General features: G+C 73.9%; 106 protein-coding genes and 3 pseudogenes (2 of these 109 running past the window's edge). 56 read left to right on the top strand and 53 right to left on the bottom strand.

What is annotated here, in order from left to right:
• The 3 genes from Sdagh_RS08855 to Sdagh_RS08845 all read right to left on the bottom strand — a co-directional run.
• A protein-coding gene (locus Sdagh_RS08855) for a GNAT family N-acetyltransferase (protein WP_190078391.1) crosses the window boundary here: on the bottom strand, nt 1-110 show its 5' portion. It extends 502 nt beyond the left edge of the window; only the first 110 of its 612 coding nucleotides appear in the window; its start codon is at nt 108-110; its stop codon lies beyond the left edge, outside the window.
• Between the two features lie 51 nt (nt 111-161).
• Nucleotides 162-977, bottom strand: coding sequence for an SAM-dependent methyltransferase (locus Sdagh_RS08850; RefSeq protein ID WP_190078407.1), 816 nt, complete (start codon nt 975-977; stop codon nt 162-164).
• Between the two features lie 120 nt (nt 978-1097).
• On the bottom strand, nt 1098-1973 hold the full coding sequence (locus Sdagh_RS08845) for a Sco1979 family transcriptional regulator (RefSeq protein WP_189424143.1): 876 nt from the start codon (nt 1971-1973) through the stop codon (nt 1098-1100).
• A gap of 787 nt (nt 1974-2760) precedes the next feature.
• Here Sdagh_RS08845 and Sdagh_RS08840 point away from each other — a divergent pair.
• From Sdagh_RS08840 to Sdagh_RS08815, 6 genes are all read left to right on the top strand, one after another.
• Nucleotides 2761-3216 (top strand): hypothetical protein, encoded by a 456-nt coding sequence (locus tag Sdagh_RS08840; RefSeq protein ID WP_226534881.1) that lies wholly within the window; start codon nt 2761-2763, stop codon nt 3214-3216.
• Nucleotides 3217-3304: 88 nt separating this feature from the next.
• The gene (locus Sdagh_RS08835) at nt 3305-4135 is read left to right on the top strand and encodes a PP2C family protein-serine/threonine phosphatase (RefSeq protein ID WP_189424141.1); all 831 of its coding nucleotides are present in this window, start codon (nt 3305-3307) and stop codon (nt 4133-4135) included.
• 56 nt (nt 4136-4191) lie between these two features.
• Nucleotides 4192-5151: an MASE1 domain-containing protein gene (locus Sdagh_RS08830; RefSeq protein WP_189424139.1), complete on the top strand. Its 960-nt coding sequence runs from the start codon at nt 4192-4194 to the stop codon at nt 5149-5151.
• A 126-nt stretch (nt 5152-5277) separates the two neighbouring features.
• Nucleotides 5278-6273 carry a mechanosensitive ion channel family protein gene (locus Sdagh_RS08825; RefSeq protein ID WP_189424137.1) on the top strand — a complete coding sequence of 332 codons (996 nt, stop codon included), beginning with the start codon at nt 5278-5280 and terminating at the stop codon, nt 6271-6273.
• 98 nt (nt 6274-6371) lie between these two features.
• On the top strand, nt 6372-6608 hold the full coding sequence (locus tag Sdagh_RS08820; protein ID WP_189424135.1) for a hypothetical protein: 237 nt from the start codon (nt 6372-6374) through the stop codon (nt 6606-6608).
• 157 nt (nt 6609-6765) lie between these two features.
• Nucleotides 6766-7734 (top strand): threo-3-hydroxy-L-aspartate ammonia-lyase, encoded by a 969-nt coding sequence (locus Sdagh_RS08815; protein ID WP_190012126.1) that lies wholly within the window; start codon nt 6766-6768, stop codon nt 7732-7734.
• A 182-nt stretch (nt 7735-7916) separates the two neighbouring features.
• Here the strand turns inward: Sdagh_RS08815 and Sdagh_RS08810 are convergent, their stop codons facing one another.
• Entirely contained in the window at nt 7917-8414 is a 498-nt protein-coding gene (locus Sdagh_RS08810) for a MarR family transcriptional regulator (RefSeq protein WP_190078393.1), read from the bottom strand.
• Between the two features lie 138 nt (nt 8415-8552).
• Between Sdagh_RS08810 and Sdagh_RS08805 the strand changes: the two genes are divergently transcribed.
• Together Sdagh_RS08805 and Sdagh_RS08800 are read left to right on the top strand one after the other, a co-directional pair.
• Entirely contained in the window at nt 8553-9701 is a 1149-nt protein-coding gene (locus Sdagh_RS08805; RefSeq protein ID WP_190012127.1) for a PP2C family protein-serine/threonine phosphatase, read from the top strand.
• A 119-nt stretch (nt 9702-9820) separates the two neighbouring features.
• Nucleotides 9821-10309, top strand: a complete 489-nt coding sequence (locus Sdagh_RS08800) for an anti-sigma regulatory factor (protein ID WP_190012128.1) — start codon at nt 9821-9823, stop codon at nt 10307-10309.
• A gap of 7 nt (nt 10310-10316) precedes the next feature.
• Here the strand turns inward: Sdagh_RS08800 and Sdagh_RS08795 are convergent, their stop codons facing one another.
• The gene (locus tag Sdagh_RS08795) at nt 10317-10787 is read right to left on the bottom strand and encodes a MarR family winged helix-turn-helix transcriptional regulator (protein ID WP_189424129.1); all 471 of its coding nucleotides are present in this window, start codon (nt 10785-10787) and stop codon (nt 10317-10319) included.
• Between the two features lie 252 nt (nt 10788-11039).
• Between Sdagh_RS08795 and Sdagh_RS08790 the strand changes: the two genes are divergently transcribed.
• A complete protein-coding gene (locus Sdagh_RS08790; RefSeq protein WP_226534879.1) occupies nt 11040-12557 on the top strand; it encodes a carboxylesterase/lipase family protein in 1518 nt (505 codons plus the stop codon).
• Nucleotides 12558-12615: 58 nt separating this feature from the next.
• Here the strand turns inward: Sdagh_RS08790 and Sdagh_RS08785 are convergent, their stop codons facing one another.
• Complete coding sequence (locus tag Sdagh_RS08785; protein ID WP_189424124.1) at nt 12616-13554, bottom strand: TauD/TfdA dioxygenase family protein; 939 nt, start codon at nt 13552-13554, stop codon at nt 12616-12618.
• 576 nt (nt 13555-14130) lie between these two features.
• Between Sdagh_RS08785 and Sdagh_RS08780 the strand changes: the two genes are divergently transcribed.
• A complete protein-coding gene (locus Sdagh_RS08780) occupies nt 14131-15357 on the top strand; it encodes a styrene monooxygenase/indole monooxygenase family protein (protein ID WP_190078395.1) in 1227 nt (408 codons plus the stop codon).
• A 111-nt stretch (nt 15358-15468) separates the two neighbouring features.
• Here the strand turns inward: Sdagh_RS08780 and Sdagh_RS08775 are convergent, their stop codons facing one another.
• Both Sdagh_RS08775 and Sdagh_RS08770 read right to left on the bottom strand, forming a co-directional pair.
• On the bottom strand, nt 15469-15801 hold the full coding sequence (locus Sdagh_RS08775) for an antibiotic biosynthesis monooxygenase family protein (protein WP_189424114.1): 333 nt from the start codon (nt 15799-15801) through the stop codon (nt 15469-15471).
• A gap of 42 nt (nt 15802-15843) precedes the next feature.
• Entirely contained in the window at nt 15844-17172 is a 1329-nt protein-coding gene (locus tag Sdagh_RS08770; protein ID WP_189424112.1) for a lysine N(6)-hydroxylase/L-ornithine N(5)-oxygenase family protein, read from the bottom strand.
• 218 nt (nt 17173-17390) lie between these two features.
• On the opposite strand from Sdagh_RS08770, the pseudogene Sdagh_RS37165 reads away from it, so the two are divergent.
• The 5 genes and pseudogenes from Sdagh_RS37165 to Sdagh_RS36445 all read left to right on the top strand — a co-directional run.
• Nucleotides 17391-18257: pseudogene (locus tag Sdagh_RS37165) on the top strand (condensation domain-containing protein); the annotation flags it as partial.
• A gap of 60 nt (nt 18258-18317) precedes the next feature.
• Nucleotides 18318-18527 (top strand): MbtH family protein, encoded by a 210-nt coding sequence (locus Sdagh_RS08765; protein ID WP_189424157.1) that lies wholly within the window; start codon nt 18318-18320, stop codon nt 18525-18527.
• Nucleotides 18528-18698: 171 nt separating this feature from the next.
• Nucleotides 18699-18968 carry a hypothetical protein gene (locus Sdagh_RS08760; RefSeq protein WP_189424109.1) on the top strand — a complete coding sequence of 90 codons (270 nt, stop codon included), beginning with the start codon at nt 18699-18701 and terminating at the stop codon, nt 18966-18968.
• A 130-nt stretch (nt 18969-19098) separates the two neighbouring features.
• Nucleotides 19099-19308: pseudogene (locus tag Sdagh_RS36925) on the top strand (DUF3093 family protein); the annotation flags it as partial.
• Between the two features lie 28 nt (nt 19309-19336).
• Nucleotides 19337-19555 carry a DUF3093 family protein gene (locus Sdagh_RS36445; protein WP_372478422.1) on the top strand — a complete coding sequence of 73 codons (219 nt, stop codon included), beginning with the start codon at nt 19337-19339 and terminating at the stop codon, nt 19553-19555.
• 61 nt (nt 19556-19616) lie between these two features.
• Here Sdagh_RS36445 and Sdagh_RS08750 read toward each other — a convergent pair whose 3' ends face one another.
• Nucleotides 19617-19967: a hypothetical protein gene (locus tag Sdagh_RS08750; RefSeq protein WP_189424108.1), complete on the bottom strand. Its 351-nt coding sequence runs from the start codon at nt 19965-19967 to the stop codon at nt 19617-19619.
• A 272-nt stretch (nt 19968-20239) separates the two neighbouring features.
• Here Sdagh_RS08750 and Sdagh_RS08745 point away from each other — a divergent pair, with 272 nt between their 5' ends.
• Nucleotides 20240-21718, top strand: coding sequence for a glutamate-cysteine ligase family protein (locus tag Sdagh_RS08745; protein WP_190078396.1), 1479 nt, complete (start codon nt 20240-20242; stop codon nt 21716-21718).
• A 19-nt stretch (nt 21719-21737) separates the two neighbouring features.
• On the opposite strand, the gene Sdagh_RS08740 is transcribed toward Sdagh_RS08745, so the two are convergent.
• A complete protein-coding gene (locus Sdagh_RS08740; RefSeq protein WP_190078397.1) occupies nt 21738-22250 on the bottom strand; it encodes a carboxymuconolactone decarboxylase family protein in 513 nt (170 codons plus the stop codon).
• Nucleotides 22251-22282: 32 nt separating this feature from the next.
• On the opposite strand from Sdagh_RS08740, the gene Sdagh_RS08735 reads away from it, so the two are divergent.
• Complete coding sequence (locus tag Sdagh_RS08735) at nt 22283-23263, top strand: pirin family protein (RefSeq protein ID WP_190078398.1); 981 nt, start codon at nt 22283-22285, stop codon at nt 23261-23263.
• Between the two features lie 181 nt (nt 23264-23444).
• On the opposite strand, the gene Sdagh_RS08730 is transcribed toward Sdagh_RS08735, so the two are convergent.
• Entirely contained in the window at nt 23445-24521 is a 1077-nt protein-coding gene (locus Sdagh_RS08730) for a response regulator (RefSeq protein WP_189424101.1), read from the bottom strand.
• 938 nt (nt 24522-25459) lie between these two features.
• Here Sdagh_RS08730 and Sdagh_RS08720 point away from each other — a divergent pair.
• Nucleotides 25460-25621: a hypothetical protein gene (locus tag Sdagh_RS08720; RefSeq protein WP_189424098.1), complete on the top strand. Its 162-nt coding sequence runs from the start codon at nt 25460-25462 to the stop codon at nt 25619-25621.
• A gap of 47 nt (nt 25622-25668) precedes the next feature.
• Here Sdagh_RS08720 and Sdagh_RS08715 read toward each other — a convergent pair whose 3' ends face one another.
• The 11 genes from Sdagh_RS08715 to lxmK form a co-directional block, all read right to left on the bottom strand.
• Nucleotides 25669-25935 carry a hypothetical protein gene (locus Sdagh_RS08715; RefSeq protein ID WP_190078399.1) on the bottom strand — a complete coding sequence of 89 codons (267 nt, stop codon included), beginning with the start codon at nt 25933-25935 and terminating at the stop codon, nt 25669-25671.
• Between the two features lie 54 nt (nt 25936-25989).
• Nucleotides 25990-26175: a hypothetical protein gene (locus tag Sdagh_RS08710; RefSeq protein WP_189424093.1), complete on the bottom strand. Its 186-nt coding sequence runs from the start codon at nt 26173-26175 to the stop codon at nt 25990-25992.
• Between the two features lie 135 nt (nt 26176-26310).
• Complete coding sequence (locus Sdagh_RS08705; protein ID WP_226534877.1) at nt 26311-27798, bottom strand: FG-GAP-like repeat-containing protein; 1488 nt, start codon at nt 27796-27798, stop codon at nt 26311-26313.
• A gap of 547 nt (nt 27799-28345) precedes the next feature.
• Nucleotides 28346-28954 carry a flavin reductase family protein gene (locus tag Sdagh_RS08700; protein ID WP_190012137.1) on the bottom strand — a complete coding sequence of 203 codons (609 nt, stop codon included), beginning with the start codon at nt 28952-28954 and terminating at the stop codon, nt 28346-28348.
• A gap of 132 nt (nt 28955-29086) precedes the next feature.
• A complete protein-coding gene (locus tag Sdagh_RS08695) occupies nt 29087-29548 on the bottom strand; it encodes a hypothetical protein (protein WP_189424087.1) in 462 nt (153 codons plus the stop codon).
• 444 nt (nt 29549-29992) lie between these two features.
• Complete coding sequence (locus Sdagh_RS08690; protein WP_189424085.1) at nt 29993-30574, bottom strand: snapalysin family zinc-dependent metalloprotease; 582 nt, start codon at nt 30572-30574, stop codon at nt 29993-29995.
• A 246-nt stretch (nt 30575-30820) separates the two neighbouring features.
• Nucleotides 30821-31561, bottom strand: a complete 741-nt coding sequence (locus Sdagh_RS08685) for an SDR family NAD(P)-dependent oxidoreductase (RefSeq protein ID WP_189424083.1) — start codon at nt 31559-31561, stop codon at nt 30821-30823.
• On the bottom strand, nt 31562-32422 hold the full coding sequence (locus Sdagh_RS08680) for a hypothetical protein (RefSeq protein ID WP_189424081.1): 861 nt from the start codon (nt 32420-32422) through the stop codon (nt 31562-31564).
• A 158-nt stretch (nt 32423-32580) separates the two neighbouring features.
• Entirely contained in the window at nt 32581-32745 is a 165-nt protein-coding gene (locus tag Sdagh_RS08675; protein ID WP_189424079.1) for a hypothetical protein, read from the bottom strand.
• Between the two features lie 65 nt (nt 32746-32810).
• The gene (locus tag Sdagh_RS08670; protein ID WP_189424077.1) at nt 32811-33758 is read right to left on the bottom strand and encodes a T3SS effector HopA1 family protein; all 948 of its coding nucleotides are present in this window, start codon (nt 33756-33758) and stop codon (nt 32811-32813) included.
• Nucleotides 33755-34810, bottom strand: a complete 1056-nt coding sequence (gene lxmK / locus Sdagh_RS08665; protein WP_189424075.1) for a class V lanthionine synthetase subunit LxmK — start codon at nt 34808-34810, stop codon at nt 33755-33757. The genes Sdagh_RS08670 and lxmK overlap by 4 nt, the downstream gene beginning before the upstream one ends.
• 218 nt (nt 34811-35028) lie before the next feature.
• Here lxmK and Sdagh_RS08660 point away from each other — a divergent pair, with 218 nt between their 5' ends.
• A complete protein-coding gene (locus Sdagh_RS08660; protein WP_189424073.1) occupies nt 35029-36018 on the top strand; it encodes an ArsR/SmtB family transcription factor in 990 nt (329 codons plus the stop codon).
• Nucleotides 36019-36128: 110 nt separating this feature from the next.
• Here the strand turns inward: Sdagh_RS08660 and Sdagh_RS08655 are convergent, their stop codons facing one another.
• Together Sdagh_RS08655 and Sdagh_RS08650 are read right to left on the bottom strand one after the other, a co-directional pair.
• A complete protein-coding gene (locus tag Sdagh_RS08655) occupies nt 36129-36782 on the bottom strand; it encodes an HAD family hydrolase (protein ID WP_189424071.1) in 654 nt (217 codons plus the stop codon).
• Between the two features lie 112 nt (nt 36783-36894).
• The gene (locus tag Sdagh_RS08650; RefSeq protein ID WP_226534876.1) at nt 36895-37359 is read right to left on the bottom strand and encodes a MarR family winged helix-turn-helix transcriptional regulator; all 465 of its coding nucleotides are present in this window, start codon (nt 37357-37359) and stop codon (nt 36895-36897) included.
• Between the two features lie 633 nt (nt 37360-37992).
• Between Sdagh_RS08650 and Sdagh_RS08640 the strand changes: the two genes are divergently transcribed.
• Entirely contained in the window at nt 37993-38412 is a 420-nt protein-coding gene (locus Sdagh_RS08640; RefSeq protein WP_189424069.1) for a MerR family transcriptional regulator, read from the top strand.
• Nucleotides 38413-38473: 61 nt separating this feature from the next.
• Here Sdagh_RS08640 and Sdagh_RS08635 read toward each other — a convergent pair whose 3' ends face one another.
• Entirely contained in the window at nt 38474-38887 is a 414-nt protein-coding gene (locus Sdagh_RS08635) for a MarR family winged helix-turn-helix transcriptional regulator (protein WP_189424066.1), read from the bottom strand.
• Nucleotides 38888-38937: 50 nt separating this feature from the next.
• On the opposite strand from Sdagh_RS08635, the gene Sdagh_RS08630 reads away from it, so the two are divergent.
• Nucleotides 38938-39717 carry an alpha/beta fold hydrolase gene (locus tag Sdagh_RS08630; protein ID WP_189424064.1) on the top strand — a complete coding sequence of 260 codons (780 nt, stop codon included), beginning with the start codon at nt 38938-38940 and terminating at the stop codon, nt 39715-39717.
• Nucleotides 39718-39738: 21 nt separating this feature from the next.
• Here the strand turns inward: Sdagh_RS08630 and Sdagh_RS36920 are convergent, their stop codons facing one another.
• On the bottom strand, nt 39739-40194 hold the full coding sequence (locus Sdagh_RS36920; RefSeq protein WP_370594859.1) for a fascin domain-containing protein: 456 nt from the start codon (nt 40192-40194) through the stop codon (nt 39739-39741).
• A complete protein-coding gene (locus Sdagh_RS36915; protein ID WP_370594858.1) occupies nt 40170-40877 on the bottom strand; it encodes a glycoside hydrolase family 71/99 protein in 708 nt (235 codons plus the stop codon). Before Sdagh_RS36915 ends, Sdagh_RS36920 begins: the two co-directional genes overlap by 25 nt.
• Nucleotides 40878-41866: 989 nt before the next feature.
• On the opposite strand from Sdagh_RS36915, the gene Sdagh_RS08620 reads away from it, so the two are divergent.
• The 6 genes from Sdagh_RS08620 to Sdagh_RS08595 are packed head-to-tail and all read left to right on the top strand — an operon-like array spanning nt 41867 to nt 58593.
• Nucleotides 41867-45856: a non-ribosomal peptide synthetase gene (locus Sdagh_RS08620; protein WP_226534874.1), complete on the top strand. Its 3990-nt coding sequence runs from the start codon at nt 41867-41869 to the stop codon at nt 45854-45856.
• Complete coding sequence (locus tag Sdagh_RS08615) at nt 45856-55152, top strand: SDR family NAD(P)-dependent oxidoreductase (RefSeq protein WP_190078401.1); 9297 nt, start codon at nt 45856-45858, stop codon at nt 55150-55152. Before Sdagh_RS08620 ends, Sdagh_RS08615 begins: the two co-directional genes overlap by 1 nt.
• Before the next feature lie 10 nt (nt 55153-55162).
• Nucleotides 55163-56257 carry a GSCFA domain-containing protein gene (locus Sdagh_RS08610; protein WP_190078402.1) on the top strand — a complete coding sequence of 365 codons (1095 nt, stop codon included), beginning with the start codon at nt 55163-55165 and terminating at the stop codon, nt 56255-56257.
• A 16-nt stretch (nt 56258-56273) separates the two neighbouring features.
• Entirely contained in the window at nt 56274-56900 is a 627-nt protein-coding gene (locus tag Sdagh_RS08605; RefSeq protein WP_226534872.1) for a hypothetical protein, read from the top strand.
• A gap of 37 nt (nt 56901-56937) precedes the next feature.
• Complete coding sequence (locus tag Sdagh_RS08600) at nt 56938-57816, top strand: TauD/TfdA dioxygenase family protein (protein WP_189424054.1); 879 nt, start codon at nt 56938-56940, stop codon at nt 57814-57816.
• Nucleotides 57817-57843: 27 nt separating this feature from the next.
• Nucleotides 57844-58593 (top strand): hypothetical protein, encoded by a 750-nt coding sequence (locus tag Sdagh_RS08595; RefSeq protein WP_190012151.1) that lies wholly within the window; start codon nt 57844-57846, stop codon nt 58591-58593.
• Between the two features lie 78 nt (nt 58594-58671).
• Here Sdagh_RS08595 and Sdagh_RS08590 read toward each other — a convergent pair whose 3' ends face one another.
• Nucleotides 58672-59352 carry a TetR/AcrR family transcriptional regulator gene (locus tag Sdagh_RS08590; RefSeq protein WP_190078403.1) on the bottom strand — a complete coding sequence of 227 codons (681 nt, stop codon included), beginning with the start codon at nt 59350-59352 and terminating at the stop codon, nt 58672-58674.
• A 99-nt stretch (nt 59353-59451) separates the two neighbouring features.
• On the opposite strand from Sdagh_RS08590, the gene Sdagh_RS08585 reads away from it, so the two are divergent.
• Nucleotides 59452-60417, top strand: a complete 966-nt coding sequence (locus Sdagh_RS08585) for an NAD(P)-dependent alcohol dehydrogenase (RefSeq protein ID WP_190078404.1) — start codon at nt 59452-59454, stop codon at nt 60415-60417.
• Nucleotides 60418-60552: 135 nt separating this feature from the next.
• Here the strand turns inward: Sdagh_RS08585 and Sdagh_RS08580 are convergent, their stop codons facing one another.
• The 3 genes from Sdagh_RS08580 to Sdagh_RS08570 all read right to left on the bottom strand — a co-directional run bounded on the left by Sdagh_RS08580 (nt 60553) and on the right by Sdagh_RS08570 (nt 63742).
• A complete protein-coding gene (locus Sdagh_RS08580) occupies nt 60553-61248 on the bottom strand; it encodes a L,D-transpeptidase family protein (RefSeq protein ID WP_189424038.1) in 696 nt (231 codons plus the stop codon).
• A gap of 183 nt (nt 61249-61431) precedes the next feature.
• A complete protein-coding gene (locus Sdagh_RS08575) occupies nt 61432-63108 on the bottom strand; it encodes a PHP domain-containing protein (protein ID WP_190078405.1) in 1677 nt (558 codons plus the stop codon).
• 247 nt (nt 63109-63355) lie between these two features.
• Nucleotides 63356-63742, bottom strand: a complete 387-nt coding sequence (locus Sdagh_RS08570) for an SRPBCC family protein (protein ID WP_189424034.1) — start codon at nt 63740-63742, stop codon at nt 63356-63358.
• 108 nt (nt 63743-63850) lie between these two features.
• On the opposite strand from Sdagh_RS08570, the gene Sdagh_RS08565 reads away from it, so the two are divergent.
• The gene (locus Sdagh_RS08565) at nt 63851-64372 is read left to right on the top strand and encodes a 2'-5' RNA ligase family protein (protein ID WP_190078406.1); all 522 of its coding nucleotides are present in this window, start codon (nt 63851-63853) and stop codon (nt 64370-64372) included.
• Nucleotides 64373-64397: 25 nt separating this feature from the next.
• On the opposite strand, the gene Sdagh_RS08560 is transcribed toward Sdagh_RS08565, so the two are convergent.
• Entirely contained in the window at nt 64398-64871 is a 474-nt protein-coding gene (locus Sdagh_RS08560) for a MarR family winged helix-turn-helix transcriptional regulator (protein ID WP_194544329.1), read from the bottom strand.
• A 176-nt stretch (nt 64872-65047) separates the two neighbouring features.
• Between Sdagh_RS08560 and Sdagh_RS08555 the strand changes: the two genes are divergently transcribed.
• Entirely contained in the window at nt 65048-66016 is a 969-nt protein-coding gene (locus Sdagh_RS08555; RefSeq protein ID WP_226534870.1) for an alpha/beta hydrolase, read from the top strand.
• Between the two features lie 45 nt (nt 66017-66061).
• Here the strand turns inward: Sdagh_RS08555 and Sdagh_RS08550 are convergent, their stop codons facing one another.
• Together Sdagh_RS08550 and Sdagh_RS08545 are read right to left on the bottom strand one after the other, a co-directional pair.
• Complete coding sequence (locus tag Sdagh_RS08550; RefSeq protein ID WP_189419170.1) at nt 66062-67279, bottom strand: phospholipase D-like domain-containing protein; 1218 nt, start codon at nt 67277-67279, stop codon at nt 66062-66064.
• Between the two features lie 167 nt (nt 67280-67446).
• Nucleotides 67447-67944 (bottom strand): hypothetical protein, encoded by a 498-nt coding sequence (locus Sdagh_RS08545; RefSeq protein ID WP_190010225.1) that lies wholly within the window; start codon nt 67942-67944, stop codon nt 67447-67449.
• Nucleotides 67945-68162: 218 nt separating this feature from the next.
• Between Sdagh_RS08545 and Sdagh_RS08540 the strand changes: the two genes are divergently transcribed.
• Nucleotides 68163-69347, top strand: coding sequence for a PP2C family protein-serine/threonine phosphatase (locus Sdagh_RS08540; protein WP_190076863.1), 1185 nt, complete (start codon nt 68163-68165; stop codon nt 69345-69347).
• A gap of 25 nt (nt 69348-69372) precedes the next feature.
• On the opposite strand, the gene Sdagh_RS08535 is transcribed toward Sdagh_RS08540, so the two are convergent.
• The 3 genes from Sdagh_RS08535 to Sdagh_RS08525 all read right to left on the bottom strand — a co-directional run bounded on the left by Sdagh_RS08535 (nt 69373) and on the right by Sdagh_RS08525 (nt 72149).
• The gene (locus Sdagh_RS08535; protein ID WP_189419174.1) at nt 69373-70560 is read right to left on the bottom strand and encodes a 4-hydroxybenzoate 3-monooxygenase; all 1188 of its coding nucleotides are present in this window, start codon (nt 70558-70560) and stop codon (nt 69373-69375) included.
• Between the two features lie 105 nt (nt 70561-70665).
• Nucleotides 70666-71421, bottom strand: a complete 756-nt coding sequence (locus Sdagh_RS08530; protein WP_189419177.1) for an IclR family transcriptional regulator — start codon at nt 71419-71421, stop codon at nt 70666-70668.
• Nucleotides 71422-71486: 65 nt separating this feature from the next.
• Nucleotides 71487-72149, bottom strand: coding sequence for a TetR/AcrR family transcriptional regulator (locus Sdagh_RS08525; protein WP_190076774.1), 663 nt, complete (start codon nt 72147-72149; stop codon nt 71487-71489).
• Between the two features lie 326 nt (nt 72150-72475).
• On the opposite strand from Sdagh_RS08525, the gene Sdagh_RS08520 reads away from it, so the two are divergent.
• Both Sdagh_RS08520 and Sdagh_RS08515 read left to right on the top strand, forming a co-directional pair.
• On the top strand, nt 72476-73234 hold the full coding sequence (locus tag Sdagh_RS08520) for a hypothetical protein (protein WP_190076775.1): 759 nt from the start codon (nt 72476-72478) through the stop codon (nt 73232-73234).
• Between the two features lie 111 nt (nt 73235-73345).
• Entirely contained in the window at nt 73346-75268 is a 1923-nt protein-coding gene (locus tag Sdagh_RS08515) for an ABC transporter ATP-binding protein (RefSeq protein WP_226534859.1), read from the top strand.
• Between the two features lie 16 nt (nt 75269-75284).
• On the opposite strand, the gene Sdagh_RS08510 is transcribed toward Sdagh_RS08515, so the two are convergent.
• Nucleotides 75285-76268, bottom strand: a complete 984-nt coding sequence (locus tag Sdagh_RS08510; RefSeq protein ID WP_189419186.1) for a GlxA family transcriptional regulator — start codon at nt 76266-76268, stop codon at nt 75285-75287.
• A 171-nt stretch (nt 76269-76439) separates the two neighbouring features.
• Here Sdagh_RS08510 and Sdagh_RS08505 point away from each other — a divergent pair, with 171 nt between their 5' ends.
• Nucleotides 76440-77030: an isochorismatase family protein gene (locus tag Sdagh_RS08505; protein WP_189419188.1), complete on the top strand. Its 591-nt coding sequence runs from the start codon at nt 76440-76442 to the stop codon at nt 77028-77030.
• Nucleotides 77031-77108: 78 nt separating this feature from the next.
• Nucleotides 77109-78491 carry an APC family permease gene (locus Sdagh_RS08500; protein WP_189419190.1) on the top strand — a complete coding sequence of 461 codons (1383 nt, stop codon included), beginning with the start codon at nt 77109-77111 and terminating at the stop codon, nt 78489-78491.
• Nucleotides 78492-78517: 26 nt separating this feature from the next.
• Here the strand turns inward: Sdagh_RS08500 and Sdagh_RS08495 are convergent, their stop codons facing one another.
• Nucleotides 78518-78727, bottom strand: a complete 210-nt coding sequence (locus Sdagh_RS08495) for a winged helix DNA-binding protein (RefSeq protein WP_226534857.1) — start codon at nt 78725-78727, stop codon at nt 78518-78520.
• A 108-nt stretch (nt 78728-78835) separates the two neighbouring features.
• On the opposite strand from Sdagh_RS08495, the gene Sdagh_RS08490 reads away from it, so the two are divergent.
• A complete protein-coding gene (locus Sdagh_RS08490; protein WP_189419557.1) occupies nt 78836-79042 on the top strand; it encodes a hypothetical protein in 207 nt (68 codons plus the stop codon).
• Nucleotides 79043-79065: 23 nt separating this feature from the next.
• On the opposite strand, the gene Sdagh_RS08485 is transcribed toward Sdagh_RS08490, so the two are convergent.
• A complete protein-coding gene (locus tag Sdagh_RS08485) occupies nt 79066-79977 on the bottom strand; it encodes a helix-turn-helix transcriptional regulator (protein WP_189419192.1) in 912 nt (303 codons plus the stop codon).
• A 160-nt stretch (nt 79978-80137) separates the two neighbouring features.
• On the opposite strand from Sdagh_RS08485, the gene Sdagh_RS08480 reads away from it, so the two are divergent.
• The 10 genes from Sdagh_RS08480 to Sdagh_RS36910 all read left to right on the top strand — a co-directional run bounded on the left by Sdagh_RS08480 (nt 80138) and on the right by Sdagh_RS36910 (nt 87933).
• Nucleotides 80138-80551 carry a (R)-mandelonitrile lyase gene (locus Sdagh_RS08480; protein ID WP_189419194.1) on the top strand — a complete coding sequence of 138 codons (414 nt, stop codon included), beginning with the start codon at nt 80138-80140 and terminating at the stop codon, nt 80549-80551.
• A 77-nt stretch (nt 80552-80628) separates the two neighbouring features.
• The gene (locus tag Sdagh_RS08475; RefSeq protein ID WP_189419197.1) at nt 80629-81645 is read left to right on the top strand and encodes a zinc-dependent alcohol dehydrogenase family protein; all 1017 of its coding nucleotides are present in this window, start codon (nt 80629-80631) and stop codon (nt 81643-81645) included.
• Between the two features lie 482 nt (nt 81646-82127).
• Nucleotides 82128-82397 carry a hypothetical protein gene (locus tag Sdagh_RS08470; protein WP_226534855.1) on the top strand — a complete coding sequence of 90 codons (270 nt, stop codon included), beginning with the start codon at nt 82128-82130 and terminating at the stop codon, nt 82395-82397.
• Nucleotides 82370-82555 (top strand): hypothetical protein, encoded by a 186-nt coding sequence (locus Sdagh_RS08465; RefSeq protein ID WP_226534853.1) that lies wholly within the window; start codon nt 82370-82372, stop codon nt 82553-82555. The genes Sdagh_RS08470 and Sdagh_RS08465 overlap by 28 nt, the downstream gene beginning before the upstream one ends.
• Nucleotides 82556-82604: 49 nt before the next feature.
• Nucleotides 82605-83372 carry a glucose 1-dehydrogenase gene (locus Sdagh_RS08460; protein ID WP_190076776.1) on the top strand — a complete coding sequence of 256 codons (768 nt, stop codon included), beginning with the start codon at nt 82605-82607 and terminating at the stop codon, nt 83370-83372.
• A gap of 35 nt (nt 83373-83407) precedes the next feature.
• On the top strand, nt 83408-84175 hold the full coding sequence (locus Sdagh_RS08455) for an SDR family NAD(P)-dependent oxidoreductase (RefSeq protein WP_189419201.1): 768 nt from the start codon (nt 83408-83410) through the stop codon (nt 84173-84175).
• Between the two features lie 161 nt (nt 84176-84336).
• Entirely contained in the window at nt 84337-84984 is a 648-nt protein-coding gene (locus tag Sdagh_RS08450; RefSeq protein WP_190076777.1) for a (2Fe-2S)-binding protein, read from the top strand.
• Nucleotides 84985-84996: 12 nt separating this feature from the next.
• On the top strand, nt 84997-85977 hold the full coding sequence (locus tag Sdagh_RS08445) for an FAD binding domain-containing protein (RefSeq protein WP_190076778.1): 981 nt from the start codon (nt 84997-84999) through the stop codon (nt 85975-85977).
• Nucleotides 85974-86867: a molybdopterin cofactor-binding domain-containing protein gene (locus Sdagh_RS08440; protein WP_189419208.1), complete on the top strand. Its 894-nt coding sequence runs from the start codon at nt 85974-85976 to the stop codon at nt 86865-86867. Before Sdagh_RS08445 ends, Sdagh_RS08440 begins: the two co-directional genes overlap by 4 nt.
• Before the next feature lie 145 nt (nt 86868-87012).
• Nucleotides 87013-87933, top strand: coding sequence for an XdhC family protein (locus Sdagh_RS36910; protein WP_372478421.1), 921 nt, complete (start codon nt 87013-87015; stop codon nt 87931-87933).
• 100 nt (nt 87934-88033) lie between these two features.
• On the opposite strand, the pseudogene Sdagh_RS08425 reads toward Sdagh_RS36910, so the two are convergent.
• The 6 genes and pseudogenes from Sdagh_RS08425 to Sdagh_RS08400 all read right to left on the bottom strand — a co-directional run.
• Nucleotides 88034-88250 (bottom strand): annotated as a pseudogene (locus Sdagh_RS08425) (hypothetical protein); the annotation flags it as partial.
• Complete coding sequence (locus Sdagh_RS08420; protein WP_190076779.1) at nt 88247-90181, bottom strand: cellulase family glycosylhydrolase; 1935 nt, start codon at nt 90179-90181, stop codon at nt 88247-88249. The gene Sdagh_RS08420 and the pseudogene Sdagh_RS08425, both read right to left, overlap by 4 nt.
• A 41-nt stretch (nt 90182-90222) precedes the next feature.
• Entirely contained in the window at nt 90223-91266 is a 1044-nt protein-coding gene (locus tag Sdagh_RS08415) for a LacI family DNA-binding transcriptional regulator (protein ID WP_190076780.1), read from the bottom strand.
• A complete protein-coding gene (locus Sdagh_RS08410; RefSeq protein ID WP_189419214.1) occupies nt 91263-92090 on the bottom strand; it encodes a carbohydrate ABC transporter permease in 828 nt (275 codons plus the stop codon). Before Sdagh_RS08410 ends, Sdagh_RS08415 begins: the two co-directional genes overlap by 4 nt.
• A gap of 16 nt (nt 92091-92106) precedes the next feature.
• Complete coding sequence (locus Sdagh_RS08405; RefSeq protein WP_190076781.1) at nt 92107-93045, bottom strand: carbohydrate ABC transporter permease; 939 nt, start codon at nt 93043-93045, stop codon at nt 92107-92109.
• A 43-nt stretch (nt 93046-93088) separates the two neighbouring features.
• A complete protein-coding gene (locus Sdagh_RS08400; protein WP_189419218.1) occupies nt 93089-94381 on the bottom strand; it encodes an ABC transporter substrate-binding protein in 1293 nt (430 codons plus the stop codon).
• A gap of 264 nt (nt 94382-94645) precedes the next feature.
• Here Sdagh_RS08400 and Sdagh_RS08395 point away from each other — a divergent pair, with 264 nt between their 5' ends.
• The 7 genes from Sdagh_RS08395 (at nt 94646) to Sdagh_RS08365 (ending at nt 101178) form a co-directional block, all read left to right on the top strand.
• Nucleotides 94646-95293: a YceI family protein gene (locus Sdagh_RS08395; protein WP_190010261.1), complete on the top strand. Its 648-nt coding sequence runs from the start codon at nt 94646-94648 to the stop codon at nt 95291-95293.
• A 207-nt stretch (nt 95294-95500) separates the two neighbouring features.
• Nucleotides 95501-96229 (top strand): DUF1684 domain-containing protein, encoded by a 729-nt coding sequence (locus tag Sdagh_RS08390; protein ID WP_189419224.1) that lies wholly within the window; start codon nt 95501-95503, stop codon nt 96227-96229.
• A 45-nt stretch (nt 96230-96274) separates the two neighbouring features.
• Nucleotides 96275-97792 carry an ABC transporter substrate-binding protein gene (locus tag Sdagh_RS08385; protein ID WP_190076782.1) on the top strand — a complete coding sequence of 506 codons (1518 nt, stop codon included), beginning with the start codon at nt 96275-96277 and terminating at the stop codon, nt 97790-97792.
• Nucleotides 97792-98757 (top strand): ABC transporter permease, encoded by a 966-nt coding sequence (locus Sdagh_RS08380; RefSeq protein ID WP_190076783.1) that lies wholly within the window; start codon nt 97792-97794, stop codon nt 98755-98757. Before Sdagh_RS08385 ends, Sdagh_RS08380 begins: the two co-directional genes overlap by 1 nt.
• Nucleotides 98754-99623: an ABC transporter permease gene (locus tag Sdagh_RS08375; RefSeq protein WP_189419230.1), complete on the top strand. Its 870-nt coding sequence runs from the start codon at nt 98754-98756 to the stop codon at nt 99621-99623. The genes Sdagh_RS08380 and Sdagh_RS08375 overlap by 4 nt, the downstream gene beginning before the upstream one ends.
• The gene (locus tag Sdagh_RS08370; RefSeq protein ID WP_190076784.1) at nt 99620-100420 is read left to right on the top strand and encodes an ATP-binding cassette domain-containing protein; all 801 of its coding nucleotides are present in this window, start codon (nt 99620-99622) and stop codon (nt 100418-100420) included. Before Sdagh_RS08375 ends, Sdagh_RS08370 begins: the two co-directional genes overlap by 4 nt.
• Nucleotides 100417-101178: an ABC transporter ATP-binding protein gene (locus Sdagh_RS08365; protein WP_189419235.1), complete on the top strand. Its 762-nt coding sequence runs from the start codon at nt 100417-100419 to the stop codon at nt 101176-101178. Before Sdagh_RS08370 ends, Sdagh_RS08365 begins: the two co-directional genes overlap by 4 nt.
• A gap of 38 nt (nt 101179-101216) precedes the next feature.
• On the opposite strand, the gene Sdagh_RS08360 is transcribed toward Sdagh_RS08365, so the two are convergent.
• From Sdagh_RS08360 to Sdagh_RS08350, 3 genes are read right to left on the bottom strand one after another with little or no spacing between them, the layout of a single operon-like run.
• Nucleotides 101217-102302 carry an LLM class flavin-dependent oxidoreductase gene (locus tag Sdagh_RS08360; RefSeq protein ID WP_189419237.1) on the bottom strand — a complete coding sequence of 362 codons (1086 nt, stop codon included), beginning with the start codon at nt 102300-102302 and terminating at the stop codon, nt 101217-101219.
• Entirely contained in the window at nt 102299-103672 is a 1374-nt protein-coding gene (locus tag Sdagh_RS08355; RefSeq protein ID WP_190010267.1) for an NtaA/DmoA family FMN-dependent monooxygenase, read from the bottom strand. The genes Sdagh_RS08360 and Sdagh_RS08355 overlap by 4 nt, the downstream gene beginning before the upstream one ends.
• 21 nt (nt 103673-103693) lie before the next feature.
• A complete protein-coding gene (locus Sdagh_RS08350; protein WP_189419243.1) occupies nt 103694-104896 on the bottom strand; it encodes an LLM class flavin-dependent oxidoreductase in 1203 nt (400 codons plus the stop codon).
• A gap of 1291 nt (nt 104897-106187) precedes the next feature.
• Between Sdagh_RS08350 and Sdagh_RS36675 the strand changes: the two genes are divergently transcribed.
• Together Sdagh_RS36675 and Sdagh_RS08340 are read left to right on the top strand one after the other, a co-directional pair.
• Nucleotides 106188-106580 (top strand): hypothetical protein, encoded by a 393-nt coding sequence (locus Sdagh_RS36675; protein ID WP_190076785.1) that lies wholly within the window; start codon nt 106188-106190, stop codon nt 106578-106580.
• A gap of 115 nt (nt 106581-106695) precedes the next feature.
• A complete protein-coding gene (locus Sdagh_RS08340; RefSeq protein WP_190076786.1) occupies nt 106696-107271 on the top strand; it encodes a dihydrofolate reductase family protein in 576 nt (191 codons plus the stop codon).
• Here the strand turns inward: Sdagh_RS08340 and Sdagh_RS08335 are convergent.
• Together Sdagh_RS08335 and Sdagh_RS08330 are read right to left on the bottom strand one after the other, a co-directional pair.
• A complete protein-coding gene (locus tag Sdagh_RS08335) occupies nt 107250-107564 on the bottom strand; it encodes a hypothetical protein (protein WP_190076787.1) in 315 nt (104 codons plus the stop codon). The genes Sdagh_RS08340 and Sdagh_RS08335 overlap by 22 nt on opposite strands.
• 20 nt (nt 107565-107584) lie before the next feature.
• Nucleotides 107585-108472: a hypothetical protein gene (locus Sdagh_RS08330; RefSeq protein WP_190076788.1), complete on the bottom strand. Its 888-nt coding sequence runs from the start codon at nt 108470-108472 to the stop codon at nt 107585-107587.
• A gap of 370 nt (nt 108473-108842) precedes the next feature.
• On the opposite strand from Sdagh_RS08330, the gene Sdagh_RS08325 reads away from it, so the two are divergent.
• The gene (locus Sdagh_RS08325; protein WP_190076789.1) at nt 108843-110006 is read left to right on the top strand and encodes a TetR/AcrR family transcriptional regulator; all 1164 of its coding nucleotides are present in this window, start codon (nt 108843-108845) and stop codon (nt 110004-110006) included.
• A gap of 62 nt (nt 110007-110068) precedes the next feature.
• Here Sdagh_RS08325 and Sdagh_RS08320 read toward each other — a convergent pair whose 3' ends face one another.
• Both Sdagh_RS08320 and Sdagh_RS08315 read right to left on the bottom strand, forming a co-directional pair.
• Nucleotides 110069-111277: an oxygenase MpaB family protein gene (locus Sdagh_RS08320; RefSeq protein ID WP_189419256.1), complete on the bottom strand. Its 1209-nt coding sequence runs from the start codon at nt 111275-111277 to the stop codon at nt 110069-110071.
• A 220-nt stretch (nt 111278-111497) separates the two neighbouring features.
• Nucleotides 111498-111869, bottom strand: the end of a protein-coding gene (locus Sdagh_RS08315) for a GH92 family glycosyl hydrolase (RefSeq protein WP_190076790.1). 1983 nt of this gene lie beyond the right edge of the window; 372 of the gene's 2355 nt are visible here — the last part of the coding sequence; its start codon lies beyond the right edge, outside the window — the gene reads right to left on this strand; it ends in the stop codon at nt 111498-111500.

Raw genomic sequence — 111869 nt, 5'->3', positions numbered from 1 at the left:
GCCACCTCCGCCCAGCAGGCGAGGAGTTCCCGCCGGAGGCCGGCGGGGAGGTCCCCGGGCCGGGTGATCTGACCGAACGCGGGGGCGTGCACTGTCTCGGGCGCTGTCACCCCGTCAGCTTGCCAGAGACACGAGTGCCCCGCCGTGGCACCCCCGTGGGGTCAGGGCTTGCGGGCGACCGCCCCGTACATCGCGATGTCCTCGTCCCGGATGCCCCGCTCGCCGGTGCCGTCCGGGTGCCACTTGTGCACCTGCACGATGCCCGGCTCGACCAGTTCGAGCCCCTCGAAGAACTCCTCCGCCTCGGCCAGGGTGCGCAGCCGCATCGGCATGTCACGGGCCGCGTACTCCCGGGCCACCCGCGCCACCTCCTCGGGGGCGAACTCCGCGGTGCCGATCGACATCGCCAGGTAGCTGCCCGACGGCAGCGGCTCCAGCAGCCGGCGCACCACGCCGACCGCGTCGTCCTCGTCCAGCATGAAGTGCACGATGGCGATCACCGTCAGCGCCACCGGCCGCGTCAGGTCCAGGGTCTCGCGCAGTTCCGGGGCGTCGAGGATGGCCGCCGGATCACGGAAGTCGGCCTCCAGGTACGACGTCCGGCCCTCGGGCGTGCTGGCCAGCAGCCCCTGGGAGAGGGTGAGCACGATGGGATCGTTGTCGACGTAGACCACCCGGGCCCCGGGAGCCACCGCCTGCGCGATCTCGTGCAGGTTGGGGGAGGTGGGGATGCCGGTGCCGACGTCCAGGAACTGGCGCATGCCCGCAGTCTCGGCCAGCCAGCGCACGGCCCGGTTCATCCAGTCCCGGTTGGCGCGCATGTGGACCGGGAGCGCGGGCCACTCCCGGGCCATGGCGTCCCCCGCCTCCTGGTCCGCCGGGTAGTAGTCCTTGCCGCCCAGGATGTAGTCGTAGATCCGCGCGGAGTGCGCGTGCTCGGTGTCGATGCGGTCCGCGGGCCATCCGTTGTCGGGCACCGTCATGTCTCCCATACATGTAGTGAGGTCAGGGCCAACGCTCAACAGCGCACCCACGAAAGCACACTTCACCCACGCACCGGCACTGTTCCCGGCGGTTCGGGCCGGTCTTCGCGGAACTCACAGCTCCTTGCGGATCGCGTCGAGCACGGCCTCGGTCCGCGCGGGCGGCGCGGCCTGCGCGGCCAGCCGGTCCAGGGCCTCCCGGTACACCACCACGTCGTCGGCCTTGTCCAGGTAGACGGCGCCCACCAGCCCGTTGAGGTAGACCACGTCGGGCAGTTCCCGGGCCCGGAACCGGAAGAGGTGGTACGAGCCCCCCGGCATCGCGGGATGCGGACCGTTGGCGAACGGCATGAGCTGCACCGTCACATGCGGCAGCCGGTTCACCTCGATGAGATGGCCGATCTGCGCGCGCATCACCGCCGGACCGCCGACCGGCCAGCGCAGCACCGTCTCGTCCATCACCACCCACACCCGTGGCGGACCCGGCCGCCGGAGCAGCTCCTGGCGCCGCATCCGCAGCGCCACCCGCCGCTCGGTGGCCTCGGGCCGCGCGTGCGGATGGCCGGCGCCGAGCAGGGCCCGCGCGTACGCCTCGGTCTGGAGCAGCCCGTGCACGAACTGGCTCTCGTAGGCCCGGATCTGCAACGCCGCCTGTTCCAGGCTCAGGTATGCGGCGAACCAGTCCGGCATGACATCGCGGTACGTGTGCCACCAGCCGCGCTTGTTGGCCTCGCGGACCGACTTCAGGAAGGTGTCGATCTCCTGCTGGTCCGTCACCCCGTAGACCTGGAGCAGCTTCTCGGCGTCCGCCAGCCGCAGCCGGGCCACCTTGGCCGCCTCCATCCGGCGGATCGTGGAGTGGCTGACCCCGATGGCCTCGCCCGCCTCCTCGTAGGTCAGGCCCGCCCGGGTGCGGAGTTCCTCCAGCTGCCTGCCGAGGATCATGCGCAGGACGGAGGGGGCACCTCCCCAGTCGGTCTCCGCTCGCACGCCTTGCTCCTCGCTCGTCCGGAAGGTCCCGGGCCACCGTCTCACGTGTCACGTCCGCCCCACGCACACGGGGGGTCCACGACCCCGCGGCCACGCCACCGCGGGGAGCAGCATGCACAGGGGCACTTGCAATTTTCAACTTGCCGGTTGCGAGGCGTGGTCGGAAGGTGCCACAGTGGAGTCACCGTTCCGGTTGTTGCGTACGCCGGCATCCGCACCGGCTGCCGGCGGTCCGGGCGTCCCGGGTGCGAGCGTGGACAGAAGGCGATGGCGATGTGTGGCCCTTTCCTCCACCGGCCACCGGACGGACCCCCGCATGACCGGCCCGGCGTACCACCCCCGCCGCGCCCCCGCGACCGGCCCGCCCGAACCGGCGCCGCGGCGCGACAGCGCGGGACCCGCCGTCCGGTCGACCACCGGCACGGACCCGGTCCCCGCGCACACCCGGAGGCGAGCACACCGGCCGACTCCCCGGGCCCACGGCCCCGGCCGGCTCGCCTCCGGGCACCCCCGCCCCGCTCCCGCACGGCCCTGACCGGACCGTTCCCCGGGCGTCGGCGCACCCGGCCGGCCCACCTCCCCGGCCCGCACGACCCGCCGCCCACGGGGCTGACCACCCCGGCCCGGCCGGCCCCCGGCCCCCGGCCGCCGCCCGCGCCCGCTCACCGAACCGCACCGGTGACGGCGCGGCGGCACCCGCCCGGGCGGGACCAGGACGGCGACCGCACCACCGGCGGCCCCGCCGCCGCGCACGGCCCACCCCCCACTCGGCCGAAGGACCCCCCTCATGGACCGACCGTTCCACCCCGCCCCGCCCCCGTCCCACCGCCCCCGGCCGGCCCCGCCCGGCTCCGCCGGCCCGCGCCTGCGGATACCGGAGCGGCTGCCCGCGACCCTCGGATACGACGCCGTGGGCCTGCCCCGCGAACACGGCGAGCACATCATGGACCGGCTGCCCCGCGTCGGCTGCGTCTTCGCCGACGACCGGCGCTGGTGGTGGATCGTCCCCGCCGGCTCCCAGATCGGCGTCGTCTGGCCGCCCGGCACCACCTACGCCGTCGGCGCCCGGGTGGCCGACCCCTCCTGGACCCCCGCCCGGCGGCCCGGGGCCGGCCAGGCCCGCCCCGGCCTCATCCACGCCCCCCGCACCGGCTCCCCGTACACCCCGCCCATACCCCTCTACCTCCTCACCTGCCGGCTCTCCGGCAGCCCCCCGTGCTGGCGGCTGGACGCCACCGGCTGATCCGTCCGGCCGGGCCCGGGTACCCGGAGGGTGACAAACGGGGCGGCACGGAGTGGCGTCCTGAACGGGCTCACCCTCCGGAGGGTCTATGTTCCGCAAGCGCCCCGCACAGGACGGTGACGAGCTGCTGACCAGGCTCGGCTCGCTGACCGCCCAGGCGCGCCGCCACGCGGAGCTCCAGCGGACCCGGGTGGAACTGGCCGTCGCCCTCCAGCGCGGCATGCTCCCCGGCGACCTGCCCGTCATCCCCGGCTTCCACCTGGCCGTGCGGTACTCACCCGCGTACTCCGGACTCGACGTCGGCGGAGACTGGTACGACGCCTTCCCCCTGCCCGACGGCCGGATCGCCCTCTCCGTCGGTGACGTCCAGGGCCACACCATCGACGCAGCCGCCTTCATGGGGCAGGTCCGGGTCGGGCTGCGGGCCCTGGCCGCCGTCACCGGCGACCCCGGAGACGTGCTGGTCCGTACCAACGACCTGCTGCTCTCCCTGGGCGCCGACCGCTTCGCCACCTGCACCTTCATGCGGCTCGACCCCGCCACCGGGGTCCTGGAGAGCGCCCGCGCCGGGCACATCCCCTGTGTGTGGGCCACCGCCGACGGCAAGGCAGGCGTCGCCGAGGACGAGGGCGGCCCGCCGCTCGGCGTCCTCGGCGGCGTCCACTACCCGGTGACCCGGTACCGGCTCACCACCGGGGGCGTCTTCATCCTGCTCACCGACGGGGTCGTGGAAGGCCCGGCGCTCTGCGTCGACGACGGCCTCGACCAGGTGGTGCGGCTCGCCGGGATCGCCGCCGTCGCCAACATGGAGGCCGGCTCACTGGCCGCCGCCGTGATCAGGAACGCCGAGCGGGTGGGCCACGAGGACGACGCGGCCGTCCTGGTCGTCGGCCACGACAACCGGGAGGGCGGCGGCTGAGCCGCACCGGCGCATCCCGTATGGCCGATCCGGCTGCGCCGTTGTCTGATGGCCGGGTGGTGGGTATCCGAGGCTGGCCGCGCCCCGTCGTCCTCGTCCTGGAGACGCTGGGCGTCGCGGCCTGCTATTACGGGGCGGGACGCCTCGGCCTGCTGCGCCGGCTCGTCGTGGACGACGCCGTGGTCACCCCCATCTGGCCGCCCACCGGCGTCGCGCTCGCCTTCCTGCTGATCCTCGGGCTGCGCGCGGTCCCCGGCGTCGCCCTGGGCACCCTCTGCGTCGTCCTCACCCTCTCGTCACCGGCGCCCTCCACGGCCGGTATCGTCGCCGGCAACACGGCCGCCCCCGTCTGCGCCTACCTCATGCTGCGCCGGGCCGGGTTCCGCAGGGACCTGGGCCGGCTGCGGGACGGCCTCGCCCTGGTGTTCCTGGGCGCCCTGACCGGCATGGTGGTCAGCGCCAGCACCGGTGTCGCGCTGCTGGCCGCCACCGGCAAGGTGGACGCCGGCAGTCTGCTGCCGGTGTGGCTGGCCTGGTGGGTCGGCGACGCCATGGGCGTCCTCATCGTCACCCCGCTGCTGCTCCTGCTGCACCGGGCCCGCCGGGCGCCGCCCGGCGCCGTCCGCTGGAAGGAGGCCTGCGGCCTGGCCGCCGTCGCCTGCGCCCTGGTGCCCGTGGCCACCCAGACCTCCCTCAGCCTGCTCTTCCTGGTGTATCCCCTGCTGATCTGGGCGGCCCTGCGCTTCCAGCTCGCGGGCAGCACCCTGTGCGCGCTGGCCGCCTCCGTCCTGGCCACCCTCGCGGCGACCGACCGGCGAGGCCCGTTCACCGGACTGACCGAGTCCGAGGTGATGATGAAACTCCAGGCGTTCAACGGGTCCATGGCCCTGACCGCGCTGCTGCTCTCCGCGGTGATCACCGAGCAGCGCAACACCAGGAAGTCGGTGGAACGCGCCTGCCAGGAACTGGCCGCGGCGCTGGAACACCTCACCGCCGGCGACCGGCCCCGCCCGTAGCCGGCCCGCCGTACGCGGGCCGCTCACACCCGATCCATGGAATCCCGTACTCCTGGGTAGGCGCGCCCGGTGTCCCGGCCCCCGGGATCCCGGCGACCCCCACCGACGACAGGAGCAGCACGGTCCATGGCGTACGCATCCGACCGCCCGGTCCCCGACTCATCCCCGTCCCCCCAGCTCGCGCTGACGCTGCCGGACTGGGCGCGCGACCACGTGACGGCGCTCATCGGGGTACCCCTGCGCATCGTCCTCATCGTGATCGGCGTGGTCCTGGTGCGGAAACTGGCCGGACGCGCCATCACCCGCGTCGTCCAGCGCATCCTCGAACCGGGCGACGGACGGGAGGCGGGCCGCAGGCCGGGGCGGGGTCCGGCGGTGCTCCACCGTGACCACACCCGCGTGCGCGAGCGGCGCGAGCAGCGTGCCCGGACCATCGGCTCGGTCCTCAGCAGCATCGTCTCCGTCGTCCTGTTCGTGGTCGCCGTCGCCATGGTCCTCGACCAGGTGGGCATCGCCCTCGGCCCGCTGCTGGCCAGCGCCGGCGTGGTCGGCCTGGCCATCGGCTTCGGCGCTCAGAGCCTGGTGGCCGACTACCTCTCCGGCATGCTCATCATGATCGAGGACCAGTACGGCGTCGGGGACTCCGTCGACCTCGGCGAGGCCGTCGGCGACGTCGAGCACGTCGGGCTCCGCCTCACCCACGTCCGCGACCTCAACGGCGGGCTCTGGCACATCCGCAACGGCGAGATCCTGCGGGTGCGCAACGACAGCCAGGAATGGGCCCGCGCCGTCCTCGACGTGACCGTCGCCTACGACGCGAACCTCGACGAGGTGTACCGGGTGCTGGAGGAGGCCGGACGGTCCCTGCGCGAGGACCCCGACTTCACCGGCGCCCTGCTGGAGGACGTCGCCGTCTGGGGCGTGCAGTCCCTGGACGCCGACGGTGTCACCGTGCGGGTGGCGGTCCGCACCGCCCCCATGCGGCAGTGGGCCGTCACCCGCGAACTGCGCCGCCGCGCCAAGGAGGCCCTGGACGCGGCCGGCATCGACATCCCCTTCGCGCAGCGCGCCCGCTGGCTCCGGGGCGAGGGCGACGCCGACAGTGCCCAGGCGCTGCGCTGAGCATGTCTTTCGGGTGATCGTCGGCGGGTTCCGGGCCGTCCGCCGGATACCGGGGAAGGCATGGCGACGTCCAACCCGTACGAGATTGGGAGACACGCATGCGTATGCGTACGTTCGCCGCCGCTGGACTGCTGTCCGTGACGGTCGCGATGATGGGTGCCGGTGCCGCGAGCGCGACCGAGGGGCCGCAGGGCTTCGAGCTGGAGGGCAGCTACTTCGACCACCGCGCCAAGGGCCGGTTCCTGAACGTCGGCGGCGAGGGCGGCGTCACCTGGGCCGCCAAGGACGAGCGGCACCGCGGTGCCGAGCTGGAGATCGAGTCCGGCCGGGACTGACCCCCGGCCCCGTGGCCGCGGCGTGAGCCGAACGACGGGCCCCGGGGACGGCACCCGTCCGGCGGTACCATCGGGCCCGGTCCGCACCGTGCGAACGGTGCGGACCGGGCCCGGTCGTCCGCCGGCCCGGCACCCGCCCCACCGGAAGGGACCTGCCATGACCGCCTCCGACCCGGTGACCTTCGCCGACGTCCGGGCCGCCGCCGCGCTCCTGGAGGGCGTCGCCCACCGCACGCCCGTCCTGACCTCCCGCACCCTGAACGCCCTGTCGGGCGCCGAGGTCTTCGTCAAGTGCGAGAACTTCCAGCGGGTCGGCGCCTTCAAGTTCCGCGGCGCCTACCACGCCGCCGCCCGGCTCTCCCCGGAGCAGCGGGCCCGGGGCATCGCCGCGTACTCCTCCGGCAACCATGCCCAGGCCACCGCGCTGGCCGCTCGCGAACTGGGCACCCACGCCGTCATCCTGATGCCCGAGGACGCCCCGCGCGCCAAGCGGGAGGCCACCGCCGGCTACGGCGCGCGGATCGTCACCTACGACCGCTACACCGAGGACCGCACCGCGCTGGGCGAGGCCCTGGCCAGGGACAACGGCATGGCCCTGATCCCGCCCTACGACCACCCGCACGTCATCGCCGGGCAGGGCACCGCCGCCCTGGAACTGCTGGAGGAGACCGGGCCGCTCGACGCCCTCCTCGTGCCCGTCGGCGGGGGCGGGCTCATCGCCGGCAGCGCCGTCGCCGCCAAGGCCCTGCACCCGGCCGTCCGGGTCGTCGGCGTGGAACCCGAGGCGGGGGACGACACCAGGCGTTCCCTGGCCGCCGGGAAACGCGTCGCCGTGCCCGTGCCGCGCACCGTCGCCGACGGCCAGGCCGTACCCACCCCCGGCGAACTCACCTTCGCCGTGAACCGGCGGCTGGTCGACGAGATCGCGCTCGTCAGCGACGAGGAGATCGTGCGCGGCATGCGGTTCGCCTTCGAACGCCTGAAGATCGTCCTCGAACCCAGCGGCGCCAGCGCCCTCGCCGCGCTGCTGGCCGGCCGCGTCGAGGACCCGCCCCGGCGGATCGGCGTCATCGCTTCCGGCGGCAACGTCGACACCGCCCGCTTCGCCGCGCTCCTCGCCGGCTGACCCTCGCCGCCCCGGTCCGCCGGAGACGTCCACCACACACCACGCACATCGCGGGCAGGCCGGGGTATCCGGCACGCGAGAGGACATGACCGCCGGAAGGGGGCCGTGTCGCGGACGGAGGGGCAGGGGGCGGAGATGTTCCGCAGGGGCGAGGGCACCGGAGGCGGGGAGCGGACCGCGGTTCAGGCCGTACGGCCGCCGGCCGCCCGGTCCTCCGCGCCCGCCTCGACGCCGTACCTCCCGGTCGCCGCGGCGCAGAAGGCCTCCAGGCCGGTCAGCAGCGCGGCCCGCTCGGCGGCCGGCATCAGCGCCAGCACCGACCGCAGCTCCCGCTCCCGGCGGGACCGCAGGTCGGCGAGGAAGGCGCGGCCCCGGCCGCTGAGGCGCAGCCGTACCTCGCGCCGGTCGTCCGGGCCGGTGACCCGCTCGACGAACCCGGCCGCCTGCAACCGGTCGCAGAGCCGGCTGGCGGACGGCGGCGTGGAGGCGAGGGAGTCGGCGAGGGTGCCCAGGTTGATGCCCTCGTGGTGCTCCAGGATATGCAGCACCCGCAGCTGCGACGCGGAGGCGGGCGCCGTCGAGGCCCGGCCCCACAGGACTTCCAGCAGCTCCGCGGCGGTCGCGGTCGCGCGCGCGACGTCCTCGGGCTCCGGGCGGGGACGGAAGACGGTCACGGTCACACTCTCGCAGACGCTGGACTGCCCGCCAGCGTACTAGGTGCGGGACGACCGCAAACGCACGATACGGCCCCGCGGCCCGAGAAACGTACGTGGACCTTGCGACGAAGGACAGGTGTATTCGCTAACGTGAACAGATTCATGGCCGTCGTACGCGCGCTGCGCACGGCGGCGCCCCACGAACTGCCCGAGACCGTCCACCGGGAACTGGCGACGGGTTACGCGGCGGACGGCGCCGATCTCTTCCTGGCCGACTACGGCCTCACGGTGCTGCGGCCGGTCTCGACGCCGACGCACGCCGCCGCGCCCGTCTCCGTGCACCACGGCCCGGCGGGCCGCGCCTTCGGCGCCCAGGAGCCGTGCCTGGAACCGGCCGGCGGGGGACGGACGCGGGTACACCTGCCGGTCACCGTGCGCGGGGACCGGCTCGGCGTGCTGTCGGTGGTCCTGCCGGCCGGGGACGGGGTGCGCGAGGTCCTGCCCGAGCTGGCGGAGATCGCCGAGGTCCTCGGCCACGAGCTGATCGTGGCCGAACGCGACACCGACCGCTATCTGCTGGCCCGGCGTACCGACCGGCTCACCCTGGCGGCCGAGATGCAGTGGCAGCTCCTGCCCGGCCGTTCCTGCGCGCGGCCCGAGTACGAACTCGGCGCCCAGCTGGAGCCCGCGTACGCCATCTTCGGTGACAACTTCGACTGGTCCGCGACGGCCGACCACCTCATGCTGTACGTCACCAACGGCATGGGCGAGGGCACCGAGGCGTCGCTGCTGACCAACCTCGCCGTCAACGCCTGGCGCAACGCGCGGCGGGCCGGGCTGTCCATCGCAGACCAGGCGTGCCTGGCCGACCAGGCGGTCTTCGCGCACTACGGGGGCCGCAGCTATCTCTCCGTGCTGATGTTCGACTTCGACCTCGCCACCGGGCGCGTCCAGGTGGTCGACGCCGGCTCCCCGTTGCTGCTGCGACTGCGGGACGGCGTGGTGGAGAAGGTCGAGTTCGAGGCCCAGCTGCCGCTCGGCATGTTCGAGGAGACCGACTACGAGGCGCAGGAGTTCGAGGTCCGGCCCGGCGACCGTCTGATCTCCGTCAGCGACGGCGTCTACGAGGCCGTCTCGCCGCAGGGCGAGGTGTACGGCGAGAACGCGCTGTTCCGCGCTGTGCAGGCCACCCGGCTGCTGCCCGCCGCCGAGGTGCCGCGGGCCGTCCTGCGGGAACTGACCGGCCGTCACGACCGGTCCGCGCCGGACGACGACGCCCTGGTGCTCTGCCTGGACTGGCGCGGACGCTGACCGCCCGGAAGGGCGTGTTGTTCCCGGTCGCCGCCCGAGGCTAAAGTTTGTCATACGGCAATAAACAGTCGGGCGGCGTACGGCCGGTCCGCGGCACCGGAGCCGTGCAGAGGGAGACGATGCAGGTGACGGAGCGGGTCGGTGTCCCCTCGCGCGGCCGGCCTCCCGACGAGCCCGCCGCACTGCCCGCCTCGACCGTGCCGATCGGTACGGAGGAGGACCTGGCCTGGGTCAGGCAGCAGGTCCGGCGGTCCGCCGCCGGACTCGGCTTCGGGCTGGTGCGGCAGACCAAGCTGATCACCGCCGCCAGCGAGCTGGCCCGCAACACCCTGCTCCACGGCGGCGGCGGGCACCTGGAGATCGGCCCCCTGTGCCGGGAACGGGTCCGCGGGGTCCGGCTGGTCTTCGTCGACAAGGGGCCCGGCATCGTCGACGTCGAGCGGGCGATGGGCGACGGCTACAGCACCGGCGGCGGACTCGGGCTCGGGCTGAGCGGGGCCAGACGGCTGGTCGACGAGTTCGCGATCGACACGGAACCCGGTGGCGGGACCACGGTCACCGTCGTCGCCTGGGACGCCGTGCCGGCCTCCCCGCGGCCGGGGATCTGACGGCCGCTCACTCCGGGGCGGACCGGGGCGCCGCTTCCCCGGCGAGGAGGAAGGCCACCAGCCCGCGGCGCATCGCCGCCCGGTCGCCGGGCGCCATCGCGGCCATCGCGGACGCCAGTGCCCGGGTCCGCAGTTCGGCCACCTCCGCCAGGACGCGCCGGCCGTGGGCGCTCGGCCGCAGCCGCACCTCGCGGCGCCGGTGCGGATGCGCCTCCCGCTCCAGCAGGCCGGCCGCCTCCAGCCGGTCGCAGAGCCGGCTGGCCGTGGGCGGCCCGATGTCCATCCGCTGGGCCAGGGCCGTCAGATTCAGGCCGGGCGCCGCCTCCAGGATCCGCAACGCCCGCAGCTGGTGCGGGGACAGCCGCAGCGCGGCGCCCTGCGCCGCCAGGGACCACAGGGCCGTCAGGCTGTCCACCGCGCCGGCCAGGTCCCGGGCGATGGTGTGCGGATCGTCATCGGGACCGGTGGAACGGGTCACGAGCGCATCACTTTCCGTAAGCTCCGGGCCGTACGGGTGTCACCCCCGTCGCACAACGCTGTACCCGGAGACCCGCGGCGCAAGCAGGGCCAGGTGAAGGCGTGCCCGGCGCGCGGGCCCCGGCGCCGACGGCCGGTGATTCACGCGATGGCGGACGCCCCCGGGACGGCCAGACTCCGCAGGGCATCGTCCGAACCCCACGGAGGTCGTCTCATGACATGGATGACATGGACGCGACATATCGGCGCTTGGGTGGGCGCGTTCCTACTGCTCGCCACCGGGATGTGGTCCGTCCCCGCGGCAGCCGCCGAAGGCCCCACCGTCACCACCCGGTACGGCCAGGTCCGGGGCGCGGCCGGGCAGGCCGCCCACTCCTACCTCGGCATCCCCTACGCGGCGCCCCCGATCGGTACGCGCCGGTGGCGCCCGCCGGAAGCCCCCGCCCGCTGGAGCGGCGTCCGGGACGCCACCGCGCCGGGCGACCCCTGCGCGCAGACCGGCTCGGACAGCCCCTGGGGCGACCTGGCCGGACCCGGCACCCCCAGTGAGGACTGCCTCTACCTCAACGTCCACACCCCCGCCCGCCCGTCGCTGCTCAAACGGCCGGTGATGGTGTGGATCCACGGCGGCGGTTTCACCGTCGGCTCCGGCGCCTTCTACGACGGCAGTACCCTCGCGGCCCGCGGCGACGTGATCGTCGTCACCCTCAACTACCGCCTGGGCGTCTTCGGTTACCTGGCCCACCCGGACCTGGCGGCGGAGTACCCCGAGGGGATCTCGGGCAACTACGGACTGCTCGACCAGCAGGCCGCGCTGCGCTGGGTCCGCGACAACGTGGCCGCGTTCGGCGGTGACCCGGGCAACGTCACGGTCTTCGGCGAGTCGGCGGGCGGCGGCAGCGTCTGCCAGCACCTGGTCTCGCCGCGCGCCACCGGCCTGTTCGACCGGGCCATCGCCCAGTCCGGCTGCGGATTCACGCTGCCCACCCAGGAGTCGCAGCAGACCGGCGGCGCCGCCTGGGCCGGCACGCTGGGCTGCGCGGACGCCGCCTGCCTGCGGGCCCTGTCCGCGGACCGGCTGCTCGCCGCCGCGCAGAGTCCCACCGCCCGCTGGACCCCCAATGTCGACGGCGCCGTCCTGCCCCGGCAGGTGACGGACGCGCTGGAGAGCGGGCGGTTCCACCGCGTCCCCGTCCTCCAGGGCACCACCGCCGACGAGGGCCGGCTCTCCGTGGCGACCACCTACGACCTGGCCGGCCGCCGCCTCACCGCCGCCGGATACCCGCCAGCGGTCCGCGCCCTGTACGGCGACCGGGCCGACGCGGTCCTCGCGCGCTACCCCTTGTCCGACTACGGAAGCCCCGCCGAGGCGCTGGGCGCTGTCCTCACCGACTCCCCGTTCGCCTGCCCGCAGTCCCGGACCGCCGGACTGATGGCCCGGTACGTCCGGTCCTACCAGTACGAGTTCGCCGACCGGCACGCCATGGACCACCTGAACCTGCCGATCAGCTTCCCGGCCGGCGCCCCGCACGGCTCGGAGATCCGCTACGTCTTCGGCGCCGTCACCGGAACCCCCGCGCAGAACGCCCTCGCGGACACGATGCTCGGCTATTGGACGGCCTTCGCGCGCACCGGTGTCCCATACACCGCCGGTGCTCCGTACTGGCCGCTCCACCCGAAGGTCCAGGTCCTCGACCCCGAGGGGATCACCGCGCAGACGACCTTCCCCGAACGCCACAAGTGCGACCTCTGGAACCAGCCCGCGGGCTGATCCGGGGAACCCCGTCCGGGACGCCGGCGCCGTCCCGGACGGGTCCCGCGCGGCAGGGTCAGAAGGGGCGGTCGCCGACGACGGCGACGCGTTCGGCGACGCGGCGGTGGGAGCCGTAGTCGTTCACGGCGTAGTGCTGGGTGGCGCGGTTGTCCCAGAACGCGACGTCCCCCGGCTGCCAGCGGAACCGCACCTGGTACTCCGGGACGTGTGCCTGCTGGAACAGCAGGCGCAGCAGCCGGTCGCTCTCGTCGCGGTCCAGGCCGGTGATGCGCGTGGTGAAGGAGGCGTTGACGAACAGGGTCCGCCGTCCGGTCGCCGGGTGGACACGCACCACGGGGTGTTCCACCGGCGGAAAGACCTCCTGGAAAGGGGCGAGCCGCTCGGGGCCGTAGAAACGGGCGAAACCGGGGATGAAGTCGTGCACGGCGCGGGCGCCGTCGACGCGTTCCCTCACCTCCCGCGGCAGGTTGTCGTAGGCGGCGGCCATGTCCGCCCACAGGGTGTCGCCGCCGGACGGGGGCACCTCGCGGAGCTGGAGGACGGCGCCCAGCGCGGGACGCTCACGGAAGGTGACGTCGGTGTGCCAGACGTTCTCGAACGTCGGGGTGGCGTCCCCGCCCTTGGCGAAGCGGACGACGTCCGCGCCGGCCCCGGTGGCGAGCAGGGGGTTGGTCTCCAGCTCGCCCCAGTTGCGGGCGAAGGCGCGCTGCCGGCCGGAGGTGAGGTGCTGGGCGCGGAAGAAGAGCACCTTCCACTCCAGCAGGGCACGGTCCAGTTCCGCGCGCAGGGCGGGCGTCAGCGGGCGGGCGAGGTCCACCCCGCGGATCTCGGCACCGATCGTGCGGGCCTGCGGGACGACCTCGAACAGCTCGTAGGGCCGCTCCTCCCACCCGGCGGGCAGCCGGCGCAGGACGCGCGGCCCCTCGTAGATGCCGTCTCCGGGGATGCGCGCGGTGCGCAGTACGGCGGCCGGGGCGGTGGACGTGACGGTCATGGGGTTCCTCTCCTGCGGGCCGGTCCGGCCCGGACGGCGGACCCGCGGCGGCACCGCGGGCACGGGGGCGTCCGGGCGTGCCGCCGTCGGGCGCGGACCGGGAGGCGGCGGATGGGCGTCCGGGACGACGGACGCCGGTGCGTCGGGGAAAAGAGGGCGAGCGGGGGAGGGCTCGCGGGAGGGCCTCCGGCTGAGGTCCTGTCGTCACACCTTCGTCATCCGCCCGGAGGGCGGGCCGGCGCGGCGGACGTGCGTGGAGGGCGGCGCCCGGCAGACGGGAGGTCGGGGACAGGGCCTAACGGCCGGAGCGCGGACACCCGGTTCGCTCCGGGACGCGCGAAGCTCCCGTGGACGAGGCGAACCGGCAGATGTGCATGGCGACGATTGTGTGATCCCTCCTCCGCCCCTGTCAACGGGGCCTCACCGCCGCCCCCGCGCGAGCGCCTGGGCGGAGGAGGCGGCCGGCCCAGGCCGGTCCGCCCGGTGACCGGCATGGTGACCGCGGGACGGGGTAAGGCTCCCCGCGCGACTGCGTGCACCAGTCACCGGACCCACGGTCGCGTCGGGAGGGCCGCCATGCCGGACATCGGAATCATCGGGGCGGGGGTGGCCGGTCTCCACCTGGGCCTTCTGCTCCGCCGCCACGACATCCCGGTCACCCTCTACAGCGACCGCACCCCGGCCCAGATCGCCGCCGGCCCCCTGCCGGCCACCGTCGCCCACCACGCGCCGACCCTGCGCCGGGAGGCGGCACTCGGGGTGGGCTTCTGGCCCGCCGACACCTACGGCTACACCTGCCACCACCACTACGTCGGCGGCCCCCGGCCCCTGACGTTCCGCGGCGACTTCACCAGCCCCTCCTGCGGCGTCGACCACCGGCTGGTCCTGCCCGCCCTGACCGACGTCTTCCAGGACCGCGGGGGCGAACTGCGCACGGGCCGGGTGGCCGCCGACGACCTGGCGGGGCTCGCGGCCCGCCACGACCTCCTCGTCGTCGCCACCGGCCGGGGACCGCTCGCGGACCTCTTCCCCCGGCTGGACGGCCCCGGTTCGGCCACCGCGCCGCGCCGCCGGCTCTGCGCGGGCCTCTACCACGGCGTCGCACCCGCCGAACCCAAGGGCGTGACCCTCTCTCTGGCCCCCGGACGCGGCGAACTGATCGAGATCCCGCTCTACTCCGGCCACGGCCACGTCACCGCCCTGCTGTTCGAGTGCGTGCCCGGCGGCGGGGCGGACGCCCTGTGCGCCCTCGACCAGCGGGCCGGCCCGGCCGCGTTCGACCGCGCCGTCCGTGCCGAACTCGCCGCCCACCACCCCACCGTCTTCGCGCGCACGGACCCCGCCCGGTTCGGCCTGACCGGCCCCCTCGACCTGGTGCGGACGGCGATCACGCCGACCGTGCGGGCCGACTGGGCCGAACTGCCCGGCGGACGGTACGCACTCGCCCTCGGCGACGCCCACACGGTCGTCGACCCCATCGTCGGACAGGGCGCCAACACCGCCTCGTACAGCGCCGAGGTGGTCGCGGACGCCGTCCTGGACGACCCGGTCCTCGACGAACTGTTCTGCCGCCGGGTCGCGCGGCGCCGCGCCGAGGTCGTCCTGGGCGCGGCCCGCTGGTCCGAGCTCATGCTCCGGCCGCCCGAACACGTCCGGCGGCTCCTGGGCGCGATGAGCGAGTGCCGGAGCGCGGCCGACGAGTTCACCGACAACTTCGGCCGGCCCGACCGGCAGTGGCGCCTGCTCGCCACCCCCGAGCGCACCCGCGCCTTCCTCGCCCGGCACGGGGTGCTGCCCGGCTGACGCCGGTCCCGCGGGCGCGGACGCGGTGAGGCCCCGGTCCCGGTGGGGGGCCACCGGGACCGGGGCGGAGGGACGGGACGGGGACGGCGGGACGGGACGGGGACGGCGGGACTACGCGCCGGCGCCCGGCCCCGCCTGCTGCACCACCTCGAAGGACCACAGCGTGGAGCCGCTCGCCGCGGGCTTCGGACGCTCGCCCTCCGGGGCGCCGCCGCCCTGGTGGGCCGACTTCATGGGGCCCTCCATCCACGCCTGGAAGGACGCCTCGTCGCGCCACCGGGTGTAGACCAGGTACGTGTCGGTGCCCTCGACCGGGCGCAGCAGTTCGAACCACTCGAAGCCGTCGGAGTTCTCCACGGCGTGCGCCCGCGAGGCGAAGCGCTTCTCCAGGGTCTCCCGCTGCTCGGCGGGAACGGTCAGCACGTTGATCTTGACTACGCTCATGGCCTCATCCTGCCGTACCCGGCCCCGGCCGGCCGGTCCGGGTCACTCGTGCGGGACCCGGGCGGAGTGGCGCGCGAACAGGTCCGAGGAGATCTCCCCGGCGCGCACGGCGGTGGTGGACAGCAGCGTCGAGGCGAGCCCGTGGGTGTGTTCGGTGGCACCCTGGAGGTACAGGCCGGCGGTGACGTTCGACGCCGTCTCCACCCGGTGGTCGCGGCCCACCCGCAGCGCGTCCTCGTCGTCGCGCAGACAGAGCTTGGCGACCTCGCCCAGGTGGTCGCCGATGCTCTGGGGCCGGTATCCGGTGGCGTAGACGAGCACGTCGGCGGTGAGCTGCTCGCGCGCGCCCGTAGGCAGGAACTCGACCGTCACCCGGACGTCCCGGTCACCGGCCTCGACCTCGCGGATACGGGAGACGTTGAGCATCCGCAGCCGCTGCCGGCCCTGCACCCGCTCCTGGTACATGGTCCGGGACAGGGACTCGATCAGGTCCATGTCGACCACGGAGTAGTTGGTCGAGCGGTGGTAGTCGAACAGGGACTGCTTGACCTCGGCGGGCGCGCCGTAGAACAGGTCCACGGCCTCCGGGTCGAAGATCCGGTTGGCGAACGGACTGTCGTCGGCGGGGGTGTAGCCGTACTTGGCGAAGACGGAGCAGATCTCCGCGTCCGGCAGGGTGCGGTGCAGGTAGTCGACGGTCTCGGCGGCGCTCTGCCCGGCGCCCAGCACCACCGCGCGCCGCACCGGCCGCCCGGAGCGCGTCAACCGCTCCACCTTGGGCAGCAGTTCGCTGCTGTGCCAGACCAGGTCGGACAGGACGGCACCGGGTGGCAGCCGGGGTTCGAGGCCGGTGGCCAGGCAGAGGGCGCGGGCGCGGCGGACGGTCGGCCGGCCTGGCGCGGCCGGGTCCCGGCTGACCACGTCGAAGTAGCGGACCTCGCCGTCCTCGGTGACCGGGCGCACCGAGACGGCCTCGGCGGCGTACTCGACGAGATGCCCGACGCGGGCGGCGGCCCATTCGAGGTAGTCGTGGAACTCCACGCGCAGCGGGAAGAGGGTCTTCTGGTTGAGGAAGTCCACCAGCCGGCCGCGCTCGCGCAGGTAGCACAGGAAACTGAAGTCACTGGTGGGGTCGCGCATCGTCACCAGGTCCTTCAGGAAGGACACCTGCATGGTGGCGTCGTCGATCAGCATGCCCCGGTGCCAGCCGAACCGCGGCTGCCGTTCCAGGAATCCCGCGCGGAGCGCGGCTCCCCGGTCCGGCGCGGCACCCCGCTCGTGAAGGGCGATCGCGAGCGCGAGATTGGCCGGACCGAATCCGATGCCCAGTACGTCGTAGACGGAGTCCGGCCCACTCTGCAGCGTCGTCAACGCTTCTTCGCCTCTCGTCGGGGGAACACGGCGTTCCCTCGGAAAGAACACAGGTCGCTCCCAGCAGGCACATGTTAGATAAGGCTAGCCTTACCTGACAACGGGTGCGCGGAACAAGGATGTTGAGCGGGCGGCCTGTCAATTAGGTAACCCTTACCTTACGATGGCGCCGACATCCGGCCCGGTGCCGGAACCGACCTGCCGGGAGGCGCGCTGCCGTGTGCGGTGCCGAGGAAGCCCTGGACCACTGGCGGCGGACGCTCACCCCGCCGCCCCCTGAGTCCGCGCTGCCCACGGACCGCCCGTACCCGCCCGGGCCGTCGCCGGCGCGGCGCTCCCGGGCGGCCCGCACCGGCGTGCCGGACGCGCCGGACCCCGTACTGCTGGCCGCGTTCTTCGCCCTGCTGCACCGCTACGGCGGCACACCGGACCTGACCGTCGGTCATGACGGGCTCCCCGTGAGGGTCTCCCTCCGCTACCAGCCCTCGTTCCGGGAACTGGTACGGCGGGTGACCCAGGCGTTCGAGGAGGCGGAGGGCCGGCGGCTGCCCTTCGAGATGCTCGTCGACGAACTGCGTCCCCGGCCGACCCGCGGCGGCGGCCTGTTCTGCAACACGGCGTTCGCCACCACCGCCCGGCCCCCGGCGGGCTTCCCCGCCCCCTTCGACCTGCTGCTGTGCGTACGGGACGGCGCGGCGCACGTGACGTACCACCCGGATCTCTTCGACGCCGCCACCGCCGACCGCGTCCTCGGCCACTACCGCACCCTGCTCGCCGACGCCCTCGCCCGCCCGGACACCCCCGTCACCCGGCTCGCGCTGCTGGAGCCGGACGAGTACCGCCGGATCGTCACCGGCGGCGGGACGGCCGGGTGCGGCGCCCGCGGCCGGCGCTACGTCCTCGACCCGTATCTGCGGCCTGTCCCCGACGGCGTCACGGGGGAGCTGTACCTCGGCGCCGCCGGTGCTGCCCGGGTCCGTCCGGGGCGGCGGGGCCCGACCGCCGAGCGGTTCGTCGCCGATCCCTTCGGGCCGCCCGGCGGGCGGCTGCACCGCACCGGCACGCTGGTCCGCCGGCGCGGCGACGTCCTGTGGCACCACCGCACCACGGCATCCCCGTCCACCGAAGATGAGGAGTACAGTCCGATGAGCAACCCGTTCGAGGACCCCGACGGCGTCTACGTGGTCCTGGTCAACGACGAGGACCAGCACAGCCTCTGGCCCGACTTCGCCGACGTCCCGGCCGGCTGGCGCACGGTCCACGGCCCCGCCTCCCGGCAGTCCTGCCTGGACCACGTCGAGGCCCACTGGACCGACCTGCGGCCCCGCAGCCTGGCCGAGGTCATGGACGGCTGACCAAGCTCCTGTCAGGTCATGTTCCGCCCGGCCGGAGCCATGAGGACAGGTCCGGCGGCCGGACAGGACAACGCGAAGACAGCCCGGCAGGGCGTCAGCCAGTGCCCGGGTCACGACCGCCGGAACCCGCGTATCAGCATCGATGTCAGTGCCGGGTGCGAGGCTTTCGGCATGGATGAGGCGGAGTTCATGCGCGGACGGGTCTACGGGGCCGAGCACGGGGATCCCGGGCCCCGGCCCGGACGTGCCTACGCGCAACTGGTGGGCGGCCCGCTGGACGGCCTGCTCCTGGACATCACCGGCACCGCCGGCGGCGGCAGCGCGCCGGAGACCGTGGCCCTGCCGACCGAGATAGGCCGGTACGGACCCGGGGGCCGGGCCGTGTACGCGCCGCGCCCGGCGGACGGCCGGTGCTTCGACTGGCAGGGGGACGTGCCGTGAGCCGGAGGCGACGCGCCTTCTGCCCCTCCCGCGAAGGGCGCCGCCCCGTGCCTCCCGGCAGGAGAGGCCCGCCGCGTCCCGGGGGTGAGTGATGCGCGTCGCGCACGGCTGACGAGCTGGGGGAACGCGTCTGTACGAAGAACGCTTCGCCGTACCGGGCTGGTGGTTCTGGCTCACCGCCCTGCCGGGCGTGATGACCGCGACGGTCCTGCTGCCGTTCGGCCCCGCCGTCGCCCTCGGCGGCCCCGCGGGCACGATGCCGCCGGCCGTCCTCGGCCTGTACGTCTACGGCAGCGCCGGCATCGTGGTGACGGGCGGTCACCTCGTCGCGGGCACCCAGCGCTACCCCCTGGCCTCGGATCGACCTGGTGGAGATCCTGGACGCGGAGGAGGCGTTCCCGTGGCGCACCCGCCGGGCCGATGTCTCGGCGGCGATGCTCCCGCGCGGTTGTGTGCCGACCGCCGTGCGCGTCGAACTCACCGACCCGGACCGGCGCGCGCCGTACCTCTGCCCGCCCACCCGCCGGCCCGCCACGCTCCTCGCGGTCCTGCCTTCGCACGCCGCTGATCCCGCCACGCGCCGTTGATCCCGCCGACCGAGCGCGGCCGGCGGGATCAACGGCGGAAGGGATACGCGAGGCGGACGGGTCAGGCCGCCGCGGCGAAACTGCCGGCGATCGCCGCGTCCGCGCGGGCGTGCACCACCAGGCGCAGACCACGGGTGTCGGCGTTGTTCTCCAGCAGCCGGCGCAGAGGCGCGCTGTGGCTGACCACCGACATCAGGACACCGAGGCGGCCGCAGTGCTGGTGGGCCCGGAGCACGGCGCTGACCGCCGCGCCGCCCGTGGCAGGGTCGGCGAGGACGACGACGACCGGGCTCGGCCGGTGGGCGTCGACCAGATCCGTGATCCGGTTGGCCAGGTCCGCTCGTCCGCCGATCCCCGGGTCCCGCTCCACCGTGATGACCAGCACCTCGTGGTCCAGACGGTACGACAGCATGGCAGCCTCCGATCCCCACCGTTCCTGTCCGGTGTCCTCGGCAGTGAGAGTGCCCCGAGAAACGCCCTCGATGCCCAGCGGTCCCCGTCGCGTCCCGGTCGCCCGTCCGCGGCCGGGTCCGGGACCGCCGCCGGGGCTCCCGGCCGCCGCTCACCCGGACGGCGTACAGGGAAAACCCGTAGATCCCGGGGCCCCGGCCGTCCCGTCCGGTGGTCGTCTGGTGGGAGCCGTCCGCTGGTGCCACGCTGAGGGGAGAACCCGGGAGGAAGCCGATGGGACGGGACGTTCCGGCTCTGGTCTTCACCCGAGAGGACCGCCGCCGCTACCGCATCAAGATGCAGGAGTGCCTCGACGCGTTCGCCCAGATGCTGCGCGAGGCACGGTTCGAGTCGGAACGGCCCCAGGTGGGGCTGGAGATCGAGCTGAACCTGGTCGACGCCGAGGGCGAGCCGGCGATGCGCAACAGCGACGCGCTGGAGGCGATCGCGGACCCCGCGTGGGAAACCGAACTGGGCCGTTTCAACCTGGAGGTCAACATCCCGCCGCGCAGTCTGACGGCGGGCGGCCCCGACGCCTGGGAGTCCGAGATCCGGGCCGCGCTGAACCACGCCGACGAACGGGCCAGATCGGTCGGCACCCAGCTGATCATGACCGGTATCCTCCCCACCCTCCGCCAGGAGGACGCCGGCGCCGCCGCCCTCTCGGAGAACCCGCGCTACCGGCTCCTCAACGACCAGATCTTCGCGGCCCGCGGCGAGGACCTGCGCATCGAGGTGGACGGCGTCGACCGGCTGCGGACCTACGCCGACACCATCACCCCGGAAGCCGCCTGCACCAGCACCCAGTTCCACCTCCAGGTGTCGCCCGAGCAGTTCGCCGGGTACTGGAACGCTGCCCAGGCGATCGCCGGTGTCCAGGTCGCGCTGGCCGCCAACTCGCCCTTCCTCTTCGGCAAGGAACTCTGGCACGAGACCCGTGTCCCCCTCTTCGAGCAGGCCACCGACACCCGGCCCGAGGAGATCAAGGTGCAGGGCGTGCGGCCCCGTGTCTGGTTCGGGGAACGCTGGATCACCAGCGTCTTCGACCTCTTCGAGGAGAATCTGCGCTACTTCCCCGCCCTGCTCCCGCTCTGCGACGAACAGAGCCCCATCGAGACGCTCGACCGGGGCGACATCCCCGACCTCGGCGAACTCACCCTGCACAACGGCACCATCTACCGCTGGAACCGCCCGGTCTACGCCGTCGCCGGCGACCGCCCGCACGTACGAGTGGAGAACCGGGTCCTGCCGGCCGGGCCCACCGTCGCCGACACCCTCGCCAACGGCGCCTTCTACTACGGGCTCACCCGCGCCCTGGTGGAGGAGGAACGGCCGGTGTGGTCCCGGATGTCCTTCGCGGCGGCGGAGGAGAACCTGCACACCGCCGCCCGGCACGGCATCGAGGCGCGGCTGTACTGGCCCGGCACGGGCGAGGTGCCCGTCCCCGAACTGGTCCTGCGCCGGCTGCTGCCGCTCGCACACCGCGGCCTGGAACTCTCCGGCATGGACGCGGCCTGGCGGGAGCCGCTGCTCGGCATCATCGAGCAGCGGTGCGTCACCGCCCGCAACGGGGCGACCTGGCAGAAGGAGACCTTCCACCGCATCCGCGCCACCGCCCACTGCGACCGCCACGAGGCACTGCGCCGGATGACCCTGCTGTACGTCGACTACATGCACCTCAACGCGCCGGTGCACACCTGGCCGGTCGACTGAACCCGCGCGTCCTGCGAGGTCAGCGCTCCGCCGGCACCGGATGCCGGCTCATGACGGAGACCCGGTTGAACGCGTTGATGGTGACCGCCACCCACAGCACCGCCGAGATCTGGTCGTCGGTGAACACCGCGCGGGCCTCAGCGTGGGCGGCGTCCCGCGCGTCCAGGTCGGCCGGGGACGTGGCCGCCTCCGCCAGCGCGAGCGCGGCGCGCTCCGCACCGCTGAACAGGTCCGCGTCCCGCCAGGCGGGCAGGACGCCGAGCCGCTGGGCCGTCTCACCGGCGCGCAGCGCCGCGCGGGTGTGGACGTGCAGACAGAAGGCACAGCCGTTGATCTGCGACACCCGCAGATTGACCAGTTCCACCAGCCGGCGGTCCAGCCCCGCGTCGGCGGCGACCGACCGCACCGCCTCGGACGTGCGGACCAGCGCCTGGTACGCCTCGGGACTCTGCTTGTCGATGAAAACGGGCCGGTCCACCTCAGGGCTCCTCCGGACGCCGCCGCCGGGGCGAGCGGGCAGATCATTGAACATGAAAGTATCATGGGTGTCGGAGGTGGTCCTCGATGAGCAACGTCGAGACGGAGCCCGCACAGACCCGCTGCGGCCCCGAGGAGAACGACGGCGAACGGCCCGGCGGCACGGGAGTCGAGGTCCTCACCCCGCGCGACGTGCCCCTGGGCGGCCCCCGGGCCATGACCGTACGGCGTACGCTGCCGCAGCGGGCCCGGACCACGATCGGCGCCTGGTGCTTCGCCGACCACTACGGCCCCGACGACGTCACCCGCACCGGCGGCATGGACGTCGCCCCCCACCCCCACACCGGCCTGCAGACGGTGAGCTGGCTGTTCAGCGGCGAGATCGAACACCGCGACAGCCTCGGCACCCACGCCTACGTCCGCCCCGGCGAACTGAACCTCATGACCGGTGGCCACGGCATCAGCCACTCCGAGGTCTCCACCGCGCGGACCACCGTCCTGCACGGCGTACAGCTCTGGACCGCGCTCCCCGCCGAACACCGCGACACCGGCCGCGACTTCCAGCACTACGTCCCGGAGCCGGTCCGCCTGGGCGGCGCCGGCATCCGCGTGTTCCTCGGCTCCCTGGCCGGTTCCGTCTCACCGGTCCGCACCTTCACCCCCCTCCTCGGAGCCGAACTCACCCTCGCCCCCGACGCCGGCGTCACCCTCCCCGCCGACCCCGCCTTCGAACACGGCCTCCTGGTGGACCAGGGCGACATCACCCTCAACGGCACCCGCCTCACCCCGGCGGACCTGGGCTACGTCCCCCTCGGCACCCCCGGCCTGACCCTCCACAACGACTCCACCACCCCGTCCCGCGCGATCCTCCTCGGCGGCCCGCCGTTCGAGGAGGAGATCATCATGTGGTGGAACTTCATCGGACGGTCGACGGAAGAGATCGCACAGGCCCGCGAGGACTGGATGAAGGGCCGCCGGTTCGGAGAGGTGACGGGGTACGACGGAGACCCGCTGCCGGCGCCGGTACTGCCGAACGTACCGTTGAAGCCGCGCAGAAACAGGCGCTGAACCGGGAAAGCGGACGTGCGGTTGCTGAAAGGCCGGTCGAGGCGGCCGCGCCGGGCGGCCTTCCGGCCCCTCGGTCCGAAGGCCGCCCGGCGTCGGCCGCCTCGACCGGCCTGCCTCGGCCGGACCCCTGGCTCCGGACCTTGTGCGGGTACGGGACCGGGGTGCGGCTTGTGCCGAGGGTCTACTGGCTGCGACGTTCCAGGTAGATGGAGGTGAAGACGGCGACCTTGGCACGCAGGGCCCAGGGGTCGAAAGGCTTGCTGATGTAGTCGACGGCGCCGGCCGCGTAGCCGCGGGCCGAGTGCTCGGAGCCGATGCCCATCGCGGTCAGGAAGATGATGGGGACGTCCCGGGTCCTCGGGCGGCGTTTGATGTGGGCGCAGGTCTCGTAGCCGTCCATCTCCGGCATCTGTACGTCCATGATGATGACGGCGAAGTCGTCGTGGTCGAGGAGGGCTTTGAGGGCCTCCCTGCCGGAGGAGACCGTGACGAGTTCCTGCTCGAGCGTCGCCAGGACGGCGGTCATCGCCAGCAGGTTGTCCGGCTGGTCATCGACGATGAGGATCTTGGGCATGTCCAGCGGCCCTGGCGGCAGAGCAGCCGCTGCGGCCTGTTCAACGGCTTCGAGCTGGCGTTCGAGGAGATCGCAGCGGCCCTCTGCCGCGGCACGCTGAGCCTGTGCCTCGTGCAGGGCCGCTCCGAGCCGCTCGACTTCCAGCTGGAGGGCATTGCGCTCCTGGATGAGGCCGGAGATGTCCGGATGGGCACGCACAAGCTCGTCGGCCCGCTTCCTTTCCGCGATGCGGTCGGCCTCCAGCTGGTTGAGCCGTGTCTCCAGGTCGGCGATGCGCTGCGTCCGGTCCAGCAGCGCATCGCCGAGGACGTCGCCGCGGACGCTGGACCGCCGGGAGACATGATCGGCGTCGGCCAGTTGCTGCTCCAGGATCTCCACCGCGTGCTTGGGGGAGGAGGCGGCGTCCACGGCCGATCCGTACAGGCCTCGTACCAGTTCGATGGCTTCGGTGGTGACCGCGGTCCCACGGTGTTCGGCGACATCGGTGAAGAGGTCGCTGATGACCTGCCACGGCGGTAACCGGGTGCCGTTCAGGTAGCGCGAGACCGTGCCCGGATCGAGCCGGCGCCGTGCGGCGTACCGGCGGACGGACAGGTGAAGGCTCTCGAAGAGCTCGCGCAGTGCCTGGGCCAACGCTCGGGAGGCATCGTTGAGGTCGTCTCCCAGAGGGCGCAGCTCACCCATGGTTCTCCTCCTTGTCCGTTCCGCCGCCGTCCATGGAGCTCGACGGCTGGACGGCGCCGGCCTCGGCTGCGATGAGGCGGTCGAAGAAGGGGACCGCCAGTCCTGTAGCGGCCAGGCCCGCGAGCAGACTTCGCGCTGCGCCTTCCCCGGCGACCGCCGTCAGTCCGCACGCTGCCCCACCAGTGAGCAGGGCGAGCAGGAATATCAGGGCTGACCTCAAGGACAGCAGAGGGCGGTCCACTGTGTTCTCCATTCATCCAGCCCGTCGCGCAGCGACAGGGCTTTGCCGTCCGGCCGAATACGGACGGAGAACCAGAATGGGCGAACCCAGGGGTGTTGCAGACCACGTTCCGAATGTAGCGCAGCAAACTCCGCCTGTTGCGCGGATGTTGTTCGCCGTACCCGGCATGCTCTTGCCCGGTCAGCAGTTCGGTGGCTCGTCCGTTGCCGGAGTGTTGCTCCGCAACACTGGTGATGCGCGGATGCGCGGTAACGGTCGGCACGGCGGAGCTGCTGGTGTTCAGTGATCGCCACTGTGGCGCGGGCGGTGGTGGCGACGGTGCGGCCCGAGGAGTCGCAGCGATGTCCTTCCGGGCCTGGGCAGGGGGATCCGACCGCGCCGGCCCTGTCCGTTCGGCGCCGTCGATGCGTTGCTGGAGCAAGTCAAGGCACGGAGCGTCCCTCCACCGGAGGCGGTGGGGAACCGGGAGACCTGGAGGACCGAGCCGCGGTCACCCGCGCGCGCCGCGTACGCCCGGCTTCCGGAGGGCCTCGCCCCCGGCTTTCCCGCTCCGCCCGCCGCCGTGCCCGCCGTCGGCCCGGCACCTGAGGTCCCGGGGGACGTGCGCCGGCTCAACCCCGGTGCCGGTCTCGGCTCCGGGGCCGCCCCGCGGCAGGCGGCGGCGTGGCCGACCGCCCCGGACGCCGCCCATTCGCGCTTGGAGACAGGGCCGTTCGCGGTGGCCGCCTGTGAGGACGGGCAGGTGTCGGCGTACCGCGTCGGCGGCCCGGGCCTGGACGTGCCCGCCAAGGGCATCGGGCCGGAGCCGGCCGCGCGGCGGGCCGGCAGCGCACCGGCCAGGGCACCGGCAGGGCCGTGAGCGCGGCCGGCGGAAGGACGACGCCGAGGAACTGCGGCACGGGAGCTTCACGGGCGCGTCGGCGCCGGTGGCGTCGACCGGTGGCCGGGCGTAGGGGACGGTCGGCAACAGGCCCAGGGCGGCGTCGATCGCCCCGTCCAGGGGGCGGCCTCCAGCAGCAGGGCGCCGGTCAGGCGCCCGCGGAAGATGCCGTCCGCGCGCAGGGGTCCCGCCTCGCGGACGCGTTCGACGACCGACAGTGCGGTGGTGGAAGCGGCGTCGATGACGACGGTGAGCACGGTGAGCGGAATGAGGGTGAGGCCGCCACCGGCCATGACGTCGGGGTCGGAGAGGGGCTGCTGGGGCGCTCATCGGCGCGGACCGTGATGTCACGCGTCCTCCTGCGGGCCGACGGTGGAGCGCAGGGGTGTGGGGGCGTCCGCGTGACCCTGCTCGCCGGCGTTCGCGGCGTCGGCGAGCAGGCCGGTGGGCCCGGCGGGGACGCCGACGCGGTCCAGGCCGGCGGGGCCGGTGAGGATGCTCGCGTTGAGCGGCGCGGTTCCGACGAGGGCCACCACCTCCCCCTCGGTGGCGCGGTCACCGCGGGTGAGGGTCGTGCGACGGCACGGCCTCCTCGGCCCCCGCCCGATCCACGGCACCGGCCGCCTCACCCGCTGCCGCTGAACGGCCGTGTCGTGGCTGTGTGGGTGTCAGCTCTCCACGTGCGGGCTGTTGAGGGCGGCGCCGAAGTAACCCTTGATTCCGCGCACGGTGATGCCGGCGCTCTTGCCGCACAGGTTCACCGACCCCTTCAGGGCGGGGCCGGACGCCGAGCCGCGGGCGACCCACACGCAGCCGTCGGAGTTCTCTGTGGGAGCACCGACGACCGTTTCGGCCTTGCCGTCCTTGTCGAGGTCGACGAGGTGGACGGCCGAGCCGAATCCGTCACCGGCCTCCGCGGCGCCGGGGACGCCGGCGGTGTCCTGGGTGTAGCCGGCCGCCTTGGCCGTCGTCAGGCCGGAGGCCGAGCCGCGCAGGAGAGCGACCGAGCCGGCGGAGGCCAGGGACCCGACGGCCTCCTCGGGGACGCCGACCAGGACGTCGGCGTACTTGTCGCCGTTGACGTCACCGACGCTGAGGGACTGGCCGAACCAGTCACCCCATTCCGCACCGCCGGGGACGCCGGCTGTGTCCTGGTGGAAGACCTTCGGCTTCTGCGTGGCGGTGATGCCCTTGGCACTGCCGTAGAGGACCTGGATCTCGCCACCCCGGTGAGCGGCGGGGGTGGGCGCGTTGAAGTGGCGGTCGTCGCCCGCGATGCCGGTGACGAGGTCGCCGTACCCGTCGCCGTTGACGTCACCGATCTGTCCCGCGTGGCCGTCGGCGTAGGGCAGGTCGACGCCACGGTTGACGAACGGGTCCTCGGGGTCGGGGGCGCCCGCGTCGAGGATCACCGGCCCGCGGATGTCGCCGTCGGTGGGGCCGGCCAGGTAGAACCGTTCGGCCCTGCCGTCACGGTTCACGTCTCCCATGACCACGCCACGGGCGTTCTCCCGCCCTTCGAGATAGCGGGAGGCGGCGGCGCCGGTGCGGGTGAAGGGGCCCCGGTAGGAGACGGCGTTGCAGGCCGAGCCGATGCCGACCTCCGGGGCGCCGTCGCCGTTCATGTCCCCGGTGGCCAGGGACATACCGAAGCGGCAGTAGGTCCGGCCCTCGCCGTAACCGGGCGTCGGGGTAATGTTCGCGCCGCCCGACAGCCCCTTCGGCCCTCCCCACACCACGGTCACGGTGCCCCGCGAATCGGCCGGGCCGACGTCCTCGCCCGGGGCGCCGACGAGGAGGTCGGCGTAGCCGTCCCGGTCCAGGTCGGCGCTGGCGACCGTCCGTCCGAAGCGGTCGGATTCCTCGGGGCCGCCTGGGATCCCGGCCGTGGCCTGGGTGAGGACGGTGCGGCGGGCGGTGCCCACCGAGGACGCGGAGCCGTACAGCACGACCACCGCGCCGGCTTCCTCCACCGTGCCGGATGCGGCGCCGGGCGCGCCGACCGCCAGGTCCCGGTAGCCGTCACCGTTGAAGTCGTCCTGCACGGCCGCCGTGTTGGCACCCTTGAAAGGCGCGGCGGCGGACGAGGACACCGGGGTGAGGGTGACGGCCACGGAGGTGGTGAGCACGGCGGCCGCCGTGACTGCTCTGCGCAACGGAACTCCTTGTTCGTGCAACGGACATGGCGATGACACGCCAGCCTGGCGAAAGGTTGTACGCGCCGACACGCCAGTACCTGGCGATCCACGCGAGCGCCGAGCTGATCACCGGATGCGCCCGTACGGAGCGGGTCCTCGGCTGGTGGTCCCGCGTCGCCCGGGAGGACGGCACCGCCCGCCGCGCGCACGGGCTGCGTACCGCTGCCGGTGCCGTGCCCGGTCGGCTGCGTGCCGTCGCCGGACCGGCGGCGGGGTGGTTGGACCACGGGGGCGGCCGAGGCGGGGCACGCGGGCCAGAGACTGTCGCCCCTCAGCCGTCCAAGCCCTGTCATCAGCCCCGTCAGGATCGGGACCGGGCCACCACCCGGCATGCCGGTGTCGGGGCGTCACCGGACCGTGGGCGGAACCCCGGCCGGCCCGACCGCGGGTCCGAGCGCCGCCGGTTACGGTGATCGCACCGGCGGCGACGGGAAGCGACCCTCGCAGGGGTCCTGGGTCGGTCTGTGACGGGTGCCTCGGTCGGCGAGTGCGCAGCCGAACGTGCTCAGTTCGACGCGGACCAGTCGGCGTACCGAATGCGACGCAGGTCGCGGACCTCCCCGAGAGTGCCCCATTCGTCCTTGCCCAGACGCGTCAGGGGACGCAGCCGGGTCACCTCCGGGTGCCCCTGGTCGAGGACGGCGTCGTCGATGGCGATATGCACCACCCGTCCGAAGACGACGGTGCTGTCACCGAGGAGAAGGGTGCTGTGCAGCTCACATTCCAGTGCCACCGGGGAACCGGCCACGCGGGGAGCCGCCACCCGTGCGCTCGGCTCACGCCCGAGGCCCACGGCGTCGAACTCGCTCACCTGGTGCGGGAAGTCCGTAGCCGTCTTGTTGATCTCTTCGAACAGTGACTCGGGTGCGAAATTGACCACGAACTGCCCGGTCGCCTCGACGTTGCGCAGTGAGTCCTTACGTCCGACCGAGGTGAACTGCACGATGGGCGGCCTGACCGACGAGACGGTGAAGAACGAGTGCGGAGCGAGATTGTCGATGCCGTCGGCCGACACGGTCGACACCCAGGCGATGGGCCGTGGTACGACGGTCGAGGTGAGCAGACGGTAGACCGCAGTCGGGTCGAGGCCGGCCGGGTCGAGTTCGGTGCGCATGCCTCCAGTATGGAGATGCCGATCATACGACGAAGGCGTACCGGAGCTTTCCGCCGGCAGCCCGCCGCGCACGGCCACCGCGGATTCGTCCGGCCGAATCCGGTGCGGGCGGCGGTGGAGTCGTAGGGGCGGTCAGGTCCACACGGTGGAGATCCACTGGAGGGGGCCGCAGTCGGCGCGGTTCGTGGTGCCTTCGCAGACGGTGACGTAGACGTTGGTGGTGAAGGTCCAGCCGTAGCTCGGGAAGCTGTGGCGTACCGGTGCCGTGCCTGTCCCGCACTGGGTGCCGGCCTTGGTGTACACGGGCGGACTCATGTCGTAGATCACCGCGAACCAGGTGGAGTAGCACTCGCCACCGGTGTTGGTCAGCCGGCCGTCGAAGACGACGTCCCACCGGTCCGGCTCCGCGGTGGCCGCGTAGTCCCAGGTGCCCGCCGTCGTGGCGGTGCCGTACGCCGTCGACCAGGGCTGGGCCGCGGCGGGCGCCGCCGTCGCCGTGCCCTGGGTGAGGAAGAGCGCCGGGCAGGCGAGGAATCCGGCGACGAGCACGCCGCGGGAGGCGCGTGCGCGGCGGCGGTGTCGGAAGTGCGGCATGGTGAGGTCTCCTTCCGGTTCCGCCCCGGCGTACGAGGTCGCGTCCCCGTGCCACGCCGAGACACGGGAACTGTAGGGGCGTCCCCGGCCGGCCGGCACGTCCGGCGTGTTGGACAGTTGGACACCGCGGCACGGAGCCGGACGGCTGGGATCGTCGGCCTGCGCGGCGGTCGGGCGGCCGTGTGAAGAACCCGGCGCGAACAGCCGGGGGTGACCTTCTGGGACCTCCCATCGTGGCTGTGCGGTCTCGCCCGAAAGGCCGAAACCCCTGCGGAGCCGTCCGCCCGGAACACACGGCCGGTCCGCACCCCTTCTCCGCAAGGGCCCCACAGTTGCTGTGCGGGTGGAGCGCGCCGGGTGCCGCCGTCGGCCGGGGACTGGCCGCTGCGTCCCGGGGATCGTGGCGGGATCCCCGGGACGCCCGTGCGTTCGTCGGCCGTGCGGTCAGGGGGCGTCGACGAGGGTGCGGCCGTCAGTGGGCGCGAGGGCGGCGATCGCGCTCGCGTAGGCGGACTGTACGCGGGAGCGCTCGGTGGCGTTCGGTGTGGCGTTGGTGCAGGCCGTGCCGGCGCTCGACCCCGACATCAGCTGTGAGCAGGGGCCGGGCTTGGTGTCCGGCAGGCCGAGGCTGTGCCCCAGTTCGTGAGCGGCGATCCGGGTCTTGTTGTAACCCTGGTCGACGGCCTGGCTGCCGAGTTCGACACGGACCTGACGGCCCGGACGGACCGGGCCGAGCGTGGCCTGCGGCCAGCCCGTGGTGGCGACGATCACGATCTCGGCCGCGGCGCCGGGCGCCGCCTCCACCAGACGGACGTTGCTCACGTTCGCGTTCCATGAGGCGACTCCGGCCGCGATCGCGGCCTCCCAGCCGGCGGCGCGGCTGTCGTCGTAGCGAAGGGTCACCGCCGCCGCCCGCGCGGCGGACGAATCACCCGCGGGGGTGGTGGCGGCGGTCGCGGCGCCCGCCATGGCGAGGACGAGCGCTGTGGCGGAGGAGCCCGCCTTGAGCCAAGTGCCGAGGGGCATTGCTGCTCCTTCATCCGTGGGGGGTCCGGCCCCGGCGGGGCCGGGCGTGTGAAGGAGCGGCACGGGTTGTCCGGTAGGGGCCGGACACACCGTCGACCGCCCCTCCGGGGCGTTGCGATGGTATGCCCTCGACCCCCGTTACGCCATGTACCTGTCATGGTGATTTTCGGTCGGGATCCACTTCGCGGGGGACGTCGTTCGGCCGGCCACCGGACGCCGCCGACTGTGCCCGCGGGACCACCGGGTTCAGCGCAGTCCTCCGTTGACGGCGATGACCTGGCCCGTGATGAAGGCGGCGTCGTCCCCGGACAGGAAGGCGACGACGCCCGCGATGTCGGTGGCGCGGCCCAGGCGCCGCAGGGGTGTCACGGCGGCGAGGGTCTGCCGGGCGCGTTCGTCGTGCAGGCCGCGCAGCATGTCGGTGTCCACGGTGCCGGGGGCCACCGCGTTCACGGTGATGCCGCGCGGCCCGAGTTCGTGGGCGGCGGTGGTGGTGAAGCGTTCGAGGGCGGCCTTGCTGCCGGCGTAGACGGCGGCTCCCGGAGCGGACATCGAGGTGGCGATGCTGGAGATGTTGATGACGCGTCCGCCGTCGCGCAGGGCCGCCTGGGCGCCCTGCATGATGAAGAAGGGTGCTCTGGCGTTGACGGCCATGAGCCGGTCGTAGTGGTCGTCGGTGGCCTGGGCCATGCCGACCTGCTCCGACTCGGCGGCGTTGTTGACGACGATGTCGAGTCCGCCCAGCAGGTCGGTGGCCCGGGTGACGAAGGAGCGGACCTGGGCGAGGTCGCCCAGGTCGGCGCCGACCGCGTGGGCGGTCCCTCCCCGGCGCCGTATCTCCGCCACGCCTTCCAGCGCGTTCCGCTCGGCGTCGCGGTATCCCAGGACGACCGCGGCGCCGTCGGCCGCCAGCCGCTGGGCTATGGCTCTGCCGATGCCCCGGGATGCCCCGGTGACGACGGCGGTCCGGCCTTCGAGCGCTCGCATTCAGTGTCTCCGTGCGTTCGGGATGAGTAACTGTCCTGGCTGGTCGACCAGTTCGGGCAAGGCGTCGAGTTGCTCCTGGAGGAAGGCGTTGTCCCCGAGGTGGGCCTCGATGCCGCGCAGTCTGTGCACCCGCCGCAGGGCGACGGCGTGGCTGAGCGCGTCGGGCCCGGGGGAGGGTCCGTAACCGGCGAGGAACGCGTCCCACAACAGGCCGTAGGCGAGGTTCTCCGGCGCGCGGTGGGCGCCGCGGGAGGCCACGTCCAGGGAGGTCGAGAGGGCCTCCGCGAGCGTACCGAGGTCCAGTACGGCTGCTCCGTGTCCCGCCTCCGGGGTGACCAGGAGGTGCGCGGTCCGGTCGCGCCGGTCCACGACGATGGTGCCCGGTGTCACCGTGCCCAGGAGCGGCCCGCCGGGTGCCGCCAGGGCTTCGGCGGCCCAGCGCGTCAGGCGTGCGTGGCGCCGCGCGCCGAGGTGGTGGAGCAGGTGCCGTGCCATCGGGTCCGGCCGGGTCCGCAGCCAGCGGGCGAGCCCGCGGAGCCAGGGCACCGCACGCGCCGGATCTCCCCGGGAGGCGTGGTGGTGGAGGGCGTGCACCGCCTCGCCGACGTGTCCGAGCACGTCGGCGTAGTGCCGAGGTACGGCGGCGCCGGTGAGCAGGTGCCATCCGATGCTCACGGCGTCGGGGAGGACGTACGACTGGTCCCCGTCGGCGGCCGCCTCGGGCAGTGCGAAGCGGACGGCCGGCGTGCGCGTGGCGCGGAACGGGTCGAAGAGTGCGGACGGCAGGTCGTGGTAGGAGGCCTTGACGGTGCTTTCGCCCGGTGTCCGGTACCAGTGGAAGCGGTGGGGGCCCCGTGCCACCACGCGTGTGGACGAGGCCCGGGTGCCGTAGGAGACGACGACGGGCCCTTCGGCGGGAGAGGGCGGAGGACTTGCTGCGGCAGGCACCAGAGAGCCTTTCGTTCCCATGGGGTGCGGGGCCCCGGCCCGGCCGGGGCCCCGCGGATGTCGGCCGGCGACTAGCAGTCGAAGATCAGCGTCGTGGTGGTGATGACGGGCGTCGCGGTGGTGATGGACGCCGTCGTCTCCGGCCCCTCGGTGCCGGCCACCTGCGCGATCTGGTCGCCGTCGGTGTAGGTGCGGTAGCCGCTGATCAGCGCCGCGGCGGGGTTCTCGGCCTTCATGGTGTTCTCCTTGAACGGTGATGTTTCGGTTACTTCCCCCCGCCCGGGCGTGGCCGGGCGGGAAGTCACAGGGACAGGCTGGGGCTGTCGAGGTTGCGGTAGGGCAGCGCCGGGTCGGTTCCGGAGGCCCGGAAGGCCCGCGCGAGGGCGTCCGCCAGGGGAGTTCCGCGCAGTACGTGGTCGAGGAGCGCGTCGGCACAGGAACCTGCCCGGTGCTGCCCGAAACTCATGCGCCGGGCGGAGTGCCCGGAGGCGGCCGGCTCCCAGGCGACGGAGATGCCTGGCGCGATCCGCCGGGTGAAGGGGGACACGGGTTCGGCGAGGCTTCCGGGCGGTGCCGTCCGCGCGGCGGCGCTCACGGCGGCGACGACCGGCGCGAAGCGGTCGGTGACATAGACGACCATGGCGTCTCTGCGGGGGTAACGGCCCGGATGGGAGAGGATCTTGGCCCGGTAGGGCAGCCCGTCCGCTTCCATGCCGCGCAGTACCGCCCCCCACAGGGCGGGGGCCGCGTCTCCGGTCGACAGGTGCAGGTAGACGCGCAGCACGGGCCCGTTCCCCGCGCCCGGCGACCGTGAACCCACCACGGACAGGAAGCCGGGGGACAGCGCCGGACGGCAGGGCGGCAACGTCACGGTCACGTCGCTGCCCGTCGCCGTGGCGGGCAGCGGGGGGTGGAGCCGGTCCCGGGGGACCGCCACCCGTACTCCGCCCAGGGTGACGACAGCCTGGGAGCCGTCCTCGGACCAGTGCGCCAGGCGCGTCCGCGCCCGCACCGCCGTGTGGGGCACCGCGTGCTTCAGGCTCTCCTGGAGACCGGGGTCGACCAGGTCGCGAGGGTGCGGTGACCAGGAGCGCGCGCCCTGGTGGACCGTGCGGTACAACTCGTCCGCGATCCGGGCGCGCAGGGCCTTCGGGGTGCGGGCACGGAGGTCAGCGCCGGCCACGCGGGCGGACAGCTCCTCCGTGTCGACCTCGGCGTCGGCCAGCAGGCCGAGAAGGGTGTCGATCACAGGGCCTCCAGACCGAGGACACCGATGAAGTGGCCGGCCCGGGCCAGCGCGGTGCGGCCCACACCGACGGCGGCCCGGTGGACCGGTGACAGCTCCGCGCTGTACGCGGCGGCGGCCATCACCCGGTCGAGCAGATGCCAGCCCGCGAACCCGACCGCGCGTTCCGCCAGGGCCCGGTCCCTGCCGGACCGTACCGAGCGGTACCCCTGGGTGAACGCCTCCAACGCCGGCCAGGCCCGCTCCAGTCCGCGCACCCCCCGGGCGACGATCTCGTCATCGGTGCCGTTCCCCGCCGCGCCGTCGACGGCGATGTCGTCCGCGGCGACCTCGACCACGCAACGGTGCAGGAATTCACCGACCACCGTGCCGATGTCCCGGGCGGCGTCTCCGTACCGGAATTCCTCCCAGTCGGTCACCGTCAGACCCTCATCGGTGACGAGGATTTGATCGAGCCGCAGATCGGCATGGATGGGAACCGCGGCGGCCTCGTCCTCGGCGTGTTTGAGTTCCACCACCGCACGCTTGAGATCCGCGTCGTTCTGGAGAGTGCGCCAGAATTCGTTCAGGCCGCCACTGCTCTCCAGATACTGGGTCAGGGAAAGCGCGGAGAAGACGCGGACCGACGGCATGGGAAGCGGCCGGCGGCCCACACGCACCCTGTCGAACTCCGCCGAGTGCAGTTCACCGAGCGCCGCACCGAGTGTGTGGGCCGGCTGCCGGTGGAGGCCCTGCTCCGTCACGGCCTCGGCGACCGTCCGGGAGTCCTTCAGCCAGCGGGTGAGGTGGATGCCCCGGCCGGGATCGACCGCCAGGACCACCGGCCAGCGCAGGTACCGCCAGGGCCGGGTCCGGGCGAGGTCCTCCAGGGGGGCGCCCGCGCCGCCGTCACCGGCCCGGCGCGCGGCCGTGACGCGTTTGGCGAACACGTCATGACCACTGGTGGTGCTGCCCGCCATGTTCGTATTGCGGCCGGGATAAGTGACCACCGTATCAGCGAGGAATTCACCGAAACCCCGCTGCCTCACGAACTGTTCTATCTCCACATCCGGCATGCGACGACTGTCCCGTGCCGGAGAGCACACCAGCAAGCTTTTCGAAGATTGTGGAAGTGCGTTGACGCGGCGTCGAGGAGCGAAGTAACAGAGCTGTCGGCCCACTGATCGGCCGGTTCCGGACGCAACCGCGGCACCGGACCCGTGCGTCACACCCATGCGTCGCCCGGCCACGACACCGGGCCGCACCGAGCACGCGCACCACAACGGGGAGAAACATGACCGCCTACTCGTCGCTGCTTCTCGGCGACTTACCCGACCTGCACCTGCGCATCATCCCGCACCCGGGAGCGACCCTCCTCTCCTTGACGGGGGATCTCTTCGGCAACCGCCGCCACGCCGTGCCCCGGCCGGCCCGCAACGCGGTCCGCCGCCACGCCCCCTCGCACACCGAGGAAACGCTCCGTCCGCTCTTCGCACCCGAGCACGCCGCCATTCCCGACTGCCTGACCCCGACCGCCTCCATGTCGCACGAGGGCGCCGAACACCATCTGGAACAGCTGCTGAGCACCTCGCCCGACACGCTCCTCGCCTCCGTGGCGGAGGAGTTCGGCGGGACCGTGCCCGCACAGTGGCGCCCGGTCGTCGACAGGCCGAGGACGTGGCTGACCCGGTACGGCGATGTACTGCGCGGTCTGTGGCAAGCCACGGAACCGGTCTGGCGGGCGGCGGGCAGAGCACTGAGCCACGAGGCCGAACGGGCGGGCAGCGCCGTGGTCCACGGCCGGCCCGAGGCCATCCTGTCCGGACTCAGCCCTCGCTACCGCTACACCGATGCGGCCCTGCACCTGCCGGACACCCACCCCGAGCTGTTCGACCTGCGAGGACGCCGGCTCGTCCTCGTGCCCGTCGTCTCCGGCAGCACGGCATCCCTGTTCGCCTGCGACCATCCCGACTTCGTGTGGATCGGCTACCCGCTCCCCGAAGTCCCCGCGCTCTGGTCAGGGAACCTGCCGAGCCCGCCCCGGACGCGGGACACGGCCCGACTCGTTCTCGGCGACGCGCGGGCGGCCATCCTGCGAGCGGTGAACCGGCCGCTGCCCATGGGTGATCTCGCCGCTTCGCTGCACTACGCGCCGGCGACCCTGTCCCATCACTGCGCCCGGCTCGAGGAAGCCGGCCTCATCGAACGCCGACGCCAAGGACAGCGCGTCGTGGTCGAGAGCAGCCCCCGGGGCGCCGAGCTGCTGGACCTGCTGAGCCGCTGAGCCCTCCGGGGCGAGCCCGGCCGGACCGTACCGCAACTCGGCGGACCGCACCGGCGCTTGAGGGACCGCACCGGCCCTCGAGCGCCGGCCACCCCGGCCGACCCGCGCGCTCACGCCGCGGCGGACGCCACGACATGGCGGATCGCGGACGCGACGTCGGGGGCGGTGTGCGTGGGTCGGTACGCCTCCTCGGTCCAGGCCCGCCCGGCCGCCACCCAGACGCTGCTCAGCCCGAGGGCGCCGGCGCCCGCGATGTCGGCGTGCGCCGAGTCGCCCACCATCCACGCGCCCGCCAGGGACATCCCGCCCCGGAGAGCGGCCGCGTGGAAGATCTCGGGATCGGGCTTCCTGACGCCGATCCCCTCGGAGACGACCCACCCGTCGACCAGGCCGTCCAGGCCGGTGCGGCGGATCTTCCTCTCCTGCTGGACCACGCGGCCGTTGGTGACGATGACGCAGGACCAGCCGCTCTCCCGGGCGGCCGTCAGCGCCGCGCGCGCGGCGGCGGCCAGGACGACACGGCTGGAGGCGCCGTGGTCGAGGAAGGCGCGGATCTGCGCCGCCGAGAGCGCGTCCCCGTATCGCTCCGCCAGGGCGCCGGCCACGGCCGCGCGGCCGGCATAGCCGCTCGCGTCCTGGGCGAGCACCCAGGCCAGGTCTTCCGCGGGCAGGCCATGCTCGGCGAGGAAGTCGACGGCCGCGGACCGGAAGGCCGCGTCGCGGTCGACGAGGGTGTTGTCCAGATCCAGCAGAAGCAGTGCCATGAGCGGCAGTAGACCACGCGCGGACCCGCGCGGGCGGCCGGGTTCCGCGAGGACGCCGGGCCGGGCACGCCCCACCGGCCAGGTCCCGGCGCTCTGGCCGCGGTCGGCTGCCTCAGCCGGTCCCGTCGTCCGCCAGGCCGTTCGCGACGAGGGCGAGCAGCGCGTCGAGGCCGGTCAGCTCCTGAGGTGTCAGCGAGCCGAAGAACCGGCGCAGCACGCGCCTTCCCGCCTCTTCCGCCGCCGCCAGGGTCGCACGGCCCGCGTCCGTCAGCTCGACGGTCTTGCGGCGGCGGTCCTCCGGGTGGCCGGTCCGGGTGACCAGGCCCAGGCGCTCCAGGCCCTCCAGGATCTGGGTGACGGAGCGCGGGGCCTGTCCGAGGGCGGTGGCGAGTTCGGCCTGGTGCAGCGGGCCGTGGCCGGCCAGTACCTGGAGGACCTTGGTGCGGGACAGGGACAGTCCCGCGGTCGCCGTCATGTGCCGGTCGACCCGCTCGCGCAGGCTGTGGGCGAGGGTGAGGAAGGTCAGCCCCACCCCCTCCGGGGTGCCGGCCGTGGCCGTCGTCTCGTAGTGCTCCATGGTGCGGGTATCCTCCCACAACACGACCATGAGGTACCTCACGATGAGCGGGTGCGATGGACCGTCCCGTTGCCCTGATCACCGGAGCCACCGCCGGACCGGGCCGCCTCACCGCCTTCGAGCCGGCCCGGCGCGGCTACCGCATCGGCACCGTCGCCCGAGGCCCTCGCCGAGCCGAGGGCGGTCACCGAAGAGCCCGTCGACGTCTTCCGCGCCGACCTCGGACTCCTGCGCGACGCGCGCCGCGTCGGGGAGGAGATCGCCGCGCACTGGCCGCGTCTGGACGTCCTGGTCGACAACGCCGGCCCGCACGGCTTCGCGCAGCGCGTCACCACCGGGGGCCTCGCGGAGATGACGGCCGTCGACGGGGTGGCCGGCCCGCCGGCGGCGGCCCGGCCACGGCGCATCGGGGCCGTGACGGTCCGGTTGGGCAGCGTGAGCCCGCCGAGGCGGTGACCGCTGAACGGGGACGGCATGTGGCTTCTCCTCGCGTACCCCTGCGCTCCGGCAGCCGGAGCGCAGGGGTACGCTAAAACCTGACGCCCGTGTCAGAGGTGAACGGCAGAGCGCCGCGGATCTCCGGTGCGACGCGCCACGGGCCCCGCGGTGCCGGGCCCACCGTGGGAGGCAGCCATGCGGATCGGGGAACTCGCGGCACGCGCCGGAGTGAGTGTGCGGTCCCTGCGCTACTACGAGCAGCGGGGGCTGCTCACCAGCACCCGCACGCCCAGCGGGCAACGCCTGTACACGGAGGACGACGTGGACCGCGTCCACTTCATCCAGGGGCTGTACGCGGCCAACCTCTCCAGCAGCACCATCGTCGAACTCCTGCCGTGCCGCGACACCCCGAGCACCGACAACTCCGACGCCACGCTGGAGCGAATGGCCCGCGAGCGCGAGCGGATCACGGCGCAGATCGACGATCTCCTGCGGGCCCGGGACACCCTCGACAGGATGACGGCCGGGGCCCGGGCCTACCGCGAGTCCCTGGCGGACCCGGCCCCCGGTGCGGACGAGGACACGGCGGCCCGGAACTCATCGCCTCCGGCCTGACCGGGCCGGCGGCCGGCGGCCCGGGGCGGACGCGCCCCGCCGGTCACCGGCGACGGACGCGTCACGTGTCCTCGGTGAGGACCAGGAGCGCCTGGGACAGCGCCTGACGCTGTGTCTCGTCGAGTGGTGCGAACAGCTCCCGCAGTACGTCGCCCAGCAGGTGCCGGCCCGACTCCAGCGCGGCGCGGCCCGCCTCGGTGAGGGTGTGCTCCAGGCGGCGCCCGCGGCCCGCGGAGCGGGTGATGAGCCCACGCGCGACGAGCCGGTTCGCCAGGGTGCCGAACGCCTGGTCGCTCTGGAACGTCGCGACGGCGAGGTCGTGCCCGGAGGCGCCGGGCATCCGGTCGATGGCGCGCAGGGCGTCCCACTGCACAAGGGTGACCCCGATCTCGCGCAGGGCCGCGTCCGCGGCGCGGTGGTTGCGGTACTGCGCGCGCTTGATCGCCTGCCCCAGGGCTTCCAGGTCGGTCGTCATGGTGTTAGCTTATCAACACTCTTATATAAACATGTTGAGTCAGGAGCGTCATGAACACCGTCTCCCTCCCCGCCGACCTCCCCGTCGTCCGGGCCGGCGACCCCGCGTCGCGCACGGCGCTCGTGCTGCACGGCGGGGGAGGCCCGCAGACCGTCGCCCCTCTCGTGGGACACCTCGCGGCCTCCCTGCACGCCGTCGCCCCGACCCACCCCGGCTGGGACGGCACACCGCGTCCCGACTCCCTCACCTCCGTCGCCGACCTCGCGGCCGGCTATCTCGCACGGCTGCTCGACCACGGCGAGCGTGACGTCGTCCTGGTCGGGTCCTCGATCGGCGGCTGGATCGCCCTGGAGATGGCGGTGCGGGCCGCGCACGACGAGCGGTACGCCGGACTGATCGGGGCCGTGATCGACATCGACGGCGTCGGAGCGGTCGTCGAGGGGGAGCCGGCCGCCGACTTCTTCGCCCTCGACGCCCGCGGGCTCGCGGAGGCAGCCTGGCACGACCCCGAGCGCGGGTACCGGGACCCGGCGCTGCTCACCGACGGGCAACGCGCGATCCAGCAGGCGAACGGCCGGACCATGGCCGTCGTCGCGGGCCGGAGCATGAGCGACCCGACGCTGCTCGGACGGCTCGGCGCGGTGGACGTCCCGACCCTCGTGGTGTGGGGCGAGAGCGACCGGATCGTCACCCCCGCGTACGGACGGGCGGTCGCCGACGCGGTCCCCAGCGCGCGGTTCACCGAGATCCGGGGGGCCGGACACCTCCCGCACCTCGAAGCACCGGACGCGACCTGGGCGGCGATCGACCCGTTCCTGAGCCGTTCGTGACCCGCCCCCCGGCCCTTCCCGTCACGGCCCGGTCGTGAGGGTGAACCTCTTCCACGGGCCGATCGCCGTGCGGTCGGCGATCAGCGCGGAGGCGCCGGCGTCCGCCGCGGTGACGTACCGCCCGCCGGCCACGGCGAGCAGGCTCACCGTACCGTCGGTGTCGCGGACCAGCCGGAAGGACTGGGCGCGGCCCGCCTCGGTGCCGTCGGCGATCAGCGGGGCGGAACCGGCGGTGACGAAACGGCCGTTGGCGTGCGCGCGCAGGGCGATCGTGTCGCCGCCCGCGTCCACCAGGTCGAACTGCTCCCAGGGGCCGATCGCCGACCGGTTGGCGACGAGCGGCGCGGCGCCGCTGTCCTCCGCGGTGACGTAGGCGCCGTTGACCTCCGCCTTGAGGCTGACCACCGTGCCGGTGGCGGCGCCGGGCACGGGCGGGGTCGGGCGTACGGCGGTCAGCGCGATCTCGCCCTCGAGCATGCGTCCGCCGTCGGCCGTGAGCCGCAGGCAGTAGTCCGACGAGCAGGCCGTGCCGCCTCGTCCAGGGCGAGGAAACCGGAGTCGGCGGGCACCGACGCCTTTGTCTCGGCCGTCTTGGCGATCTGGTTGCCCTCGTTGAACTCGTCGAACATCGACACGTAGATGCCCTGCGCGCCCACCCGGACCATGTTGTAGAACTGCCGCCACATGAAGTCGCCGTGGGCCCGCTGGCCCGGGACCGGCACATCACCGGGCAGCACACACGGCTGGTAGTCGATATCGTGGGCGTCGCAGTCCGCCTGGTCGCCGGCATCGACGTACTCGTAGCAGTGGTCGGAGTCCCCGGCGTTGCCGATCGCCCCGACCATCCAGGGGGAGATCATGTCGAAGGCGTGGTAGACGTCGAGGTAACCCTCCCGCGTCCCCTGGCCCCCGGTGCGCCATTCCCTGGGAACGCCCCCGATGACGTAGCAGCCCTGCGACCTGAACCAGTCGATGACGTCGGCGCAGGCGGCGGCGGGGAAGGCGTGGTTGTCGTCATCGAAGCCGAAACCCCAGACGGCGACGACGGGCGCGCCGTTCTGCCGGGCGTAGGCCGGACTCGCTGTGTACGCCCGCATCTTGGCCGTCCGGTCCGCCTTGATCTCGGACCGCGTCGAGGTCCACCCGGTCACGTCGTACATGATGTGAAACCTGACGCCGTGCGCCTCGGCGGCGACGCGTACCTTCTCGGTCGACGCCGTGCGCCTCGGCGGCGACGCGTACCTTCTCGGTCATCGCGTCCCGTGTCGGGCCCTCGCCCCCGGTCGGGTCGAACCGTTGCAGAGCGGTGGTGTCCACCCCGTACCGGGACATCCACGCGAAGTGCGTGTCCACCGTCTGCTGGTCGTACGAGGAGAACAGGGCCGCCGGCCGGCCGTCGCCGAGCGCGGCGTAGTCGGTCGGGTAGGTGTGCGTGTACTCCCGCGTGTCCGGCCAGCACTTGACGCCGGTGTTGGACGGGGAGGGGGCCGTGCCCCGGTCCCGTGCCCAGTGCCACCAGCCGTCGACGGGGGCACCGGCGCCCTCGGCCGCGAACCAGCCCTGGTAACCGACGGTGACCTTGCCGACGACATCACCAGCCGGCGAGGCGGACCGCGCGGCGGCCGTCCCGTCCGGCGGCGTCGCGGCCCTGGCGCCGCCGAACGCGCCGACCGCCGCCGCGGCGCCTCCGGCGGCGGCGCCGAGAACGCGGCGCCGGGTCCAGGTCCTCTTGCGGTGGGACTCAGGCACGTGTGCTCCAGAACGCCCCGGAGAGGCGTGGCAGGTGGGGGACACGGAAGCGGTGACTCCGGCCGCGCGTCGACGTGATCCAACCGGGCGGTGCGGAACGGGTCAAGCCCCCCTGCCCGAAAGGGAAGCGGGACTTCCCTCCGCGTCTCCCGTAGGTCCAGGGCACACACAAAGTCAAGTGTTGACTTGAACTTCACCGACCGATGATGATCACAGCCGTGTCACGGTCGTCTCTCTCCCCTCACGTGACGCCCACGACGACGTGACCACGTGACCGACCGAACACCCCCACCCCTTCGGCGTTCCCCCACCCCCCTCGGCAGTTCCCCCACGGCACCGCACAGTGCCCTTCTCCACTGCGCCCCAGTCACACCCCGACAGGAAGGCCAGGTCCTTGCCGGTGCAGCCCCCTCCCCGCCCCGTCCGGTCCGCCCCTACGGTCGCCCCCGCCTCCTTCGCCCAGCAACGGCTGTGGTTCCTCGCCCAGTTGCCCGGCGCGGACGTCGCCTACAACGAGACCGTCGCCTTCACCCTCACCGGCGCGCTCGACCGGAAGGCCCTGTCGGCGGCCTTCGACGCCCTGACCGACCGCCATGAAGCCCTGCGCACCCGGCTGGTGGCCGTGGACGGCCGGGTCGACCAGCACATCGACCCACCGGGCACCGGCTTCGCGCTCACCGTCGAAGACCTCACCGAGGAGACCGACCCGGACGCGGCCGTGGCGGCACGCCAAGCCCAGGAGGCGGACCGGCCGTTCGACCTGGCACGCGGCCCCCTCGGCCGGGGCCGCCTGCTGATCCTCGGCGACCACCGCCACGCCCTGCTCCTCACCTTCCACCACAGCATCTATGACGGCGCGTCGATGAACGTGATGATGCGCGAGGCCGGACGGCTCTACGAGGCCGCGCTGACCGGGGCCCCCGACCCGCTGCCCGCCCTCCCGGCGCAGTACGCCGACCACGCCCGCGCCCAGCGGGAGGCCGTCCTCGGCGGGAGCCTCGCACGGCAGGAGGAGTACTGGACCCGGACCCTCCAGGACGTGCCCGCCGCCCTGGACCTGCCCACGAAGGGACCGCGTCCGGCCGAGCAGGACTACCGCGGCGCACGCGTCGGCTTCACCCTCGACGCGGACACCACCGCCGCCCTGCGGACCCTCGCCCGCGAACACGGCGCCACCCTGTTCGTCGCCGTCCTGACCGGCTGGGCCCTGCTGCTGTCCCGGCTCACCGGGCAGCGGGACATCGTTGTCGGAAGCCCGGTCGCCGGCCGCCGCGGGCCCGGCGCCGCCGCCCTGATCGGCTTCCTCGTCAACTCCCTCCCGCTCCGCGTCGACCTCGACGGCGCCCCCACGGGCGCCGAGGCACTGATCCGTGCCCGCACCGCCCTGCGCGGCGCCCTCGACCACCAGGACCTGCCCTTCGAGCGGATCGTCGAACTGGTCAACCCGCCGCGCAGCGCCTCCCGAACCCCCCTCTTCCAGACCATGCTGGCGTGGGTGCCCGACCGGCAGGGCCTGCTGCGCCTGCCCGGCGTCGAGACCGCGCCCCTGCCCATCGACCACGCCCCCGCCAAGTTCGACCTCGCCCTGTCGGCCACCGAGTCGGACGGCCGGATCACCGGACACCTCGACTACGCCACCGCCCTCGTCGACGAACCCACCGCCCGCCGCTGGGCGTCCTACCTGGCCCGCCTCCTCACCGGCCTGGCCCGCCACCCCGACCGCGACATCAGCGACCTCGAACCGATGACGCCGGACGAACTGCGCGAGGTGATCCGCGGCGCCGCCGCCCCCGCCCTCGCCGCCCCCAACCCCGCCGACGCCACGGCCACCGCCCTGCGCACCGCCGACGGCCTCGCCTCCCTCTTCGAGGACCGGGCCCGCCGCCACCCCGAGGCCACCGCCGTCGTAGACCGGGACGGCGACCTGGACTACGGCACCCTCGACCGGCGCGCGAACCGGCTCGCCCACGCCCTCACGGCCCGGTCCGTGCGCCCCGGCGACGTCGTCGGCCTGCACGCGCGCCGCACCCGCGACCTCACCGTCGGCATCCTCGGCATCCTCAAGGCGGGCGCCGCCTACCTCCCCCTCGACCCGCAGCAGCCCGGCGAGCGCCTGGCCGCCATGGTGACCGACGCCGCCTGCCCCGTCGTACTCACCGACCGTCCGGCGGGGGAGCGGCCCGCGGACTGGCTGGACCTGGCCACCGCCGAGGCCGAGGGCCGCACGGACGAACACCCGCCGGCCGGCACCGGACGCGCCCCGGACCGCGTCGCCTATGTCATCTTCACCTCCGGCTCCACCGGCCGGCCCAAGGGCGTCGCCGTCGAACACCGCAGCGTCCTCAACCTCTTCGCGGTCTGGCACGACCGCATGGGCACCGCGCCGGGCGAGCACGGCTCCGCCTGGTCGGGCATCGGCTTCGACGCCTCCGTCCACGAACTGCTGCTGCCCCTGACCACCGGCGGCACCCTGCACCTCGTCCCCGAGGACCTGCGCGGCGACCCGGCGGCCCTGCTCGCCTGGATGCGCGAGCACCGCGTCGTCCAGGCGTTCCTGCCGCCCGCCTACGTCAAGTGGATCGACGAGGACCCGGCCGGCCGCCTGGCCGGATGGCCGTTGCGCAAACTGCTCACCGGCGTCGAGTCACTGACCGAGGCCGCCCTGCACCGGATGACCGAGCACCTGCCCGGCCTGCGGATCTGCTTCGGGTACGGGCCGACCGAGGCGACCCTGTACAGCACCGCCCACTACGATCCGCGCCCGCTGGAGCGGCCCTGCCCCATCGGCCGCCCGCTGCCCGGCACCAGCCTCCACCTCCTCGACGACCGGATGCGGCCGGTCCCGCCCGGCGTCGTCGGCGAGGTCTACCTCGGCGGTGCGAGCCTGGCCCGCGGCTACCTGAACCGCCCCGACCTGACCGAGGAACGGTTCGTGCCGGACCCGTTCGCCCCGGGCCGGCGCCTCTACCGCACCGGCGACCTCGCCCGCCGCGACCCGGACGGCGTGACCCACTACGCGGGCCGCGCCGACGACCAGGTCAAGCTGCGCGGCTTCCGGATAGAACCGGCGGAGGTCGAGGCCGCGCTCATGGCGCTGCCCGGGGTCCGCGAGGCCGTCGTCCTGGCCGACCGCGACACCGCCGGAGAGCCCCGGCTGGTCGCCGCCGTCGGCCGCACCGGCACACCAGGCACACCCGGCGGCTCCGGCCGCCCCGCCGACGACCCGCGCACCGCCCTCGCCCGCCGTCTTCCCGACTACATGATCCCGGCCGTCGTCCTCGAACTGGACACCCTCCCGCTGAACCGCAGCGGCAAGGCCGACCGGGCCCGCCTGCTCCGCCTCGTCCACGAGCGGACCACGGACCAGGTCAACACCGCGAGCCCCCGCGACCACGTCGAACACGCCCTGTACCGCATCTGGCAGGACATCCTCGTCCACCCCGGCATCGGGATAGGCGACAACTTCTTCGACATCGGCGGCACCTCGCTGTCCGCCATCAAGATGGCCCACCGCGTCTCCGAGACCTTCGGCCGCCCGCTGCCGGTGGCCGAGGTCATGCTCCGCCCCACCATCGAAGCGCTGGGCGCGCTGCTGCGCGCGGAGGACGGCGACCGCGCCCCCGGCAGCCTCGTGGAGTTCCGCGGCGGCACCCGGGGCCGCGTGGTGTGCGTCCACCCCGCCGGCGGCACCGTCTTCTGCTACCTGCCGCTGGCCGCCTTCCTGCCCGAGGGAACCGGCTTCCACGGCCTTCAGTCACCCGGCATCAACCCGGGGGAGGACGTGCTGCCCACCGTGGAGGCCATGGCCGAGACGTACCTGCGCCTCCTCGAACCCCTCGGCACCGGCCCCCTCGTCCTCACCGGGCTGTCCTACGGCGGGCTCGTCGCGCACGAGATGGGACGCAGGCTCGCCGAGGCCGGCCACCGGGACGTGAGCGTCGTCCTCCTCGACACGCAGGCCACCGACGACGCCGCCGCACGGGCGGCCGTCACCACCGTCGACGCCGCCGAGTTCCGCGACAAACTCGTCCGGTTCAACGGCATGTACCCCGGCATCGAGGAAGCGCAGATCGAGCGGTACCACCGCATCTACAACCACAACCGGCTGACCGCCCGGGACCACCTGCCCGCCGCCACCGCGGCCCGCACGGTCCTCGTCGAAGCCGTGCCCGACGCCAACGACACCCCGGCCCACGCCGAGGTGCGCGCCTTCTGGCGGCGCCGCGCCGGGAACGACTTCCACGTCGAGACGCTGCACTGCGACCACTGGGAGGTCCTCGAAGGCGGCCACGCCGCCCGCGTCGGCGCCCTGCTCGCCGCCGAACTCGCCCACCACGGCCCCGGCCCCACCGATCCGCCGCCCCTCGCCACGACCGCGCGGGAGGCGTGATGCACCAGCCCGTACCCTCCGGCCGGCTCGCCGCCGCCGTCCTCGCCCAGGCCCGCCGCACCCCCCGCGCGACGGCCGTCGAACACGGCACCCGGACGCTCGACTACGCCGGACTCGACCTGCTCAGCGCCCGTGCCGCCACCCGGCTGCGCGCCCTGGGCGTCCGCCCCGGGCAGGCCGTCGCCGTCGCCCTGCCCCGCTCCTGGCAGGCGGTCTGCGTCCTGCTCGGCGCCCGCCGCGCCGGAGCCACCGTCGTCCCGCTGGACCGGCTCAGCCCCCCGGACCGGCAACGGCACATCCTCGGCGACAGCGCGGCCGTGCTGGTGGTCCGCGAGGAAGCGGCCACGCCCGGCGAGACCACCGCCGACGCCCTCCTCACCCCCGGCCCCGGCCCCGCGCCCGGCGAACCCGCCGACACCGGCACCGACGCACCCGAAGGCACCCCCGCCTTCCTCTTCTACACCTCCGGCAGCACCGGCCGCCCCAAGGGCGTGGAGGTCACCGACGCCGGCGTGCTGCGCCTGGGCGCACCCGGCTGGATCGACCTCCCCCCGGGCGCCCGGTACGCCTGCCTCGCCAACCCCGCCTTCGACGCCCTCAGCTTCGAGATCTGGGCGCCGCTGCTGACCGGCGGCACCTGCGTGGTCCTCGACGACGCCCGGGTGCAGGACCCCCGGCGCTTCGCCGACACCCTGCGCGAGCGCCGGATCGACACGCTCTTCGTCACCGCCGCCCTGTTCGACGCGGTCGTCGAGAAGGTGCCCGACTGCTTCGCCGGCGCCGCGCGGGTCCTCATCGGCGGGGAACGGCTCAACGCCCCCCTGATCCGCCGCTGGTACGCCGCCAACCCGTCCTCCCGCACGGTCCTGTACAACGCCTACGGCCCCACCGAGGCGTCGACGTTCGCCCTGTGCCACCCCATCCCGCGCGACCTCGCCGGCGACGACATCCCGCTGGGCGCCCCGCTGCCGGGCACCGGCACCGAGCTGCGCACCGAGGACGGCCGTACCGCCGGAACCGGTGACGTGGCCGAGCTGTGGCTGTCCGGACCCGCTCTGGCCCGCGGCTACCGCGACCTGCCCGCGGAGACCGGACGCGCCTTCCGCACCGCCCCGGACGGCACCCGCTGGTACCGCACCGGCGACCTGGTCCGCGTGGACGCCGACGGCCGGGTGGTCTACGTCGGCCGGGCCGACCGGCAGGTCAAGGTCCGCGGCTTCCGCATCGAACCCGGCGAGGTCGAACAGCGGCTCCTCACCCACCCCGCGATCCGCCGGGCGCACGTGTGCACCCGGCGTGGCCAGGCGGGCCGCGACGAACTGATCGCCTTCCTCGTCCTCGGCGACGACCTCTCCTACGACGCCTACCAACGCCACCTCACCGCCGTCCTGCCGCCGTACATGCGCCCGCACCGCAGCCACCTCCGCGCCGGGCTCCCCCTCACCCCGAACGGCAAGGTCGACCAGAGCGCCCTGCTGCGGGACGCCGGCCCGCCCTGGCGCGGCGGCACCACGACGGTGCCCGTCACCGCCGCGCAGCGGCCCGTACTGGAGATCGCCGAGGAGATCCTCGACGTCACCGGCCTGCGCCCCGACGACCGGTGGACACCGAACGGAGGCGACTCGCTGACGGCGATGCGGTTCCGCTTCGAGGTCCTCACCCGGCTCGGCGCCGACCTGCCCCAGGACCTCGTCCTGCGGGCCGACTTCGCCGCGCTCGCCGAAGCCGCGAACGCCCCCGGCGCCGCGACGCGGACCCGGCCGCCCGTGCCGGACGGCGGCGACGAGCCGGACGCGCCCGCCACCAGCGAGCAGGAACGCCTGTGGCTGCTGCACCGCCGCGACCCGGACGACCGCTCCTACGACGTGCCCCTGGCCTTCCGTGTCGACGGCACCGTCGACACGGCCGCCCTGCGCCGGGCGCTGGCCACCCTCGTCACCCGGCACCCCGCCCTGCGCACCCGCCTCGTCGCCACCCCGGACGGCCTGCGCCAGCGCACCGAGGCACCGTACGACCCCTGGCGTCTCCTCGACGCCGCCCCGGGCGAGCCCTGGCAGGAGACCGCCGCCCGCTTCTTCGCCCACCGCTTCGACCTCACCGACCCGCGGATGCTGCGCGCCGCCTGGGTCCCGGACCCCGACGGCGGTCTCCTGCTGCTCCACCTGCACCACGTCGCCGTGGACGGCTGGTCCCTCAACGTCCTCTTCCGTGACCTCTCCGCCGCCCACCGAGGCGACCGGGACCACCCCGAACCCGCCGCCACCCCCCTCGACCTCGCCCGCTGGCAGGGCGTCTGGCACGCCACCGACGCCTACGCCCGCCGGCGCACCGCACTCCTCGGCCACTACGACGGCACCCCCCGCCCCGCACCGGCCCTGCCCGCACCCGAGACCCCCGGCCGGCCCGGCGCCGCACTCCTGCGCACCACCCTCGACCCGGCCCGCCGCACCGCCCTGGACCGGCGGGCCGCGCAGCTCGGCCTCACCCGGTTCCAGCTCCTGGTGTCCGCGTTCGCCACCGCCCTCCACGGAGTCACCGGACAGGACCGCCCCCTGATCGCCGCGCCCGTCGCCAACCGGCCCCGCCCCGAATTCGCGGACACCGTCGGCATGTTCGCCAACACCGTCCTCCTCGGCCTCCCCGTCACCCCGGACGACACCCTCACCGCGCACCTCACCGCGCACGCCGACACCGTCCGCACCGTCCTCGCCGGCGACGAGGTCGCCCTCGCCGACGTCCTCACCGCGCCCGCCCTGCGCGACCGCGCCCCCCTCTTCGACTACCTCTTCGTCCTGGAGAACACCCGCTTCTCCGACCTCCGCCTCGACGGGTGCGCGGTCCGCCCCCTGTGGCCCGCACCCCTGGGCGCCAAGGCCGCCCTGACCCTCTCCGTGATCGAGCACGACACCGGCTTCGACTGCCTGTGGGAACACCGCGACGACATCGGCGCCGACCGCACCGAGGCCGCGGCACGCCTCTTCCGCGACGCCGTCGACCACCTGACCGGCGACACCGGCGCCCGGACCACCGTGCGGGACCTGATCGCCCCCTACCGGCACTCCCTGCCCGACACCGGCCGCGGCGGCGCGGCACCGGCCGACTTCACCACCGTCGCCGAGGGCTTCGCCCGCCAGGTGGCCCGCACCCCCGACGCCCCCGCCGTCAGCACCGGCGACCTGGTCCTCACCTACTCCGCCCTGGACGCGCACGCCGACCGGCTGGCCGGCGAGCTGCGCGCCCTCGTCCCGTCCGACCCCGCCGCCCCGGCGGCCGTCGCCCTCTACCTCCAGCCCTCCGCCGAGCACATCGTCGCCCTGCTGGCCGCCGCCCGGCTCAACGTCACCGTCGTCCCGCTCGACCCGGCCTACCCGCCGGCCCTCCTGCGGCACGTCCTCGACCAGGCGGACCCCCTGTGCGTGCTCACCACCCCCGAGGACCTCGCCCTCCTCGGCACCCTCGCCCCGCCGTCCCTGCCCCGGCACCCGCTCACCCTCACCGGGACACCGGCCGCGCCCCCGCGACCCGCACCCCGTCCGCACGCGGCCCTCCGCCCCCTGTACACCCTGTTCACCTCCGGCTCCACCGGCACCCCCAAGGGCGTCCAGGTCCCCGACGCCACCCTGTGCAACCTGCTCACCTGGCAGCGCACCGAGGGCGGCCTCGGCCGGGCGGCCGTCACCCAGCAGTTCTCCATGCTCTCCTTCGACGTCTCCTTCCAGGAGATCTTCACCACCCTGTGCTCCGGCGGGCTGCTGCGCCTGATCGACCCCGCCTGGCGGCAGGACGTCCCGGCCCTGCTGGACCACCTGGAGAGCGGGGGAGCGGAGCGGATCTTCCTCCCGTACGTGGCGCTGCAACTGCTCGCCGAGCACGGCGTCCGCACCGGGCGGTACCCCTCCCGGCTCCGCGACGTCGTCACCGCGGGGGAACAGCTGGTCTGCACCGACGCCGTCCGCCGCTGGTTCACCGGCCTGTCCGGCGCGCGCCTCTTCAACCACTACGGCCCCACCGAGACCCACGTCGTCAGCGGCCTGTGCCTCGACGGCGACCCGGCCCGCTGGCCGGCGCGGCCCGCCATCGGCCGGCCCGTGACCCACGCCGTGCTGCGCGTCGTCGACGAGGCGGGCCTGCCCGTACCGCCGGGCGTCACCGGCGAACTGCTCATCGGCGGCCCGATGGCCCGGCGCTGCTACCTGGGCGCCGCGCACGACGAACGGTTCCTCGACGACCCCGCGCTCGGCACCCTCTACCGCACCGGCGACCGGGCCCGCTTCGGCACCGACGGCCTGCTGCACTACGCGGGCCGCGACGACGGCCAGGTCAAGCTCGGCGGACACCGTCTGGAACTGGGCCAGGTGGAGGCCGCCCTGACGCAGTACCCCGGTGTGACCGGCGCGGTCGCCGTGGTCGAGGACGGCCGGCTGGCCGTGGCCCTGCGGTGTCGCGACGCGGACCCGGACCCCGCCGACCTCGCCGCGCACCTGGCCCGCCTGCTGCCCGCCCACGTCCGTGTCGCCCGCTTCCGCCGCCTCACCGACCTGCCGCGCACCCCCAGCGGCAAGGCGGACCGCCGGGCCGCGCTCACCGCCCCCGGTCACGACCTGCGCCCCACCGCCGCCCGGGACACCGCCCGCACCCCGCTGGAACGGCGGCTGCTCACGCTGTTCGAGTCCGTCACCGGCCGCGCGGTCACCGCTGACCAGCGGTTCTTCGACGCGGGCGCCACCAGCCTGGACCTGATGCGCTTCCACCTGCGGTGCGCGGGGGAGGGGGACCTCCCCTTCGACGTGCCCGACCTCTTCGAGCACGTCACCGTCCGCGCCCTGGCCCGCTTCCTCGACGGCCGCGGGCGGCCTGACCGGCAGCCGTTCCCTGCGCAGGGGCGGCCGGCCTGCGCGGATCAGCCGGCGTCTTCCCCGGATCGGCAGTCGTCCCGCACGGATCAGCCGGCGTCCTCCGCGGATCGGCAGTCGTCCCCCGCGGAACAGCACCCGTCCCCTGCCGACCGGCAGTCGTCGCGCACGGGCCGGAGCGCCGACGAGCCCGTCGCCGTCATCGGCATGGCCGTCCGCCTCCCCGGCGCCGCCGACCTCGCCGCCTTCTGGGAGCTGACCCTCGCCGGGCGACGCGGCATCGAGCACTTCCCGGCGCCGGACGGCCGGGTCGGCGCCCGCAGCCGGCTGGACGGGCTCCTCGCCTTCGACCCCGGCCGCTTCACCATCAGCCCGCAGGAGGCGCGGCTGATGGACCCCCAGCAACGGCACCTGCTGATGACCTGCGTCGAGGCCCTCGCCCACGCCGGTGTCGCCGACCCGGCGGTCCGGCGCGTCGGACTGGTCGCCTCCTGCGGGGAGAACACCTACTTCCAGCACATGCTCCGTGACGGCGACCCCGACGCCCTGCCCGACGCCTTCCGCCTCGCCCTGCACCACGAGAAGGACTTCCTCGCCACCAAGGCCGCCTACCACCTCGGTCTCACCGGCCCCGCGCTGACCGTGCAGTCCGCCTGCTCCAGCTCCCTGGTCGGCACGCATGTCGCGGCGGGCCTGCTCCGGCAGGGCGACGCCGATGTGATGCTCGTCGGCGGCGTCCTCGTCGACCCCGGGCTGAGCGACGGCTACACCTACCGGCCGCACCACATCTTCTCGCCCGACGGGCACTGCCGGCCCTTCGACGCGGACGCGGCGGGCACCGTCGGGGCGAGCGGCGCCGCCGTGGTCGTCCTCAAGCCGCTCTCCGCCGCCCGCCGCGACGGCGACACCGTGTACGCCGTCGTCACCGGCTCGGGCATCAACAACGACGGCTCGGACAAGCTCGGTTACAGCGCCCCGTCCCTGTCCGGGCAGCGCGACGCCATCCGGACCGCGCTGGCCCGCAGCGGCCGGGACGCCACCGACCTGGGATACGTGGAGGCCCACGGCACCGGTACCCGGCTCGGCGACCCGGTGGAGGCCGCCGCGCTGCGCCAGGCCTACGGTCTGGCGGACGACGCGCGGGTGCCGCTCTCCTCCGTCAAGAGCCAGATCGGACACCTCGGCGCCGCCGCGGGCGTCACCGGCCTCGTCCGCGCCGTGCTCGCCGTCCACCACGGCGTCGTCCCGCCGACGGCCGACTTCACCCGCCTCAACCCCGAGATCGCCGACGGCCCGTTCCGCGTCCCCGTCACCGCCGAACCCTGGCCCGAGGACCGGCCGCGCGTCGCCGCCGTCAGCAGCTTCGGCATCGGCGGCACCAACGCCCACCTGCTCCTGGAACAGCCCCTCCCGGCATCCGGCCCCACCCCGGCCGGGGCACCGCCCTGCCTGGTGCTGTCCGGCGCGTCGGAGGCCGCCGTCCGCGAGGACGCCCGCCGCGTCGCCGCCTACCTGCGCTCCCACCCGGACGCCTACCCGCGCGTCCTGCGCCACCTCCAGGCGGGCCGCCCCGCCCTGCCCCACCGGGCGGCCGCCGTCTGCCCGGACGCCACCGCCGCCGTCGCCTGGCTCGGCTCGGCGTTCCCCGTCACCCACCCGGACCCACGCCCCCGGCTGTCCGCCGAGGACCCGCACACCCTGGCCCGGGCCTGGACGGACGGCCACCTCATCGACCACCCCAGGGGCCCGGCCCCGGCCCCCTGGGACTTCCCGCCTCCCGCGTTCGACACGGCCGAGTACGACTTCCCCCGCGCCCGGCAGGCGGACCGCCCGGCGCACGATGACCGCACACCCCGACCGGACCCCGGACCCCACGCGGACCGCGCGCCCCACGCCCACCCCGCGCCCCGCACCCCGCAGACCCCGCCCCGGCCGGCCCGCCGCCCCGAGCGACTTCCCGCCGACCAGTGGCTGCACCAGCCGGTATGGGCCCGACTCCGCCGCGCCCGCACCCATGTCCCCCACCCCGGCACCCCCCACCCCACCCGTACCGCCGTCATCGTCACCACCGCCGACCCGGCCGATCCCGCCGCCACCACCCCGCCCTGGCACTTCCTCACCCGTCACTACGCCCGGGTGGTGACCGTCCACGCGGGCGACACCCTCACCCGCCTCGACGACGACCGTTACGTCGCCGACCCGGCCGACCTCGCCCAGCTCACCGCCCTGCTGGCCCGCATCGCGCCCGGCCCGCGGGCGGGCACCGACTGGCTGCACGCCCTGCCCCTCACCCTGGGCCCCGGCTTCGACGAGGCGGACCTGGAGACCGCGCAGTGGGCCTGCCTCGACACCGTCGCGGCCCTCGTCCGCGCCCTCGCCGACCTGCCGGCGGCCCACCGCCCCCGGCTCTGGCTGCTCTCGCACGGCGCCCAGCCGGCCACGGGCACGGTCGCGACCCCCGCCGCCGGCCTCCTCGCCTCGGCCCTCCAAGTCCCGCGCCAGGAACTGGGGGTCACCGCGCACTGGGCCGACCTGCCCGGCCCCACGCCCGCCGAGTGGGCGGACCACCTGCCCGACCTCCTGCTCGACGGCACCCACACCGCCGTCGCCACCGCCCTGCGCGACGGCTACTGGTGGCATCCCGTCACCCAGCCCGTCACCACCCCGCCGACCGCGCCGCCCGCCCCCCACCGGAGCGGCACCCACCTCCTCCTCGGCGGCACCGGCGGCATCGGCGCCACCCTCGCCGCGCGCCTCCTCGCGCGGCCCGGCAACCGCGTCGTCCTCGTCGCCCGCGGCACGGCCCTCCCACCCGTCCTGCGGGCCCACCGCGACCGGGTCACCCTCATCAGGGCCGACCTCGCCACCGACGACCTCACCGCCCTCGCGGAGAGGCTGGCACCGCACCTCGACGGCCTCACCGGTATCGTGCACGCCGCCGGCACGGCCGGCGGCCGTCTCCTGGCCCGCCGCGACACGCCGGCCGCCCGCCGCACGACGGCCGCCAAGCTCCGCGGCGCCGTCCTCACCGAACGCCTCATCGCCGCCCACGAACCCGACTACGCCCTCTACTGCTCGTCCATGGCGGCCCGGCACGGGGGAGTGGGGCAGTTCGACTACGCGGCGGCCAACGCCTGCCTGGACGCCTGCGCCCACCACACGCCGCCCCACGGCCGCACCACGACCGTCCGCCTGAGCATCGGCTGGGACGCCTGGCGCGAGGTCGGCATGGCCGCGCACCCCGGAGCCGCCGACGCCCGCCACCGCGACCACCTCGCGGTGGCCCTCACCCCCGAGGACGGCGCGGCGCTGTTCGACCGCGCCCTGGACCTGCGTCTGCCCCACCTCCTGGTCAGCACCACCGCCCTGGACCAGGCCCGCCACTTCTACGAACCCGCCCCCGGCCCCGCCCCGGCCCCGGTCCCGGCCACCGCCACCGACGGTGACGGCGACCGAGCCGCCGCCCTCACCGACGTCCTGCTCGGCCTGCTCGGCACGGAGACCCTCGACCCCGGGGACGCGCTGTACGACCTCGGCGCCGACTCGCTCACCCTCATCGAGCTGCTCGACGAGATCAAACGCCGCTACGGCACCGACATCGAACTGTCCCGCCTCAGCCACCGCGTCAGCCTCACCGAGATCCTCCGCCACCTCGGCGCCGGCGCCGAGGCGTCCACCGCCGTGGAGGTCGAGACCTGGCAGCACGGCACCGGGCCCGACGTGCTGTGCCTGGTCCACCCGGTCGGCGGTGACATCCAGGCGTACCGGCCGCTGGTCGCCGCCCTCCCCGCCACCCTGACGGTCTGCCTGATCGCCGACCCGCGTCTGCGCGACCCCGGCCTGCCCGCCCGCTCCATCCCCGACCGGGCCGCCCACTATCTGGAGGCCGTACGGGCCGCGTTCCCCGGCCCCGGCCGGCGGCTGCGGCTGGCCGGCTGGTCCTTCGGCGCCTGGACCGCGCTGTCCATGGCGGCGCTCGCCGAGGCCGACGGCCACCCCGCCGCGAGCCTGCACCTGATCGACCCGCCCCCGCCGGACGCGGGCGCCCGGCTCGCCGCGTACGACGACGAGCGACTCGACGCCGTCTTCGCCCACGAGCTGACCAGCAACGGAGCCGGCCCCCTGACCGCCTCCGGCCGCGCCTACGCCGAACGTCTCGCCGACTGCTGCCGCGCCAACCTCGCCGCCATGGCCGGCCACCGCCCGCCCCGCCCGGAACGCACCCCCGCCACGGTGTGGCTCGCCGAGCGCCCGGCCGGCGCCGGCCTCCTCGCCCCCGCACCGGCCGCGCCGGACGCCTGGACCACCCACCTGCCCGGCCCCGTCACGGTCCACCGCCTCGACACCAGCCACTACGGCATCGTCACCGCCCCCCACGTACAGGCCGTCGCCGCCGCCCTCGCGGCGCCCGAAGCCGGCCTCCGCCACCCCGAACGCCCCTGAGGAGGAGACCGTGCCGTCCCACCCCTACGCCGGCCTTCCCGCGCGGTCCTTCTGGCGCACCGCCGTCGCCGAACCCGACCCGCTGGACATCACCGACCTGTGGACGCCGAAGTTCACCGTCGGACCGGACGACCCCGTCATCACGGCCGGCTCCTGCTTCGCCGCCCACATCGGACGCGCCCTGCTCGACCAGGGCATGCACTGGTACGACGCCGAACCGCCCCCGCCCGGCCTCACCCGCGCCGAACAGTCGGCCCGTGGCTACCGCCGCTTCTCCTTCCGCACCGGCAACATCTACTCCGCCGCCGCCCTGTACCAGTGGGTCGCCTGGGCACTGGGCGAGACGGCACCGCCCGAGGAGGTCTGGGAGCACGACGGCGCCTGGTACGACCCCTGGCGCCCGGCCGTCGAACCCGCCGGCTTCGCCACCCCCGAGGACCTGCTGCGCTCCCGCGAGGTCACCCTCGCCGCCGTCCGCACCGCCCTCACCCGCGCCGACGTGCTCGTCTTCACCCTCGGTCTGACCGAGGTCTGGTACGACGAGGAGACCGGCACGGCCCTGCCGGTGTGCCCCGGCACCCTGCGCGGCACCTTCGACCCCGCCCGCCACGTGCTGCGCCGGCACACCGTGGCCGACGTCCACCGCGACCTGACGCGGACCCTGGCCCTGGCCCGCCGCGCCAACCCCCGCCTGCGCATCGTCCTGACCGTGTCCCCCGTGCCCCTGACGGCCACCGCGACCGGCCGCCACGTCCTGGTCGCCACCAGCCACTCCAAGTCCGTCCTGCGCGCGGCGGCCGGCCAGCTCGCCGACGACGACGGCGACGTCGACTACTTCCCGTCGTACGAGATCGTCACCGGCTTCCCCTACCGGGCGGCCTTCTACGAACCGAACCTGCGCGGCGTCACCCCCGAAGGGGTCCGCTTCGTCATGACCCACTTCTTCCGGGCCCTCCAGCCCCACCCGGAGGCCCCCGCACCCGCCACGCCCACGCCCCCCGCCACTACCACCGCCACCGCCACCGCCACCGCCGGAGAGGAGCACTGGTGTGACGACGCCGTCCTCGACTACTACAACCCGCGCCCGCTTCCTCCTGCTCGGTGACTCCCACGCGGGCTGCGTGGGCCGCGCCGCGCGGGACGCCGGTCTCCCGTTCGCCGGCGGCCCCGTCGGGTCCGGCCGCGACTTCCTCGGCCCGTTCTGCGACACCGGCGCGGCCGGCGGCCTCACCTTCCACGCCGCCGACACCGAGCGGCTGTACCGGGCCGCCCTCGACACCCTGGAGGTCACCACACTGGCCGGCCTGCCGGTCCCCCTCGTCTGCACCTTCGGCCTGAGCGCCCACACCGTCGCCACCCGGCAGAACTGGGACGTCCACCGCGACCGCCACGGCGCCTTCCCGCCCGGCTTCCCGAGCAGCCGTCTCTTCGCCCGCCTCGTGACGGCGACCGTCCGCGGCGCCCTCACCTTCTACGACCACACCGCCGCCCTCGGCCTGCGCGTCCTCGCCCCGCTGCCGCCCCAGCGCGTCCCCGCCATGGCGGACCCCGCCGTCTTCTTCGCCGCCCAGGACGTCATCGCGGCCGAACTCACCCGCCGCGGCGTGGAGACGGTCGACCTGCGGCACCGGGTGACCGACGAGACCGGCCACCAACGCCCCGCCTTCTGCGAGCGGGACGACACGATCCACGGCAACACCGCCTTCGGCCGCCTGATCCTCGCCGAACTCCTCGACCGAGGTCTGTGACCGCCCGCCCCTTCGCCCCCTGCACCCGGAGACACCCATGGAGCCCTACGCCCTCGAAGCGGTCGCCCACCTCGCGACCCGCCCCGCCCCCTCCTACGACACCTTCTCCCTCACCCGCCTCACCCCCGTGCTCGGCGCGGAGATCGCGGGCCTGGACCTCTCCCGGCCCCTGACCCCGGCCCAGGAGAAGGAACTGCGGCACGCCTTCCACACCCACCACGTCCTCGTCTTCCGCGACCAGGACCTCACTCCCGAGCAGCACAAGAGCTTCGCCGGTGTCTTCGGCGACCTGCACCCGGTGACCCTGCCCGCCGAGGGCTCCGACCCGCACATCCTGGAGATCAAGGCCACCAAGGAGTCCAAGGCCGTCGCCGGCAACGGCTGGCACTCCGACGGCACCGCCGACGCCGAACCCTCCCTCGGCTCCATGCTGTACATCACCACCATGCCCGAGGGCGACGTCGGCGGAGACACCCTCTTCGCCAACATGCACCTCGCCCACGACCTGCTCTCCCCGGCGATGCGCGGCTTCCTCGACGGCCTCACCGCCCTCCACGACGGCGCCCTGCCCTGGACCGCCGCGGGCCAGACCCCGCCGCCCGAGTACGACGTGCCGCGCACCGAACACCCCGTCGTCGTACGCCATCCGGAGACCGGCCGCAAACTCCTCTTCGTCAACGCCCCCTACACCTCGCACATCACCCAGCTCTCCCGCGCCGAGAGCGACGCCCTGCTCTCCCTGCTGTACGCGCACGTCGCCCGCACCCCACTGCTGCACTGCCGGGTGCGCTGGCAGGAGCGGACCCTGGTCTTCTGGGACAACCGCAGCGTCCAGCACCACGCCGTGTGGGACTACTTCCCGCACACCCGTGAGGGACGCCGGGTGGCCATCGAAGGCCGGCCCCTGCACGCCTGACCGGACCCGGACGAGACGGAGACGTCCATGCCCCCGACCCCGGACCCCGACGCGTTCCGCGCCGCGTTGCGCACCCCGGCCGCCGGCCCTCCCGCCCTGTCCGGGGCGGGGGTGCCGGACTGGCTGTGGCAGACGGCCGTGGCCCTGCACGAACACCTGCCGCCGGACACCGCGGACGACTGGGCGGCCCGGCTGCGCGGCGCCCTCGACGGCGCGGCCCCCGCGCCCACCCTGGGCACCGCGCACGCCTGGTACGCCCACACCGTGCTGCCCCTCCTCATGACGACCCACCCCGAGGACCGCTCCGCGCTCGCCGCCCTGGCCGGCCTGCACCGCGCGGCGGCCCACCGCGCTCCCGCCGGACAGGACACCTGGACGGCCGCTCTGCACCCGGTCCTGCTCCTGCTGTACGACTCCGCCTACGACCGGGCCGGCGCACGGGCCGACGCCTACGAAGGCGCCCACGGCTACGCGCTGGCCAACGGCTTCTCCCCGGCCGACGCCGACGCCTACGGGCACACCTACGCGGGCCTGAGCACCGACGCCAACGCACACGCCGGCGCCCGGGCCCACGCCTCGGCCCTGGCGCCGCTCCTGGCCGAGGCGTTCGCCGCCGCCGACGCCCGCGCCTACGCGGAGACCTTCCCCGCCGCCCAGGTACGGACGGTCGTCCGGGCGGCCGCGGCACGCGGCGCCACCTCGGCGGCCCCGCGCCTGGCGGACGCCCTCTCGGCCCTGCTGGCCGAAGGCCCGCCCGGCACCCGCTCCGGCGGCTGACCCTCCTTCGGGCACCCGCGGGACGCGCCGGACCGCCGGCCGAGGAGGCCGGCCGCCCCGCACCAGGGCCTCCTCGGGTCAGGCTCCGGGGAACCCCCGCCCCGGACGGCCGCCGGCCGCCATCGGCAGACTGCGCAGGGACAGCGCGGCCGGCGGAGGGAGCGGCGCGCCGGCCGGGCCGGCGCGGAACGACTGGAGCAGATAGGCCACCAGGCGCCGGGACGCCGCCTCGTCGTCCGGCAGGGCGGTCACCAGGCCGCAGTGAGCCAGCAGGACCACAGCGAGGTCGGAGGGGCGGAAGTCGGCCCGCAGCGAGCCCGCCGCCTGGGCCCTGCGGACCAGGGTGAGGACGTCCCGCTCGGCCCGCTGCCGCGCCCGCGCGAGTTCCGGCGTGGTCTCCGGGAAGGCCGCCGCGAACGCGGCCGGGAACCCGCGTTCCTCTCGTTGCAGGGCGCACACCGTCTCGACCAGGTGCCGGAAACCCTGCCACGGGTCGGGGGCGGCCAGCGCCTCGGTGAGCGCCCGCGCACAGGTCTCCATCTGCTGCGCGTACGCGCCCCGGACCAGGGCGTCCCGGGTGGGGAAGTGCCGGTACAGCGTCGCCACGCCGACCCCGGCCCGGCGGGCCACGGCCGCCATCGGGGCGTCGATCCCGCGTTCCGCGAAGACCGCGCGGGCGGCGACGAGGATGCGCTCCCGGTTGCGCCGGGCGTCCGCCCGCACCCCGTCGCGGGCTGTGATCCGAGAGGATTCGGCCATGACTGTCTCTCGCTTCCGGTCCGGGCGGACGGTCGGGTCCACCGGAGAGCCTACGGTCGGTGCCAGTTCCCCCACCGACCCGGCGGAGAAGGCAGATCCATGAACGACCGCATGATGAAGGCAGTCCTCTACGACCGCTACGGCGGTCCCGAGGTGCTCTACACGGCCCGGGTGCCGCGCCCCGAGCCGGCCCCCGGCGAAGTCCTGGTGAAGGTGAGCGCGTTCAGCGTCAACGGCGGCGAACTGGCGGTCAGGTCCGGCCGGCTCCGCCTCCTGAGCGGCCGGAGCTTCCCCCAGCGCGTCGGCCTGGACTTCACCGGCGAGGTCGCCGTACCGGGTGCCGGCGGCACCCGGTTCACGGCCGGCGACCGGGTCTGGGGGGTCCTGGGCCGCACCTCCGGATTCGGCAGCGCCGCCGAGTACGTGGCCGTGCCCGCCGAGCGGGTCGGCCGGCTCCCCGAGGGCCTGGACCCGGTGGCCGCCGCCGCGCTTCCGGTGGCCACCACGGCCGTCACCGCGCTGCGGGACAAGGCCGGGCTGCGCCCCGGCGAACGGCTCCTCGTCCGGGGCGCGGCGGGCGGCGTCGGCAACGCCGCCGTCCAGCTCGGACGGGCGTACGGCGCCGAGGTCACCGCCCTCGCCCGTGCGGCCAACCTCGACTTCGTCCGCGGCCTCGGCGCGCACGAGGCCGTCGACCACCGGGCCGTCCGGCCGGCGGAACTGGGCCGCTTCGACGTGGTCCTGGACACCGCGGGAACCGATCTGCGGGCCTTCCGGCGGCTGTTGAGGCCCGGCGGGCGCATGGTCACCATCGCCTTCGACCTGAGACGGCCCGTGACGTCGCTCGGGTACCTCGCGGCCAGCGCGGTCCACGGACCCGGCCGGGTGCGTTTCTTCAGCGGCGACCCCACCCGGACGCACCTCGACGACCTCGCCCGCCAGGTGGCCGAGGGCAGGCTGAGGCCCGCGGTGGACACGGTCTTCCCCCTGGAGGAGACGGCGGCGGCGCACCGGGCGCTGGAGGCGGGCGGCGTCCGGGGCAAGTACGTGGTCAGGGTCGCGTAACGCCCGGTGGACGGCCGCGGCCCGGCCACGCCCGGCGCGGACCGTCCGACGGAGAAGCCCCCCGGCGCCCCTCCGGTCGAGGGGCCCCGGGGGGCACGGCGGAGCGCGGTCAGCCGGGCCGGTCGCCCGTCACCGTCAGGTGCCCGGCTTGCGGCCGTACACGTACACGTCGTCGCCCTTCTTCAGCAGCGACCAGTACTTCTTCGCGGTGGTCTTGGTCATGTTGACGCAGCCGTGGGAGCCCGGCGGGTTCCACATGCTGACGCCGACCGAGTGGAACGCCTGGCCGCCGTCGAAGAACTGGCTGTAGGGCATCGGCACGTCGTAGATGGTGGAGTGGTGGTCGATGTTCCGCCAGTAGATCTTCTTGAGGCCGGTGCGGGTCTCGTAGCCGTCGCGGCCGGTGCGGACCGGCACCGGACCGTACACGAGCTTCTTGCCGTCCTGGATCCAGCTGATCTGGAGGGTCAGGTTCACGCAGGCGATACGGCCCTTGTCGACCGGGCACTTGCCCGCCTTGTTCGGCTTCTTCCCGACGGCCTTCTGCTTCTGCATGAGGTCCATCACGCCCCAGGTGACGGGCCCCGCGTAACCGATGTTCGGCTGGATGCCGTGCTTGGTCTGGAAGGCGCGGATCGCCTTGCAGTCGGCGGCGGACTGCTTGCCGTCCACCGGGCGGCCGAGGAACTTCTCGACCTTCTTCTGGTACGGGCCCGTCTGCGTGGTGCAGCTCGCCGCCTGGGCCGGCGTGGCGCCGAGCGCGAGCGTGAGCGGTGCCACCAGTGCGGTGACCCCGAGTGCGACGGCGCCCCGTCTGCGTGTGTCCCCCATGGCCGGTCAGCCTTTCCCTCGGAAGCGGTCGAAGCGGGCGGAAGACCGCCCTGGGCGGGTTCCCCGACTGCTAGACCCCCGAGGGGCGGCGCTGGTTGCCCACCGCCGCGCATCGCGACGCAACGGTGACAAAGGCCCTGGGCCGCCCCTTCCCCCGCCGGGCCGCAGGGGCGAGGCGGACGGTCAGGAACCCAGCACGTCCACGAAGACCGGGTTGGTGTAGAACCACGTGTCGGTCCACGGGTCGCCGTCACCGGGTGCGTGCGCCACCGGCCCGTGCGGGTCGACCGCGGCACCGAGCGGGCCCGCCGCGTGCCGGTTCCCGTCGCTGCCGCGCAGCCGGACGTAGAAGGACTCCGCACCGGCGGTCAGCGGGACCCGCAGGGTGTAGGTGCCCTTGCGGCCGGTGACGTCCTCGGTGCGCACCACCCGGGTGTCCGGAGCCCGCCAGGCGTCCCGGTCGGCGGCCGGGCCGCGCACGGCGCCCCGCACGACGTCCACATGGGCGAGTTCGGGCAGCACGCCGTGCGGATTGGGGCGCGAGGCGCTGGTCACGGTGATGTCGAGGACGACCCGTTCACCGCGGCGGACCCGGAGCCGGCCGCCCAGGGTGACGCCGCGGCCACGGTCGCCGGCCCGCCGGACCCGCACCTCCAGGCCGTCCAGCAGATGCCCGTGGTCGACCCAGACCCGCCCGGCCCGCAGGCCCGCCATCACCTGCCGGTACCCGTAGCGGGTGACACCGACATGGGTACGGCTGAACTGGCCCGGCCAGAAGTCGCTGCCCGGCTGCGCGGTGCCCGTCTCGACCGGGTCGGGCAGCTTCCCGGTGTTGTCGAAGGTCCGGCCGGGCGCCCAGTCGCCGTTGCGCAGGGTGTCGTGCACGACGCGGTGGGCGTCGGAGTTGGCGGTCACCGAGAACAGCCGGCCCTCGGCGAGCATCGAGTCCCACAGGCCGCCGACGGTCGCGGTGGCCCAGTCGAAGCCGCCGTAGGTGACGTAGGCGTCCGCCGGATAGCCCGGCCAGGACTGCGCCGACGGCTTGTTCTCGTACTCGCCGCGTACCGACGTGGCGCCGCGCAGGCCCGGTGTCGCCGCGCCCTGGGCGCCCGGCGACCCCTCCATGCCGATCATGATCTCCGGTGCGGCGTCCCGCCAGGCGCGCAGCTCGTGCGGGGAGTCGATGCCCAGGCGCAGCGGATGGTTGGCGAGGACCAGCACGTCGTCGACCCGGCCGGAACGGCGCTGCCGGGCCAGCCACTTGAGGGCGGCGACGGCGTGGGCCTCGTTGCGGGCGGTGTCGGGGTCGGCGGCGCCGCCCTTGTCGTAGCCGAGCAGCTTGCCGTCGTAGAGCCGCTCGAACCGGGTGAGCAGGTCGGTCTCGTGGCGGCCCGGCGCGGTGAAGACGGTGGCGTGCTCGGCGGCCGGGATGTACCACTCCAGGCCCTGGAAGACGAGCTGACGCGGGTTCTGCGCGCGGGCCCGCTGGATCTCCCGGTGTTCCAGCGCCGCCCCGTACTCGGCGTGGCCGGTGTTGGAGTGTTCGGTGAACACCATCCAGTCCAGGCCGTACCGGGCGCCGGCGGCGGCCAGTTGGGAGAACGTGTACTTGGCGTCGTGGCTGTAGACCGAGTGGACGTGGTGGTCGCCGACCAGGTAGGCCAGGGCCGGGTCCTCGCCGCCGGGCCGGCTCCGTCCACCGCCGCCGGCGGCCAGGGCGGGGGCGGCCGGAGCGAGGGCGAACGCGGCGCCGAACAGGCCCGCCCGGCGCAGGAGCCGGCGCCGGGACACGCCCTGCGCGTCGAGTCCGGCGGGGGAGACGGACGGGTCGGCCCAGGCGGGCAACTGCTGCTCGGTCATGAGGTCCTCTGCTGTTCGGATGTGCCGGCGCGGGGGCGGAGGAACGGGCGGCGGGTGCGGACCCGCGGTGCGCGCGGGTGCCGGGCGGCCGTCCCCGGCGCGGTCGGGCGTACGCCGCTCCGGCCGGTCCTCCGCCGCCCACCCGCCGGACGATGCCGGGACCGTGGTACGGCCACGGGAATCCGCCATGGCGAACGGGCGTACACCGGATGGCCGGGCGGTCACCCGCCGGGCGGCGACCGGGGGCTCAGGCCCGGACGAGCCGGCCGAGGGCGATGCGGGCGAGCGGGGCGTAGGCGGCCAGGACGGGGAGCGCGCCCCGCATCGTGAGCCAGGTCGCGCTGCCCCGCGGGTGGGCTCGCACGCCGTGGCACAGCCACAGCCGCACCGGCCCCGAACGGACCCGCCACGCCCACTGCCGGGCGCCGTGGTCGACGTCCTCGACCACGAAGGCGGCGCGGACGCCCACGACCGACTCGATCCTGCCCCTCAGCCCCGGCACGGTCTCCCGGCCCTCCGCGCGCACCGTCCTGATGTGCGGCGCCCACCGCGGCCACTGGTCGAGGAGGACGTAGCGCTGCCAGGCGGTGTCCGGCGACGCCGCACCCACGGCGGTCAGGGTCATCGTTGCCATGCCGGCTGCTCCCTCGCCCTGGCACCGCTCGGCGCGACGCCGTCCCCCCTTCACCCTCCACCCTCGCCGGAGCGGCGTCGCGCCGCACCCCGGGCCTACGCTGCCCCGGTGCACACCGTGGAACTGCTGCCCGACCCGGCCACCGAGGAGCGGGTGCGCGCGGCCTGGCGGGAGCTGGCCGCCCGGGGCCTGCCCAGCCTGGCCGGCCACCGTCATCCGACGAACCGCCCGCACCTGACCGTGGCGGTGGCGGACGCACTGCCGTGGGACGCGCGGCGCCGGCTGGCGGAGGCCCTGGCCGTGCTGCCGCTGCCGCTGCGCCTCGCGGACCCGGTCCGCTTCACCGGCCGCACCCGGGTGCTGGCCTGGCGGGTCGTCCCCGGCCCGGGGCTGCTGGACCTGCACCGCGTGGTGTGGGACGCCCTCCGCCCCGGGGACGGAGCGGCCGGGCACCCCCTGCTCGCGCCCGGCCGCTGGACACCGCACATCACCCTCGGCCGGACCCGGTCCCGGGCCGCCTCCTGGCCGGACGACCTCCTGCCGCCGGCCCTCTCCCGCCCCTGGGACGGCGCGTTCACCGGCGCCCGCACCTATGACTCCGTCACCCGGACCACGGAACCGCTGGGCTGAGTGGGCCGCCCGCCGGGGCGCCGGGTCAGGGCCGCTCGTGCCCAGAGACGTTGGCCGTCAGCAGCCGCAGCAGGTGCTTGGCCGTGGCGTCCTGCTCGGGGGTCAGCCCCATGGCGTCGCCGATGGCGAGGGGGACGGCGGCGGCCCGGTCCCGTAGGGCGGCGCCGGCGCCGGTGAGACGGATGGCGACGGAGCGCTCGTCGTCGGCACGGCGCTCGCGCCGCAGGAGACCGCCCGCCTCCAGGCGTTTCAGCAGCGGGGACAGGGTGCTCGACTCCAGCTGGAGCGCCGCGCCCAGGTCCCGGACGGAGATCGAGTCCCGCTCCCAGAGCACGAGCAGGACGAGGTACTGCGGGTAGGTCAGGCCCAGCTCGTCGAGGAGGGGGCGGTAGCGCGCGGTGACCGCGCGGGAGGCGGCGTACAGGGCGAAGCAGAGCTGGTCGTCCAGGAGCAGGGACCCCTGCGGGGACGCGGGCGGTTCGGCGTCTGGCGTGCGCACGGTACGGCTCCCGGGTCGGGCACGGTTCGGACGGGGCACAGCCTAGCGGATTCCTGTCGAGCACGAATTAGTTGCGCGCGACCAAATAGCGCGCTACGTTTCTGCCCGTGCCGCCGCTTCCCGGTGAATCCGCCGGTGAGGTCTCCGGACGGCACTGACGAACCGAGGAGTCCGCCATGAGCGACGCCACCCCTGTCCGCCCCGTCCTGGAGCCGGCCGCCCAGGCTTTCGTCGAGGCCACCGCGAACCCGCCCTACCTGTTCGACCTGGGTCCGGTCGAGGGCCGCAAGGCGGTGGACGAGGTCCAGTCCGGTGACATCGCCAAGCCGGCGGTGGACGAGGAGTGGATCACCGTCGAGGGCGGCCCGACCGGCTCCGTCCGCGCCCGGATCGTCAGGCCCGCCGGGGCCGAGGGCACCCTGCCCGTCGTCCTCTACATCCACGGCGCCGGCTGGGTCTTCGGCAACGCCCACACCCACGACCGCCTGGTCCGCGAACTCGCCACCGGCGCCGGCGCCGCCGTCGTCTTCCCCGAGTACGACCTCTCCCCCGAGGTCCGCTACCCGGTGGCCATCGAGCAGAACTACGCCGTCGCCCGGTGGATCGTCCAGGAGGGCGCCGCCCAGGGCCTGGACGCCTCCCGCCTGGCCGTCGCCGGCGACTCCGTCGGCGGCAACATGGCCGCCGCCCTCACCCTGATGGCCAAGGAGCGCGGCGACGTGTCCCTGGTCCAGCAGGTGCTGTTCTACCCGGTCACCGACGCGAGCTTCGACACCGGCTCCTACCACCAGTTCGCCGAGGGCTACTTCCTGCGCCGCGACGGCATGCAGTGGTTCTGGGACCAGTACACGACCGACGAGGCCGAGCGCGCCCAGATCACCGCCTCCCCGCTGCGCGCCACCACCGAGCAGCTCGCCGGCCTGCCCGCCGCCCTCGTCATCACCGCCGAGGCCGACGTCCTGCGCGACGAGGGCGAGGCCTACGCCTCCAAGCTCCGCCAGGCCGGCGTCCCCGTCACCGCCGTGCGCTACCAGGGCGTCATCCACGACTTCGTGATGCTCAACGCCCTGCGCGAGACCCACGGCGCCGAGGCCGCCATCGCCCAGGCAGTCGCCGTCCTGCGCGGCGCTCTCGCCACCGCCTGATCCCCGGGGGCCGGCCCGGCACGGCGCCGGCCCCCGCCCGGCCGTCTACAGGAACCGTCTGATCGGGAGGACCGCCGCCTCCCGCAGGCGCTGGGTGACGGAGCGCCGCCGCCAGCGGACCGGGTCGATGGCCACACTGCGTTCGAGGTCCGCGTCGTAGTCCCGGTCGATCGTGGCGGTGAACGCCTCGTCCAGCACGGCGAGCATGACTTCCTCGTCGTGGTCCATGGAGCGCCGGTTGAAGTTGGTGGACCCGGTCAGCGTCGCCACCCCGTCCACCGTGATGATCTTGGCGTGCATCATGGTGGGCTGGTACTGGCGGATGGACACGCCGGCGGCCAGCAGCCGGGCGTAGTGGTGCTGGCCGGCGAGCTGGCACGCCCGCTGGTCGGTGTGCGGGCCGGGCAGCAGGATCTCCACGGTGACACCGCGCCGGGCCGTGGCGCACAGCAGGTCGACGAAGTAGTCGTCCGGGGCGAAGTAGGCGGTGGCCAGCCGGAACCGCTGCTCGGCGGAGGTGAGCATGACGCGGATCAGGGTCTGCATGTCCTGCCAGCCGAAGCTGGCCGAGCCGCGCACGACCTGGACGATGGAGTTCCCCGGCTGCTCGTGCTCGCTGAAGCGGTCCCGGTCGTCGTAGAGGTCGTCATGGCTCTCGGCCCAGTTCTGCGCGAAGGCGGCGGCGATCCCGTCGACGGCCGGACCGCGCAGCCGCACGTGCGTGTCGCGCCACTCGCCGGGGTTGCGGGCGTCACCGCACCACTCCTCGGCGATGCCGACCCCGCCGGTGAACGCGGTGCGCTCGTCGACGACGAGCGCCTTGCGGTGGCAGCGGTGGTTCTGCTTGAACGGGGACAGCCACAACGGCTTGCGGAACCAGGCCACTTGTACGCCCGCGTCGTCCATGGCGTCGAGCAGGTCCCGCTCGATCTCCTTGGCGCCGAAGCCGTCGAGCAGCAACCGCACCCGTACGCCGGCCCGCGCCCGGCCGGCCAGCGCCTCGGCGAAGTCGCGGGCGATCTGACCGCGCCAGTACACGAAGGTCATCATGTCGACGGTGTGCTCGGCCCCGCGTATCGCGTCGAGCATGGCGGGGAAGATCTCGTCACCGTTGCGCAGCGGCACGAGCTCGTTGCCCTCGGTGGCCGCGATGCCGATCAGCCGCTCCAGCCGCCGGCGCAGCCGCTGCTCGCGGGCCCGCACCTCGGCCCGGGGCGCGTCTCCGGGGGTGTGGGCGGGTTCGGTGTTCTCCAGAATGCTCATGCTGCGCCTCCCAGGCGGTCGGGGGTGGCGAGCGCATCGGCCACCGGCGGACGGACGAGCAGCAGGCTATATCGGGCGCCGGGCCGCGCCGGGGCCGGTCACCGGTGGCGGGCAACCGCGACGGGCCGGCCCGCCCAGCCGCCGGCGCGGGTCTCGCCGAGCGCCGCTCAGTCGGGGATCCCCGGCATGCCCCACCGGGCCGCCCTCGCCCCGACGTGGGCCTTCGGGCAGGCGCGGCGCCAGGGGGTGAGCGCCGGCGGACGGGCGGGGCGCCCGAAGAGCGGCCGTCCGCCGCGCAGGCGCAGCCGGAGCCGCGCGAGGTCGTGGACGTTGTCGTGGACGACCAGGACGCGCAGCACGCGGTCGGCGTCGTGTTCGGTGGTCCGTCCGCCGACCCGGCGCAGGCGGAGCCCGGCGGGCCGGCCGGGCCCGCCCCCGACGACGCGTGCCTCGACCAGGCGCCGCCGGTCCCAGACCCAGTGCGCGGCCTCCCCGAGGAGGTGGAGGGCACCGGCGCGGAGCGCCCACCCGGCGTGCCCGTCGGTCCACAGCAGCAGGCCGGCGACACCGAGGAAGGCGGCCGTCACCCCGATGCGCCGGAGCCGCGGAACCCACCGCGCGCTTCTGTCGTCCGCGTCCCACAGCAGGTCGTCACCGGCAGCCATGCCGCCATCATCGGCCCCGCCCGGCACCGTGGGAAGCCCCGCGGGACGCAGCCGGGGGGCGCCCGGGCGCCTCGCCGCTCGCCGCCGCGCGCCCGGCACCCGGACCGCGCCGTCACCCGCCGGACCCGCCCCGGCACGCCGGTGTGACAAGGTGGGGTAACTGGTGCGGATGTGCGGGGAGACTGGTTCACGTGATCGATCGCGGGCGCACGGCTCAGATGCTGGTGGACCTGATCCAGGTCTCGCACACGGCCAACCTGGAGGCACTGCCGCGCCTGGTGGCCGACCACCTCCGGTCCGTGGACCTCCACGACGGCGCGATGTTCGTGGTGGACCTCCAGGACCAGGTGATGCGGCAGGTCACCGGCCGCGGACTGGACGCGGGGGAGGGCGGTGCCGAACTGCGCGTGGACGGCACGCTGCCGGGCCGGGCCTGGCAGCGGGTGGAGAGCCTCGCGGAGTCGGGCAGCCGCCAGGGGCGACGCCGCTGGTGGACACCGATCACCGACGGCGTGGAACGCCTGGGCGTGCTGCGCACGGACGTCGCCGAGGACGAGCGGCCGCAGCGGGTGCTGGGCGAGGTGGCCTCGGTGCTCGCCCTGCTGCTGCTCGGCAAGCGCTCCTTCAGCGACTCCTACGCCCGGCTGGTGCGCAGCGCGCCGATGAACGTGGCGGCGGAGATGCAGATGAACCTCATGCCGCCCCCGGCCTACGCGGGTCACAACGTCACGGTCGGCGCGGTGCTGGAACCCGCCTACGACCTCGGCGGCGACGCCTTCGACTTCGCGCTGGCCGGCTCGACCCTGCACCTGGCGGTCTTCGACGCGATGGGGCACGACACCGCCGCGGGCATCACCGCGAACGTGGCCGTGGCCGCCTGCCGCAACGCCCGCCGCCAGGGCGCGACCCTCGCCGAGGCGAGCCGGGCGGTGGAACGGACGCTGCTGGAGCAGTTCGGCACCAAACGCTACGTCACCGGCATCCTCGCCAGCCTCGACACCGAGAGCGGGGTACTGACCTGGGTCAACCGCGGCCACCACCTGCCCCTGCTCATCAGAGGCAGGCGGGTGAGCACCCCCCTGTCCTGCCCGCCCGCCGGCCCCATGGGCACCGGCCTCGGCCTCCCCGTCACCGTCTGCCGTGATCAGCTGGAACCCGGTGACCGGGTCGTGCTCTACACCGACGGCGTCGTCGAGGCCCGTGACGCGCACGGCGAGGAGTTCGGCAAGGACCGCTTCATCGACTACGTCCAGCGCCACCACTCGGGCGGTTTCACCCTCCACGAGACCCTGCGCCGCCTCATGCGCGCCGTACTGGACCACCACGCCGGGCGGATGGACGACGACGCCACCGTCCTGCTGGCCGAGTGGCGCGGCGGGCACCAGGACGACCTCGTCCCGTGATCTCCGCGCGGCGGCGCCGGGCCCGTCAGCCGTCGAGGCGCGCGCCGTCCAGCGGCCACCCCGTGTACGCCTCGGCGAGGTAGGCGCGGCCGGCTCCGGACTCGACGACCGTACGGAGTTCGCCGATCTGCCGCAGCCGGTCGAAGTCGCCGGCGCCGGGCTGGAGGTGGAGCATGTTCGTCATCCACCAGGAGAAGTGCTGGGCCTTCCAGATGCGCTCGCGCGCGGTGTCGGGGAAGGCGTCGAAGAGGGTCTCGTCCCCGTCGTGGAGCAGCGCACGCAGGGCGTCGGTGAGCAGGACGACGTCGGCGACGGCGAGGTTCATGCCCTTCGCCCCGGTGGGCGGCACGGTGTGCGCGGCGTCGCCGACGATCACCACCCGGCCGCGGCGCATCTCGTGGGCGACGAAACTGCGGAAGCGCAGCACGTCCCGCTGGAAGATGCGGCCCTCCTTCAGCGTGGTCCCGGGGACGCGGGACTGGAGGATGTCCCACAGCTGGGCCTCGGAGTACGCCCCGGTGTCCGCGTCCGGGTCGCACTGGAAGTACATGCGCTGGACCTCGGGGCTGCGCTGGCTGATCAGCGCGAAACCGTCGGGGGAGTTGCTGTAGATGAGTTCGCCGGCGCTGGGCGGTGCCTCGCACAGGATGCCGAACCAGGCGAAGGGGTACTCCCGGAAGTAGCCGCCGTAGGAGCCGGTGACGGCCTCCCGGGCGACGCTGCGCGACCCGTCGGCGCCGACCACGACCTCGGCCTCGATCTCGACGCGGTGGCCGTCGGCGTCCTTGGCGATGATCCGCGGCCGGTCGGTCCCGGCGTCCTCGACGCGCTCGGCGGTCACGTGGAAACGCAGGTCCTGGCCGGCGGCGAGGCGCGCGGCGACCAGGTCCTTGAGCACCTCGTGCTGGGGGTAGAGCCACACGGCCCGGCCGACCGTGCCGGCGAAGTCGACGCGGTGGCCCTCGCCCTCGAAGCGCAGCTCGATGCCCTCGTGCCGTTGCCCGGCCGTGCGCACCCGGTCGGAGGCGCCGGTCTCGGTGAGTATCTCGACGGTGCCCTGCTCCAGGATGCCGGCCCGGATGGTCGTCTCTATCTCCTCCCGGCCTCGTGCGTCGATGACGACCGACTCGATGCCCTGCCGGTCGAGCAGATGGGACAGCAGCAGGCCGGCGGGGCCTGCGCCGATGATGGCGACGCGGGTGCGTACGGACATGTCGTCTCCTTCGACGGCCGGCGGGGTCGGCCAGGAGTCTGGCGCCGGTCGCCACCCCTTGACGACGGCCGTTCCCGTTCAATGGGAAGCGAGTTCCCGTCCTGGTCAGGGCCGGTGTGCGCCGATCGCCGCCGAGATGCCCGCCGCCGCGGCGCGCAGCTCCTCCACCGCCCGGCCGGTGGGCGTGGCCCGGGGGAGGACGGCCGACAGCGCGGCGACGACCTCCCCGCGGCCCTCCCGCACCGGCACGGCCACCCCCGTGGAGACCGCCTCCACCGTCCCCGGCGCGACGACCACGCCGTCCCGGCGGATGCCGGCCAGGAGGCGCCGCAGCCGGGCCGGGTCGGTCACGGTCTCGGGGGACACCGCTTCGAGCGGGCCGGCGAGAACGCGCTCGCGCAGTTCCTCGGGGCCGTGGGCGAGCAGCACCAGGCCCGACGACGAGGCGTGCAGGGGCAGCCGCCCGGCGATCCGGGTGATGTTCGCCCCCGCGTGCGGGTGGGACAGCCGCTCGATGAACAGCGTCTCGTCGTTCTCCAGCACCGCGAGCTGGGTGTGCTCGCGCAGACGCGCCTGTACGTGCTCCATGAACGGCAGCGCCGCCTGCCGCAGCCGCAGGGCGCGGGAGCCGCGCAGCGCCAGTTCCCACAGCCGCATGCCCAGCCGGACCCGCTGCTCCTCGTCCCGGTCCAGCAGCCCGCAGTCCACCAGTTCGGCCACCATCCGGTGGGCCGTGGAGGACGGCAGTCCCGCCCGCCGCCCGATCTCCGCGGCGGTCTGCACGGTCCGGTCCGTGCCGAACGTCTCCAGGATTCGCACGATCCGCTCGGTGACCGACTCCCCGGAGGTCGAGTTCGCCATGGTGTGCCAGTGCTCCTTCGGGTACGCCGTGCCGGTCCGGGGCGTCGGGTGCCTCGCGGCGGGGGTCAGCGGGCGCCGCCGGGCAGCCCGGCGGTGCCCCTGCTGAGGGTGCGCAGCAGCCGGTCGAGGCAGGTGCGCAGCCGGCCCGGCATGTCGAAGGCGGCCGGGGCGAGCGCCCACCGCAGCCGCGAGCCGTCCATGACGGCGACGGCCTCGGCGGCGACGCCCGCGCAGTCGGTGTCCGGCCGCCGCTCACCGGCGGCGGCCGCGGCGCGCAGGGTGGCGGTGAGCTTGTCGATGACCGAGGCGTACCGGCGCAGGAAGTACGCGCGGGCGGGGTGGCCGCGCCCACCCGCCTCGGCGGCGGGGACGTTGACCATGCGGGTGCGGCCCGGGCGTTCGGCGTTGTACCGGGCGAGGCCGGCCAGCGACGCGAACGCCTCGCCGGCGGACCGCGGCTCGGGGGAGAAGGACCGCCGCTCGTCCTGTTCGTCACTGTGCCGCAGCACGGAGACCAGGAGGCCCTCCTTGCTGCGGAAGGGGTGCGGCGGACCGCCCTGGGTGATGCCGACGTCCTTGGCGGTCCGGGCGAGCGAGGAGGCGTGGCAGCCCCACTGGGCGAAGTGCTCGACGGCGGTGTCGAGGATGCGGGCACGCCGTTCGTCCCCGACGGCGTGACTGCCGCGGGAGGCGGATCTGCGGGGCGTGCGGCCCTCGGTGCGGTCCATGCCGCACACCCTAATCCGCCGCCCGGTGGTGCCGCCGGACACCACCCGCCTGCTGCAAGGCCGAGTCCCGCCTGTCCGGCACCTTCGGCTCGGACGCCGCCCTCACCTGCGCACGGGTGCGCCCCTGCGTCCGCGGACTTCCAGGGCGCCACCCTCGGCCGGCACGCGGTCTCGGCGAGGGTCAAGCACTTCCCCGGCGGCGGTCCCCAGCGGGTAACAGGGGCCGCGCGGGCCCGCCAAGCGGGTTTTCCGGTACACCTTCCGACGGCCTTCTGGCAGCCTTCTGCCGATGCCCGGTGCGTCGGGCACCGGCGGTAGGGGGATGTGTGGACGCGTTGTCCTTGGTGTCGGCGATCGTCGCCGTCTGCGGCGCGGCGGTCGCCGGACTGCTCGGCTACTGGCAGCAGCGCCGCCTGCGGTCCTGGGAGCAGCGCACCTACATGGACCGGTACGGCGCCTCCCTGGCCTGGGCCGCGTTCGACCTCCAGACCCGGCTCTACAACATCCTGAACGGACACGTCGTCGACGAGGACCCCACGCGCGGCTCCGGATTCCTGACGTCCTTCCTCACGCGCGGCACCGCCCGCGAGGCCGACTTCGTCCGCCGCAGCACGGTCTTCGTGCTCGCCGAATACCTGGGCTGGGTGGAGATCCTCCGCCGCGACGTCCAGTTCCTCGACCTCGGCCGCAGCCGCCTCAACACCCGGGTCATGCTCCAGATCTCCCGGATCGGCGCGAGCCTGTCCGCGATCGACCCGGTCAGCAACGAACTGCGGCTGTTCCGCGCCCAGCAGCGGGCCGTCGGAGAGCTGATGATCCATCCCGACGGCGAGCCGGGCCGGCGGCGCTGCCTGGGGTACGCCGAGTTCTGCGCCAAGCTGGAGGACGACAGCGACTTCGCCGGCTGGTTCGCCGTCATGCTCGCGGACGTGGACCGGCTCGCGGCGAACACCGCCCCGGCCGTCCCCCGGCTCCAGGACGTGCAGACCCAGCTGATCGCGCTGATCGACCTGCTCGACCCGAAGAAGACCCGCTTCCCGCAGTTCCGGCTCCCCTTCGACCGGCCCGGACGCGCCCTCGGCTGAGCGCCGGCCACCGCCCGGCCGATGTCCGGTCATCGCCGGTCCGAGGTAAATGCCTGGACCGGTGACCGCCGGGGACGGGAAGCTTCGGGGACGCGACCTGGAGGGGGTGTGATGGGGCAACGGGATGTCCAGGAGAAGACGGTGCCGGGCCGGGGCGCGGTCGTGCTCGCACTGCGCCGCTACGTCCGCGAACTGCTCCGGCTGCGCCGGCTGGCCCTGCCCGCGCTGCTGCTGCCGGCCGTGGGCAACATCGGCATCCGGTACGTCGCACCGCTGCTGATCGCCAAACTGGCGGGGCGGGCCGCCGACGGCGACGGGCTCACCCTCGCCTCGGCCCTGCCGTACGTGCTGGGCTTCGGGGCGGTGCTGCTGCTCGCCGAGGCGGTGTGGCGCGTCGGGCAGCACTGCCTGAACCGCGTGGACGCCCTCGGGATGGAGCACCTGTACGTCATCGGCATGGACGAACTCTTCGCCCGGGACGCGGCGTTCTTCCACGACAACTTCGCCGGTTCCCTCACCAAACGGGTGCTGAGCTTCGGCCGGCGCTTCGAGGACTTCGTCGACACCGTGACGTACCGGATCGTGGGCAGTCTCGTGCCCCTGGTCTTCGGCGCCGTGGTGCTGTGGCGCTACGAACCGCTGCTCGTCGTCGGTCTGCTGGGGATGATCGGGCTGACCGTGGCGGGCGCGACCCCGCTGATCCGGCGCCGGCAGCGACTCGTCAACGACCGGGAGGCCGCCGTCGCCCGGGTCTCCGGCCATGTCGCGGACAGCCTGATGAACATGGAGACCATCCGGGCGTTCGCCGCCGAGCGGCGGGAGGCCGGCGAACACCGCCGCCGCGTGGCCGAATCGCGGCGCCTGACGCTGCGGTCGTGGGACTACGGCAACCTGCGCGTCGACACCCTCGTCGCCCCGATGTCCGTGCTCACCAACGTGCTCGGGCTGGTCGTCGCCCTCGCCTTCGGCGGCCCGGGGCTGGGGGTGGAGGGAATCGTGGTCGCCTTCACCTACTACTCCAACGCCACCCAGATCATGTTCGAGTTCAACCAGATCTACCGGCGGCTGGAGAGCTCCATGACCGAGGCCGCGCAGTTCACGGAGCTGCTGCTGGACCCGCCCACCGTCCTCGACCCGGCGGAACCCGAACCACTCGCCCCGCAGGGCACCGGCGTCCGGTTCGAGGCGGTCACCTTCGCCCACGCGGGCGCCAAGCCGATCTTCCGGGGCCTCGACCTGGACGTACCCGGCGGCGCGCGGATCGGGCTGGTCGGCAGGTCAGGCGGCGGCAAGACCACCCTCACCCGCCTCCTGCTGCGGATGGCGGACCTCGACGCGGGACGCGTCCTCATCGGCGGCCAGGACATCAGCCGGCTGCGCCAGACCGACCTGCGCTCACTGATCGCCTACGTGCCGCAGGACCCCGCCATGTTCCACCGCAGCCTGCGGGAGAACATCGTCTTCGCCCGGCCGGGCGCCACCGACGCGGAGATCCGTGCCGCGGCCGAGGCGGCACACGTCACCGAATTCGCCGAGCAGCTCCCCGACGGCTTCGACACCCTGGTGGGGGAGCGGGGCGTCAAGCTCTCGGGCGGACAGCGGCAGCGGGTCGCCCTCGCCCGCGCGTTGCTGCGGGACGCGCCGATCCTGCTGCTGGACGAGGCGACCAGCGCGCTCGACTCGGAGAGCGAACTGCTCGTGCAGGACGCGCTGTGGCGGCTGATGGAGGGCCGCACGGCCCTCGTGGTCGCCCACCGGCTGAGCACGGTCGCCGGCATGGACCGGCTCGTCGTCCTCGACCACGGACGCGTCGTCGAGCAGGGCACCCACGCGGAACTGCTCGCCGCGGGCGGCGCCTACGCCAGGCTGTGGCAGCACCAGTCCGGTGGCTTCCTCGCGGAGGACGAGAGCGAGGACCAGGACCAGGACGAGGACGAGGACGTGAACGGGCAGGGGCGGGAGGGCGCCGGGCCCGCGGGGCCGTCCGTCCAGCCCGGTCCGCCCGAGGCGTCCGCCGCTCTCGACCGGCGGTGAACCGGCCCGGCACCGGTCAAGTCCGGAACCGGCGCCGGTACTCCGTGGGGGTCGTTCCCAGCCGTCTGCGGAACGCCCGGACGAGCGTGTCGACGGTCCCGAACCCGCAGGTCCCGGCGATGTGCTCCAGCGTGTCGTCCGTGGTCTCCAGCCGCTGGCGGGCCCGCTCGACACGGACGGACTCGATGTAGGCGCCCGGCGTCATGCCCAGTTCGGCCTTGAAGATCCGGGTGAGCTGCCGCTCGCTGACGTGGGCGTGGGCCGCCACGTCGGCGACGGTGAGCGGCTCCCCGGCGCACCGCAGCACGTGGTGGCGCAGGTCCTCCACCCGCCGCGACCCGGAGACCGGTTCGAGCGGGACGCTGAACTGGCTCTGCCCGCCCGGTCGCTTCAGGTACATCACGAGCTGCCGGGCCACGCGCAGCGCCACCGCCTCGCCCAGGTCGTCGGCGACGAGCGCGAGGGACAGGTCGAGACAGGCGCTGATGCCCGCGCCGGTCCACACCGCGCCGTCCCGCACGAAGATCGGATCGGCGTCGACCTCGACCTCCGGATGCTCGGCGGCGAGCTGCCGCGCGGTCGACCAGTGGGTGGTGGCCCGTCTGCCGTCGAGCAGCCCGGCCGCGGCGAGGAGATGCGCGCCGACACACACCGAGGCGACCCGGCGGGCACCGCCGGCGAGCGTGCGGACCCAGCTCACCACCGAGGGGTCGGTGACCGCGCGCACCCCCCGCTCGCGGTCGGCCTCCACCGCGCCGGGCACCAGCAGGGTGTCGATCCGCCCGGCCGCCGCCTCCTCGAAGGTCGTGTCGGGCAGCACCCGTACGCCCGCCGCGGTGGTGACCGGGTCCATGGTCGCCGCGGCCAGCACCACCCGGTAGTCCGCCGCCTCGCCGACCTCCCGCCTCACCAGCGAGAACACCTCGGGCGGCCCGGTGATGTCGAGCAGGTCGACACCCTCGAAGACCACGATCACGACGAGACGTCCGAGGGCGCTCACGAGTACTCCGTCCGGTCGGTCACGGCGATGTCCGGATCTGCAGGTTAGACGACATTGCCGACACCGTGCTGCCGGCCCTAGCGTCTTCCCATGGCCACCGCGCCGCCCGGCACGCACCGGCGGCGGCAGCGGCCGGCACCTCACACCCACCCACTCCGAGGGGATCTCCCTGTGCCCACGACGACTCTGCGCGCACTCAACGGCCTCGACGACACCCCCGCCTCCCTGGCCGGCTCCACCCTGGTCCTCGTCGACTACCAGAACACCTACGTCGGCGGCGTGATGGAGCTGGACGGCTGGCGGGAGGCGCTCGACTCCGCCGCCGACCTGCTGGCACGGGCCCGCGCGGCCGGCACCACCGTGATCCACGTCGTGAACGACGGCGGCCCGGACACCCCCTACGACATCCGGGCCGAGATCGGCGCCGTCCACCCGAGCGTGGCGCCCGCCGAGGGCGAGCCGGTCGTCGTCAAGACCACCCCCGACGCCTTCGCCGGCACCGACCTGGCGGCGCACGTCGACGCCGCCGGCCACCAGGACGTCATCGTCATCGGGTTCATGACGCACATGTGCGTGCTGGCCACCACCATGGGCGCGTTCCGGCGGGGCAACCGCCCCACCGTGGTCGCCGACGCCTGCGCGACCCGCCCGCTCAGCGCGGCGGGCACCGACCTGACCGCCGCGCAGATCCACCACGGCGCCCTCGCCACCATCGGTGACCTGTACGGCGTCGTCGTCCCCTCCGGGAAGTCCCTCACCTGAACCGATGAGCCGAACCGATCACCGGACCACACCACACGCCGAGGCGTGACGTGCGGTGACCGGGTTACCTGTCGGGGCATGGCAAGAGAAGCGAAACCGCTGTCGGCGGACACCGAGGGCCCGGCGCTCAAGCGCACCCTGACCACCCCCCTGCTCTACTTCTTCATCCTGGGCGACGTCCTCGGCGCGGGCGTGTACGTCCTGGTGGGGCAGGTGGCCGCCGACAGCGGGGGAGCGGTGTGGGCGCCGCTGGCCGTCGCGCTGCTGCTCGCCCTGCTGACCGCGTCGTCCTACGCGGAACTCGCCACGAAGTACCCCCGCGCGGGCGGCGCCTCCCACTACGTCACCCGCGCGTTCGGGCCCTTCGCCGGATTCGTCGCGGGGTTCTGCATGCTCGCCGCCGGCATCGTCTCCGTGGCCGCGCTCGCCCGGGGCTTCGGCGGCGACTACCTGTCCGCCTTCGTCACCCTGCCCGTGGGCCTCGTCGCCGTGGCGTTCCTCGCCCTGCTCGCACTGGTCAACGCGCGCGGCGTGAAGGAGTCGACCCGCGCCAACGTCGTCGCCACGGTGATCGAGGTGGGCGGCCTGCTCGTCATCGTCGTCCTGGGCGGCTGGCTGCTGCTGCGCGGCGACGGCGACCTCGGACGGCTGGGCCGGCTCGGCACCCCGGAGAAGGGAGCCGCCGCGGCCCTGCTCAGCGGGGCGGTCCTGGCGTACTACTCGTTCGTCGGGTTCGAGACCTCGGTGAACGTCGCCGAGGAGACCCGCGACCCCCGGCGCTCCTACCCGCGCGCCCTCTTCGGCGCGCTGGCGACCGCCGGGGCCGTGTACGTCCTGGTGGGCATCGCCGCGTCGGCCGCCGTGCCCACCGCCCGGCTGGCCGGGTCCAGCGGACCGCTGCTGGAGGTCGTCCGGGAGGCCGGCGGGGTGCCGCCCCGCCTGTTCAGCGCCATCGCGCTGGTCGCCGTCGCCAACGGCGCGCTGCTCACCGGCATCATGTCGTCCCGCCTCGCCTACGGCATGGCCCGGGACGGACTGCTGCCCCGCTTCCTCACCAAGGTGCTGCCCGGCCGCCGTACGCCGTGGGCGGCGATCGCGGTCACCACCGCCCTGGCGATGGCGCTGGCCCTCACCGGAAGCGTCGCCACCCTGGCCTCCACCCTGGTCCTCTTGCTCCTCGTCGTCTTCCTCCTGGTCAACATCGCCGTGCTCGTGCTGCGCCGCGACCCCGGGGACGCCGGCCACTTCCGGACCCCGACCGTCCTCCCGGTGCTGGGCGCGGTGTCCTGCGTGGTGCTCGCCACGCAGGTGGAGGGCGACGTCTGGCTGCGCGGCCTGCTGGTCCTGGCGACCGGCGTGGTGCTGGCCGCCCTCGTCGCCGTCCGCCGCTCCCGCCGCCCCGCGCGGAGCCCCGACGCCGCTGCCGCCAACGGGACCGACGAGCCGGCGTCCCGTCCCTGAACCCGTCCCCGCCGCTCTGGACACCGTCAGAGCGTGTGCTCCCTGATCCGGGCGAGCAGCGCGCGGAACTGCTCGCGCTCGCCGGCGTCCAGGGCGGCGGTCGCCTCCGCGAGCGCCAGCCGGTCGACCTCCTCCGCCTCCCGGTGACGGCGCACGCCCGCCGCGGTGAGCCGGAGCAGGAAGGCCCGCCGGTCACGCGGATGGCGGAGCCGCTCCACCAGCCCGTCGGGCCGCAACCGGTACGTCGTGTCGTACAGCTCGGCGATCAGGATGTCGCCGCTGCCCCGTACCGCCGCCCTGTCCCGCCGCCCGTCTCCCGTGCTCCGTCGCCGAGGAGACCACTGATGACGCGCATTGCCCGCGGCTGCCGGCGCGCGGTGGACAAGGGGGAGGAGCGGCTGACCGTGGACCCGATGGACACCGTCAGAAACGACGCGGCGGCCGAGAGAGGACACCTCGAACTCCAAGCGGCCCTCGCGGCCGGCACGCTTACCACCGAACCCCGCCGCATGAAGAAGCCTCGGCCATGTCGCGCTCCCCGCCTTCTCTGATGGGTCTGCGTCGGGAAATGCGCCTAGGTGGCGGGACCTGAGCTGCTGGTTGTCGATGGTTCGGTAGCCGAGTCGGCTTCCTGGGTGGCAGCCAGTGAGGCGAGGAGGCGGAGGCCCTCTTCGGACGGGGAGCCGGGTTCGGCGGTGTAGATGGTGAGGGTGAGGCCGGGTTCGGCGGCCATTTCCAGGCCCTCGAAGGCGAGGGTGAGGTCGCCGACGGCCCGGTGCCGGAAGCGCTTGGTGCCGGTGCCGTGGTGGCGGACGTTGTAGGAGCCCCAGCGGGTGCGGAACTCGTCGCTGCGGGTGGACAGCTCACCGACGAGGTCGTGCAGGTCCTTGTCGTGGGGGTTGCGTCCGGCCTCGGTGCGCAGGATGGCGACGGCGACGTCGGCGAAGAGGTCCCAGTCGGGGTAGAAGCGGCGGGACGCGGGGTCCAGGAAGTTGAAGCGGGCCAGGTTCACCTGGTTGCCGGGGGTGGCGTAGACGTCGGTGTAGAAGGCGCGGGCGAGTGGGTTCGCGGCCAGGATGTCCATGCGGCCGTTGCGGACGAACGCGGGCCCGGCGGTGATCGCGTCGAGGGTCCACTGGAGGCTGCGGTGCGGTTTCCAGTGGTCCTTGCTGCGCCGGCGGCGGGGCCGGGTGAGGGCGTCGGTTCCGTCCGCGGCCTGGGCGAGGTTCAGCAGGTGGGCGCGTTCGGCGTCGTCGAGCCGGAGGGCGCGGGCCAGGGCTTCGAGCACGGCCGGGGAGACACCGGCGAGGTTGCCGCGTTCGAGTTTGGCGTAGTACTCGACGCTCATGTCGGCCAGGGCCGCGACCTCGCTGCGGCGCAGGCCCGGCACGCGGCGCCGGGCACCGGCGGGCAGCCCGGCCAGCTCGGGGGTGATCTTTGCGCGCCGCGAGGTGAGGAACTCGCGGACCTCTTCATGGTTGTCCACACTTTCGACGGTACGGCCCGCACGCGGCCACAGGGATGTACTGCCGGTACACCCTTCACTGGTGACTCGCTCCGCGCGCGAAGAGGCGGTTACCTGGATCTGCGCGGCGATCCCGACTCCGCCGCTCCTCACTCCCCGTACCGGAATCAGGAAGACGCTCGTGGAACACCTCACCGAAACCCCCACGGCCAAGGCCCCGGCCGGTCGCTTCACCGGCGACGTGTACCTGAACATGATCGCGACCCCGTCCGAGGCGGCACGCCTGGCGTCCGCGCTCGTGCGCTTCACGCCGGGCGCTCGTACCAACTGGCACTCCCACGCACACGGCCAGACCCTCTTCGTCACCGACGGTGTCGGGCTTGTCGGCACCCGCGACGGCCGGGTGGTCCGCGTCGGCGCCGGGGAGGTCGTCCAGTGCCCGGCGGGCGAGGAGCACTGGCACGGCGCCACCGGAACGACCCTGATGGCGCATGTCGCGATGGTGGTCGGGGACGGCGAGGGGGACGGCACCACGTGGCTGGAGCCGGTCACGGACGAGCAGTACGCCGCCGCCCACAGCGCCGTCGGCCGCTGACAGCCCGACCCCACTGAGCAACCGGTCGACAAGGACCGGCAGCAGATCTCGGCACCACCAGAAAGGCACCGACCACCATGCGCGGAGCAGTGATCCACGCCCCCGGCGACATCCGCTTCGAGACCCTGGACGACCCGAAGATCCTCAAGCCCACCGACGCGATCATCCGCACCGCGGTCACCTGCGTGTGCGGCTCGGACCTGTGGCCCTACCGCGGCGCGGAGCCGACCGACGCGGCGCATCCGATGGGCCACGAGTACGTCGGCTTCGTCGAGGAGGTCGGGTCCGAGGTGACCTCGGTCAAGCCGGGCCAGTTCGTCGTCGGCTCGTTCGCCACCTCGGACAACACCTGTGCGAACTGCCGCAACGGCTTCCAGTCCAGCTGCCTGAACCGCGAGTTCATGTCCACCTGCCAGGCCGACCACGTCCGCATCCCCAACGCCCAGGGCACCCTCGTCGCCACCGACGACATCCCCGATGAGCGGTTCTGGCCGGGGCTGCTGGCCGTATCCGACGTGCTGGGCACCGGCTGGTGGGCCGCCGAGGCGGCCCAGGTCAAGCCCGGCTCGACCGCCGTGGTCGTCGGGGACGGTGCGGTCGGACTGTGCGCGGTGATCGCGGCGAAGGAGCTGGGCGCGGAGCGCATCATCGCCATGTCGCGGCACGAGTCCCGCCGGAAGCTCGCCCTGGAGTTCGGGGCCACCGACATCGTCGCCGAGCGCGGCGACGAGGGAGTGGCCCGGATCAAGGACCTGACCGGCGGGATCGGCGCCGACAGCGTGCTGGAGTGCGTGGGCACCGCCGAGTCCATGCGGCAGGCCCTGCACTCGGCGCGGCCCGGTGGCAACGTCGGCTTCGTCGGCGTCCCGCACGAGGTGGCCATCGACGGGCAGGAGCTGTTCTTCTCCCAGGCCGGCCTGCATGGGGGGCCCGCTCCTGTGCGCCGTTACCTGCCCGACCTGATCGACCTGGTCCTGTCGGGCCGGATCGACCCGGGCAAGGTCTTCGACCTCACCCTGCCCCTGGACCAGGTCGCCGAGGGCTACCAGGCGATGGACGAGCGCCGCGCCATCAAGGCCCTCCTCAGGCCCTGACCGCTCCCGGGCCGGGCACGACTGCCGCCCGGCCCCCGAGATACCCCCGCGAAGGACTCACCGTGACCATGTTCGCTCTCGTGACGTCATGATGGGCGGCCTGGCCCTGGCAACGTCGTCGGCGTACCGATCGGCTCGTTCGCCGGCCGACCGGCCGGCTGGCGCGGCTCCTTCTAGGCCCTCGCCGTCCTCTCTGCCCTGGCCGCCGTCTTCGCCGGCCGGTCCGTTCCCCGGACGGAGCAGCACGCCGACGTGTCGGTGAGGGCCGAGGTCCGTGCGTGGCGCCGGGGCCGGCTGTGGCCGGCTCCGGCTGCCGCCGTGCTGATCATGGGCGGCGTCCTGGCGACGTACACCTACATGACCCCGCTGCTGACCGACCGCGCCGGCATCCCGGAAGGCACCGTCCCGCTGGTCCTGATCGCCTTCGGCATCGGTGCGCTCGGCGGCCCCCCATCGGCGGCCGGCTCGGGGACCGCCGCCCCATGGCCACGGCCGTTCCCGCCGCCGCGGCCACCGCCCTGGTGCTGCTGTTGCTGATCCCGTTGTCGACCGGACCCGTCGCGGCCGTGCTCCTGGTCCTCCTCATGGCCCTGACCGGGTTCACCGTCAACCCGGTCGTCACCTCCCTGGCCGTCCGCGCCGCCGGCGACGCCCCCACCCTCACCTCGGGCCTGACCACCTCCGCCTACGACACCGGCACCGCCGCCGGATCAGCCTCGCCGGCGTGGCCGTGGACTCCTCACTCGGCCTGACCGGACCCGCCCTCGTCGGCGCCGCCCTCGCCGCACTCACCCCGATCCCGCTCATCGCGCTCGCCCGCGGCGCCACCCGCCACCGCACGCGGATCACCGCCCAGCGCGCCACCCCGGCCCTTGCGCGCAACGACGCCTCCGCACCGGCACACCACTGACCTCCGCCCCGGCGCGGGCCACGGCTCGGCCACCGAAGGAGAGACCCACATGAACGTGACCTACGACTTTCACGGCAAGACCGCCTTCATCACCGGTGCCGCCTCCGGCATCGGCCGGACCACCGCCCTCGCCTTCGCCCGCGCCGGCGCCCAGGTCGCCCTCGTCGACCGCTTCGCCGACGGCCTGCTCGAGACCGCCCGCCTCATCGGGACCGACGGCGGGAAAGCCCTCACCCTGACCTGCGACGTCACCAGCGAAGAAGACGTCCAGGCCGCCGTCGACCGGACCGTCGAGCAGTTCGGGCGCCTGGACGCCGCCTTCAACAACGCCGGTATCGAGCAGCCTGTCCAGTCCGCCGCCGACACCGCCAAGGACACCTGGGACCGCATCATCGGCGTCAGTCTCACCGGCGTGTTCCTGTGCACCAGGGCGCAGGTGAGGCAGATGCTCCGGCAGGACGGCGGCGGAGCCGTCGTCAACGTCTCCTCCGGCGCCGGCGTCAAGGGCTTCAAGGGCCAGGCCGCCTACGCCGCCGCCAAGCACGGAGTCATCGGCTTCACCCGCTCCGCGGCCCTCGACCATGCCGCCGAAGGCATCCGCATCAACGCCGTCTGCCCCGGCATCATCGACACCGAGATGATCCAGCGCTTCGGCGACACCCGCCCCGGTGGGCGCGAAGGGCTCATCGCGGACGAGCCCGTCGGACGCCTCGGCAAGCCCGAGGAGATCGCCTCCGCCGTGCTGTGGCTGTGCTCCGGCGACGCCGCCTTCACCACGGGCACCGTCCTCGTCGTCGACGGCGGCCAGACCGTCTGACCTGCCCAAGCCTCGTGAAAGGGGCCTACCTGCTCATGAACCCCACTTACGATTTCACCGGACAGGTCGCCTTCATCACCGGGGCTTCCTCCGGCATGGGCCTGGCCACCGCCCGCGCGTTCGCCGCTTCGGGTGCCGCCGTCGCTCTCGCCGACATCGACGAGGACGCCGTCAACGCCGCCGCCGAGCAGCTCGCCGACGACGGCCACCGAGTCCTCGCGCTGGTCTGCGACGTCACCGACGAGGACCAGGTCGCCGCCGCCGTCGACCGCACGGTCGAAGCCTTCGGACGGCTCGACATGGCCTACAACAACGCCGGGATCATGCCTCCGTCCACCGACGCCGCCGATGAGAGCGCCGAGCAGTTCGACCGCGTCCAGTCCGTCAACCTGCGCGGTGTCTGGGCGAGCATGAAGCACGAACTGCGCCACATGCGCACCCGGGGCAGCGGCGCGATCGTCAACTGCTCCTCCCTCGGCGGCCTCGTCGGTAACCCGGGCCGCGCCGCCTACCACGCCACCAAGCACGGCGTGATCGGCCTGACCAAGAGCGCCGCCCTCGAGTACGGCTCCCGTGGTGTGCGGATCAACGCCGTCTGTCCCGGCACGATCAGCACCCCCATGGTCGACGCGATGGTCGAGGGCGGCGAACTCGACCGCGGCCGGGCCGAAGGAGGCCAGGCCATCAACCGGCTCGGCACCGCTGACGAGATCGCGCAGGCCGTCCTGTGGCTGTGCAGCCCCGGCGCCGGCTACGTCACCGGGATCGCCCTGCCCGTGGACGGCGGCTACACCGCCCAGTGACCACCCCGGGGCCGGGCACGTCACGACGCCCGGACCCCGCCCTCGCACCAACCGAACCCGCGTGGGCCTCCTGGCCGCCAGGAGGCCACCGGGCCATGCCCTCCCGCACGGGCCCCACCGCTGTGCTGTTGACCCTTACCTCGATACGAAGGTCTTCTCACATGCCTACCGAACCCGTCCCACAGGACTCCTCGTCCGCCACCGCCGACCCGAGCCCTCCCACGGACCCGACCCGACGCACCGTCCTCGCGACCGGTGCCGCCGTCGGCACCGCTGCGGTCGCGGGCGGCGTACTCGGCGCGGGCCTGCTGCCGGAACCCGCAGCAGCGGCCGTCGCTGCAGTTCCCACCAGTCGCCTCACTCTCACCGTCAACGGAACCCGGCACGCCGTCACGGTCGACAACCGCACCTCCCTGCTGGACCTGCTGCGCGAGCACCTGGGCCTGACCGGCTCGAAGAAGGGCTGTGACGCCGGGGCCTGCGGCGCCTGCACCGTCCTGGTCGACGGGCGTCGCCAGAACGCCTGCCTGACCCTCGCGGTGCGCCTCGAGGACGCCGAGGTCACCACCATCGAGGGCCTCGCCGACGGTGGCCGACTCCACACGCTGCAACAGGCGTTCATCGACCAGGACGCCTCCCAGTGCGGCTACTGCACCCCGGGTCAGATTCTCTCCGGTGTCGCCTGCATCCAGGAGGGCCACACCGGCTCGCCGGAGGAGATCCGCGAGTGGATGAGCGGCAACATCTGCCGCTGCGGCTGCTACCCCAAGATCGTGCGCGCGGTCCAGCAGGCCGCCGGGAAGAAGTGAGGACCGGCACCCGTGCATCCTTTCGCCTACACCCGCGCCTCTGACACCCGTGACGCCCTCGACGCCGCACGCCGCGGCGGCCGTTACCTCGCCGGAGGGACCACGTTGGTCGACCTGATGCGTGAGGGCGTCGAACGTCCCGACACCCTGGTCGACATCAGCAACCTTCCACTGGACGACATCCGGGCCACTGAGCGCGGGGGCCTGCGCATCGGCGCCCTGGTGACCATGGCACAGGCCGCCGCTCACCCGAAGGTGCGCACCCTGTACCCGGTGATCTCCCAGGCACTGGAACTCAGTGCGTCGGCCCAGCTGCGGAACATGGCCACGATCGGCGGCAACATCATGCAGCGCACGCGCTGCACCTACTTCCGTGACGTCACCGCCGCCTGCAACAAGCGTGACCCCGGCTCCGGTTGCGCCGCCCGCGACGGCTTCAACCGCAGCCACGCCCTCCTCGGCACCTCGCGGACGTGCGTGGCCACGCACCCCTCCGACGTCGCCGTCGCCTTCGCCGCCCTGGACGCGAGCGTGCACCTGCTCGGCCCGGACGACGAACGCGTCCTCGGCTTCGCCGACTTCCTGCTGCCCCCTGGCACAACACCGCAGCGTGAACAAGCACTGCTACCAGGAGAATTGATCACGGCGGTGGAGATCCCGGCACTGCCGCGCCCGCTCGAGTCAGGCTATCTGAAGGTCCGCGACCGGCAGTCGTACGAGTTCGCCCTGACCTCCGCCGCCGTCGCCCTGCACGTACGCGGCGGCATCATCCGCGAGGCGAAGGTCGCCGCCGGCGGAGTCGGCACCGTCCCGTGGAGACTCCCCGCCGTCGAGGACCACCTCATCGGCGAGCGCCCCTCCGGCGCCCTGTGGGAGGCCGCGGCGAACAAGGCGGCGGACGGCGCCCGCCCGCTGGCCCACAACACGTTCAAGGTGGAGCTGCTGAAGCGGACCGTCGAACGCCAGCTGCGCACCGTAGGAGGCCACGCATGAGCCCGCAGCCCCAGGCCGCAGTCGGCGCCCCGCTCTCCCGCGTGGACGGACGCCTCAAGGTCACCGGCCAAGCCCGCTACGCCGCCGAACACGACGTCGAAGGCACCGTGCACGCGGTCATCGTCGACGCGAGCATCGGCCGCGGCCGCATCACCGCCATCGACCCTCACAAGGCCGAAGCGCAGCCCGGCGTCCTGCGGGTGATCCACCACGGCAACGCGCCCCGGCTCCCGTACAAGGAGAACAAGGCGTCCAACAACCCGCCGGGCGCCCGCCTGCGGGTCTTCCAGGACGACAAGGTGCGCTTCCACGGCCAGCCGGTCGCCGTCGTCGTCGCCACCTCCCTGGAGGCGGCCCAGCACGCCGCGAGCCTGGTCGACGTCGAGTACGACGCCGAACAGCCCACGACCGAACTGGGCCAGGGCAAGCCCGACAAGCCGACGACGTACGCGCGCGGCGACGTCGACGCCGGCCTGCGCACGGCCGACGTACGCCTCGACCTCACCTACCGGCTGGCGCGGGTGCGGCGGGTCCTCGGCGTGTACGACGCGGGCCGCATCATCAGCCCCAAGCTCGCCGAGAGCCAGGCATTCGGCGGCATGGTCGGAGGCATCGGCCAGGCGTTGCTCGAGCACACCGTCACCGACCACCGCGACGGCCGGATCGTCAACGCCGACCTTGCCGACTATCTGGTCCCGGTCAACGCCGATGTCCCTGATCTCAGGGCGATCTACCTGGACGGCGAGGACCGCGAGGCCGACCCGCTCGGCGTCAAGGGCCTCGGCGAGGTCGTCATGGTCGGCGTGGCCCCCGCGATCGCCAACGCAGTCTTCAACGCCACCGGCCGCCGCATCCGCCGGCTCCCCATCACCGCCGAGTCCCTGCTCTGACCCGAGCGCCGCCCGCGCGGACGTGCACGACCGCGTGGCCGTCAGACCCCTCCGGTCCGCTGGACAGGGCCGCTGACGTACCCACCCCCGTCGGGTACGGCGGCGGCCCGTCCCGTCCACCGCTCCCTCATGACGGAGAAGCCACATGTTGAACATCGCGGACACGCTGCACACCTGGTGCCGCGAACAACGCCCGTTCGCCCTCGCCACCATCACCGCCGTCACCGGCAGCGCACCACTCCCGGTCGGCACCTCCCTCGCCGTCGACCAAGCAGGACACGTCGTCGGCAGCGTCTCTGGCGGCTGCGTCGAAGCAGCCGTCCACGACCTGTGCCGCCAGGTCCTCGACGATCAGAGCGGTGTCCGACGGGAACGGTTCGGATACTCCGACGACGACGCCTTCGCCATCGGCCTGACCTGCGGCGGCGAACTCGAAGTCCTCGTCCGGAGCGTCACCCCCGCTGACCGGACCCACCTCCGAACCGCCAGCACGGCGGCTGCCCAGGGCCGGCCGGCCGCTGTGGTACAGGCGGTCGAAGGCCCGGAACCGTCGCTCGGCTCCTTGATGGTGCTGAACGCGGACACCGACGACGTGGTCGGGAATGTGGCCGGTCCCGCTGTAGACGCGAAGCCGGCCGATCGGGCCCGCGCCCAACTGCGTACGGGCCGCACTGCCCGCATCGTGCTGGGCGGCAGCGTCGATGCCTGCCCCGAGGAACTGTCCGTGCTGGTCCACGTCGCGGCACCCCCACCCCGCATGCTGATCTTCGGAGCCGTCGACTTCGCCGCCGCCCTCAGCCGGGCCGGGGCCTTCCCCGGCTACGAGGTCACCGTCTGCGACGCCGTCGGACCAGAACGGCGCCGCCCTGGTCACCGCGCTTACCGTGCTCAGGTCCGTGTGGTTCCTGCGAACGCCTGCAAGTCGCCGGCGTACAGGCTGGTGTGGAAGACGGCGGCGCCCTCGACGGCGAGCGGGGACAGGGCGGCCGGTGCGATCCGCCCGGTGACGGCCAGCCAGGCCAGCGCCCCCCCCCGCACGGCATGGCGAGGAACACCCCGCCGGTGAACGAGGACAGCGGCGCGATGCGCAGGGTGCGGGGAGCGGCGGCGACGGCCCGCCGGTCCACCCGCCCGGACAGCGCCCGGTACCGCACCAGCAGGTAACCGGTCACCGTAGAGGGCGCCCATGCCGTCGTGGCCGGCGACCTCGGCCCGGAACACCTCGGTGAGCCGGTACCCGGCCCCGGTCCGCTCGTAGGCGTCCCAGCCCTACAGGCGCTGGTTGACCTGGCCCGCCTTCTCCCGGAGGGTCATCCGGCCCAGCAGGTCCCGCACCCGGGCCCCGGCCGGGGCGTCCGGGTCCCGGTAGCGAGGGCGGGTCACGCCAGCTCCAGGACGGCGACACCGTACGGGGCCAGCCGCACCTCGGCCACGGGGGCGCCGGTGGCCAGGTCGCGCAGGACGCCGGCCGCCTCCGGACGGACGGTCAGCTCCTCGGGGGACTGGCTCACCAGCCACACGAAACGCCGGCCGTCCTCGTGCTCCAGCAGGTCGGCGCCCACGTACGGACTGCCGACGGTGACCGGACGGGCGGCCCCCGCGAGGTCGGCGAGCGCCGCGTACAGGCGGTGCGTCTGCTCGGGGTTGACGCGGGCGGTGCGGGCGGCCATGTGCTCCAGCGGGTAGGTCGCGAGGACGGTGCGTCCGCGGCCCGTCTCGTTCACGAGCAGGGCGGGCCGGCCGTGACCGTCGACGGCGACCACCCGCGCCCCGCGCGGGACGACGGGCAGGAAGGCCCGGCTGTCCTCGTTGCCCGCCACCGGGAAGGTGAGCGTCTCACCCGCCGCCAGCGGGCCGAAGTCCTCGGTGAACGTCATCTCCAGCACGTCGTCCCGGATCGGCTCCGCCACGCCGTACGACAACCGCAGCTCGACGCCGAAGAGGCCGTCGAGGTCGTCGAACCACGGGCCGCGGGTGCCGGGGTGCTCGCCGGAGCAGAACGACAGGTAGACCGTCGCGCCGCCCGCCGCCCGCCGGGCCAGTTCGCGGCGGGTGCGGGCGGTGAGCTGCCGGGTCGAGGGGAGCAGGTAGAGCCTGGCCTCGCCGGGGAGGCCGTCCGCCTCGCGCAGCAGCCCGGCCGGCAGGTCGGCGGCGCGGGCGGCGACGTACGCCTGGTGCAGCGAGGTGAAGATCAGCGGCCGGTCGGCGGGCCTGCTGTACGGGTAACCGCGCTCCAGGAACGCCGGGACGACCAGGGCGGCGTCGGTGCCGGCCCGCCGGCAGCGGGCGAAGTCGACGGCCTTCAGCACGTCGGCGAAGGCGGCGAGTTCGCGCAGCGGGGCCTTCGGGGCGCCCGTGCGGTCGGTGATGCCGAAGTGCATCTCGAAGGGGTGATGGTCGTAGGGCGAGCGGTCCCACAGGTCGTCGTAGTCGGTGTTGTTCCAGGCGATCCAGCCGGTGGCGCCGCCGAGCAGGGAGGTGTGCAGGGTCTGCCGGTAGTAGACCGCCGCGTTCTCGGCGGAGACGGTGTCGGTGGACAGGCCGAACTCCTCCAGGACGACGGGCTGTCCGGTCACCGCGGCCAGTTCGCATTCGAAGGCGGCCCGGTGGTGCTGGCGGGGGACGTCGGTGTCCGAGCGGTAGACGTGCGGGCCGACGAAGTCCACGTACTCCGCGGTGTCGCGCAGCGAGAAGCCGTTGTCGCGGCCGGTCACCTCGATGCCCCAGGCGCCGTCCCCGAGGGAGACGGGCTGGGTCGCCCCCGCGGCCCGGACGGCGTTGCACATCGCCTGCGCCCAGGCGGTGACGACGTCGGAGGAGGGCGGATTCTCCTGGTACACCCGGCCGTAGCCCGGCATCTCGTTGGTGATGAGCCAGCCGGTGACGGCCGGGTGGTCCTTGAAGCGGCGGGTCATCCGCGACGCGAACCACGCCTGCCGGCCGACCATCCACACGTCCTCGTACAGGTCCCGCCCGCCGCGCCACACCGGGTCCCAGTTCTCCCCGGACATGTGGCCGACGATGAAGGTGGGAACGGTGCCCATACCGGTCTCGGTGTGGGCGTCGAGGAAGTCCTCGAAGCGGTCGCAGAGCGTCTCGTCGACGCGGTGCGGCTCGGGGTGGAAGTCGGGCCAGTAGAAGAAGGACCGGGTCATGGTCAGGCCGTGCTCGCGCAGCACCGCCAGTTCCTCGCGGACCGTCTTCGGGTCGTAGTCGCGCCACATCAGGGGCCCGCCGGTGCGGGACCAGAAGTTGGCGCCGAGCCAGGGCAGTACGGCGGGGTCGTGGGTCAGGTGGGCGCTGTGGCGTCGCATGGTCCTTCTCGGATCGGTCGGCATCGTACGGGTCGGGCTGGTCAGCGGGGCGCGGGGCCGGTGGACTCGCGGACCACCAGCCGGGGCCGGTCGTCCAGGGCCCCCGGCTCGACGTCCTCCCCGCAGCGGGCGAGCAGCACCCGCGCGGCGAGCGCGCCGACCCGCTGCACCTGCTGGTCGACGGTGGTCAGCCGGGGGTGCAGCCAGCGGCCCAGGGGCAGGTTGTCGTAGCCGACGACGGAGAGGTCACGGGGGACGCGCAGGCCGGCGCGCTGGGCGGCGCCCATGCCGCACACGGCCATCGAGTCGTTGGCGTACACCAGGGCCGTGGGCCGGTCGGGCAGGGCCAGCAGCGCCTCGGTCGCTGCCACCGCGGAGACCTCGGAGAAGTCCGTGTGCAGTACGGCGACCGGCCGCAGGCCCGCCGTGCGCAGGGCCGCGCCGAAGGCGCCGAGCCGCAGCCGGGTGTGCTGGAGTTCCTCGGGACCGGCCACATAGCCGACGCGTCGGTGGCCGAGGGCCAGGAGGTGGGCGACGGCCTCCTCGACCCCGGCGCCCTGCCCGCCGAGGCCGACGCTCGGCACGGCCGCCGCGGGGTCGGGCGCGCCGAGCAGCACGGCGGGCAGCCCGAGCCGGGTCAGCAGCGCGGGCCGGGGGTCGTCGGCGCGCGCGTCGGTGAGGACCGCGCCGTCCACCCGGCCCTCGGCGGCGAGCCGCTCGTAGAGGACGTTCTCCTCCCGGGCCCCGGCGACCAGGTGCAGCAGCAGGCCGTAGCCGCGCGGGGCGAGTTCGCCCTCTATGCCGGTGATCAGTTCGCTGAAGTGCGGGTCCGCGCCCAGCACGTCGGTGGGCCGCCGCACCACCAGGGCGAGGGTACGGGTGCGGGCGCTGCGCAGCGCGGCGGCCGGCGCGCTCGGCGACCAGCCCAGTTCGAGGGCCGTGTCGAGGATGCGGCGGCGGGTCCCGGCGGAGAGCCGGCCCTTGTCGTTGAACGCCTGGGACACGGCCGCCGTCGACACCCCGGCCGCCGCCGCGACGGCCTTGATGGTGGGCCGCCTGCCCGGCTTCCCGGTGGGCGCGGTCACATCTTCACCGCCCCGCTGACGAGCGCCTGCTGCATGCGGCGCTGGAGCACCGTGTAGACGATCCAGACCGGGACCAGGGTGAGGATCGTGCCCGCCGTGAGGACGCCGTAGTCGGTCCCGGTGATCGACCTCAGGGTGGGCAGGGCGACCTGGACCGTGCGCTGCGCCGGGTCCGGGCCGATGATCACCAGCGAGTACAGGTACTCGTTCCAGAAGGTGAGGAAGTTCAGCAGCAGCACGGTCGCGATGCCCGGCACGCACATCGGGACGTAGACGTGCCGCAGGACCGCGTACGTGGAGGCGCCGTCCATCCGGGCGGCCTCCTCCATCTCCCTCGGGATGGTCCGCATGAACTGCACCAGGATCACCACCGACAGCGGCATCGCGGTCGCGGGCAGGAACAGCACCATGAAGGTCCGGGTATGGAACAGCCCGGTCGCCGCGGCCAGCAGGAAGGTGGGGAAGAGCGCCGCGAAGGTGGGGATCAGGAAGCCGAGCGAGAAGACCTGCTCCACGAGCGAGGCGAGCCGGCCCGTGGACCGGGCCAGGGCGAACGCCGCGGGCAGCGCCAGCGCCAGGGTGACGACCAGGGCGAGGACCGTCACCAGGGCCGAGTTGACGACCGCGAGTCCCAGGTCGGCGCTGTCGAACGCGGTGCGGAAGTTGCCGAACCCGAACGAGGTGGGCAGCGCGAAGGGATGCGCGAAGATCTCGTCGTTGGTCTTGAAGGCGGAGGCGAGGAAGTAGTACAGCGGCACGATCAGCAGGACCGCGTAGGACCACACCAGGACGTGCGCGGGCAGCCAGCGCTTGGAGAGCTTCATCGTGAGCGGCTTCCGATCAGTAGGTCTGGCGGAACACGCGGCGGATGGTGAGCAGTCCGGCGAGTCCGGCGAGGAAGAGGAGGACCCCGACGGTCTGGCTGTAGCCCAGGTCGGCCGCGATGAACGCCTTCTGGTACACGAGGAACGACAGGGTGGTGGAGGAACTGCCGGGGCCGCCCTGGGTGAGCAGCAGGACGTGCTGGGCCGAGCCGAACAGCGTCCACAGGAACTGGAGCATCGTCACCACGCCGACGTAGTCGCGTATGACGGGGAAGTGGACGCGCCACATCGTCCGCCAGTGCCCGGCGCCGTCGAGCTGGGCGGCCTCGCCGAGTTCGTCGGGCACACTGCCGAGCCGGGCCGCGAACAGGACGGCGGTGAAACCGATCCCGGCCCAGATGTCGAGGGCGATGAGGCAGGCCAGCGCGGTGGACGGCGAGGCCAGCCAGGCGTCGGCCAGCGAGCCGAGGCCGGCCGACTCCAGGGCGCCGTTGGCCAGTCCGTCCGGGGACAGGGCGGCGTAGAACACCATGGCCTTCGCCGGGGTCGAGATGAGTCCCGGGATGAACAGCAGGTAGCGGACGACGCGGTGGCCCGGCGGTTTCTGCGCGACGTAGTAGCCGAGCATGTACGCGCACCCGATCATCACCGGCAGGGCGACGGCGAGCTGGACGGCGGTGTTGCGGACCGCGTCCCGGAACACCGGGTCGTCCAGGACGGTGCGGACGTTGCCGAACCCGGCGAACGACACCGGCTGGAGCATGCCCGGCCAGTGCAGGGCGGCGACCACGAAGACGGCGATCAGCGGGCCGACCATGAACACCAGGTACCAGACCAGGGCGGGAACGGCCAGGACGGTGCCGCCCTGCCGGGGCGTGCGCCGCCCGGCGGGGGCGGCGGGCGGTCCCGGGCGGGGGACCGTGAGGTCGCCCGGGACGGGCGTCGACGTCGTCATGCTCTGACTCCGAGGGGCTGGGGCGGGGGAGGCGACGGGGTGCTCACGCGGAGCGGTACGCGGCTTCGAGGGCGGCGCGTACCCGCGCGGCACTCGTCCCCCGGGTGAAGGACGTACTGGTCGCCGTGATCAGCGGCTGGGTCGCGGCCGGCGGGACGTACACGTCGGGCAGCAGCACCTGGCTGACGCTGTCGCCGAGCCGCTGGGCCGCCGCGACCAGCGGGAAGTCCGTGCTGACCGTGGTGGAGCGCAGCGCCATGTCGCGTCCGCTCTCCCTGATGAACCGGGAGACGGTGTCCGGCCGGTACATGAACCGCAGGAACCGCTCGACGGCGTCGATCTTCTTCGTGCCGTTCGGGCTGATCCAGAAGCCGATCAGGGTGTACGTCCGCAGGATCGTCGGCCGCCCGTGGGCGGCGCCCCGCGCGAGGGGCCAGCCGCCCACCTCGGTGTGCCGGGCGACGTCCTCGGGCACCTTGGCGAGCGCCGAGGACATCGCCGACTGCATCGCGGCGGCCTCCGTGTTGAACTGGGTGGTCATCGAGTCCGAGGTCAGGCCCTGCGCCTTGTCGACGAACACGCCCGCGTCCCGCAGGGCGACGAAGTACTCGATGCCCTCCTTCGCGCCCCGGCTCCCGCTGAAGTCGCCGGTGGAGTACACGTGCCGGGCCTCGTCCTCGGTGAGGAAGGTCTGGACGATCTGGGCGAGGAGCTTCTGCCCGGTCCAGTCGTTGCCGCCGGTCGTGACGGGCCCGGTGCCCTTGGCACGCAGCTTCCGGGCCGCGGCGATCAACTGGTCGCCGGTGACGGGGATCTCGTCCACGCCCGCCCGGTCGAGGAGCGCCCGGTTGTAGGCGACCGGCCAGTTGGTGGCGAAGTACGGGAAGGCCCGCAGCCGGCCCCGGCTGTCGGTCCAGGCGTCCAGGGCGACCGGCAGCACCCGCTCGCGCAGCCCCCAGTCGTCCAGATAGCCGCGGACGTCGACGGTGGCGCCGGCCTCCGTCCAGGCCAGGGTCTTGTCGTAGAGGTTGACCATCACGACGTCCGGCTCCTTGCGGGCCAGCCGGGAGGTCTCGTAGACCTGGGCGAGGTCGTCGCCGTTGACCAGGTTCCTGACCTTCAGTCCCGGGTTCTCCCGGCGGAAGCGGTCCAGGGCCGCGAGATAGGTGGGGGAGCCCGGCGCGGTGGTGCCGAGCTGGCTGTGGACGACGAGGGTGCCGGGGTCGGAGTCCGCCGCGGCCAGCGCGGAGCAGCCGGACAGAGCGGGCAGGGCGGTCGCGGCGGCGAGGCCGGAACCGGCGGCGAGGAAGCCGCGCCGAGTCAGCGGTGGGCGCACAGGGGGGTGTCTCCAACCGAGGTGGTCAACCGTTGCGGTTAACGAGTGGTTAATCGATGTACCCGCGAGAGTGCGAGGACCTTAGGGAGGGTTTCCCGCGAGGTCAAGACCCCGGAGCCGGTGCGGGGGCCGGCCGAGTCGGGGGGAACCTGTGGAGCTTCCCGGTCGGCGGCATGGAGGCCGGACGGAGACGCCCATTTCACCGGCCGTCGCGCGCCGGCTCCGTGATAGCACGGAGGGATCGAGTCGAAAGGGTTTACGACCATGGGTATCTTCAGCCGTCGCCAGACCGCGACCGTCGAGCCGGCGTCCCCCGTCGACTTCGGCACGGCCGCCGGGGAGGAGGCAGCCGCCGGGGTGGCGCTCGACCCCCGGCTGCGGGCACTGACCGGCGCGTGGACCATCGACCGCCCGCACAGCCGCATCGGGTTCTCCGTGCGGCACGCGATGGTGACGACCGTCCGGGGGGCCTTCACCGACTACGACAGCGAGCTGTACTTCGACGGGGCCCGCCCCGAGCGCTCCCGGGCCCGCCTCGTCATCCGGGTGGCCAGCGTCGACACCGGGGTGGAGCAGCGCGACGGGCATCTCGTCGGCCCCGACTTCTTCCACGCGAGCCGGCACCCGGAGATGGAGTTCCGCAGCACGTCCACCGTCCACGAGGGCGGGGAGACCTTCCGGATGACCGGGGACCTGACCATCCGCGGCGTCACCCGGCCCGTCGACCTGCACCTCGACTACCTCGGCTCGGTCATGGACCCCTTCGGCTACGAACGGGCCGGTTTCGACGGCACCACCACCATCGACCGGACCGAGTGGGGCCTGGTGTACAACCAGCGGCTCGAAGCGGGCGGCGCGATGGTGAGCGAGAGGATCCGGCTCCAGTTCGACATCTCCGCGATCCGGGCCTGAGGGGTCCGGCGGGCCGTGCCGGGCCCGGCGGGGCGCGGCCGAGGAGGTGCGGGACTGTCCGTATCCGCGTGGACACCCGTCTCAACAGGTGAAACGTCCGTTTGACATTAGATGACCTTATGGCCGATAAAGAACCTGCTTTGGCCAACTATCGGCGCTCGGGCGACGATGGCACCGGCCCCCTCCTAGCCGAATGACGAGTACGCCGTGCACCAGCCCACCGCCGCCTCCGCTCCCTCCGACCCCGCGGCGGAGTGGAAAGCCTGGTGTGCCCGGCGCCGCGCGGCGCTCACCGCCCCCACCGGCAACCTCGCCCTGGTCGAGACCCGCTGGCTGCCCGCCGGTGAGCGCCCCGACGCGGACGCGGCCCGGACCGGCCTGCCCGGCACCGTGACGGTCACCACACTCAGCCGCACCGACCGGGTCACCGGCGAGCCCGAGCACGGCCTGCGCTTCTGGGACGCGGCCGCGCCCGCGCTCACCGCCTTCGACCACGTGGACGTCTTCCCCTACGACCCCGCGTGGGTCCTGGAGGCCACCTACACCCCGGTCCCCGGCGCCCGCCGCGTCGCCTTCGAGCACATCCGGGACAACGGCGGCACCCGCGACCTGGTCGTCCCCGGGGACATCGCCCTCACGATCGACGGCCGCGACTACACCCTGAGCGCCTTCGACGACGACGGCACCCTGCTCCTCGTCTTCGGCGACCCCACCAACGGCGACACCACCTACGGCGCCGGCCGCTTCCTCTTCGTCGAGCGCACGGACGACGAACACCGGGTGGTCCTCGACTTCAACCGGGCCTTCGTACCGCCCTGCGGATTCTCCGATCAGTACAACTGTCCGATGCCGCCGCGGCAGAACCGGCTCCACCTGCCCGTCCGGGCCGGTGAGAAGCTCCCCGTCTTCCGCGACGGCTTCACCGCACAGCACTGATCGCCCCCTCTTCCCGTCCTCCCCGCAGCCCGAAGGCAGCCACCCATGTCCCTGCGCAAGACACCCCTGTACGCGGTCACCTCCGCGGCCGTCCTCTCCCTCGCCCTCACCGCCTGCGGCGGCTCGAACGGCTCCGGCGCCTCCGGCGGCACCTGGAACAAGAACGCCACCGTGAACATCGGCTCGCTCTACGAGCCGCAGAACCTCGACAACACCGCGGGCGGCGGCCAGGGCGTCACCGAGGCGCTCAACGGCAACGTCTACGAGGGCCTGTTCCGGCTCACCGACGACGGCGACGTGGAGAAGCTCCTCGCCCAGGACTACAAGGTCAGCGACGACGGCCTCACGTACACCTTCACCCTCCGCGACGGCGTGAAGTTCCACAGCGGCGGGGAACTCACCAGCGACGACGTCAAGTACAGCCTGGAGAAGGTGCTCGCCGACGACTCCCAGTCGGCCCGCAAGAGCAACCTCGAAGTCGTCAAGGAGATAGCCACCCCCGACCCGAGGACCGTCCGGGTCACGCTGTCGCAGAAGTCGATCTCCTTCGTCTACAACCTCTCCTACGTCTGGATCATCGACTCCGCGGCGAAGGACCTGAAGACCGGCGAGGACGGCACCGGTCCCTACACCCTGGACAAGTGGACCCGCGGCTCCGCGCTCAGCCTGAAGCGCTTCGCCGGCTACTGGGGCGACGCCGCCGCCAACCAGCAGGTCGTCTTCCACTACTACAAGGACGCCACCGCGCTGAACAACGCGCTGCTGACCAACGCCGTCGACGTGGTCACCAGCGAGCAGTCGCCGGACGCCCTGGAGCAGTTCAAGCGCAACGGCGACTACACGGTCAACGACGGCGACTCGACCACCAAGCTGCTGCTCGCCTTCAACGACAAGGCCAAGCCCTTCACCGACGTCAGGGTCCGCCAGGCCGTCTCCGCCGCCATCGACGACAAGAAGCTCCTGGAGTCCGTCTGGGGCGGTTACGGCAAGCTCATCGGCTCGATGGTGCCGCCCACCGACCCCTGGTACGAGGACCTCACCGACGTCAACGCCCACGACGTCGCCAAGGCCAAGAAGCTCCTCGCGGAGGCCGGTTACGCCAAGGGCTTCAGCTTCACCCTCGACACCCCCAACTACGACCCGCACCCCACCGCCGCGACGTTCATCAAGTCCGAACTCGCCAAGGTCGGCATCACCGTCGAGATCAACACGATCACGCCCGACGAGTGGTACACGAAGGTCTACAAGAACCACGACTTCACGGCCACGCTCCAGGAGCACGTCAACGACCGCGACCTCGTCTGGTACGGCAACCCCGACTTCTACTGGGGCTACGACGACAAGCAGGTCACCGAGTGGGTGAAGCAGGCCGAGGCGGCCTCCACCACCGACGAGCAGACCGAGCTGCTGAAGAAGGTCAACCGCAAGACCGCAGAGGACGCGGCCAGCGACTGGCTGTACCTGTACCCGCAGCTCGTCGTCGCGCACAAGAACCTCTCCGGCTACCCGGTCAACGGCCTGAACTCGCAGTTCTTCGCCTACGACATCAAGAAGAAGGGCTGATGGCCCGCTACCTGCTGCGCCGGCTCGCCTTCCTGGTGGTGTCGCTGGCCCTGGCGAGCGTGGTGCTCTTCGTCCTGCTGCGGATGCTGCCCGGCGACCCGGCCAACGCCCTCACCGCGGTCGGCGCCAGCGACGAGCAGATCGCCGCGGCCCGGCACGCCATCGGCTCCGACCGGCCGCTGCCCGAACAGTTCACCCACTGGCTCGGGCAGCTCGCCACCGGTGACCTCGGCACGTCCTTCGTCAGCTCGCTGCCGGTCGGCCCCGAGGTCACCGCCCGCCTGAACGTCACCGTGCCGCTCACCCTGGCCGCGTTCGTCCTCGCGGTCCTGATCGCCGTACCCGCCGGATTCGTCGCCGCCCACAAGCGCCGCACCTGGTACGGCGCCCTGCTCAGCGGCGTCTCCCAGCTCGGCATCGCCGTCCCCGTCTTCTGGCTCGGCATGATCCTCATCGCGGTGTTCGCGCTGAACGCGGGCTGGCTGCCCGCCGGCGGCTTCCCGCAGGACGGCTGGGCCGCCCCGGGCGACGCGATCCGCTCCCTGGTCCTGCCGGTCGTCACCATCGCCCTGGTGATGAGCGCCTCCCTCATCCGCTACGTCCGCTCCGCCACCCTCGACGTGCTCGGCAGCGACTACCTGCGCAACGCCCGCGCCCTCGGCGAGAGCTTCGGCACCGCCATGTGGCGCCACGGCCTGCGCAACGCCTCCGTGCCCGTCATTTCCGTCCTCGGCATCGAGCTGGCCTCCACCCTGCTCGGCGCGGTCGTCGTGGAGTCCGTGTACGCGCTGCCGGGCCTCGGCTCCCTGCTGGCCACCGGCATCGCCCAGCACGACTACCCGGTCATCCAGGGCGTCCTGTTCGTCTCCACCCTCGCGGTGCTGCTCATCGGCTTCCTCGCCGACCTCGTCCAGCGGATCGTCGACCCGCGGCTGCGCGGCCGGCTCTCGGGAGGCGCCCGATGACCACGCCCACCGACCTCCTCGCCACCGAGCCGCGCGCGAAGCGCCCCACCCGCCGCACCTCCGTCACCCTGACCGCCGGCGCCGTGCTGACCGGCCTGGTCGCGCTGCTCGCCCTGGTCTCCCTGCTGTGGCTGCCCTACGGCCCCGACGACACCTCCGGCGGCCGGCTCGCCGGACCCGGCGACGGGCACCTGCTCGGCACCGACAAGCTCGGCCGCGACCTGTTCACCCAGCTGATGACCGGCTCCCGGATCGCCTTCGGCGCGGGCCTCGGCTCGGTCGCCGTCGCCGCGCTGATCGGCGTCACGCTCGGCGTGCTCGCCGCGTTCGCGCAGGGCTGGCTCGACGACACGCTCTCCGCGTTCCTCGACATCCTCATCGCCTTCCCGACGCTGCTCCTCGCGATGCTGGTGGTCGCCGCCCGGTCGGCCACCCTCGGCTCGGCGGTCCTCGCCATCGGCCTGGCGCAGAGCGCGGTCGTCGCCCGCCTGGTCCGCATCCTCGTCAAACGGGTCCTCACCCAGGACTACATCACCGCCGCCCGCACCTCCGGCACCTCCTGGCCGCGCACGGTCGCCGGGCACGTCCTGCCGAACATCTGGCCCACCCTGGTGGTCAACCTGGCCCTCCAGTTCGGCCTCGCCGTCCTCGCCGAGGCCGGACTGTCCTACCTGGGCCTGGGCGCCCCGCCGCCCAACGCGTCCTGGGGCCGCATGCTCCAGGAGGCGCAGGCCACCTTCACCACCGCACCGGCCGGCGCCCTCGCCCCCGGCGTCCTCCTCGTGCTGCTCGTCATCGGCGTCAACCTGATCGCCGACGGGCTGCGCGACGTCCTCGACCCGGCGGGCCGCGGGAGGCGGTCATGACCCTGCTCGACGTCTCCGGACTGACCGTCCGCGCCGCCGGCGGCCGGACCCTCGTCACCGATCTGTCCTTCACGGTCGACAGCGGCGAACGCCTCGGCCTGATCGGCGAGTCCGGCTCCGGCAAGTCCCTCACCACCCTCGCCGTGCTGGGCCTGCTGCCCGAGGGCATGACGGTCACCGGCAGCGCCGTCCTGGCCGGCACCCAGGTCGTCGGCGCCCCGGAGAAGCGGCTGACCGCGCTGCGCGGCCGGGACGCCGCCGTCGTCTTCCAGGAGCCGCTGACCGCCCTCGACCCGCTGATGCGGGTGGGCCGGCAGATCGCCGGCCCGCTGGCCCGCCGCACCGGACTGAAGGGCCGGGCGCTGCGCGACGCCACGTACGAGGCGCTCGACCGGGTCCGGCTGCCCGAACCCGGGCGCGTCGCCCGCGCCTTCCCGCACGAGATCTCCGGTGGCCAGCGCCAGCGCGTCGCCCTCGCCGCCGCCTTGGCCTGCGAACCGGCACTGCTCATCGCCGACGAGCCCACCACCGCCCTCGACGTGTCCGTACAGGCCGAGATGCTCGACCTGATCGACACCCTGGTCCGCGAACGCGAGATGGCCGTGCTGTTCGTCAGCCACGACCTCGCCGTCGTCGCCAAGGTCACCGACCGGGTCCTGGTCATGAAGGACGGCCGGGCCGTCGAGGAGGGCGCGGTACGGGACATCGTGGGCGCCCCCCGCGAGGCGTACACCCGCGACCTGGTCGCCAGCGCCCGCGCGCTGGAGTCCGCCCTGGACCTGAGGAGCGCGCCGTGACCCCCGTACTGGAACTCACCGGCGTCGCCGCCCGCTACCGGGGCGCCCGCACCGACGTGGTCAGCGGGATCTCCCTGGCCGTACGGCCCGGCGAGAGCCTCGCCCTGGTCGGCGAGTCCGGCGCCGGCAAGACCACCCTGCTGCGGCTCCTGCTGGGCCTGGCCCGGCCCACCGCCGGGGAGGTCCGCTTCGACGGCGCCCCCCTCGCCCCGCGCGACCGGGAGCAGATGCGGCGCTTCCGGCGCGGCGTGCAGTGCGTCTTCCAGGACCCGTACTCCTCGCTCGACCCGCGCCGCCGGGTGGGCGCGATCGTCGCCGAGCCGCTGCGCTCCCTCGGCCTGGACTCACGGGCGGGCGCCGCCCCCAAGGTGGCCGCCGCCCTCGAAGGGGTCGGCCTGCCCGCCGACGCCGCCGAGCGCTATCCGCACGAGTTCTCCGGCGGGCAGCGCCAGCGCATCGCCATCGCCCGCGCGACCGTCTGCGACCCCCGTGTCCTGCTCGCCGACGAACCCGTCAGCGCCCTCGACGTCACCACCCGGGTGAAGGTGGTCGAGCTGCTGGCCGAACTGAAGCGGGAGCGCGGCCTGACCCTGGTGATGGTCTCCCACGATCTGTCCGTCGTGGCCTCCCTGTGCGAACGCACCGCCGTCCTGGAGCACGGCCGGATCGTCGAACAGGGCACCACCGCCCAGGTGCTCGGCGCCCCCGGCCACCCCTACACCCGCCGCCTGCTGGACAGCGTGCCGCGCCTGCCCTGACCGGGCGGGGCGCGGCACCGCCCCGCGCCCCGCCCGGGTCAGACCCGCGCGGGCTCCCGCCCGGTGTCGGGCGCCACCGGCTCCCACGGGAACGGCGGGTCGGGGATCTCCGCGCGCAGCACCGGGGCCACCGCGGACTGGAACAGTTCCAGGGAGCGCCGGTGCGCACGGTCGTCCAGGCCGCCCGCGTCCGCGTGCAGGTGCAGCACGGTGTGCCCGAGCCGCTCGTGGTACCGGTGGACCTTCTCGATCACCTGCTGCGGGCTGCCGACCAGCGCGGAGCTGCGCTCCACGTAGTCCTCCAGGGTCTCGAAGACCACCGGCAGCCCCGTCTCCCGCTGGAAGGCGAGGTTGCTCTCGAAGACGGGCCGGTAGGCCGCGAGGGCCTCCTGCGAGGTGCGGGCCACGTACACGCCGGCCGTGCCCGCGCCGACCGCGACGGCCGCCGGGTCGTGCCCGTGGTGCGCCCAGCGCTCGCGGTAGTACCGGACCAGGTCGGCGTACGGCTCCACCGGGTGGGTCACGTTCGCCGAGAACAGCGGGTCCCCGTACCGGGCGGCGAGGTCCACGGACTCCCGGCTGGTGGCGCTGCCGTGCCAGACCCGCACCGGCCGCTGGAACGGCCGCGGCCACACCTCGGCGTCCGTGAGCGGCGGACGGAACCGGGTCGCTGCGGTCACCCGGCCGTGCCGCCACAGCCGCCGGAAGACCTCGTAGCTCTCGGCGTTGCGGTCCCACTGGTCCTCGGGTGTGACGGCGAACAGGTCGCGCTGGGCGCTGCCGTTGCCCTTGCCGATGATCAGTTCGAGACGGCCCCCGGAGAGGTGGTCGAGGGTGGCGTAGTCCTCGTAGGCGCGGACCGGGTCCAGCAGGCTCAGCGTGGTCACCGCCGTGAACAGCCGGATGCGGCGGGTCAGCGCGGCGATGTGGCCGAGCACCACGGGCGGGGAGGAGGAGAGGAACGGCCGCTCGTGCCGCTCTCCGACGCCGAAGCCGTCGAAGCCCAGCTCCTCGGCGAGCAGCGCGTTGTCGAGCACTTCGCGGAAGCGGTCCCGGGTCGGCTTCAGCACGCCCGTGACGCGGTCGGGGCGGTGCACGATCAGGGTGATCGCCAGGAACCTCACGACGCCGCCCGCTTCCCGCGCGCCCCGTCGGGGTGGTCCAGCCCCAGGTGGTCGCGGAGCGTGCTGCCCTCGTAGTCGGCCCGGAACACGCCCCGTTCCTGGAGGAGCGGCACGACCCGGTCGGCGAACTCGTCCAGTCCGCCCGGGGTGAGGTGCGGGACGAGGATGAACCCGTCGGCGGCGTCCGCCTGGACGTAGGCGTCGATGGTCCGGGCGACGGTGTCGGGGGAGCCGACGAAGTTCTGCCGGTTGCCGGTGTGGATGACCAGGTCGCGGATGGACCAGCCGTTGGCCGCGGCCAGTTCCCGCCACTCGCGGGCGGTGGCGAGCGGATCGCGGTACATGCGGACCTGCGCCCGGCCGCGGGCCACGGTGTGCTCGCCGGGCAGCGGGTCGACCTCCGGGAGCGGCCCGTCGGGGTCGTAGCCGGACAGGTCCCGGTTCCACACCCACTCCAGCTGCCGGAGCGCGGTCGCGCCGCTCACCTGCTGCCGGCGCACCTCGCGGGCGATCTCCTCGGCCTCGGCGTCGGTGTCGCCGAGGACGAAGGTGGCGGCGGGCAGGATGAGGAGCTGGTCCGGCCGGCGGCCGTACCGGGCGAGGCGGGACTTGACGTCGGTGTAGAAGGCCCGGCCGGTGTCGAGGGCGGCGTACCGGCTGAAGATGGCGTCGGCGCTCGACGCGGCGAACTCGCGGCCCTCGTCGGAGTCACCGGCCTGGAAGACCACCGGGCGGCCCTGCGGGCTGCGCGGGACGTTGAACCGGCCGTGGATGTCGAAGTGGTGCCCCTCGTGGACGAACGCCCCGGCCTTCGCGTCGCGGAGGAAGACCCCGGTCTCGCGGTCGGCGACGATCTCGTCCCCCTGCCAGGAGTCGAACAGCTCGTGCGCGGTGGTGAGGAACTCCTTCGCGCGGGAGTAGCGCTCCTCCCGCGGCAGGAAGCCGCCGCGGCGGAAGTTCTCCCCGGTGAAGGCGTCCCAGGACGTGACGACGTTCCACGCCGCCCGCCCGTCGGAGAGGTGGTCGAGGCTGGCGAACTGGCGGGCCACCTCGTACGGCTCGTTGAAGGTGGAGTTGATGGTGCCGGTCAGGCCGAGCCGGTCGGTGACGGCGGCGAGCGCGGCCAGCACGGTGAAGGTGTCCGGGCGGCCCACGACGTCCAGGTCGTATATCTTGCCGCCCTGTTCACGCAGCCGGAGTCCCTCGGCGAGGAAGAGGAAGTCGAACTTGGCGCGCTCGGCGGTGCGGGCGAAGTGCGCGAAGGAGCTGAACTCGATGTGGCTGCCGGCCCTCGGGTCGCTCCACACGGTGGTGTTGTTGACGCCGGGGAAGTGGGCGGCCAGGTGGATCTGCTTGACGGGCTTGCTCATGGTCGGACGGGTCTCCTTCGCTCAGGCCGCGGCGTAGCGGTTGCCGGGGCGGGGCAGTCCGAGCAGGCCGCGCAGGGTGCCGGACTCGTAGGCGCGGCGGAACGCGCCGCGGCGCTGCAGTTCGGGGACGAGCCCCCGGGTGATCGCCGGCAGGTCGTGGCCGGCCACGCCGGGCCGCAGCCGGAACCCGGACAGCCCCGCCGCCCGGAACTCCAGCAGCAGGTCGGCGAGTCGGGTGGGTGAGCCGGTGAAGACCAGGGCGTCACTGGTGAACCGTTCCCCGGCGAGGGCGTCCAGCCGGTCCCGGCGGGCGGCGGCGGCGGCCGGGTCGTCGTCGAGGAAGACCACCAGGTCGGCGAAGACGCGCAGCGGCTCGCCGGCCCGTCCGGCGGCGGCCTGCTCGGCGCGGATCTCGGCGACGATCGCGCGGGCCTGGCCGGTGTCGTGCGGGGTGGTGAAGCCGACGTCGGCGGAGCGGGCCACCAGCCGGTAGGGCACGGTGTCGTGCGCGAGGGCGGTGACCAGGGGCTGGCCCTGCGGCGGACGGGGCGTGATCGAGGGGCCCTTGACACGGAAGTGCCGGCCCTCGAAGTCGATGTAGTGCAGCTTGTCCCGGTCGATGAACCGGCCGGTGGCCGCGTCCCGGATCTCGGCGTCGTCCTCCCAGCTGTCCCAGAGCCGGCGCACCACCTCGACGTAGTCGGCGGCCTCGTCGAACAGCTCGGTCACCACGTCCCACGCCGCCGGGTCGTCGTAGGCGGCGATGCGGGGGACGGTGCGGCGGCCGAAGTGCGCCGCCTCGTTCGGCCGGGCCGTGATCTGCACCCGCAGTCCCGCGCGGCCCCCGCTGACATAGTCCAGGGTGGCGATCGCCTTGGACAGGTGGAACGGCTCGGTGTGCGTGGCCACCACGGTCGGCACCAGCCCGATGTGCCGGCTCAGCGGCGCCACCCGGGCGGCGATCAGCACCGCGTCGAGCCGGCCGCGGACCTGGTCGGTGCGCTCGTCCGGGTCGAGGAAGTGCGAGGACTGGGGGCCCAGGCCGTCCTCGATGGTGACGAAGTCCAGCAGGCCGCGTTCGGCCTCGGCGACCAGCCCCGCCCAGTACCCGGCGCTGAACAGCGCCCGGGGCTCGGAGACGGGGTCGCGCCAGGACGCGGGATGCCAGCCGGTGCCGTCCAGCGCGACGGCGAGACGCAGGGGAGGAGGGGAAGTCGGGGACACGAGGCTGCCTTCCTGGAGAGGGGAAGCGGTCCGGCCGTCCGGGCGGGGGCGTCCGGGCGTACGCGGACGACCGCACCGGCCGACGGCGGGACGGGGAACGGGACATGGGGGAGCGCGCGGGCACACGAGGCCCTCACGGGCCCGGGTCACGGCTGCGGCGCAGGCGTCAGGAACGACAGAGCGCGCCGGCCACACGCTGGAGATCGATGTGCCGGCGGCAGCGCAGGCGCACGGTACGGACCGCGTGGGTCACGTCCCTCACCTCCGTCGTCGCGGGGCGCACGACGGCGCCGCTCACCCCCAGCATCGCCCACAACGCCCCGGTCGCGCCAGGTCTTCCCACTCCTCGGACCGTACGGCTACGGATGCCAGGGCCGCCGTCCGCCGCAGTGACCCGCGCCTACCCCCTGTACGCGTCGCGTTCGCCCGGTGTACGGCTCCTCCCTGTGAGATGCCGGAGGCGGTGGCGGCGCCGGGGCGCGATGCCGTGCGGCCGACGCCGTCGGCGTCCTCGCCGGGCGCGTCGGCGAGGACGGCGCGCGCCCATCGGATCGTCCTCGGCTTCCACCACCCGCTCGACGTCAGGGGCGGCCGGATGACCGCCCAGGCCACCGTCGCGCACCGGTGGGCGGACCTGGGGCCGGTCGTTCGGATCACGCCGCGGACGCGGGGCCTGGCACGCGCACCTGCCGCGTTGTCGTCACTCGCCGACGCTCCGCGTCGACTCCCTCCTCCGCCTCGCATCCGCACGCACCAGGCCCCGCTCACCGGCGCGAGGAAGACGCAGCCCATTCCCCGCGACCTGATCCGAACGACAGGCCCCAGTGCCTCGCCGAGGCCCACACCAAGACACGGAACGTGCTGCTCGCGCGGTGCGCGGCGCGGGGGTAGGGCGGCACGCTCACCGCGTGCGCGGGCGACCCCTGCGCCGGGCCGAGCACGGCGGAGGCCGTCGATCCGTGCACGCGGCGCCCGACGTACGGCTTCTCGCAGGTCGGCGAGGCCGGTCGGGCGATGGACGTCCCGCACGACGCGGCGGCGCTGCCCGGCACGGTCTTCCCGGACCTCACCGCCGAGCAGCGCGGACAGATCCTGGAGCCGACGGCGACGGACTCCGGCTATCCGCTCGACCTCACCGGCGACGGCGGGCCGAGCCGGCAGCGGATCAACCTGGCCGCCGCGATGGCGGCGGACGTGGAGGTGACCGCCGACGGGTCGGTCACCGTGACCGGCTTCCCCGACGCAAACGAAGGCGAGCGTCGCCGACGCCACCGCGATCACCGTGGGCGGCGTGCCGGTCGACGGGTTCGACCCGGGGGTGTCCACATACGTCGTGGACCGGCCGGCGAACGGGTGGGTCCCGGCCGTGGGCGCCGTGGCCGCCGCGCCCGGCGCGCGGGTGCGGATCACCAGTGGCGGTGACGTCGTCCCGTCGTCCGCGTCCGGGTCCACCACCCGCACCATCGAGGTGACCTCGGCCAACGGCTCGGTCACCGGCACCCGCACGGTCGGCTTCCACCGGACGGACCGCGTTCAGCGGCCGTCCTGGAACGCCGGCGGGTACCGCGACCGCGCCCCCGGCTCCGCCGGCCGCACCGGGCCCTGGTCACCGGCCGGGGAGTGGGAGGTGAGCGGGGGACACGCCGTCCGCCGACCGGGCGCGACCGCCCCGCCGCCGGTGTGACGAGCGGGCCGTCGCGCCGGCGGCGGGGCCGCGCGGTCCCCGCCGGAGCGATGAGTTCCGGGCGTCCGCCCGGTCTGCCCTGGTGACCGACCGCCGAGCCACCCGGGAGACCGACATGACCGCCACCTACACCTTCGACGTCTTCTCCAGCCTCGACGGCTACGGCGCCGCCGGCGGCGACTGGACCGGCTACTGGGGCAAGCAGGGACCCGAACTGCTCGACCACCGCCTCGCCCTGTACGACACCGAGCAGCGGATGGTGTTCGGGGCGCACACCTACCGGCTGTTCGCGTCGATGCTGGCCACCGCCGCCGAGGACTCCGAACTGCACGACCCGTGGGTCAGCCGGATGCGGCACCTGCCCGCCACCGTGGTGTCGACGACACTGGAAGATCCCCTCGACTGGCCGGACGCGACCGTCGCCGCCGGTGACGCGGTCGACGTCGTCGCCCGGCTGAAGCAGGAGTCCGACGTGCCGTTGCGTTCGCACGGCAGCCTGTCCATGAACCGCGCCCTGCTCGCCGCCGGCCTGGTCGACCGCCTGCAGATCACCGTCTTCCCCGTCATCACCGGCCGCACCGGCGCCGAGCCGGTCTTCCGGGACGCGGCCGACTTCGACCTGGAGCTGACCGGCAGCCGCCTCCTGGACGGCCGCGTCCATGAGCTGGTCTACCGGCCCGCCCTCCACTGAGGCCCCGTCGCGGGTTCGACGGCACGGGCCACCCAGGGGCGGGAGCGTCGTACGGTCACCGCCACCGTGTCGCCGACGCGGAAGCGCTCCGCCGCCTCGGGCGCGGCGAAGAACCGCGTGCACCCGAGACGCGCGGGATCACGGCGCCCGAGGAACCCGCGCACCGCCCGCACGTCCAGCACCAGCCGGGCCTCCCGGTCGGGCGCGGTGTCCGGGAACTTCGCGGGCACCGGCCCGGTCGCCAGCTCCGTGATCGTGCCGACGACCCGGTACTCCCCGGGCAACGGACCCATGGGGGCCTCCCTTCCCTGTGTCAGCCGATGGACAGCCGGCGCTCCGCGTCGCCCGGCTCCGCCCCGCCGGGTGCGGGCAGCGGCGCCAGTTCGACCAGCCCGCCCTCCGGACGGTACGGCCGGTCACCGGCGGTGAAGTCGTCGTCCTCGTCGTCCCCGTCGCGCGCGGTCAGCTGGTAGTCGGTGATCTCGTGCCCCTCCGCGGGCATGCCCTTGCGCCGGTTGCGCAGCCGCATCGCCTGCTGGATCGCGTTGGGATTCTCCAGCAGCGGCAGCCCGAGCCCCGGCGCGTCCCTGCCCGTCGCGGCCTTGTACACCCCCCGGGCGAAGGACGTGCAGTTGTACGTGGCGAGGTTGTACTTGGCGTTCATGTGCGCGTCGATGTACTGGTGTGCCTTGGCGAGCTGGTCCCGGTTCAGCAGCACCGACGTCCGGGTGCTCGCCGCGGCGGGCTGGTCCCTGTTGACGTGCACCGCTCCGTCCACCGTCTCGAAGGGGTTGGCGGCGCTGGGCCGCTTCTGCGGGAAGAAGCCGTACGTCGTGCAGGCCGTCCGCGCCGGTGTCCGGTCGGTGTAGAGGGCCACCCAGGCGTGACCGAAGTGCCCCGCGACGAAGTCCCGCCCGAGGGAGTTGTGGTCCTGGCGGACCTGGAGCTGGAGCGTGACCGTCTCGAACGACGTCGCCTCGCTCCGGGCACCGCCGGGCGAGTCGTCCTCCGCGCGCTGCACCGGCACCGCGGGTCCCCGGCCGGGACCGGCGGCGCTGCGCCGCGCCGCGACCAGCCGGGAGACCGCGGCGTTCCCCGCGCTGCGCTGGAGAGCGGCCAGCGGCGCCACGGGGACGCTCTTCGCGGCGGTGCGGGCGGCGGGACCGCCCGTCCGGGGACGGGTTACCTGGTGCAGCTGCATGGGGACGGCGCTTCCCGGCGTGAGGACGTGCGGAGGTGGTGCGGAGACCCGCGGAGAGGTGCGGGTTCCCGTTCCGTCATCCTCGGCGCGCCCCGCACCGCACACCAGGTCCGTCCGTACCGGGCGCGGGCAGCGCCGCCGCCCGGACGTACGGCCGTCCGTGCAGCGGGTGCCGCCACCACCCCGTCGGCGCCCCGCCCGGCGAGCGAGTACGAGGGCCGCCGCGAGCCCTGCCGGGGGCGCGAACAGGTCCGCCGCCGGCGCGCCCTGCCGCGCACCCTGGCCGCCCGCCGGGTCCACCGGGGCGCCGGACCGGATGTGATTGACTGACCCGTATGGCCTCGTTCTCCCCGCACCCGCCCGTTCGGCCGTGACCGTCGAACCGACCGCGGCCACCCGGCCCCGTGACCGCAGGCAGCAGATCGTCGAGGCGGCCGGGCGCGTCTTCAGCGAGCGCGGCTACCACGCCGCGTCCATGGAGGAGATCGCCTCCGGCGTGGGGATCACCGCCGCGGCGCTGTACCGGCACTTCCCCAACAAGTACGCGCTGTTCGCCGAGTGCGCCGACGTGATGGCCGACGGGCTCGTCGCCGCCCTCGACGACGTGCCCGCCGGGGCGCCGCTGCGTGACGTGCTCCGCGCCGTCACCCGGGTCACCGTCGCCCACCGCGCCGCGGGCGGCCTGTACCGCTGGGAGGCCAGGTTCCTCACCCGCGCCGACCGGCGCCGTCTCGGCGCCAAGTTCGGGCGGGTCGTCGGCCGGGTGGACGCGGCGGTGCAGCGCGCCTACGCCCTGCCCGACGGGCGGCTGCGGGCCGCGGCGGCCCTGGGCGCGATCGGGTCCGTCACGATGCACCGCACCTCGATCGCCGGGCGCCGGGCCGAGGACCTGCTGTCGGCGGCGGCCCTGCGGGTGGCCCTCACCGACCCCGCGGCCCCCCGGCGGCTCGCCCGCGCGGTCGAGCTGCCCGCCCGGCCGGTGCCGCGCACCCGCCGCGCGGAGATCCTCGCCGCCGCCATCCCGCTGTTCGCCCGGGACGGCTTCGCCCATGTGACGAACGGGCAGATCGCGCGGGAGGTGGGACTCGCGCCGTCCGCGCTCTACCGCCACTACTCCGGCAAGGTCGACATCCTCGCGGCGGCCTGCCTCCAGGCGGCCGGGCTGCTGGCCCAGGGAGTGGAGCGCAGCCTCCAGGAGGTGACCGGCCCGCACGAGGCGCTCGTCGCGCTGGCCGCCACCCACGTCGCCTACAGCTTCGAGTACACCGCGCTCAACAGCGTCGCCGAGGCCGAGGTGGCCGGCCTGCCGGCCGGGCTGCGGCGTCCCGTGGTCCTCGCGCAGCGCGACCACATCGCCGTATGGGAGCAGCAACTGCTCCTGGCCCGGCCGGAGCTGGACCCCCGCCAGGCCCGGGTGCTGGTGCACGCCGCCTTCGGGGCGGCGGTGGAGGCCGGCCGCCGGCTGCGCTGGCGGGACAGCCCGGCCCACCGCGACGCCGTGACCGCCCTGGTCGTGGGCGCCCTCGGGATCTGACCCCGGGTGCCCGCGCCCGCCGTGAAGCGACGCGGACACCCGGGGCGGCCGGGCCCGGCGGCTCAGCCCGCCGGACGGTTCCCGGTCGGGATCGTGATGGGGGTGGTGGTCGCCGAGGACCCCTTGTTCAGGAACAGCATGGCCAGGGCCCGCACGAACTGGTCGACCATGTAGAACGTCCCGGGCATCAGCGGCGACAGGCCCTCGCGGAACAGGATGTACGCCGGCCACGCCGTGCGGACCAGCGCCGCCGCCGCGTAGTCGCGCCGCAGCCCCAGCCAGTCGCCGATCTCGTCGCTGAGGACGTAGCGGACGAACTCGTTGAGGAAACCGCGGGTGACCCCGAGGTCGATCTGCGCGGTCAGCCCGAGCAGTTCCTCGGCCAGCTCCTTGCCCTCCGTCGTCGGGGCCAGGATCGGCGTGAGCACCTGAGCCGACTGGGCGTCCGCCGCCGCCCAGGTCTGCGGGATGTACGCGTCCGGGACACCGAGCAGGTGCAGGGCGACCTGCCAGGAGTGCAGGAACGCCTCCTGGTCCGCGGCCGGGAACGGGACCTTCCAGTCCAGCAGCCTCCGGCGGACGTAGGTGCCCAGGCTGTGGAAGGTGACCAGGATGTCGGCGGCGCTGATCGGGATGTCCTGGTCGGCGCCGCCCGCCCAGTGCGGGGACTGCGGCAGCAGATGCCGCACCGCGGCGTGCACCAGCCGGGTCTTGTTGGCGGTGACGACGAACTGCCCGGTCGGCTCGAACGCCTTGAGCTGGGACAGGTCGTAGCCGAACGTGAACGTCTTGGCCGCGCGGTCCTGCATGTCGGCCCCGCCCGCCGACCAGTACACGCTGCGGGCCTCGCGCGGGATCACCGTGCTCATGATGCCGCTGCCCAGGCCGTACAGCATGAACAGGTAGGTGTCCCGGCGCCGGTTGAAGTCGGCGGCACGGGCCAGCTTCGCGGAGTCGGCCCACGAGGGCAGCCGGTTGACCTGGCGCAGGTGCGCGGTGAGGTCGGCGGGCAGGCCGCCGGGCAGCGGATCGCCGTTGTTCACCCACGACGCCATCGCCTTGTTGACCGACGGGACCAGGCCCTTGTCGAGCAGCGAGGCCATCAGCGGGTCGGTCGCGTCGTCCCAGACGTACGCCGGATCGGCGCCCGTGCCACTGCCCGCGACCGAGTCGGCCGACGGCCACGCCCACGCCTTGGCGGGGGCCGTCACGCTCACCAGACCGAGCGCGGCACCGAGGGACAGAACTCTTCTCCGGTTGAGATTCTCCATTGACTTACTCGCTTCCCTGAGTGAGCAGGCGGCGCCATCGACGCCTTCACCACGTGCAAGTGCGCTGATCGCCGCGCTTTCGGTCGTTCCGAGGCATGTGATTCCTGATTAACATAGCGAGGTGGCTCGGTGGGGGCAATGGTCGTGACGGAGGCCGTCCGGACACAGCGGCGGGGGCGGCCCCCTCGCCGAGGAGACCGCCCCCACCCGTCAGTTCGCGTCAGTCGCCGGCCACCGCGGGCGGCGCGGCGCCCACCCCCCACGCGGTGGGCGTGTCCGACAGCCCGACCCGGATCGTGCCGGCGCGCAGCAGCTCCCGGTGGGACAGCCAGCTCCCGCGCGGCGTCCCCCGGTCCGTGCGCACGGAGGACACGTACCGCGCGGCGGAGGCGTCGGCTCCCGGGGCCACGACGGTGATCCGGCGCCCGTGCTCCGGCCGGATCTCGACCTTCTCGAACATCGGCGCCGAGACGATGTACGTCGCCGAGCCGGGCTGCGCCTCGAAGATCCCGGCCATGGCGAACACCAGCAGCGACGAGGTGGCGCCGAGGTCGTCGTTGCCGGGCATGCCGTAGACGTCGTCGGTGAACAG

The organism is Streptomyces daghestanicus (assembly GCF_020521275.1).
In the GTDB taxonomy this organism is placed as follows: Bacteria; Actinomycetota; Actinomycetes; order Streptomycetales; family Streptomycetaceae; genus Streptomyces; species Streptomyces griseoviridis.
The sequence above is the reverse complement of the archived record's forward strand: the minus strand, read 5'-3'. Positions and strand labels throughout refer to the sequence as shown.

Coding starts and splice junctions, on each gene's coding strand:
- Sdagh_RS08840 (WP_226534881.1), top strand. CDS start 2,761: ATGGACCGACCGTTCCACCCCGCCCCGCCCCCGTCCCACCGCCCCCGG.
- Sdagh_RS08835 (WP_189424141.1), top strand. CDS start 3,305: ATGTTCCGCAAGCGCCCCGCACAGGACGGTGACGAGCTGCTGACCAGG.
- Sdagh_RS08825 (WP_189424137.1), top strand. CDS start 5,278: ATGGCGTACGCATCCGACCGCCCGGTCCCCGACTCATCCCCGTCCCCC.
- Sdagh_RS08820 (WP_189424135.1), top strand. CDS start 6,372: ATGCGTATGCGTACGTTCGCCGCCGCTGGACTGCTGTCCGTGACGGTC.
- Sdagh_RS08815 (WP_190012126.1), top strand. CDS start 6,766: ATGACCGCCTCCGACCCGGTGACCTTCGCCGACGTCCGGGCCGCCGCC.
- Sdagh_RS08805 (WP_190012127.1), top strand. CDS start 8,553: ATGGCCGTCGTACGCGCGCTGCGCACGGCGGCGCCCCACGAACTGCCC.
- Sdagh_RS08800 (WP_190012128.1), top strand. CDS start 9,821: ATGCAGGTGACGGAGCGGGTCGGTGTCCCCTCGCGCGGCCGGCCTCCC.
- Sdagh_RS08785 (WP_189424124.1), bottom strand. CDS start 13,554: ATGACCGTCACGTCCACCGCCCCGGCCGCCGTACTGCGCACCGCGCGC.
- Sdagh_RS08780 (WP_190078395.1), top strand. CDS start 14,131: ATGCCGGACATCGGAATCATCGGGGCGGGGGTGGCCGGTCTCCACCTG.
- Sdagh_RS08775 (WP_189424114.1), bottom strand. CDS start 15,801: ATGAGCGTAGTCAAGATCAACGTGCTGACCGTTCCCGCCGAGCAGCGG.
- Sdagh_RS08765 (WP_189424157.1), top strand. CDS start 18,318: ATGAGCAACCCGTTCGAGGACCCCGACGGCGTCTACGTGGTCCTGGTC.
- Sdagh_RS08760 (WP_189424109.1), top strand. CDS start 18,699: ATGGATGAGGCGGAGTTCATGCGCGGACGGGTCTACGGGGCCGAGCAC.
- Sdagh_RS08750 (WP_189424108.1), bottom strand. CDS start 19,967: ATGCTGTCGTACCGTCTGGACCACGAGGTGCTGGTCATCACGGTGGAG.
- Sdagh_RS08745 (WP_190078396.1), top strand. CDS start 20,240: ATGGGACGGGACGTTCCGGCTCTGGTCTTCACCCGAGAGGACCGCCGC.
- Sdagh_RS08740 (WP_190078397.1), bottom strand. CDS start 22,250: ATGTTCAATGATCTGCCCGCTCGCCCCGGCGGCGGCGTCCGGAGGAGC.
- Sdagh_RS08735 (WP_190078398.1), top strand. CDS start 22,283: ATGAGCAACGTCGAGACGGAGCCCGCACAGACCCGCTGCGGCCCCGAG.
- Sdagh_RS08730 (WP_189424101.1), bottom strand. CDS start 24,521: ATGGGTGAGCTGCGCCCTCTGGGAGACGACCTCAACGATGCCTCCCGA.
- Sdagh_RS08715 (WP_190078399.1), bottom strand. CDS start 25,935: ATGGCCGGTGGCGGCCTCACCCTCATTCCGCTCACCGTGCTCACCGTC.
- Sdagh_RS08700 (WP_190012137.1), bottom strand. CDS start 28,954: ATGCGCACCGAACTCGACCCGGCCGGCCTCGACCCGACTGCGGTCTAC.
- Sdagh_RS08695 (WP_189424087.1), bottom strand. CDS start 29,548: ATGCCGCACTTCCGACACCGCCGCCGCGCACGCGCCTCCCGCGGCGTG.
- Sdagh_RS08690 (WP_189424085.1), bottom strand. CDS start 30,574: ATGCCCCTCGGCACTTGGCTCAAGGCGGGCTCCTCCGCCACAGCGCTC.
- Sdagh_RS08685 (WP_189424083.1), bottom strand. CDS start 31,561: ATGCGAGCGCTCGAAGGCCGGACCGCCGTCGTCACCGGGGCATCCCGG.
- Sdagh_RS08675 (WP_189424079.1), bottom strand. CDS start 32,745: ATGAAGGCCGAGAACCCCGCCGCGGCGCTGATCAGCGGCTACCGCACC.
- lxmK (WP_189424075.1), bottom strand. CDS start 34,810: ATGCCGGATGTGGAGATAGAACAGTTCGTGAGGCAGCGGGGTTTCGGT.
- Sdagh_RS08660 (WP_189424073.1), top strand. CDS start 35,029: ATGACCGCCTACTCGTCGCTGCTTCTCGGCGACTTACCCGACCTGCAC.
- Sdagh_RS08655 (WP_189424071.1), bottom strand. CDS start 36,782: ATGGCACTGCTTCTGCTGGATCTGGACAACACCCTCGTCGACCGCGAC.
- Sdagh_RS08650 (WP_226534876.1), bottom strand. CDS start 37,359: ATGGAGCACTACGAGACGACGGCCACGGCCGGCACCCCGGAGGGGGTG.
- Sdagh_RS08640 (WP_189424069.1), top strand. CDS start 37,993: ATGCGGATCGGGGAACTCGCGGCACGCGCCGGAGTGAGTGTGCGGTCC.
- Sdagh_RS08635 (WP_189424066.1), bottom strand. CDS start 38,887: ATGACGACCGACCTGGAAGCCCTGGGGCAGGCGATCAAGCGCGCGCAG.
- Sdagh_RS08630 (WP_189424064.1), top strand. CDS start 38,938: ATGAACACCGTCTCCCTCCCCGCCGACCTCCCCGTCGTCCGGGCCGGC.
- Sdagh_RS36920 (WP_370594859.1), bottom strand. CDS start 40,194: ATGCTCGAGGGCGAGATCGCGCTGACCGCCGTACGCCCGACCCCGCCC.
- Sdagh_RS36915 (WP_370594858.1), bottom strand. CDS start 40,877: ATGTACGACGTGACCGGGTGGACCTCGACGCGGTCCGAGATCAAGGCG.
- Sdagh_RS08615 (WP_190078401.1), top strand. CDS start 45,856: ATGCACCAGCCCGTACCCTCCGGCCGGCTCGCCGCCGCCGTCCTCGCC.
- Sdagh_RS08600 (WP_189424054.1), top strand. CDS start 56,938: ATGGAGCCCTACGCCCTCGAAGCGGTCGCCCACCTCGCGACCCGCCCC.
- Sdagh_RS08595 (WP_190012151.1), top strand. CDS start 57,844: ATGCCCCCGACCCCGGACCCCGACGCGTTCCGCGCCGCGTTGCGCACC.
- Sdagh_RS08590 (WP_190078403.1), bottom strand. CDS start 59,352: ATGGCCGAATCCTCTCGGATCACAGCCCGCGACGGGGTGCGGGCGGAC.
- Sdagh_RS08585 (WP_190078404.1), top strand. CDS start 59,452: ATGAACGACCGCATGATGAAGGCAGTCCTCTACGACCGCTACGGCGGT.
- Sdagh_RS08580 (WP_189424038.1), bottom strand. CDS start 61,248: ATGGGGGACACACGCAGACGGGGCGCCGTCGCACTCGGGGTCACCGCA.
- Sdagh_RS08575 (WP_190078405.1), bottom strand. CDS start 63,108: ATGACCGAGCAGCAGTTGCCCGCCTGGGCCGACCCGTCCGTCTCCCCC.
- Sdagh_RS08570 (WP_189424034.1), bottom strand. CDS start 63,742: ATGGCAACGATGACCCTGACCGCCGTGGGTGCGGCGTCGCCGGACACC.
- Sdagh_RS08555 (WP_226534870.1), top strand. CDS start 65,048: ATGAGCGACGCCACCCCTGTCCGCCCCGTCCTGGAGCCGGCCGCCCAG.
- Sdagh_RS08550 (WP_189419170.1), bottom strand. CDS start 67,279: ATGAGCATTCTGGAGAACACCGAACCCGCCCACACCCCCGGAGACGCG.
- Sdagh_RS08545 (WP_190010225.1), bottom strand. CDS start 67,944: ATGGCTGCCGGTGACGACCTGCTGTGGGACGCGGACGACAGAAGCGCG.
- Sdagh_RS08540 (WP_190076863.1), top strand. CDS start 68,163: ATGCTGGTGGACCTGATCCAGGTCTCGCACACGGCCAACCTGGAGGCA.
- Sdagh_RS08535 (WP_189419174.1), bottom strand. CDS start 70,560: ATGTCCGTACGCACCCGCGTCGCCATCATCGGCGCAGGCCCCGCCGGC.
- Sdagh_RS08530 (WP_189419177.1), bottom strand. CDS start 71,421: ATGGCGAACTCGACCTCCGGGGAGTCGGTCACCGAGCGGATCGTGCGA.
- Sdagh_RS08525 (WP_190076774.1), bottom strand. CDS start 72,149: ATGGACCGCACCGAGGGCCGCACGCCCCGCAGATCCGCCTCCCGCGGC.
- Sdagh_RS08515 (WP_226534859.1), top strand. CDS start 73,346: ATGGGGCAACGGGATGTCCAGGAGAAGACGGTGCCGGGCCGGGGCGCG.
- Sdagh_RS08500 (WP_189419190.1), top strand. CDS start 77,109: ATGGCAAGAGAAGCGAAACCGCTGTCGGCGGACACCGAGGGCCCGGCG.
- Sdagh_RS08490 (WP_189419557.1), top strand. CDS start 78,836: ATGACGCGCATTGCCCGCGGCTGCCGGCGCGCGGTGGACAAGGGGGAG.
- Sdagh_RS08475 (WP_189419197.1), top strand. CDS start 80,629: ATGCGCGGAGCAGTGATCCACGCCCCCGGCGACATCCGCTTCGAGACC.
- Sdagh_RS08470 (WP_226534855.1), top strand. CDS start 82,128: ATGGCCACGGCCGTTCCCGCCGCCGCGGCCACCGCCCTGGTGCTGCTG.
- Sdagh_RS08460 (WP_190076776.1), top strand. CDS start 82,605: ATGAACGTGACCTACGACTTTCACGGCAAGACCGCCTTCATCACCGGT.
- Sdagh_RS08455 (WP_189419201.1), top strand. CDS start 83,408: ATGAACCCCACTTACGATTTCACCGGACAGGTCGCCTTCATCACCGGG.
- Sdagh_RS08450 (WP_190076777.1), top strand. CDS start 84,337: ATGCCTACCGAACCCGTCCCACAGGACTCCTCGTCCGCCACCGCCGAC.
- Sdagh_RS08440 (WP_189419208.1), top strand. CDS start 85,974: ATGAGCCCGCAGCCCCAGGCCGCAGTCGGCGCCCCGCTCTCCCGCGTG.
- Sdagh_RS36910 (WP_372478421.1), top strand. CDS start 87,013: ATGTTGAACATCGCGGACACGCTGCACACCTGGTGCCGCGAACAACGC.
- Sdagh_RS08420 (WP_190076779.1), bottom strand. CDS start 90,181: ATGCGACGCCACAGCGCCCACCTGACCCACGACCCCGCCGTACTGCCC.
- Sdagh_RS08410 (WP_189419214.1), bottom strand. CDS start 92,090: ATGAAGCTCTCCAAGCGCTGGCTGCCCGCGCACGTCCTGGTGTGGTCC.
- Sdagh_RS08405 (WP_190076781.1), bottom strand. CDS start 93,045: ATGACGACGTCGACGCCCGTCCCGGGCGACCTCACGGTCCCCCGCCCG.
- Sdagh_RS08395 (WP_190010261.1), top strand. CDS start 94,646: ATGGGTATCTTCAGCCGTCGCCAGACCGCGACCGTCGAGCCGGCGTCC.
- Sdagh_RS08385 (WP_190076782.1), top strand. CDS start 96,275: ATGTCCCTGCGCAAGACACCCCTGTACGCGGTCACCTCCGCGGCCGTC.
- Sdagh_RS08380 (WP_190076783.1), top strand. CDS start 97,792: ATGGCCCGCTACCTGCTGCGCCGGCTCGCCTTCCTGGTGGTGTCGCTG.
- Sdagh_RS08375 (WP_189419230.1), top strand. CDS start 98,754: ATGACCACGCCCACCGACCTCCTCGCCACCGAGCCGCGCGCGAAGCGC.
- Sdagh_RS08370 (WP_190076784.1), top strand. CDS start 99,620: ATGACCCTGCTCGACGTCTCCGGACTGACCGTCCGCGCCGCCGGCGGC.
- Sdagh_RS08355 (WP_190010267.1), bottom strand. CDS start 103,672: ATGAGCAAGCCCGTCAAGCAGATCCACCTGGCCGCCCACTTCCCCGGC.
- Sdagh_RS08340 (WP_190076786.1), top strand. CDS start 106,696: ATGACCGCCACCTACACCTTCGACGTCTTCTCCAGCCTCGACGGCTAC.
- Sdagh_RS08335 (WP_190076787.1), bottom strand. CDS start 107,564: ATGGGTCCGTTGCCCGGGGAGTACCGGGTCGTCGGCACGATCACGGAG.
- Sdagh_RS08330 (WP_190076788.1), bottom strand. CDS start 108,472: ATGCAGCTGCACCAGGTAACCCGTCCCCGGACGGGCGGTCCCGCCGCC.
- Sdagh_RS08320 (WP_189419256.1), bottom strand. CDS start 111,277: ATGGAGAATCTCAACCGGAGAAGAGTTCTGTCCCTCGGTGCCGCGCTC.